The sequence below is a fragment of the Bacillus sp. sid0103 genome (assembly GCF_019219025.1).
This window is the reverse complement of sequence record NZ_JAHUWN010000002.1, coordinates 288357-403699: the sequence shown is the minus strand read 5'-3', so window position 1 is coordinate 403699 and position 115343 is coordinate 288357. Positions and strand designations below refer to the sequence as shown.

General features: G+C 40.7%; 88 protein-coding genes, 4 pseudogenes and 2 riboswitches (1 of these 94 only partly in view). Of the genes and pseudogenes, 58 read left to right on the top strand and 34 right to left on the bottom strand.

Going from position 1 to position 115343, the window contains the following annotated elements; translation table 11 throughout:
- The 3 genes from mngB to KW850_RS03910 all read right to left on the bottom strand — a co-directional run.
- Window positions 1-683 carry the beginning of a mannosylglycerate hydrolase gene (gene mngB / locus KW850_RS03920; protein ID WP_218346257.1) on the bottom strand. Its footprint begins 1927 nt before the window's first position, so the window shows 683 of its 2610 coding nt (coding positions 1-683); it begins with the start codon at window positions 681-683; the stop codon falls past the left edge of the window.
- Between the two features lie 221 nt (window positions 684-904).
- Complete coding sequence (gene mngA, locus KW850_RS03915) at window positions 905-2851, bottom strand: PTS 2-O-a-mannosyl-D-glycerate transporter subunit IIABC (protein ID WP_218346256.1); 1947 nt, start codon at window positions 2849-2851, stop codon at window positions 905-907.
- A 141-nt stretch (window positions 2852-2992) separates the two neighbouring features.
- Complete coding sequence (locus KW850_RS03910) at window positions 2993-3721, bottom strand: MurR/RpiR family transcriptional regulator (protein ID WP_026564301.1); 729 nt, start codon at window positions 3719-3721, stop codon at window positions 2993-2995.
- A 231-nt stretch (window positions 3722-3952) separates the two neighbouring features.
- Here KW850_RS03910 and KW850_RS03905 point away from each other — a divergent pair, with 231 nt between their 5' ends.
- The gene (locus tag KW850_RS03905; RefSeq protein WP_218346255.1) at window positions 3953-5092 is read left to right on the top strand and encodes a glycerate kinase family protein; all 1140 of its coding nucleotides are present in this window, start codon (window positions 3953-3955) and stop codon (window positions 5090-5092) included.
- Window positions 5093-5241: 149 nt separating this feature from the next.
- On the opposite strand, the gene KW850_RS03900 is transcribed toward KW850_RS03905, so the two are convergent.
- Window positions 5242-6615 carry a sigma-54 interaction domain-containing protein gene (locus KW850_RS03900; protein WP_218346254.1) on the bottom strand — a complete coding sequence of 458 codons (1374 nt, stop codon included), beginning with the start codon at window positions 6613-6615 and terminating at the stop codon, window positions 5242-5244.
- A 285-nt stretch (window positions 6616-6900) separates the two neighbouring features.
- Between KW850_RS03900 and KW850_RS03895 the strand changes: the two genes are divergently transcribed.
- From KW850_RS03895 to KW850_RS03875, 5 genes are all read left to right on the top strand, one after another.
- On the top strand, window positions 6901-7983 hold the full coding sequence (locus KW850_RS03895) for an aromatic ring-hydroxylating oxygenase subunit alpha (RefSeq protein WP_218346253.1): 1083 nt from the start codon (window positions 6901-6903) through the stop codon (window positions 7981-7983).
- A complete protein-coding gene (locus KW850_RS03890; RefSeq protein WP_218346252.1) occupies window positions 7976-9427 on the top strand; it encodes an aldehyde dehydrogenase family protein in 1452 nt (483 codons plus the stop codon). The genes KW850_RS03895 and KW850_RS03890 overlap by 8 nt, the downstream gene beginning before the upstream one ends.
- Before the next feature lie 18 nt (window positions 9428-9445).
- On the top strand, window positions 9446-10537 hold the full coding sequence (locus tag KW850_RS03885) for a tartrate dehydrogenase (protein WP_308128745.1): 1092 nt from the start codon (window positions 9446-9448) through the stop codon (window positions 10535-10537).
- Between the two features lie 239 nt (window positions 10538-10776).
- The gene (locus KW850_RS03880; protein ID WP_218346251.1) at window positions 10777-10965 is read left to right on the top strand and encodes a DUF3311 domain-containing protein; all 189 of its coding nucleotides are present in this window, start codon (window positions 10777-10779) and stop codon (window positions 10963-10965) included.
- A complete protein-coding gene (locus tag KW850_RS03875; RefSeq protein ID WP_218346250.1) occupies window positions 10962-12425 on the top strand; it encodes a sodium:solute symporter family protein in 1464 nt (487 codons plus the stop codon). Before KW850_RS03880 ends, KW850_RS03875 begins: the two co-directional genes overlap by 4 nt.
- A 260-nt stretch (window positions 12426-12685) precedes the next feature.
- Here the strand turns inward: KW850_RS03875 and KW850_RS03870 are convergent, their stop codons facing one another.
- The gene (locus tag KW850_RS03870; protein ID WP_218346249.1) at window positions 12686-13060 is read right to left on the bottom strand and encodes a DUF4430 domain-containing protein; all 375 of its coding nucleotides are present in this window, start codon (window positions 13058-13060) and stop codon (window positions 12686-12688) included.
- A gap of 528 nt (window positions 13061-13588) precedes the next feature.
- Between KW850_RS03870 and KW850_RS03865 the strand changes: the two genes are divergently transcribed.
- Window positions 13589-14776: an amidohydrolase gene (locus KW850_RS03865; RefSeq protein WP_218346248.1), complete on the top strand. Its 1188-nt coding sequence runs from the start codon at window positions 13589-13591 to the stop codon at window positions 14774-14776.
- Window positions 14777-15039: 263 nt separating this feature from the next.
- Here KW850_RS03865 and KW850_RS03860 read toward each other — a convergent pair whose 3' ends face one another.
- The gene (locus KW850_RS03860) at window positions 15040-15822 is read right to left on the bottom strand and encodes a 3D domain-containing protein (protein WP_218346247.1); all 783 of its coding nucleotides are present in this window, start codon (window positions 15820-15822) and stop codon (window positions 15040-15042) included.
- Window positions 15823-16229: 407 nt separating this feature from the next.
- Here KW850_RS03860 and nagZ point away from each other — a divergent pair, with 407 nt between their 5' ends.
- On the top strand, window positions 16230-17984 hold the full coding sequence (gene nagZ / locus KW850_RS03855) for a beta-N-acetylhexosaminidase (protein WP_218346246.1): 1755 nt from the start codon (window positions 16230-16232) through the stop codon (window positions 17982-17984).
- Window positions 17985-18134: 150 nt separating this feature from the next.
- Here the strand turns inward: nagZ and KW850_RS03850 are convergent, their stop codons facing one another.
- The 3 genes from KW850_RS03850 to KW850_RS03840 form a co-directional block, all read right to left on the bottom strand.
- Window positions 18135-19634: a sodium:solute symporter family protein gene (locus KW850_RS03850; protein WP_218346245.1), complete on the bottom strand. Its 1500-nt coding sequence runs from the start codon at window positions 19632-19634 to the stop codon at window positions 18135-18137.
- Window positions 19631-19837 carry a DUF3311 domain-containing protein gene (locus KW850_RS03845; protein ID WP_218346244.1) on the bottom strand — a complete coding sequence of 69 codons (207 nt, stop codon included), beginning with the start codon at window positions 19835-19837 and terminating at the stop codon, window positions 19631-19633. The genes KW850_RS03850 and KW850_RS03845 overlap by 4 nt, the downstream gene beginning before the upstream one ends.
- A gap of 402 nt (window positions 19838-20239) precedes the next feature.
- Entirely contained in the window at window positions 20240-22456 is a 2217-nt protein-coding gene (locus KW850_RS03840) for a glycerophosphodiester phosphodiesterase family protein (protein WP_218346243.1), read from the bottom strand.
- Window positions 22457-22927: 471 nt separating this feature from the next.
- Here KW850_RS03840 and KW850_RS03835 point away from each other — a divergent pair, with 471 nt between their 5' ends.
- On the top strand, window positions 22928-25216 hold the full coding sequence (locus KW850_RS03835; RefSeq protein WP_218346242.1) for an outer membrane protein assembly factor BamB family protein: 2289 nt from the start codon (window positions 22928-22930) through the stop codon (window positions 25214-25216).
- 73 nt (window positions 25217-25289) lie between these two features.
- Here the strand turns inward: KW850_RS03835 and KW850_RS03830 are convergent, their stop codons facing one another.
- Window positions 25290-26876 carry a CehA/McbA family metallohydrolase domain-containing protein gene (locus tag KW850_RS03830; protein WP_218346241.1) on the bottom strand — a complete coding sequence of 529 codons (1587 nt, stop codon included), beginning with the start codon at window positions 26874-26876 and terminating at the stop codon, window positions 25290-25292.
- 359 nt (window positions 26877-27235) lie between these two features.
- On the opposite strand from KW850_RS03830, the gene KW850_RS03825 reads away from it, so the two are divergent.
- A complete protein-coding gene (locus KW850_RS03825) occupies window positions 27236-28165 on the top strand; it encodes a phosphate ABC transporter substrate-binding protein (protein WP_218346240.1) in 930 nt (309 codons plus the stop codon).
- Between the two features lie 135 nt (window positions 28166-28300).
- Here KW850_RS03825 and KW850_RS03820 read toward each other — a convergent pair whose 3' ends face one another.
- Window positions 28301-29497, bottom strand: a complete 1197-nt coding sequence (locus KW850_RS03820; RefSeq protein WP_256358058.1) for an MFS transporter — start codon at window positions 29495-29497, stop codon at window positions 28301-28303.
- A 211-nt stretch (window positions 29498-29708) separates the two neighbouring features.
- Here KW850_RS03820 and KW850_RS03815 point away from each other — a divergent pair, with 211 nt between their 5' ends.
- From KW850_RS03815 to KW850_RS03795, 4 genes and pseudogenes are all read left to right on the top strand, one after another.
- Window positions 29709-29993: a hypothetical protein gene (locus KW850_RS03815; protein WP_218346239.1), complete on the top strand. Its 285-nt coding sequence runs from the start codon at window positions 29709-29711 to the stop codon at window positions 29991-29993.
- Window positions 29994-30042: 49 nt separating this feature from the next.
- A complete protein-coding gene (locus tag KW850_RS03810; RefSeq protein ID WP_218346238.1) occupies window positions 30043-31590 on the top strand; it encodes a histidine kinase N-terminal 7TM domain-containing diguanylate cyclase in 1548 nt (515 codons plus the stop codon).
- 489 nt (window positions 31591-32079) lie between these two features.
- Window positions 32080-35107: pseudogene (locus tag KW850_RS34205) on the top strand (efflux RND transporter permease subunit).
- A gap of 172 nt (window positions 35108-35279) precedes the next feature.
- Complete coding sequence (locus KW850_RS03795) at window positions 35280-35993, top strand: hypothetical protein (RefSeq protein WP_218346235.1); 714 nt, start codon at window positions 35280-35282, stop codon at window positions 35991-35993.
- 972 nt (window positions 35994-36965) lie between these two features.
- On the opposite strand, the gene KW850_RS03790 is transcribed toward KW850_RS03795, so the two are convergent.
- A complete protein-coding gene (locus KW850_RS03790; RefSeq protein ID WP_308128744.1) occupies window positions 36966-40658 on the bottom strand; it encodes a trifunctional glycoside hydrolase family 18/polysaccharide deacetylase/glycosyltransferase family 2 protein in 3693 nt (1230 codons plus the stop codon).
- 320 nt (window positions 40659-40978) lie between these two features.
- On the opposite strand from KW850_RS03790, the gene KW850_RS03785 reads away from it, so the two are divergent.
- The 7 genes from KW850_RS03785 (at window position 40979) to KW850_RS03755 (ending at window position 49859) form a co-directional block, all read left to right on the top strand.
- On the top strand, window positions 40979-42307 hold the full coding sequence (locus KW850_RS03785; RefSeq protein WP_218346234.1) for an Ig-like domain-containing protein: 1329 nt from the start codon (window positions 40979-40981) through the stop codon (window positions 42305-42307).
- A 63-nt stretch (window positions 42308-42370) separates the two neighbouring features.
- Complete coding sequence (locus KW850_RS03780; protein WP_218346233.1) at window positions 42371-44716, top strand: Ig-like domain-containing protein; 2346 nt, start codon at window positions 42371-42373, stop codon at window positions 44714-44716.
- A gap of 772 nt (window positions 44717-45488) precedes the next feature.
- Window positions 45489-45965 (top strand): hypothetical protein, encoded by a 477-nt coding sequence (locus KW850_RS03775; RefSeq protein WP_218346232.1) that lies wholly within the window; start codon window positions 45489-45491, stop codon window positions 45963-45965.
- Between the two features lie 124 nt (window positions 45966-46089).
- Window positions 46090-46192: riboswitch (TPP riboswitch) on the top strand.
- 110 nt (window positions 46193-46302) lie between these two features.
- Entirely contained in the window at window positions 46303-46986 is a 684-nt protein-coding gene (gene tenA / locus KW850_RS03770) for a thiaminase II (RefSeq protein ID WP_218346231.1), read from the top strand.
- Complete coding sequence (locus KW850_RS03765) at window positions 46986-47576, top strand: ECF transporter S component (RefSeq protein ID WP_218346288.1); 591 nt, start codon at window positions 46986-46988, stop codon at window positions 47574-47576. The genes tenA and KW850_RS03765 overlap by 1 nt, the downstream gene beginning before the upstream one ends.
- A complete protein-coding gene (locus tag KW850_RS03760; RefSeq protein ID WP_218346230.1) occupies window positions 47560-49125 on the top strand; it encodes an ABC transporter ATP-binding protein in 1566 nt (521 codons plus the stop codon). The genes KW850_RS03765 and KW850_RS03760 overlap by 17 nt, the downstream gene beginning before the upstream one ends.
- On the top strand, window positions 49122-49859 hold the full coding sequence (locus KW850_RS03755; RefSeq protein ID WP_218346229.1) for an energy-coupling factor transporter transmembrane component T family protein: 738 nt from the start codon (window positions 49122-49124) through the stop codon (window positions 49857-49859). The genes KW850_RS03760 and KW850_RS03755 overlap by 4 nt, the downstream gene beginning before the upstream one ends.
- 129 nt (window positions 49860-49988) lie before the next feature.
- Here KW850_RS03755 and KW850_RS03750 read toward each other — a convergent pair whose 3' ends face one another.
- Window positions 49989-50378, bottom strand: coding sequence for a VOC family protein (locus KW850_RS03750; RefSeq protein ID WP_218346228.1), 390 nt, complete (start codon window positions 50376-50378; stop codon window positions 49989-49991).
- Window positions 50379-50442: 64 nt separating this feature from the next.
- Between KW850_RS03750 and KW850_RS03745 the strand changes: the two genes are divergently transcribed.
- The 13 genes from KW850_RS03745 to KW850_RS03685 all read left to right on the top strand — a co-directional run bounded on the left by KW850_RS03745 (window position 50443) and on the right by KW850_RS03685 (window position 66911).
- Window positions 50443-50655 (top strand): hypothetical protein, encoded by a 213-nt coding sequence (locus tag KW850_RS03745; RefSeq protein WP_218346227.1) that lies wholly within the window; start codon window positions 50443-50445, stop codon window positions 50653-50655.
- Between the two features lie 612 nt (window positions 50656-51267).
- Complete coding sequence (locus tag KW850_RS03740) at window positions 51268-52548, top strand: ABC transporter substrate-binding protein (RefSeq protein ID WP_218346226.1); 1281 nt, start codon at window positions 51268-51270, stop codon at window positions 52546-52548.
- 62 nt (window positions 52549-52610) lie between these two features.
- Window positions 52611-53555, top strand: coding sequence for a carbohydrate ABC transporter permease (locus tag KW850_RS03735; protein ID WP_218346225.1), 945 nt, complete (start codon window positions 52611-52613; stop codon window positions 53553-53555).
- 4 nt (window positions 53556-53559) lie between these two features.
- Complete coding sequence (locus KW850_RS03730) at window positions 53560-54384, top strand: carbohydrate ABC transporter permease (protein ID WP_218346224.1); 825 nt, start codon at window positions 53560-53562, stop codon at window positions 54382-54384.
- Between the two features lie 24 nt (window positions 54385-54408).
- A complete protein-coding gene (locus tag KW850_RS03725) occupies window positions 54409-57378 on the top strand; it encodes a glycoside hydrolase family 38 N-terminal domain-containing protein (protein WP_218346223.1) in 2970 nt (989 codons plus the stop codon).
- 99 nt (window positions 57379-57477) lie between these two features.
- The gene (locus KW850_RS03720) at window positions 57478-58143 is read left to right on the top strand and encodes a GntR family transcriptional regulator (protein WP_218346222.1); all 666 of its coding nucleotides are present in this window, start codon (window positions 57478-57480) and stop codon (window positions 58141-58143) included.
- Window positions 58144-58196: 53 nt separating this feature from the next.
- Window positions 58197-60824 (top strand): glycoside hydrolase family 38 N-terminal domain-containing protein, encoded by a 2628-nt coding sequence (locus tag KW850_RS03715; protein ID WP_218346221.1) that lies wholly within the window; start codon window positions 58197-58199, stop codon window positions 60822-60824.
- 241 nt (window positions 60825-61065) lie between these two features.
- On the top strand, window positions 61066-61857 hold the full coding sequence (locus tag KW850_RS03710; RefSeq protein ID WP_218346220.1) for an SDR family NAD(P)-dependent oxidoreductase: 792 nt from the start codon (window positions 61066-61068) through the stop codon (window positions 61855-61857).
- A gap of 13 nt (window positions 61858-61870) precedes the next feature.
- Complete coding sequence (locus KW850_RS03705; RefSeq protein ID WP_218346219.1) at window positions 61871-63100, top strand: enolase C-terminal domain-like protein; 1230 nt, start codon at window positions 61871-61873, stop codon at window positions 63098-63100.
- A gap of 24 nt (window positions 63101-63124) precedes the next feature.
- Entirely contained in the window at window positions 63125-63976 is an 852-nt protein-coding gene (locus tag KW850_RS03700; RefSeq protein WP_218346218.1) for an SMP-30/gluconolactonase/LRE family protein, read from the top strand.
- 20 nt (window positions 63977-63996) lie between these two features.
- Window positions 63997-65046 carry a DUF4432 family protein gene (locus KW850_RS03695; protein WP_218346217.1) on the top strand — a complete coding sequence of 350 codons (1050 nt, stop codon included), beginning with the start codon at window positions 63997-63999 and terminating at the stop codon, window positions 65044-65046.
- 63 nt (window positions 65047-65109) lie between these two features.
- Window positions 65110-65883, top strand: coding sequence for an SDR family NAD(P)-dependent oxidoreductase (locus KW850_RS03690; protein ID WP_218346216.1), 774 nt, complete (start codon window positions 65110-65112; stop codon window positions 65881-65883).
- Window positions 65884-66050: 167 nt separating this feature from the next.
- Window positions 66051-66911 carry a fumarylacetoacetate hydrolase family protein gene (locus KW850_RS03685; protein ID WP_218346215.1) on the top strand — a complete coding sequence of 287 codons (861 nt, stop codon included), beginning with the start codon at window positions 66051-66053 and terminating at the stop codon, window positions 66909-66911.
- A gap of 309 nt (window positions 66912-67220) precedes the next feature.
- On the opposite strand, the gene KW850_RS03680 is transcribed toward KW850_RS03685, so the two are convergent.
- The 3 genes from KW850_RS03680 to KW850_RS33990 all read right to left on the bottom strand — a co-directional run bounded on the left by KW850_RS03680 (window position 67221) and on the right by KW850_RS33990 (window position 70971).
- Window positions 67221-68150: an ROK family protein gene (locus KW850_RS03680; protein ID WP_218346214.1), complete on the bottom strand. Its 930-nt coding sequence runs from the start codon at window positions 68148-68150 to the stop codon at window positions 67221-67223.
- Window positions 68140-69927 carry a class I mannose-6-phosphate isomerase gene (locus KW850_RS03675; protein WP_218346213.1) on the bottom strand — a complete coding sequence of 596 codons (1788 nt, stop codon included), beginning with the start codon at window positions 69925-69927 and terminating at the stop codon, window positions 68140-68142. Before KW850_RS03675 ends, KW850_RS03680 begins: the two co-directional genes overlap by 11 nt.
- Before the next feature lie 153 nt (window positions 69928-70080).
- A complete protein-coding gene (locus KW850_RS33990) occupies window positions 70081-70971 on the bottom strand; it encodes an AraC family transcriptional regulator (protein ID WP_218346212.1) in 891 nt (296 codons plus the stop codon).
- A 204-nt stretch (window positions 70972-71175) separates the two neighbouring features.
- Here KW850_RS33990 and KW850_RS03665 point away from each other — a divergent pair, with 204 nt between their 5' ends.
- The 6 genes from KW850_RS03665 to KW850_RS03640 all read left to right on the top strand — a co-directional run bounded on the left by KW850_RS03665 (window position 71176) and on the right by KW850_RS03640 (window position 79169).
- A complete protein-coding gene (locus tag KW850_RS03665) occupies window positions 71176-72129 on the top strand; it encodes an ROK family protein (protein WP_218346211.1) in 954 nt (317 codons plus the stop codon).
- A gap of 126 nt (window positions 72130-72255) precedes the next feature.
- Window positions 72256-73518 carry an ABC transporter substrate-binding protein gene (locus KW850_RS03660; protein ID WP_218346210.1) on the top strand — a complete coding sequence of 421 codons (1263 nt, stop codon included), beginning with the start codon at window positions 72256-72258 and terminating at the stop codon, window positions 73516-73518.
- Window positions 73519-73606: 88 nt separating this feature from the next.
- Complete coding sequence (locus KW850_RS03655) at window positions 73607-74530, top strand: carbohydrate ABC transporter permease (protein WP_218346209.1); 924 nt, start codon at window positions 73607-73609, stop codon at window positions 74528-74530.
- Window positions 74531-75361, top strand: coding sequence for a carbohydrate ABC transporter permease (locus KW850_RS03650; RefSeq protein WP_218346208.1), 831 nt, complete (start codon window positions 74531-74533; stop codon window positions 75359-75361).
- 27 nt (window positions 75362-75388) lie between these two features.
- Entirely contained in the window at window positions 75389-78001 is a 2613-nt protein-coding gene (locus KW850_RS03645) for a glycoside hydrolase family 38 N-terminal domain-containing protein (RefSeq protein ID WP_218346207.1), read from the top strand.
- Window positions 78002-78215: 214 nt separating this feature from the next.
- Window positions 78216-79169 (top strand): alpha/beta hydrolase, encoded by a 954-nt coding sequence (locus KW850_RS03640; protein ID WP_218346206.1) that lies wholly within the window; start codon window positions 78216-78218, stop codon window positions 79167-79169.
- 311 nt (window positions 79170-79480) lie between these two features.
- Here the strand turns inward: KW850_RS03640 and KW850_RS03635 are convergent, their stop codons facing one another.
- From KW850_RS03635 to KW850_RS03615, 5 genes are all read right to left on the bottom strand, one after another.
- The gene (locus KW850_RS03635; RefSeq protein WP_218346205.1) at window positions 79481-81325 is read right to left on the bottom strand and encodes a bifunctional diguanylate cyclase/phosphohydrolase; all 1845 of its coding nucleotides are present in this window, start codon (window positions 81323-81325) and stop codon (window positions 79481-79483) included.
- Window positions 81326-81468: 143 nt separating this feature from the next.
- Window positions 81469-82089, bottom strand: coding sequence for a DUF5317 domain-containing protein (locus KW850_RS03630; RefSeq protein WP_218346204.1), 621 nt, complete (start codon window positions 82087-82089; stop codon window positions 81469-81471).
- A gap of 557 nt (window positions 82090-82646) precedes the next feature.
- Entirely contained in the window at window positions 82647-83072 is a 426-nt protein-coding gene (locus KW850_RS03625) for a hypothetical protein (RefSeq protein WP_218346203.1), read from the bottom strand.
- A 1335-nt stretch (window positions 83073-84407) separates the two neighbouring features.
- Window positions 84408-88145: a S8 family serine peptidase gene (locus tag KW850_RS03620; protein WP_218346202.1), complete on the bottom strand. Its 3738-nt coding sequence runs from the start codon at window positions 88143-88145 to the stop codon at window positions 84408-84410.
- Between the two features lie 317 nt (window positions 88146-88462).
- Entirely contained in the window at window positions 88463-89749 is a 1287-nt protein-coding gene (locus tag KW850_RS03615; protein ID WP_218346201.1) for a helix-turn-helix domain-containing protein, read from the bottom strand.
- A gap of 538 nt (window positions 89750-90287) precedes the next feature.
- On the opposite strand from KW850_RS03615, the gene KW850_RS03610 reads away from it, so the two are divergent.
- On the top strand, window positions 90288-90695 hold the full coding sequence (locus KW850_RS03610) for an NUDIX hydrolase (protein WP_218346200.1): 408 nt from the start codon (window positions 90288-90290) through the stop codon (window positions 90693-90695).
- A 115-nt stretch (window positions 90696-90810) separates the two neighbouring features.
- Here the strand turns inward: KW850_RS03610 and KW850_RS03605 are convergent.
- A pseudogene (locus KW850_RS03605) lies at window positions 90811-91020 on the bottom strand (VOC family protein); the annotation flags it as partial.
- Between the two features lie 118 nt (window positions 91021-91138).
- On the opposite strand from KW850_RS03605, the gene KW850_RS03600 reads away from it, so the two are divergent.
- A complete protein-coding gene (locus KW850_RS03600) occupies window positions 91139-91465 on the top strand; it encodes a hypothetical protein (protein WP_218346198.1) in 327 nt (108 codons plus the stop codon).
- Between the two features lie 603 nt (window positions 91466-92068).
- Here the strand turns inward: KW850_RS03600 and KW850_RS03595 are convergent.
- Window positions 92069-92743 carry a DUF2642 domain-containing protein gene (locus tag KW850_RS03595; protein WP_218346197.1) on the bottom strand — a complete coding sequence of 225 codons (675 nt, stop codon included), beginning with the start codon at window positions 92741-92743 and terminating at the stop codon, window positions 92069-92071.
- 23 nt (window positions 92744-92766) lie between these two features.
- On the bottom strand, window positions 92767-94134 hold the full coding sequence (locus KW850_RS03590) for an arsenic transporter (RefSeq protein ID WP_218346196.1): 1368 nt from the start codon (window positions 94132-94134) through the stop codon (window positions 92767-92769).
- 564 nt (window positions 94135-94698) lie between these two features.
- Between KW850_RS03590 and KW850_RS03585 the strand changes: the two genes are divergently transcribed.
- A complete protein-coding gene (locus tag KW850_RS03585) occupies window positions 94699-95178 on the top strand; it encodes a GNAT family N-acetyltransferase (protein WP_218346195.1) in 480 nt (159 codons plus the stop codon).
- 124 nt (window positions 95179-95302) lie between these two features.
- On the opposite strand, the gene KW850_RS03580 is transcribed toward KW850_RS03585, so the two are convergent.
- The 5 genes from KW850_RS03580 to KW850_RS03560 form a co-directional block, all read right to left on the bottom strand.
- Complete coding sequence (locus KW850_RS03580; RefSeq protein ID WP_218346194.1) at window positions 95303-95584, bottom strand: hypothetical protein; 282 nt, start codon at window positions 95582-95584, stop codon at window positions 95303-95305.
- Window positions 95585-95594: 10 nt separating this feature from the next.
- Window positions 95595-95984 carry an SHOCT-like domain-containing protein gene (locus tag KW850_RS03575; protein WP_218346193.1) on the bottom strand — a complete coding sequence of 130 codons (390 nt, stop codon included), beginning with the start codon at window positions 95982-95984 and terminating at the stop codon, window positions 95595-95597.
- A 13-nt stretch (window positions 95985-95997) separates the two neighbouring features.
- Window positions 95998-96363 (bottom strand): DUF2089 domain-containing protein, encoded by a 366-nt coding sequence (locus tag KW850_RS03570; protein WP_218346192.1) that lies wholly within the window; start codon window positions 96361-96363, stop codon window positions 95998-96000.
- 299 nt (window positions 96364-96662) lie between these two features.
- Window positions 96663-97325, bottom strand: a complete 663-nt coding sequence (locus KW850_RS03565; RefSeq protein ID WP_218346191.1) for a FusB/FusC family EF-G-binding protein — start codon at window positions 97323-97325, stop codon at window positions 96663-96665.
- Between the two features lie 100 nt (window positions 97326-97425).
- Window positions 97426-97695 (bottom strand): CD3324 family protein, encoded by a 270-nt coding sequence (locus KW850_RS03560; protein ID WP_218346190.1) that lies wholly within the window; start codon window positions 97693-97695, stop codon window positions 97426-97428.
- 843 nt (window positions 97696-98538) lie between these two features.
- On the opposite strand from KW850_RS03560, the pseudogene KW850_RS33870 reads away from it, so the two are divergent.
- Together KW850_RS33870 and KW850_RS03550 are read left to right on the top strand one after the other, a co-directional pair.
- Window positions 98539-98610 (top strand): annotated as a pseudogene (locus KW850_RS33870) (YjcZ family sporulation protein); the annotation flags it as partial.
- A gap of 72 nt (window positions 98611-98682) precedes the next feature.
- Complete coding sequence (locus KW850_RS03550; RefSeq protein WP_218346189.1) at window positions 98683-99909, top strand: glycosyltransferase family 2 protein; 1227 nt, start codon at window positions 98683-98685, stop codon at window positions 99907-99909.
- Window positions 99910-100276: 367 nt separating this feature from the next.
- Here KW850_RS03550 and KW850_RS03545 read toward each other — a convergent pair whose 3' ends face one another.
- Window positions 100277-101284, bottom strand: a complete 1008-nt coding sequence (locus tag KW850_RS03545; RefSeq protein ID WP_218346188.1) for a DUF3231 family protein — start codon at window positions 101282-101284, stop codon at window positions 100277-100279.
- A 266-nt stretch (window positions 101285-101550) separates the two neighbouring features.
- Here KW850_RS03545 and KW850_RS03540 point away from each other — a divergent pair, with 266 nt between their 5' ends.
- The 7 genes from KW850_RS03540 (at window position 101551) to KW850_RS03515 (ending at window position 105103) form a co-directional block, all read left to right on the top strand.
- Complete coding sequence (locus KW850_RS03540; protein WP_218346187.1) at window positions 101551-101706, top strand: hypothetical protein; 156 nt, start codon at window positions 101551-101553, stop codon at window positions 101704-101706.
- A gap of 117 nt (window positions 101707-101823) precedes the next feature.
- On the top strand, window positions 101824-102417 hold the full coding sequence (locus KW850_RS03535; RefSeq protein ID WP_218346186.1) for a YdeI/OmpD-associated family protein: 594 nt from the start codon (window positions 101824-101826) through the stop codon (window positions 102415-102417).
- A gap of 132 nt (window positions 102418-102549) precedes the next feature.
- Window positions 102550-102873, top strand: coding sequence for an ArsR/SmtB family transcription factor (locus tag KW850_RS33100; RefSeq protein ID WP_256358057.1), 324 nt, complete (start codon window positions 102550-102552; stop codon window positions 102871-102873).
- A 45-nt stretch (window positions 102874-102918) separates the two neighbouring features.
- Entirely contained in the window at window positions 102919-103269 is a 351-nt protein-coding gene (locus KW850_RS33095) for an SRPBCC family protein (RefSeq protein ID WP_308128748.1), read from the top strand.
- A 477-nt stretch (window positions 103270-103746) separates the two neighbouring features.
- Entirely contained in the window at window positions 103747-103881 is a 135-nt protein-coding gene (locus KW850_RS03525; RefSeq protein ID WP_144555969.1) for a BA3454 family stress response protein, read from the top strand.
- A gap of 405 nt (window positions 103882-104286) precedes the next feature.
- On the top strand, window positions 104287-104445 hold the full coding sequence (locus tag KW850_RS03520; RefSeq protein WP_218346185.1) for a hypothetical protein: 159 nt from the start codon (window positions 104287-104289) through the stop codon (window positions 104443-104445).
- 163 nt (window positions 104446-104608) lie between these two features.
- Complete coding sequence (locus KW850_RS03515) at window positions 104609-105103, top strand: hypothetical protein (RefSeq protein ID WP_218346184.1); 495 nt, start codon at window positions 104609-104611, stop codon at window positions 105101-105103.
- A 196-nt stretch (window positions 105104-105299) separates the two neighbouring features.
- Here the strand turns inward: KW850_RS03515 and KW850_RS03510 are convergent, their stop codons facing one another.
- Together KW850_RS03510 and KW850_RS03505 are read right to left on the bottom strand one after the other, a co-directional pair.
- Window positions 105300-105869 (bottom strand): hypothetical protein, encoded by a 570-nt coding sequence (locus KW850_RS03510; RefSeq protein WP_218346183.1) that lies wholly within the window; start codon window positions 105867-105869, stop codon window positions 105300-105302.
- Window positions 105870-106022: 153 nt separating this feature from the next.
- The gene (locus KW850_RS03505) at window positions 106023-106169 is read right to left on the bottom strand and encodes a hypothetical protein (protein WP_218346182.1); all 147 of its coding nucleotides are present in this window, start codon (window positions 106167-106169) and stop codon (window positions 106023-106025) included.
- Window positions 106170-106620: 451 nt separating this feature from the next.
- Here KW850_RS03505 and KW850_RS03500 point away from each other — a divergent pair, with 451 nt between their 5' ends.
- Window positions 106621-107073, top strand: a complete 453-nt coding sequence (locus KW850_RS03500; RefSeq protein WP_218346181.1) for a MarR family winged helix-turn-helix transcriptional regulator — start codon at window positions 106621-106623, stop codon at window positions 107071-107073.
- A gap of 84 nt (window positions 107074-107157) precedes the next feature.
- Here KW850_RS03500 and KW850_RS03495 read toward each other — a convergent pair whose 3' ends face one another.
- Window positions 107158-107388 carry a CarD family transcriptional regulator gene (locus KW850_RS03495; protein WP_256358056.1) on the bottom strand — a complete coding sequence of 77 codons (231 nt, stop codon included), beginning with the start codon at window positions 107386-107388 and terminating at the stop codon, window positions 107158-107160.
- Between the two features lie 266 nt (window positions 107389-107654).
- On the opposite strand from KW850_RS03495, the gene KW850_RS03490 reads away from it, so the two are divergent.
- Together KW850_RS03490 and KW850_RS03485 are read left to right on the top strand one after the other, a co-directional pair.
- A complete protein-coding gene (locus KW850_RS03490) occupies window positions 107655-109061 on the top strand; it encodes a DHA2 family efflux MFS transporter permease subunit (protein WP_218346287.1) in 1407 nt (468 codons plus the stop codon).
- 17 nt (window positions 109062-109078) lie between these two features.
- A pseudogene (locus KW850_RS03485) lies at window positions 109079-109514 on the top strand (universal stress protein).
- A 308-nt stretch (window positions 109515-109822) separates the two neighbouring features.
- Here the strand turns inward: KW850_RS03485 and KW850_RS03480 are convergent.
- Complete coding sequence (locus KW850_RS03480; protein ID WP_218346180.1) at window positions 109823-111445, bottom strand: ABC1 kinase family protein; 1623 nt, start codon at window positions 111443-111445, stop codon at window positions 109823-109825.
- A gap of 984 nt (window positions 111446-112429) precedes the next feature.
- A riboswitch (Lysine riboswitch) is annotated at window positions 112430-112611 on the top strand.
- Window positions 112612-112719: 108 nt separating this feature from the next.
- Here KW850_RS03480 and KW850_RS03475 point away from each other — a divergent pair.
- From KW850_RS03475 to KW850_RS03465, 3 genes are all read left to right on the top strand, one after another.
- Window positions 112720-113553 (top strand): transporter substrate-binding domain-containing protein, encoded by an 834-nt coding sequence (locus tag KW850_RS03475; RefSeq protein ID WP_218346179.1) that lies wholly within the window; start codon window positions 112720-112722, stop codon window positions 113551-113553.
- A gap of 68 nt (window positions 113554-113621) precedes the next feature.
- Window positions 113622-114356, top strand: coding sequence for an amino acid ABC transporter permease (locus KW850_RS03470; RefSeq protein WP_218346178.1), 735 nt, complete (start codon window positions 113622-113624; stop codon window positions 114354-114356).
- Window positions 114357-114380: 24 nt separating this feature from the next.
- A complete protein-coding gene (locus KW850_RS03465) occupies window positions 114381-115118 on the top strand; it encodes an amino acid ABC transporter ATP-binding protein (RefSeq protein ID WP_218346177.1) in 738 nt (245 codons plus the stop codon).
- Window positions 115119-115343: the final 225 nt, after the last annotated feature.

Sequence of the window (115343 nt, the reverse complement as noted above, 5' to 3'; positions counted from 1 at the left end):
AAGATATTTTTTTGGATTGGCATTTGATCGTGACCGTTCGGGAGAATAATGTTTTCCGTTGTGGCGCCGCGGTCAAGAATCGTAAAATATTTATCGATCCGTTCTTTTAGTTTTTCCTCATCCTCAGGGAGATATTTTCCGATGGCATAACCAAGCGGGAATAGCTGTACTAATACTTTGCTGCCATCATCACTTTCCCAGTAGAATTCGGTTTTATCCGTACCATGGCGCTCAGAAGTACCGCGCCAGAAAATGGAGTACTTAATGTCAAATCCATTTAAGATTTGCGGCATTTGCGACGTTTGACCGAAGGAGTCGGGCAGATAGCCAATCATCATCGGCTGTCCAAATTCTGCTGTATCCTTTAATCCATACAGTAGGTTGCGGACGATGGATTCCCCGCCGACTACCATTTCATCCGTTTGGGTGTACCATGGTCCGATAATGAGCTTTCCTTCTTGAGCAAGCTTTTTCACGCGCTCTCTATTCTCAGGTTTTACCGCAAAATAGTCTTCTAGGATTGAGGTTTGACCATCTAATACATAGTAAGGATAATCTGAGTTGTTCTCGAGCATTTCCATTATTTCTTCCATATTATTAACAAGTAAAATTCGAGATTCTTCTGTTGAAAAGTACCACTCTCTGTCCCAATGCATATGGGGTACGATATGAACCTTTTTCATGATGTCCTCCAAATGTCAATGGTACCTAGGGAGTTTGTCTCTAGGTACCATATGTTTTTTTATTTAACTAATCTGTTTATAAATCAATTCCACGGGTTTTAGCGATTATTCCGCGAGTTTTTGAATTAATTCCGCGGATATTAACGTTTATTCCGATTGGTTTTAAAATAATCCCGAGGAGGTCACATTTAATTCCGCGAAGTTCACAATTGATAACCCTATTAAGCTGCTTTTTTTGTTGCAGCTACTTCTTTATTTTCTTTTTTTAATTTCATTTTTCTTGTAGCGATTAATAGAACCATTGAAATTGCCGCTCCGATTAGGGCTGCTCCCAGCCAAACGCTTGCTGCTAGTAACATTGGTTGTCCTTGTAATAACGCTAACGAGAAAATGCCGGCGCCAGGAACATTTAAGCCGATATTAAAGTAGGCAACAATTGCACCTGTAACGGCTGAACCGGCGATTAGTGATGGAATCACGCGTAATGGGTCGTTAATCATGAACGGGATGGCCCCTTCGGTGATACCCGCTAAGCCAAGCAGCCAAGTTTGCTTTCCAACCTCTTGTTCTTGTTTAGTAAAATACTGTTTTCCAATAATTGTTGCACCTGTAACTGAGAATGCAGAAACCATTTTTACAGAAGCAAAAGTCGCGTAAGGGATAAAGTTTCCGCTCGCCATGGCACCGATACAGAAGGTGTAGGCCGCTTTGTTGACTGGTCCCCCTAAGTCGAATGAAACCATCGCACCAAGAATCGCACCTAAAATAATGGCATTCGTACCAGACAGACTGCCAAGCCATGTGATTAAGCCTTGGTTGATCATGGCAAGTGGTTTACCGATGACGAATAGCATGATCGAACCGACGACAAGTGTTCCGACAACTGGATATACCCAGAAGCTGATAAATCCGGCGAATGTACCTTTTGGCTGGATTTTTTTCTTTAAGAATTTCAAGAAGAAACCAGCTAAGAAACCACCAAGCATACCGCCAAGGAATCCAGAGCCAATCAAGTTAGCCGCAACACCGGCCGCGAAACCAGGTCCAAGCGCTGGTTTATCCGCGATTGAGTAGGCCATATAGGCCGCTAAAATTGGAACCATCAACTGGCCAAGAAGTCCCCCGCCAAGCTGTCTTAATAACCAAAGCCAGGAACCTTCTTTCGCATACACATCCTGAAGGTCAAACGCTTGCGAGATTAAAACTGCCGCCGCTAATGTCATACCGCCAGCTACAATGACCGGGATAATATAAGAAATACCTGTTAAGATCGAGTCTTTGATTTCGGTTTTAAATGATTTTTCGCCGCCCTCTTCATTGGAAGAATCAGCGGTTTGTGACGGATTGTACTGTTTTTTCGGAGTCGTTTCCGCCTTGTCTAGTGCTTGCTGAATTAAGTTTGTCGCATTTCTTAAAGGAGTCGCGACAGATGTTTTTATCTTTGGTAGGTGGGCAAAACGTTCTTCGTTTTTAACGGCCACGTCATTGGCAAAAATAATCGCATCTGCTTTTTTCAAAAGGGCTGTTGTGTGGCGGTCCTCAATGCCGTTTGCCCCTTGCTTTTCAACAAAAACGTCAACACCTAGTTCTTTTCCGGCTTTCATGAGTGCTTCTGCCGCCATATAGGTGTGGGCAATTCCTGCCGGACAAGCGGTAATCGCTAGGATTGTTTTGTTCAATTTTTTTGCTGCTGCTTTTTCTTCTGCGGCTTCTGTTTTATCTAATTGGTTGAATAATTCTGTATTAGTACTTGCTTGTAAAAGTCTGTTTTTGTAGTCTTCGTTAGATAATCTTTTTACAAATTCCGAAAGCAATGCTAGATGAGTTGAACCCGCTTCATTCTCTGGAATCGCAAGCAGGATTACCAGCTGGACTTGATTGTTTGGGTCGATGCTTTCCCAGTCAGTTACCGGATTTTTAAGGGTGGCGATTGCAAATGCCGCTTCCTTGACGGCAGTTGACTTTCCGTGTGGAATTGCAAGTCCGCCTTCAAAGCCTGTTGGAGAAAGCTTTTCTCTATCTAAAACTGATTGAAGAAATTCTTGTTGTGAATGTAATTTACCAGCTTCACCTAGCTGCTTAACTAAGTACTGAATGACTTCTTGCTTAGAGCCAAAGGTCTTTCCAGTACTGATTAGGCTTGGTGAGGTAAGTGCTTGGAGTTGCATAACGTTTACCTCCTTATTTTCGTGAAAGTGTTTTCATTTCATGGGTCTATCGTAGCAAAAAAAAAATAAGAAGATCGATTCTTCTTATTTTTACACAATGGATTCTAATTTAAGCGGTTTCACGTGTATATGTACACATTTTTAAAAATGGTCCCAATAAAATTGAGATAATGTCTGCAATACAACCATAACTGGGGTTCGGTCGGTTACGTTATAGCCGTTCTTTTCTTTTTTAGGTGCATAGCAGTATAAATTAACATTGGCTGCTTCTTGAAGTGAATTCCGAGTAAAGTGGGTTAATGAAATAATCGGTATTTCTCTTTGTTGTGCTTTTTCAGCCATTTCAAGGATTTGAGGGGTTTCACCCGATAGGCTGATTAAAAAGAGAACGTCCTGTTTATTCATTTGTTCAAGCATGTGAATCATTTCATGGCGATGAATATAGTGCTCGGACGATTTTCCAACCACACGTAAATTCCGGACCATGATTTCACAGTAATCAGCTGTGTCACCAACCCCAAACCATAAGACATGCTTAGCATCATAAATCATTTTCGCTGCCGCTTCGATTCGTTCCATATCAATGAGCTCGAAGGTCTTTTGGATATAATAATAGGAACTATCCTGGGCGGGGGCTTTGGCAGATTCGAGTTCTTCCTTAATACTATTTTTCAGGTGCGAGAACCCATCATAGTCCAGCTTTTTAGAGAGTCTTGTAATCGTGTTTGGAACAGTAAATAGGCTTGCGGCTAAGCTTTGGATCGATTGGCTTACGAAGTCCTCTTTGTTTAATAAGATATATTCAATAATTTGGTCGTCCGTATCATTTAACTTATATTCAAACTTATGTATACGCTCTTCAAATTGCATATTTATTCACCTCAGTTGGTTTATTATAGCAAAAAGGAAGGGGTTTCACTACTGGGTGGCGTTCAAAGAGGGGGATTGAAAGTTGGGTTGGGAAGTCCGCAAATTCGGTGCTTTTCGCAAGGTGGAGGCGACTATCCGTAAATAGATGGACTCTATCTGCAAGTTGGAGGCGACTATCCGCAAATAAGGCGGGTATCCAAGAGTAAATGAATAAACTGGGAGGAGTCAAACATGAATATTTTAATAGCGATGGATTCCTTAAAGGGAAGTCTTTCATCGAGAGAAGCCAATATGGCTATTAAAGAAGGTTTTTTACAGGCAAATTCGGATTTCAACATTCAGACCGTGCCGGTTGCTGATGGCGGGGAAGGTACAGTTGAAGCGCTCGTTCATGCGACAAATGGACGCTTCGTGGACACCACGGTGACCGGACCACTGGGCAAACCAGTTAAGGCGAGATACGGTATTTTAGGAAATCAGGTGACAGCTGTCATTGAGATTGCGGAAGCCTGTGGGCTGCCTTTATTGAAGAAGGAAGAGCGCAATCCTCTTTTCACCACAACCTTTGGTGTCGGAGAGATGATTTTAGAAGCACTTAATATTGGCTGCCGTGATTTTATAATTGGTCTTGGCGGAAGTGCTACCAATGATGCAGGAGTTGGAATGCTTCAAGCACTAGGATACCAATTTTTCAATCAGGAAGGTTTAGAAGTTGGCCATGGCGGGTCTGAGCTGAAGAATATTACCAAAATTGTTGCGAGTTCTGTACCTGAAAAGGTGAGGATGGCGAAGTTTCGGGTTGCTTGTGATGTCAATAATCCTCTCTATGGAGAAAATGGTGCTGCCTACATTTACGGACCTCAAAAAGGGGCGACTCCTGAAAGGGTAAGGGAATTGGATGCTGGCCTTCAACATTTTGCTGACGTGGTCTATAAGCAGTTAGGCCATGAGCTCCAGCATATTTCTGGTGCAGGTGCAGCTGGTGGTTTAGGTGCAGCTTTTGCAGGATTTTTGGAGGCAGAGTTAGAATCAGGTGTTCAGCTAATTCTTGAACAGGCTCAATTGGAGAGCAAGCTACAGGAAGTAAGCCTCGTCATCACAGGTGAGGGCAAGCTTGATGGACAAACCTCCATGGGAAAAGCGCCTGCGGGTGTGGCTCTAATGGCGAGAAAGCATGCAGTTCCAGTTATTGCACTTGCTGGTGATATATCAGAAGGCAATTCCTCCTTATATGAGTCAGGGATTACCGCTTATTTTACCATCGTGTCCGGACCGGTTGATTTAGAAGTGGCGATGGACCCAGATGTAACACGGGAAAATCTAAAGACCACCGCGGAGCAGATAGGAAGGGTCTTAAGTCTGCTTCCATAGCATATCTAACTTTATCTCAAAAATTATTTATCTAGGTAAATGCCCTGGTGAGAATAACCTCTCCCAGGGCATTTTTATTGGATTTCTCCTGTCATAAAATGTTTACTTCTGGCTCCCAAAATACGCCAATCTAACAAAGTCCAAGACGATTAGTTATTCATTAAATCCTCGCAATACTCCCGGATTAGTTTCGAGGCTTTCGTCTGGCTGATATCGAGGTCCTTTGCGACTTTTCTGGACGATTTGTGAGTTTGGTAAGCTCTTCTGATTAAGTACCGCTTCGTTTCGTCAATCGCTTTATCGAGTGAAGTGGGGAGGGCGAGCTGGGTGACTTGTTCAACGTTGTCGGTGATCATATCCGGCAAGTCGGCTACCTGGATGATTGAGTCGCTAATGACGACTAACCGTTCAATCAAGTTTTCGAGCTGGCGTACATTTCCCGGCCACGAATAATGGATTAATAGATTCAGGCATTCTTCCGAGATGACTTTGTTGTCCTGGTATTTTTTATTGAATTGGTGTAAAAAGTTGTACGTGAGCGGAATGATATCTTCTTTGCGCTCACGCAGCGGCGGCAGGTGGATGTCGATCACATTCAGCCGGTAAAATAAATCTTCCCGGAATCTTTTGTCATTGACCATTTCAATTAAGTCCCGGTTTGTTGCGGCGATGATACGGATATCGACTTTTTTCATTTCGCTGCTGCCGATGGGAATGAACTGTTTATCCTGGATGACTTGTAAAAGCTTTGCCTGCAGGGCGAGTGGCATTTCCCCAATTTCATCAAGAAAAACTGTACCGCCGTTTGCTGCCTCGATCAATCCCTGTTTTCCGGTTTTGTTTGCGCCAGTAAATGCCCCTTTTGAATAGCCGAATAGTTCCGATTCGAGCAGTTCTTCCGGAATGGCCGCACAGTTAATCGTCAGGAATGCGCCGCTTTTCCGCTTGCTGATCCGGTGGATGTACTGGGCGAGTACGCCTTTTCCTGTTCCTGATTCTCCCTGGATTAAAATCGTGGAATCTGTTGGCGCCACCTTTTCGCAAAAAGCTAGAATTCGGTTGATTTTGCTGCTATTCGTAATGAACTGGCCCGCTTTATCTTCCGTATGAGTTGTTGTTGACTCATCACTCATTCCACTTGCTTTTCCCATTTTATATGTCTGCAATTCGGTCGATGTGATGACGACTAGTTCGATTTCTCCCTCGTCATTTAAGATTGGAATCGCCGACGTCATCAGTTCAGCCCCGATATACGTCTGCTGCCTCATGTAGCAAGGCTTTTTCCTTTTATACACTTCCGGCACAATGGATGGTTTCCAGTAGCCTTTTTCAAATAATTCGACATTGTATTTGCCGATGACATCACTCGGCTTCAGGCCATAATGGCGCTCACAGACCTGGTTCACATAAAGAATCCGCTTTTCGCCGTCAAGGACGAAAATTTCATCTTTGGAATGATCGAGAATTTTTAAAAGAGTTTGCAGCGTCATCTCAATATTGCCTGTTGCATCAGGACTTTTCATAGAATGATCCTCTCTTTTCTAAAGGTGATGAGTTAATTTTGACAAAAATGTGACCATATTGAGTTAATTATAACTCAATATGAAAGCGTTTTTTATAAAAATCAAAATTTTTTGTGTGTTTGCACTGTTTTGAAAAGTTGGCACAATAATTGCATATATAAAATTGTCAGGAAGCAAGGTATGTATGTTGTTAATGTTGTTAATTGCTGTACTATTTTAAATATTTAATAAGAGTCTTTGCCAGCAAGTACTTAAAAATCATTTATTTATGAGGGAGAATGAATTATGGCTTATAACAAAGTAGAAAATGCATCAAATCGGACATTTGAAAGAACATTGACTTATGACAAATACACAGATCCGAAAGTACTTGAAAAAGAAATGGATCTTGTTTTCTCTAAATCATGGCAGCTTGTGGGGCATGTCAGTCAGTTAGAAAAAGTAGGTGCCTTCTTTACTACCGAAGTAGCTAACGAACCGATTATTGTGACTCGTGGCCAGGATGAAGTCATCCGCGCTTTTTATAACGTCTGTCCGCACCGTGCGACAAAGCTTGAAAAAAATGAGTCAGGTAAGAAGAAAATTTTACAATGCGCCTACCATGGCTGGACATTTAAATTAGATGGGCAATTAAACAAGGCACCTAACTTTAAAGGGGAAGATGCCGCTTGTGTACAGGACGCTTGTTTGCGCTCAGTCCGGATGGAAATCTTGGAATCTTTAATCTTTGTCAACTTGGACGATAACGCGAAGCCGCTTAGCGAATCTTACGGCGATTTCTTCGACCGCTTGAGCAAATATCCGTTTTTAAGTGAGTTAAAACGAACAAACCAAACATCAAGGGTGATTAAAGCGAACTGGAAAGCGTTTATTGACAATTATTTAGAGTGTGACCACTGTCATGTCGCCCATCCAAGCTTCGTTGCAGCCCTTGACATGGATGATTATCAAATCATTACATGTGAAAATTATTCACTACAAGGCTCCATTGTTAAACCGGATAAAAATTATGGAACTGTCGATTTAAATCAGGCGGAAATGCAAGGCGGATCTTTCTTCTGGTTGTGGCCTAACCTAATGTTGACCATTTATCCGGGTCCTGGCAATATGGCGACGATTCAATTGGTGCCGATTGATCATGAAACAACTTTGATTCTTTATACTTATTATTTCCGTGATGAGAATTTGACTCAAGAAGAAAAAGACTTAGTTGCTTTTGCTGAACAAGTTCGCCTGGAAGATGTGGAACTTGTCGAGTTAGAACAAATCGGTTTCCGCTCTCGTGCATTTAACAAAGGAAGATATTCGTCTTCAGAAAAAGCAATTGTACAATTTCATGAAATGGTATTGGAGGCCCTCAATGAGTAATTTAGCGAATAAAGTAAAAGCGACAAAGCAGTTTCTGATGATCAATGGAGAAAAAGTGGAAGCAGCGAAATATGCTCCTTTATACTCCCCGTATTCCGGGGAAGAAATCGCTCAAATTGCGATGGCAGATAAACACCTGACGGTACAGGCGATTGCGGCGGCCTACGAAGCACGCGAAAGTATGGCGAAAATGCCGGCGTATCAGCGGGCGGAGATTTTGGAAAAGGTTGTGGCGCTTTTAAAAGAGAAAGCGGACGAAGCGGCTGAAGTGATTTCTCGTGAATCATCTAAACCAATTATGTTCGCGAAAGCGGAAGTGGCTAGAACGATTGAAACGTATAAGTTTGCGGCTGAAGAAGCAAAAAGAATTCACGGAGAAACGATTCCTTTTGACGCAGCCGTTGGCGGCGTCGGAAGAATTGGTTACACGGTTCGAGAGCCGATTGGGGTAATTGGAGCGATCACACCGTTTAACTTCCCGATGAACCTTGTTGCTCATAAAGTCGGGCCGGCGATTGCGGCTGGCAATACGATTGTCTTGAAGCCAGCATCGCAAACACCGCTGTCTGCCCTCTTTATCGCGGAAATATTTGAAGAAGCGGGTCTCCCAGCGGGCGTATTAAATGTAGTAACAGGTCCCGGCGGCACGGTCGGGGACGCGATTGTCGAAGACGACCGTGTAAGCATGGTTACATTCACAGGAAGTCCTGGCGTCGGTATCGGCATCCGGAACAAGGCCGGTTTGAAAAAGACAACACTTGAACTCGGTTCAAACGCCGCCTTAATTATTGATAAGGATATTGACATCGATTCCATTATAGACCGCTGCATCATGGGCGCTTTCTCTAACCAAGGGCAAGTATGTATTTCCCTGCAGCGTGTGTATGCACATGAAGATGTGTATGAAGAATTTGTTGCGAAGTTCACGGAAGCGGCGAAGAAGCTGAAAATCGGCGACCCGCTTGATCCGGACACGTATATTTCCGCTTTAATCTCTAAAGGGGAAGCTGAACGTGTCCTGGGCTGGATCGAGGAAACGAAAGGCAGCGATGCAACAATCGTAGCGGGCGGCAAACTGCAAGATGGCGTGCTTGAGCCAACCATTATTACCGATGCGGACCATGCGTTAAAAATTTCATGTCAGGAAGCGTTTGCTCCGGTTGTCGTTGTCAACAAGGTGAGTTCGATTAAAGAAGCGATTGAGCAGGTGAATGATTCACGTTTCGGATTACAGGCCGGAATTTACACAAACAATGTGAAAACTGCTTTGAAGGCTTCACAGGAATTGCATGTGGGCGGGGTCATGATTAATGACGTACCGAACTATCGTGTCGACCAAATGCCATACGGCGGTGTGAAGGAAAGTGGGACAGGCCGTGAAGGAATCAAATACGCTGTGGAAGAAATGACTGAAATGAAATTGGTCGTTTGGAACCAAGGCTAAAAAACGAGGGAGATCATTGTGAAGCAATTTAAAATAGCAGTTATCGCCGGAGACGGCATTGGCCCTGAAGTCATTAATGAAGGGGTCAAAGTATTAAAAAAAGTGGCTGAACTTGATTCGGGTTTTCAATTTGATTTTACTTACTTTCCATGGGGCTGCGAATTTTACGCGAAAAATGGAAAAATGATGGATGATGATGGAATCGAGCAGCTCAAAGAGTTTGATGCGATTTATTTGGGTGCAGTCGGGTTTCCGGGCGTCCCGGACCATATTTCCCTGTGGGACTTATTGTTAAAAATACGAAAAAGCTTCGATCAGTATGTGAATATTCGGCCTGTAACGCTGTTAAAAGGAGCGCACTTACCGCTTGTCGACGTGAAACGCGAAGACATCGATATGCTGTTCATTCGCGAAAACAGTGAAGGCGAATATTCAGGCGCAGGTGACTGGCTGTTTAAAGGGCAGGATCACGAAGTCGTTTTGCAAAACGGTGTCTTTTCCCGTAAAGGCACGGAGCGAATCATTCGTTACGCGTTTGAAACGGCGAAAAAAGAAGGCAGATCACTGACGAGCATTTCTAAAGCAAACGCCCTTAATTACTCGATGGTTTTCTGGGACCAGGTATTTGAAGAAGTGAGCGCAGACTATCCTGAAGTCGAAACGGCTTCTTATCTCGTCGACGCCGCTGCGATGCTGATGATTAAAGATCCAAAACGCTTTGAAGTCGTTGTGACCTCGAACTTGTTCGGCGATATTTTAACGGATTTGGGCGCGGCCATCGCTGGCGGGATCGGCCTCGCTGCTGGTGCGAATATCAATCCGGAAAGAGACTTTCCGTCTATGTTTGAGCCGATTCACGGATCCGCTCCTGATATTGCCGGACAGCAGATTGCTAATCCGCTTGCCGCTATTTGGTCCGCAAGCCAAATGCTCGACTTTTTCGGCTATGAAGCATACGGAAAAGTAGTGTTGGATGCGATCGAACAACTTTTGGTGGAAAATGAGGTTTTGACACCGGATATGAAAGGAACTTCTTCTACGTCAGAGGTTGGAAACCGTGTCGTAGACCTGATGAAATCAATCGTTTATTCTCAAAAGGTGAAAAGCTGATAGACAGATAGATTATCTGCTTTATTAGGTATTACATAGAAGGTTGCGTATTGGCCTTTTATGTAATACCCCTTTCATATTTGTTTTCAAAAATTTAAAGCGTTTTCAAACATGATGCTAAACTCACTTGTTTTTTGATTATTAATACTCTACTCTAGTAGAATTCGGAGAATTCGAAACAACTAGAGAATATAAAGTCTGAAAATTCATACTAATTTTTCGTGAGGGGGAATTTTTGAGTGAAAGTTTTAATTTGGATCCTTGCAATAATTCCTATCATTGGTGCGTTCACGGTCGTAAACCGGATCGAGCCTTATATATTTGGGTTACCCTTCATTGTTTTTTGGGCGACTGCCTGGCTCGTTTTAACTTCAGTATTTTTATTCATTACTAATATTTTGTTAGATAGACAGGAGGGGACTAAATGATTAGCTCTATCATCATTCTCATCGGTACTTTTCTTCTTGCCTTCTATTTGGGGATCCGTGCTCGTAAAGGACAACAACTCGAAGAATGGGCTGTAGGCGGCCGTAATTTTGGTCCTATCATCATGTTTGTGTTAATGGCCGGTGAAATTTTTACAACGTATGTATTTCTCGGCGGAACCGGCGGAACCTACCGCATGGGAGGTCCGATCATTTATATTTTCAACGCTTTCTGTTATATTGTGCCGTTCTGGATTTTGCCTCCGATTTGGCGTTATGCCAAAAAGCATCGTGTGATTACTCAATCTGACTTTTTTGCAAAGAAGTATGACAGTAAATCACTCGGGTTATTAGTAGCCATCGTCGGTGTTGTTTCGATGATTCCTTATATCGTTTTACAGTTAAAAGGACTTAAAATCATTGTTTCAGAGGCTTCCTATGGCGCGATTTCACCGAACTTAGCGGTGTGCATTGGGGTGGTTGCGGTCACAATATTTGTGACATTGTCCGGTATTCACGGTTCAGCCTCAACAGCCATTTTAAAAGACATTCTCCTTCTCGTTGTCATTCTATTTTTAGGAATTTATCTGCCGTATCACTATCATGGCGGAATCAAGCCGATGTTTGAAACATTGGATAAGGCAAAGCCGGAGTTTTTATTAATTCCGAAAGAAGGATACAGTATATCCTGGTATATTTCGACCTGTTTAACGATCGGATTAGGGCAATATATGTGGCCACAATGCTTCGGGGCAAGCCTATCATCTAAAAATGAAAGGACGTTGCGACAGAATGCTGCTATTTTGCCGCTTTACCAAATCATTTTAGTATTCATTTTATTCATTGGCTTCACAGCCCTTTTACAAATTCCAAATTTACAAGGAGCAGATACAGATTTAGCTCTCTTTAAAATCGCAAAAGCAACTTTTGATCCGTGGGTGGTCGGAGTCATAGGAGCCGCCGGTATATTAACTGCACTCGTTCCGTGTTCGATGTTATTACTAACAGCCTCGACGATTTTATCGAAAAATATATATAAGGCGATCAAACCGAATACCACCGATGAGCAGATTGGGCGATACACGCGTAGGTTTGTCCCTATCGTGGCGCTAATCGCATTATTTTTTACTTTTTTCGGCGGAAACAGTATTATTGCCTTGCTGATTATGGCTTACAGCTTTGTGCTGCAATTATTCCCTCCACTGCTTTGCAGCCTATGGAAGAAAAACCCTGTAAACAAAACAGGCGCATCTGCAGGAATAATATCCGGTGTCATCATGGTTGCTTATGTAACCATAACTAGTTCAACTATGGGGACGTTCTTTCCGAAAGCCCCACAGTTTATAAAGGATCTTGATGTCGGAATAGCAGCCCTTGTCGTTAACATTGTTTTTATGTTCGCGGTCAGTGCATTTACTAAGACAGTAAAAATGGAGACAGAGATGGAGACAAAAGCGGTATAACCATTATCGAATAGCCAGCCTTTATCCTACGGGTTCACTTTTTAGGTGCAAACAAGATACTAAAGGTTGAACAAGAAGCGTTAAAAGTTTAGTTTAAAAAACCTAATCACTTATCTCCAACTAACCTACAAAGGATGTTTCTTTGTAGGTTTTTTCAATACCAAAGCAAAATTTATATTGATTATTATCGCTGAGAGGTCACGCAATTTTACGTGTCTTTTTTGTTAATAAATCTGTTGCTTGAGTTCGCCGGTGCGTATTTATTTTAAAATTTCTTCATTATCATAGTTTTTTAAAGCCCATACTACATTATCGTTTGCATAGAGAGTGACTTCATCGATACCTACTTCGACAAAATCCCCGTTCACAAAAGCTGCCCAATGTATATTTTTCTTCGGAATGGAGTTAATACCGTTGATGGATATAATATTACCCTTGGATTCTTCTACGTCAAATGCCCTTTTCGTCACTTCGTATAATGTTTCTCCTTCTTGAAATGAAACTTCTTTTGAAATAATAGTCTCTTTATTGTCATTCATAATTCTGAAAGTGCCCGTCGTTTCTATTGCAAGTGTTGGGAAATAGACAAAAAAGAGAAATAGTGGTAAAAATATCGCTATCCTTTTAATAAGCATTTTTTAATCTCCTTTTAGCGTATATTATTCATATTGTAAGCAATTTGGCGGAAATTATTGATTTAATTGTTAAATTAAAGGGGGCATTTATAGAGATGCTTTATTAATCCATTATCTACAATAGAAAAACTCGCGAACTGTTGAAAATTACTACATATTTATTGGCACTTACTACATATTTATAGGTATTTACCACATAATTAGGGAAACTTATTACATATTTTACGAAACTTAGAAGTGCGTTCGGTGTTGCCATTTCCGCAACGGTTTATAGTTCAGTTGCAGCAGCTGGAAGTGTTGCGACAGCCGAATCAGTGGGGATTATCGTAAACATTATATTTGGGGTACTTTCTATTCTTTCTATAATAATAATGGTTCCAAAAAATGCTGGCAAAACATCAGGTGCTTCAATATTAAACGCACCTCAATACCAACAGAAAGCCGCTAATTAAGAGAAATAAGTATCAAAAGAAGTTGGATTCGGCCTATTTTCTTCATTCTATACCATCAAAAAGGGAGACGATAATGATGAAAAGTGAATTAATGAGCATGTTAGAATCACGTAAAGAAGAAATTATAGCAATCCGCCGTCATTTACATGAAAATCCTGAGATTTCATTTGAAGAAGAGAAAACGGCTCAGTACATTGCGGATTTTTATAAAGGAAAAGATGTTGACCTTCAAACGAATGTTGGAAATGGTTATGGCATTATCGTAACGATTAAAGGTGGAAAACCTGGAAAAACCATTGGTCTTCGAGCTGATTTTGATGCACTTCCTATTTTAGAAGAAGCGGATGTGCCTTTTAAGTCAAAGAATGAAGGTGTCATGCATGCGTGCGGACATGACGGACATACTGCTTACTTGTTAGTTTTGGCTGATTGCTTAATTCAATTAAAAGACTCCATCCCGGGTACCATCAAAATCATTCACCAACATGCAGAAGAAGTTCCCCCAGGTGGAGCAAAAAGTATTGTCGAGTCTGGCTTGATTGACGATTTAGATTCGATTTATGGCATTCATTTGTTACCAATGGGACCTGTGGGAACAGTAGGATATCATGCAGGGTATTCCTTCAATGGACGAGCATACATGAAATTGAAGGTGCAAGGAAGAGGTGGCCACGGTTCCTCTCCTCATCTGGCGAATGATGCCATTGTTGCTGCTGCCCATTTTGTAACAGCGGCGCAAACCATAGTCAGCCGCAGATTAAGTCCTTTCGATGTGGGTGTTATCACCATTGGATCTTTTGATGGAAAAGGGACATTCAACGTGATCAAGGACAGCGTAGAACTTGAAGGCGATATTCGCTATATGACTGTAGAAACAAAAGAAACGATTGAGAAAGAAGTTAAACGGATTGTAAGAGGAATTGAAGAAGAATTTGGCGTAACCTGTGAGCTTACGTATACTCCAGATTATCCACCTTTATACAACGACCCTGAGCTTACGGCATTTGTTGCAGAAAGTTTGCAAGGCATGAATGACCAGGATATTAAAGAAGTGAAAGAATTTCCGGCGATGTCTCCATCCGAAGACTTTGCTTATTATGCTGAAAAATTCCCTGCCTGCTTCTTTTACATCGCATGTACACCAAAAGGAGTAGAAAATCCTTACTTTAATCATCATCCAAAATTTGATATCGATGAAGATGCACTCCTAGTAGCTGCGAAAACTGTTGGTCAAGTTGTTTGCAGTTATTATGAATTAGACTAAATGAAATTTAAAAAAATCATAACACATACTTCCTTTGATTTAGTATGTGTTATGGTTTTTTGTATGGAATCATTTTGAATGAATCAAAAGTGATATAAAACATTTATTAACCTCATTTTGATTCATTACGGTGAACCGTATCATAAATAGGTGGGCAATCGAATAATTTAATAAAGTTAATGTACAAAAAACTGCAACCCTTAAAGGGATTGCAGTTTTTTGTACATATATTGAGACCTCAGGATAGCCTGGTTTTGACTATGTTAGTTTAGTATTTTTACTTTTAATTGTTTTACCCCAAAATTAATTGCATCTTGTTGAGAAGGAATAAAGACATCAATTCGATTTCCTTTAATGGCTCCACCAGTATCTCCGGCGGTTGCTTCACCATAGCCTTCTACATAAACTTTACTGCCAAGCGGTATAACATTTGGGTCAACTGCGATGACTTTTGCATTTGGATTTGCTTTAAGGTCTATTCCGGTAGCCGTAGTACCTGAACATCCCTCACATGAAGCCGTATAGGCTGTAGCTTTCACAGTAATTTCCTTTGAACTCGTATTACTAGTTGATGCAGCTTCAACCTCAGGTTCACTTGCCTTTGGTGCCTGCGCTGCAGGCTTTGCAGATGCTGCTTGTGCCGCCTGCTTGATTGGTTCTTCTGTTACAACCTTAGTAGTAGTAGTATTTAAACCTTCATAGATTAATAGATTTAATCCAGGATGGATGAGATCGGTAGTTAATTGGTTCCATTCTTTAAGTTGCAATACAGTTACATGATGATCCATAGATATATTCCATAATGTATCACCTTGTTTAACTATATAATGTTTTTCCGGTGCAATGGTTAATACATCCCCGGGGTGAATAAGGTCCGTAGTAAGATGATTCAACTTTTGAATATTTTCTAAAGAAGTATTATTTGCGCGTGATAGATCCCAAAGGGTATCCCCTTTTTGTACAGTAATAGTTGCAGCTTGTACATTAGCACTTACAGTTACTGAGAGTACAGCAACTGCTATAATTGATATAATTCTTTTAAGCATTCTTTTACCCTCCATGTTCTTTGGTTGCTAAGTTTTCTAAATAGTAACATAGAATTTTCTGAAACAAAGAACAGGGAGATGTTAATTCGTTTACGTCCGTGGCATTTATATTGCAATAATATTTCTAAACTAAACGAAAAATCAGAAAATAATATATTTCTAAAAGCCCCATTCAAAGCAGAAAGCCAGGTAAATACACGATTCAATCTCCTTCATTAACTGGCATTCTGTTCCATAAAAGAATTGTTTCTAGATTCATTAAAAAGCCGTAATATACAAAGGTATGAATCATATTTGTATGTTACAGCAAGTTATTAACGTTCTATTTAGGTATAATGGATAAACAAGCCATGGTGTAAGACTAGCAATAAATAAATGGCAAGTTCGCCAAAGAAAGGTATCCTTTTATGTCAAAACGTAAAAAATCCATCTTGAAACCACTTATTTTGTCAATCCTATCTTTCCTTATTATTCTCGTTGTTGTTATTTATGCTATTGATAAGGACTGGGGCGTGAAACAGTCAACAAAGGTAAACTCTAAACCCCCCCAAACCTCAACAAATGTACCAACAGAATCAGTTGAAGACAAAAATCAGGATCTGCATGCCTATAGTAGTGAAATATTTTCCCTGGCAAAGGAAGGAAAAGTGGTTAACATCCCCTTTATTTCCGGTAAGACTAAGGCTAAGGAAGTACATAATAAATGGGGAGAACCGAACCAAACAACGGAAACAGCAAGTGTTAGATACGAGGAATATGAGAATCGTAATGTCGTCATAGGGTATCTGGGTGAAGTTGTCTCGGATATCAGATCATTTGATCCTGAATTACAAAAAATCCGCCAAAATGAAATCAAGATGACAGGTGGAGAACCTGATGAGATTCGGTATTTCAAAGACGATACTCATGACCAAATCATTCTGGTCTATCAGGTTACCCCTTTAACAGAGTTAAAGTGGATCTTACCAAAACCAACCGATCAGGAGCCGAATCCAAAAGTGGACCATATTTCAGTCTATACACAAATAAAAAATCAAGCGGATCATTCCAATCAACCTGACGAACAACAGAGCATATCAGATATGATAGCAGGTATGAGTTTAGATGAGAAAATTGGGCAAATGATCATCGCAGGTATAACTGGCACCAGCATGGATACCAATACAAAAAATTTACTAACGAAAGATAAGGTTGGCGGGATTATTTTTTACAAGTACAATTTAGTCAACCCAACGCAAGCAGTTCAGCTTGTGAATCAACTGAAGTCCGAAAGTGATCCGAATTTGCCGATTCTATTAGGAGTGGATCAAGAAGGCGGGCGTGTTACCAGGCTCCCTGGCGGATTAATTAATTTTCCACCCAATAAAGAAATTGGTGCCATTAATAATTCTCAGTTTTCCTATCATGTGGGGACGATGTTAGGGAAGGAGTTAAAAGGATTTGGTTTCAATCTTGATTTTGCTCCTGTGCTGGATATCAACAGCAATCCAAACAACCCGGTTATAGGGGATCGATCATTTGGGAATACTTCTGAAATTGTTAGTAAGCTTGGGATTCAAACTTTTAAAGGTATACAGTCGCAAAAAATTATCCCAACCATTAAGCATTTTCCGGGTCATGGAGATACGTCTGTTGACTCCCATCTAGAGCTGCCAATTGTGAATAAAGGCCTTAAGCAACTAAACGAACTCGAATTAATCCCGTTTGAGCAGGCAATTAATAGCGGGGCTGATGTTGTTATGGTTGCCCATATCTTACTGCCCAAACTGGATGCTGATTTTCCTTCATCCATGTCCAGAAATATCATAACAGGGGTCTTGAGAAAACAACTAGACTTTAGCGGTGTTGTCATAACGGATGACATGACCATGGGGGCGATTATTGACCATTATTCGATTGGCAAGGCTTCTGTTGAATCAGTCAAGGCCGGCAGCGATATTATTTTAGTTGGACATGGTTATAACCATATCGTGGAAACCATTTCTTCTTTAAAAACCGCTGTCCAAAAAGGGGAAATTACTGAACAAAGAATAAATGAAAGTGTAAGTAGAATTTTGAAGTTAAAAAAGAAATATGAAATAAATAATGCGAAAGTGAAAAATGTGAATATAGAGGAAATAAACCAATCAATAAAAAAACTCCTGGATGATTATTCAAACTAATTGTTATAACTAATTTTAATGTAACTAAAGGATTGATCTTTTTATTGTTTATAAATCAACAATAAATCTATTCTTCTTTTAACATGCAAAAAAACACCGTTTGGAATCCTTCATAGGTCCAAACGGTGTAACTCTATTAAACATATTTAGTTATGCACCTTTTCTAAGCTTAGCTGTGTCTTGTTTTGATGAATGAAACAAATACTCTTTTACAGAATTTGTTCGATTTATCGCTTTTGCTGCGAAAAAAGGATTCAGAATAATCATCGATAATAAGTTTGCTGATAATCCCCAAAACCCTTCATAAATTCCATGTGAGCTGTTTGTTCCGTATACTGTAAATGTTGTTGCCAACCCGACAAGCAATCCAATAATTGTTGCCTCTTTCGTTTGATTTTTCCAGAATAAGCTAATCACAATCGCTGGGAAAATCTGAACCATTCCTGATACACCTAAAAGCTGTAAAGATACTAACGCTGTAGGGAATAACAGTCCAAATAATAAAGCAAGACCAATGACAACGAATACCATCGAACGTGTGACGAGTGTTAATTTGGCACCTTTTACGTTCGGATTGATCAAATCACGATAGATGTTGTTGGCAAATAAGTTGGAAGCACCGATGGCCATAATCGAACATGGAATTAACGATGCTAAGGCGATCGTTGAATACGCTAACCCTTGTCCGATACCGCCGTATGAAACTTGAATCAGATTTAAAAAGGCAAACCGCGGGTTGCTTCCTTCCGGCAACACATGGAATGCGACAAAGCCAAGGAAAATAACCAGGATTAAGACGATATTATATAATGGCAGGAACATGGCATTTTTTCGAACGGCATCCGCACTTTTCGCTGTGAATACACCTGTTGCTCCATGAGCCCACATAAATAACGCCAAGGCAGAAACAAGTGATGCTGTCATGAACCATGGAATGCCTTTCGGGCCTGATGTAGGAATCGTCAGTAATTGTGGTGATTCCTTCACAAGGGTATCAATCATCGGGCTCCAGTCGCCAAAATGGATAATCGGCAGAGAAACCACCAGGAATAACATAATCGCCCATACGAGCACATCTTTAATGATGGCTGTATAGGTAGGGCCTTTGATTCCGCTAAAGAATGTAAAAAGGGCAACAAGTAAGAATGACGTAATAACGACAACCTTCACATTAATGTAACCTGTTCCAGCGACTTGAAGGGTATCTTGAATCCCGGCTAACTGCAAATCAATATATGGGATAAGCATCAATACGCCGACAATTGCAATCATAGAGGAAAGAAGTTTACTGTCAAAACGGTCTCTCGCATAATCCGCTAGTGTGGTTAGTTTAAATTTATTCGCTACTTTCCAGAGTTTTGGAAGGTAAAAGTAAGAAACAAAATAGGCGATAATACAATAAGGAATCGCAAAGAAGGCAAGACTTCCCGCTGCATAGGATGTACTTGTTAGTCCTAAAAATGTATAAGCTGTATATAAGTCAGCTCCTACTAAAAACCAAACTAGCAATCCGCCAAAGCGTCTGCCCCCAACAGACCATTCTTCTACTGAGCTCCGCGAAGATTTATTTCGCCCTGCTATAAATCCAATCAAAACTACGGTCAAGATAATGAATACTGTGATTAACAAAGCTGTCAAATTACCCTTCATTCGTCAAGACTCCCTTCTGATTTCTGAAGTTGATAAATTCCAAATGTGCATAAAGGTGTTAAAATGATCCATAAAAATAGCCAAAATTGAAGGAAGGGTAATCCTAAAACAATTGGGTCAATTCGATTGACAAAAGGTAGGACTGCTAATTGAGAAATAAGAGGGAGTACAATCAATAATAATTTGATGAATTTTCTGCCCATAGTAAGAACCTCCTGCTTGCTCATAGTTGAGTTAATCAATACTAAAATAGTAATATTGTCAGACTAATAGTATTGTCATGTAATTTTTATGTAGGTAATAGTAACAATTTTAATGAGAGATTACAAGGAAATTTTTTAACAATTTATAAAATTCGAATTAACAAACTATTATTCTTTACTGAATTTATATTGAATTTATTATTATTTAATATAAATCATTATTAAAATATGTGATGCATTTTATAAGTGCAAGCAATGCCCAAACCCTTGAATATATGGCCTCCCGCTGAACGGTGGGGAAGGATTTGATATTTGCTGAAAAAAGCACCAGGCGGCGGCCCGGTGCTTCTTAGTGGTTGATAAAACCGAGAGACCAGTCTCCTGGTTTTCGGTTACTATATTTTAATCTTCCAGCTGGAAAGAATGGCTAAAATGAGTCTTTCCGTTCTCATCCTGGATTTCCACTGTAGCTTGCTTACTTGCAGGATCTACCTTGAACACACCGTAGTTAAAGAAATTCCCTTCGGCATATAATCTCTCCGGACCAAAGGTCGGATCCAATGTACCAGGGTTAATTTTTACAGCTCCGATTGGACCGCTGATCAGCTCGTTATAATCGGTTTTGCCGTCCTTATTGGCATCATATTTGATGATCTCGGCAAAATGGACATCCGTCGTAACGAAAAACACGTTTTTGATTCCTTTTTCAATGATAAAATCAGAGATTTTTTTGAACTCGTTCTCATATCCGGTCTGATCATTTGGGTTTATTTGATTTGCATTCGCCCAGCCATCCCTGGAATTTGCTTTTCCGGTCGGCACGGAGATAGGCACGGAAGTCGCTACAAGTTTTACTTTTGCATCCGACTCAAGAAGCTGCTGTTCCAGCCATTTTAACTGTTCATCACCAAGCATGGTTTTATCCGGTCCATCTGCCTGAGTGTTAGGTGAGCGGTATCCGCGGTTGTTAAGGATGATCATATCCATTGTGTTACCCCATGAATACTTGTGATAAAGCTTGTCCGCTTGACTGCGTTCCTCTGAAATTGGCCAATAGTCCTTGAATGCACGCAAGCCTGTCGGAGTCAACTCCTGAGACGGACCTGAAAAGTCATTGGTTACTTCATGGTCATCCCAAATAGAAAATGTTGCTGTTTTTTGCAGGAGACTGCGCAAGCCTGCATCCGTACGGTTTTCTTTATATTTTGCCCAAAAATCCTGCACAGTTTTAGAAGGCGGGTTAGGCACAGCCGGTGTTTTATTATCGGCATAAATGGTGTCCCCGCTGAACAGGAAGAAGTCTGGATTTAATGCTGACATTGCTTTGAACGATTTAAATGGCGGAATCTCTCCCTGGCCGCCAGTATCTCCGCCCCAAACCATTGTCATTGGCTTTAAGCTGTTTTCCTGCGGTGCGGTTTTAAATGAACCGTTCACAGAATACTTGCTGGAAACCGCATGTGCCCGGTAAAAATACTTGGTATCAGCCTTTAATCCGGTGACCTCTACATTTACTGTATAATCATCCTCTACATTGGCACGGCCTGTCTTGACGATCGTATTGTCTTTAAAACTGCTGTCAGTAGATAATTCAAATTTAACATTAGCTTTTCCGTTTGTACGTGCCCATAACATTGCTGAAGAATCGGTTACATCTCCGCTGGCCACTCCATGTGAAATAAACGGCTTGTCCAGTAAATCATCCAACAGGTCAGGATTGTTTGTGAACTCTCCGTCTACACCAAGTGAGAGCAAGGATACCATATCATCCTGAGAATTTACGGTCCAAGGATGGACGAGAAACTGGTTTTGATGAGCGGCTTCCATAAGCTTCGGAACAACAAGCTCCTTACTAGGACCTACACCAGAAGCATAGTCAGAGATTCGCTTGAATTCTTGATATACATCCTTACCTGCAAGCATACCTCCTGAATAAAGCTGAATCAGCTTTACATTAGGTGCAAGAGTCTTCAACTTACGAAGGCTTTCCTCGCTAAATGATTCAAGAAACAGCTTTTCGTCATCCAGGACATTGGTTTTTTTCAAGATTTCAATTACTTTCTCTTCCATTCCTGGATATACGCTTGGTGCTTTTGTTTCCATGTAAAGGCCTACTTTGCCATTCCCATGTTTTTTAACAAATTCGATGGCTTCCTCGAGCGTCGGTACATGCTGTCCAATGTATTCTGTTTTTGCCTTATCCGGATAAGCTTTGTTAAACCATGAACCTGCATCGAGACGGCTGATTTCTTCGAGAGTAAAATCCTTTACCCGCCAAGGTGCACGGTCCGGATAAAGTTCCTTGGCATTCGTTGTTCGTGCGAGCGTTTCATCATGCAAAGCGATCAATTGGCCATCCTTGGTCATTTGTAAATCGAATTCCACATAATCAGCCTTCATCGTCATAGCCTGCTTATAGGCTGTCAGTGTATGTTCCGGGCCGTAGGCAGAGGCACCGCGATGCGCGATTACGGCTACATCAGAGGTAAGAGGACGTAAGGTTGTTTGTCCATTGTCAGTAGCTGATGTTTCAATAGGGTGGGCTAAAACGGCATAAGGTGCTCCTGAAGTTACCGCAAGGGACAGACAAGCTAATCCAGCAATCAAACTCTTTTTCATTCTCAATTCATCTCCTATAAGATTATGTATTTCAATTTAAAAGTATAGGAGAATTGTAAAGTCGTAATTGATAGAATGTTAATATTTAGTAAATTGCACAAAAACAGTACCTTTTTCTTATAGGGTTATATGGGAAATAGAACTATTTTTGTGTGATAAGTGACCTTTGATAACTTAAGTTGCTAGCAAACGGCTATTGTTGTTTATATTACTCTATTATCTTTTCGGAAATTACAAAAACTGATGATTACTAATAAGACGGTTGGAACTCGGTAATTAGTTTCCGGTGCAACAACATAGTATGCAAATAGAGCAGGCGCAAGATGATTCATGCGCCTGCTCTATTTCTTTTGTTTTTGTCCATTTATATAGTTAACAAAAATATTACATTATTTCAAAGGTCCGTTAACACTAGTTTAATACTGCTTTTTTATAATGATGGTAATATTGCAATAATCTGGAGGGAATTCGATGAAACAGGAACCTAAGAAATGGAAAAGTGACCCAATTGATCGCAGAGCTTTCTTGAAAAAGACAGGAGGAATTTTTGGAGTTGCATTGTTGAGCCAGCTTCCATTGGGCTCTTTGGCATTTGCGGAGGATCAGGATTTTTCATTTGCCATTATAGCTGATACCCATATCGACCCTTACATACCGGTGCGCAGTGAGCGACTTCGTACCATTTTTAATGAGATTTCTATTTCTAGCAGTCCAAAAGCAGAATTTATCCTTCATGTAGGTGATGTGGTCGAAGCAGGATTGGCGGAAGAGTACCAGGAATACAATAAAATTGTTCCTGCTGCGCTGAATAATCGTATCTTTGCCGTACCTGGAAACCATGAAGTACGCTGGGATGAATGGGCAGGAGAATTGTATAATGACCTGTTTGGAGAATCACAATATTCCTTTGATCATGGAGGGATTCATTTTATTGCTTTGGATCCAACTCAGCTTCTTCAGGAACCTGGATTCTTTACGCCATCCCAGTTGAAATGGCTGGAAAAGGATCTGCAAAAGGCTGGGTTGCATATGCCAGTTGTCGTTTATTTGCATTATCCAATCGGCAACGATAATTATTATATTTCAAATGAAAATAAATTTTTTGAAGTGATAGAGCGCTATAATGTTAGAGCAGTTTTTACCGGTCATATTCATCGCGAAGAAGTTTGGAAACAGAATGGGATGACTTTGATTGCCCTTCCTGCAGCAAAGGATCGCGCTGTGTACCATTGGGTCGAAAAAAAGACAGCATCAAACGGTTCTCCATTATTAGCTGTTTACCATGCTGAGTTTACCAACTCTGCCAATTCCGAAAAAACGCTTCTTGTTGAAATTCCTCTTGAAGGAGTAAAGACGGCACAATACGAAAAACCGAAATTAGTTCATTTTTCAGAACCTAAAGATGGGTCTGGAACTGGTTTTTTACATGTTGAGCTTAGTCCAAAAACGAGTATCCTATCGGTCCAATATCAATTTTGGCCGGAATATCCATATGCGGGTAAGAATGCAGGTGAATGGAAGGATCTTTTCCCGGCAGCAAGTTCTAGCCTTAACTGGAAGGCCAATGTAGATACAAGCAAAATGGCTTCAGGTATTTACTTGCTCCAGGTTAGGGTGACCAACACAAAGGGGGAGTTCTGGGACGAGTTCCGTGAAGTTTCAAACACCAAATCAGAAGGGGTTCTTTCAAAATCACGAGTTAACTGGGAACAGGAACTAAGCAGCCCTATTCAGGCCGACCTCATTACAGTCAAGAGAAAAAATAGATCCTCTTCACTGGTCGTGGCATCCACAATGGACGGACAAATTGTGGCTTTAGATCCGGAACACGCCGGAAAAATAAAGTGGAACTATAAAACCGGTGGCGCAGTTATTGGTACACCTGCCGTTAATGAAAAACAGAATCTTGTTCTCGCGGGTTCTGCTGACCACACTTTGTATGCTCTCGATACAGAATCAGGCAGTAAAATATGGACATGTAAATTACCTAAACCGATTTTGGGCACTCCTCTCTACATTGAATCTGCTAATGGTGGTTCAGGTACAGTCCTGGTTCCAGCAGGCAGGATGATGGCAGGAGTTAATGCTGAAACCGGTACACTTCTTTGGAGTACCTCAATAGGAGGATTTTCTGCCGCGAAGCCAGCCTCTGATGGGCGTTTGGCCATTATTGGCTCTGGAGATGGCAAAGTCCAGGCGATGGATGTTGCAACTGGAAATGTAATCTGGAGTAAAACAATTGCCAGTAAAGAAGCTCCATACCGTACACTTCTTTACAGTCCATGGGCTTCCAAGGCTGAACTTTTGCTGGTGGGCGCAGATGGCCGCAAGTTAGTACTCATTGGTGATGTAACAAATGCCTATGCTTTGGATTGTACGACAGGTGCGGAGGTTTGGCGCCTGAAGGGCGGCTTCCTTTATTCGAGTCCGCTTATCCTGTCAGGGCCTAATCCAATCCTTATACTGACCGATGAGTGGGGGAAGGTGTTTGCTGTTGATCCTGCAACCGGTGTGGTGCATTGGAAGACGACAATTGAGCAACGTATTTTTAACGCATCACCAGTTTTGGCTGAAAATACAGTATATGTAACTGGTGTAAACGGTCTGGTGACAGGCCTCAATCCAAAGGATGGTTCTATCGTTGACAGATACCGCTTCTCAACAGCCTATACTTACTCAACACCAGTTGAATCAGGGAACTTCCTCGTCGCGGGTGGACAGGACGGAAAGGTTCGCTCCATCAAATTACAAGATTACTAGAATGAAAAATTTAAAAAATTAGTAAAAGGGTGTCAGGCACCACTTAGTGATGCCTGACACCCTTTTGATTTTACTATTTACTTTCTTCCTTCTCTTTTTGTATGCTCATGAAAATAGGGTTGGAGTAAAACCATAGGTCTTGATAGTTTCGCTTGTTGATTTCGGCAAAGCGCGTTTCATTGTCCTCAATATTAGTCATTGGATCGATCAACGGCTCACCATTACTTGTTTCTCCTGAGACATTCACCCCTAAATTCGTGCCTCTTAGACGGAAGTATTGGTCCTTGCTCGCTTTCACTTTATAAGTGATGACATGGTAGCCGTGATCATCCGTTTTCCAGTCTTTGCTTGTGAAACGTTTCATGACTTTAGTCGTATCGTTGGTGTTTTTACTGTAAGCAGGTGTGCCCGGTACGGCTTTCCCTGTTACTTCACCGGAAATGAGATCGACATGATTCACTTGAACCGCGTCGCCATTGTTGTTCTTTTTCGGGCTTTTGAATCGGATTGTAAGTTTAACCATTTGTCCCTCTTTTACTTTTAGATCTCCGCCCATTTCTGCTTTGCTGCCGCCGCCCGCAGCATGGAAATCAAGTTCGTTAATTAAGTCCCCAAATACAGAGAAAGATTTCCCTGACTTCATGCCATCCAGGACATCTTGCATCGTAGAACCGTTCACCCATGTATAATTTTTGGAATACTCGCCAGGCCAGTACCCACTAGAGTAGAGGCGGTTATTGCTGATTTCGAAGTGGGAGTCCGAGTTGGAAAAGTTCCAGAACCGCCGTCCTTCCCCGAGAAGCGCATCCCAAATGCCGCCGACCTTAGCAAGCATGTAATCGGAACCGCCGTATGTCCGATTTTCTGGCGTTGTCAGATTTAAGCCGCCTCTGTCGGGCTCCATCTGGTTACCTGGCATGCCTTCAAAGCCAAACACGACATCCGGAGCGATATTGTTAAAGTCACGGAAATCCGAAATAGTGTACACCCTTTTTCTCGAAGGATGGTTCAAGATAGCATAACTAGTATTCTTATACTTTTTTTCAAGCCATGCTAAGGCTGTCCGCGCATCTTGAGCCGTTGTGTAGGCTCTTTGTTCCTGTGCTTTCCAGACCACTGTATCTGCCGGATCAAACATCTTTTCATCCCGGTTTGTAAACAGATACTCAAACTGATTTCCAGCTTTTAAACTTTTCGCTGCTCCTGGCTGGTCTCCCAGAATGCCGATGCCGACATGCTCATAAGTAGGCATGTCCCATTCGAATCCCGAAAAGATAATTTTATTTTTATATTTCCCTGCTTCCTGCAGTTGTTTCATTTTCGGAGCTTGATATTGAATAATTCCCTGAGACAGCGGAATGGGCCCTCCAGGAATCGGGTTTCCTTCATCATCCCGTGACGACATTCTCAAGTGATCAGAAATGGCCATCCAATCCATCCCATACTTATCAAAGGCGTTGTCTAGTACCCTTTCAAGCGTCTGAGATCCTTCCGCATCGTCGGATTGAGCGGTATGGGCGTGATATTCTCCGCTCAACCATCGGCCGCCAGAATTCGTCTGGTTGTTGTATTCTGTATCTTTTGCAGCCACCGGCAAACCTTGAGACAAAATGGTAAGGCTGAGAGCCAAGGCCGTTATTGGTTTTAACTTATTTAACATTTTCCGATCCCCCAAAAATATTGATAGTCTTTCAAACTAATATTATGAAATTAGTATTAAGATTTTGTTTGAAGAGTGTATTATTTTTGTAAAAAGTTTCTTTATAAAATCTAACATAATATTTTTTAGCACCAAGTAGAACTGAAAGGATCTAATCTAACCTTTGATGGATGAAATTGAAAGTGACCCCTTATCTATTAGCCTCCAATTCCATTTAATCTATCGATTTACAAAACGAGAAAAATACTAATTTACAAAACCTTTACATTTCCTTTAAACCAAATTAATACTTTTGTCCTATATTTATATCTGTTAGGCAAAATAAAAAACATACAATCTTCTTAGGGGGAATTAAGCGAATGAAAAGCTTAAAAAAATTAAGCCTACTTACACTATTTGCAGCATTAATGGTATTCATGGCTGCTTGTGGAGGCGCTACATCTACAGATAAGACAGAAGGAACTACGAAGAAAGCAACGGCAAATACTGAAGAAAAGAAAGAACTTTCAGGTTCATTAACAATTTCAGGATCATCAGCAATGCAGCCATTAGTGGCAGCCGCTGCTGAAGAGTTTATGGCTAAGAATCCAAATGTTGATGTTCAAGTAAATGCTGGGGGATCTGGTACAGGCTTATCACAAGTTGCTGAAGGATCTGTACAGATTGGTAACTCAGACGTATTCGCTGAAGAAAAAGAAGGAATTCCTGCTGATCAACTTGTTGACCATAAAGTAGCTGTTGTAGGTATGACTGCTGCTGTTAACCCTAAAGTGGGCATTAAAGATATTAAAAAAGAAGATTTAATCAAAGTATTCACTGGAAAAATCACTAACTGGAAAGAACTTGGCGGAAAAGACCAAAAGATCGTTCTTGTAAACCGTCCTGATTCTTCTGGTACACGTGCAGTATTCAATAAATTCGCGCTTGATGGTGCTACACCAGCTGAGGGAATCACAGAAGATTCTTCAAACACTGTTAAAAAGATTATTAACGAAACTGATGGTGCGATCGGTTACCTTGCATTCTCATATTTCACTGATGACTCTGTATCACCTCTTGCAATTGACGGTGTTGAACCAACTGCCGAAAATGTACAATCAGGTAAATTCCCAGTTTGGGCTTACCAACACTCATATACTAAGGGTGAGGCTTCAGATCTTGCTAAGGCATTCCTTGATTATATGATGTCAGATGATATCCAAAATACTTTATTACAAGAGCAAGGATACCTTCCTGTAACAAAAATGCAAGTTGAGCGTGATGCTAAAGGAAATCAAACTAATAAATAACTTTTAGAGTTCAAAAAGGTAAGTGCAAAGTAAAAAGTACCCGATAGTGTAGATACCTAAAAAAGGTCTACCTATTGGGTACTTTTTTGTTTATTGTGGAAAAAATCGAGACTTGGGTGCGTTCTACCTTTCTTTTTATTTTTTTGTACGATGCGTGGCCCAGGCAATCAGTGCAATGAGAATCATCAAGCCTCCTGTCAAACAAACGCCTTGCCATTTCCACAAACTCCATGCATAGCCGCTAAGGGTAGAACCGAGTGAACCGCCCAGAAAATAACTGACCATGTAAACGGTATTTAATCTGTTTCTTGCCTCAGGGATTAAGCTGTAAATTCGGGTTTGATTTGAAACTTGGGCACCCTGGACACCTAAATCTAAGAGAACCACACCCAGGGACAATCCCCATAAGAATGTTCCATATAAACCGAAGAATAGATAGGATAGCAGGCTGATCCCAATCAATAGGCCCACCATTGTCTTTGTGTTGAATCGGTCTGCCAAACGGCCGACCACAGGTGCACATGCAACGCCTACGATGCCCACTAAGCCAAATAATCCTGCTACTTCACTACCATAATGATAGGGTTCTCCTTCGAGAAAAAACGAGAGGGACGTCCAAAATACGCTAAAACTGCCAAACAGCATCGCACCGATTAAGGAGGCTTCTCTTAAAATCGGTTGCGTAACAATTAATTGCCAGATGGACTTATAGAGCCCGGGATAGGATAAACCTGATTCAGGATAGCTTTTTGGAAGAAATGTCCGCAAAATGATCGCTAACGCTAACATCATCGCTGCTGCGAGCCAGTACATGGTACGCCAGCCAAGACTTCCACCAATTAGGCCGGAGACGGTTCTTGCTAATAGAATCCCAATGAACAACCCACTCATGACACTACCTATTACTTTGCCGCGTTCGATAGGAGATGCCATTTGTGCTGCGAGAGGAATGATGATTTGTGGTGCTACCGTTGTCACGCCCACAGCCAAACTTGCGATGTTCATCCAGAGGAGATTTTGTGCCGTGGCGACGCCAATGAGGGAAATCGTGACGGCAAATAACAAAATGGCAATCAGCTGCCTGCGTTCCTTCATGTCTCCCAATGGTACAAATAAAAACATCCCCACAGCATAGCCGATTTGTGTATACATGGCAATGTTGCCGACTTGGTGAGCAGTCGCATGAAAGGTTCGCCCCATCTCGGCAAGGAGCGGTTGATTATAGTAAAGATTCGCTACCGCCATCCCACATGCGAGTGACATTAATAAGATAAATTTTTTAGACAGGGTGACCTGCCCTGTTCTTCCTATGCCATCCATATTTGTAGACATTCAAATTTCTCCTTTCAATATCACACCCCGAGTTTTAATAGATTCTATGAAAAAGATAGAAAATCCTTCCAATAAGGAATGCTGAGTTCATTCCCAAAGTCTCTTTTAAAAAAGGGGCACAGTTAAGGATACCTCGCTCCAAGGCCTACTATTTACTTTCACCCACACCAGTACTATCATTAAATGGAAAAATCCATAAGGAGTATTGATAATGTTTGATTTTATAATTGATTTAATTTGTTTTATTATAGAGGCAATAATCCCTACTCCGAAGTCAAAACTAGAAAAGAACATAGAGGAATTAAAGGAAGAAGAATGGTTTTCCGAATTGCATAAAGATGTTCGATATCATTACATCATTTGGAATAACAGCAAGGTAAAACGCTACTTAAAGAAGCCTGAAAATATTAAAATCCTTAAAAGTAGTGAAGAGGGGCGCGATAAATTTATTGAGCTTGTCATTAAGGAACATAAAAAATTCGTGGGGATCCGCTAAGATTATTCGAAAATCGTAACCTATAAAAAGTATTAAGAGGTATCAAATCGTGAATTCGCAATTGACAGCTTATATTACGCTTGTATGTACATCCGGCGTACTTAATTTGTATTTATGCTTAAACGTATTTGTAAAGCGCCATCATTATACGAATATCGCTCGTTTTTTTATTGTTTATACTGCGTCCATTACCATTTATTGTTTTGCTTCTGCTTTCGGGTTAATGGCTACGACACTTGAGCAAATCAAGTTATGGACCATCTTTCAATATGTTGGCATGCCATTTTCTCCGCCTTTAGGGCTATTGTTTATCATGCAATATTTAGGGATTAACATAACGAAAAAAAGGTGTATGGCTCTTCTTTTTATCCCCTTTGTTAGTTTAATAATGGTGGCGACGAATGATTTTCATCATTTCCATTATCGAGTGTTTGAAGTTGACCCAGTCTTGGGCTTTCCTTTTATACATCAAGAAATCGGCATCTGGTATATGATTCATGGTGTTTTCATCTTTTCCTGTATGTTTGTCGCTTTTTTACTCGTCCTTTCTCGTTGGAGAGAAACGGCTAAGGTTTATCGTCCGCAGATCATTTCTTTATTGTTCGGTCAACTAGTTCCGATGCTAACAGCTTTTCTTTATTTAATCGGAGTTACACCTCCAGGGATTGATCCAGTCCCTATGGTCTTATGGCTTTCTTCTCTGTTATATTTATGGTCGATTAATACATCGCGAATGTTTACAATTATGCCCATTGCTAAAGATGCGATTTTTAATAGTATAAATGATGGGGTTATTGTGTTGGATGAATCCTATCGATTAATAGAGTTTAACCAAGCGTGTGAGAGTATGTTTCCGGAATTAACGAAATCAATGTTCGGGATGGACTTTCATAAGGTTTGGTTTGCACTATCAGGAGAGACATTTCCTTCTAACTTAGAGACAGCTCCGTTCACTCTGGAAATACAATTAGCTGCCGATCATTCGAAGCAGATCTATCAGGTTCGAACTTCATCCTTGCACCATGCTAAAGGTCTACTCATAATTTTTACTGATATCACGGAGCTAAAAAGGTTGCAGCTGGAATTAGAGCATCAAGCTTATTATGATGAGCTTACACAAATTTTTAATCGCCGAGCATTTTTTCAAAAATGTGAGCAAGAGTTTGCTGGGGCAATAAAGGATTCAACGCCATTTACCATCATTTTGATCGATATTGATTATTTTAAAAAAGTGAATGATACCTATGGTCATGATGTGGGGGATCAATTGCTTAAGCATGTGGTAAAGGTTTGCCAATCTCAATTGAAGGAAGGCATGCTATTTGCTCGCTATGGCGGGGAAGAATTTGTTCTGGCACTGAAGGGATGTACAGGATTAGAGGGGGAAGCATTGGCAAATCAGCTGCGTAGGGAAGTAGAGACACAGCCGCTACTTTCTAGTGAAGGAGTTATTTCTGTTACATTAAGCAGTGGAGTGGCTGAAGCAACGAAAGAACCAGAGGAAACACTTTATCAGCTTCTGAATAAAGCGGATAAAGGATTATATTCAGCAAAGCGAGAGGGACGGAATCAAGTGCAGGTTTATACAGGTGTGTAAACCTTGCTTAGACACATCGGGGAAAAAAGAGGGAGTTACAATGAATTTTGTAACTCCCTCTTTTTTTATTAGGCATTGTGACGCATATGTGGTTGGCAGCTTTTAATGCAGGTTCTATTCGGACAGGTTGGGGAGATAAAAGCGAGAACCTGTCCGAATGTGTGTCCTATTCGGACAGGATTAGGCGAAAAACACGAGAACCTGTCCGAATGTAGGTCCTGTTCGGACAGGGTTAGGGGAAAACAACCTGATCCTGTCTGAATACAGGTCTTATTCGGACAGGATCAGAAGAAAAACACGAGTTCTTGTCTGAATCCAGGCTTTATTCACATAGGACCTTGTTCACGGGTACAAGTTAGTGTTCCAAGATGAAGGAAAGATTACAATATTGTAATTTTTATATAAATTTCCAAAATTTATGATGTAAAACATTGTGGTGAGAGGTATAATTTTCCTAGTTTGACAAATTTATATATTTGGAGGTTATTTATGACTTGGTTCACTAAATGGGCATTGCGGAATAGAGCGGCTCTCGTTTTTTCTGTGATTGCCTCCTTAATTTTTGGGATTTTCAGTTACACGAATATCCCGATGGAACTCATGCCGTCAGCAGACCAGCCGTATGTGACGATTTCGGTGGTAGGTAACGGCATGGACGCAGTTAGTATGGATGAACAGGTCACACAGCCCATTGAGAAGGTATTAACCGGTATCAAAGGGAAACGAAATGTCGTGGCGGAAACGGGCAACAACTTTTCTCAGATGACGGTGACATTTGAATCCGGCACAAATCTGAAAGAAGCCAAGCAGCAGATTCAAGAAAACATCTCGACGGTTAATCTGCCACCTGGAGTTATGAAACCGTATGTTGTGCTACTCAATACATCCCAGATTCCAGTCGTGTACATAGGACTTTCCTTTGATCAGGAAATCGGGAACAAGGAATTGAATCTCGTCGAAAACGAAATCCTTCCGGTGCTAAAAGGCATCAAGGGCGTTGGTAATGTCATGACCTACGGAGGCAAAGACCAACAGGTCATGATTAAGGTAGACCCGGCCAAACTTGCCGCTGCCAAAATCTCTCTCGAAAAACTGTATACCATCCTCCAAGGAAGAAATGCATCGGTCGCTGTTGGAGAACAAACCTTGGAAAACGAGGCGACGAGCATTATCGTGACAGGAAAAATGGAGAGCCTTGAGGATGTGCAAAACCTTCAGTTGAACGCAGCCACTAAGCTGAAAGATGTAGCTGACGTGACAATGGAAAAGGATACGACCAGCATTACGCATATGAATGGGAAGAATTTCATCGAAGTCATTGCACAGAAGGATTCAACCAGTAATGCGGTAACGGTGGGCAAGGGAGTAGCTGATGCTGCCAAGAAGATTAACGAGGATTATAAAGGAACGCTGACCGCCACAGTGTTTATTAATTTAGCGGATACGGTCCTTGATTCGATTAATTCGATGACACGAGAAGTACTGACAGGGGCTTTATTTGCCACATTGATTATCTGGCTGTTCCTGAAAAGCTTCCGCATGACACTCATCACGATTGTCAGCATCCCGCTTTCTCTCTGCATCACGATGATTTTACTGTCTTTCTTTGGTGTAACTCTGAACATCCTGACCCTAGGCGGAATCGCGGTATCGGTCGGGCGGCTCGTGGATGACAGTATTGTGGTAGTCGAGAACATTTACAGAAGAAAACGGGGCAATGAGCTGACACCAGCCTTTATTGTGGAAGCTGTAAAAGAAGTGGCGGCTGCCATTACGTCATCTACTCTTACCACGGTAGCAGTGTTTCTTCCGATGATGCTTGCTTCTGGTAGTTTAAGAGATTTAATTGCGCCATTTGCGATTACGATTACTTGTTCACTGCTTTCTTCCTTGCTGGTTTCTCTGACCGTTGTTCCAGCGCTCAGCGGACGAATGATGAAAAAAGTGAAGGTCAAAGAACACAAAAACGGTTCGTTCTATCCGTCTGTTCTGCGCTGGTCACTCAACCATAAATGGCTGCCGATCCTCATCTCGGTTGTCGTGGTCATTAGCTCGATTGGACTTTTTGCCACCATGCCAAAAGGCTCGGTCGACCAAAAAGACAGCGCCTATATCGTTGCTGCTACGCTATCAAAATGGAACCCAATTTAAGGATATCGAAGACGGATTAACAAGAATGGAAACGATCCTTTCAAAAGCAGACGGGGTCAAAAATCACATCGTCCAAGTCGGAAATAATGCCGATGCGGCACAGTTCGGCGAACTTCAGGATGCGAACCAAGTCCAGTTTATGGTCTTTTTGAAAGAAGGAGCGGATTCTGCTAAAATCGTTCAGGATCTGCGCAAGGAAAAAGATCAATTCCCAGGAGCAGAGTTAACGGCCAGCACCGCTGGACTCATGGGAGAGAAAACAACCAAGGTATCCGTGGATGTCATCGGAAAAAATGAGGATGACATAAAATCAGCAGCGGATAAAATCAAGAAAAAATTCACGAGCATTGATGGCGTTCAAAAGGTGGAAACCAATGATGAAGATAAAAAGCCAACCGTGACCATTACAGTGAACCCAACCCTTTCAAACGCACAAGAAATTGCCCAGTCGCTTCATAGTATGATCGACCCGGCCGTGATTGGAAGCGTGAAAATTGATGGTCGGACCACGATGGTAAAACTCGGGGCGCTTAAAGAAATTAAAACGGCAGATGATTTGAAACAGCTGCAATTGATGACGACGGATGGACCGGTTCAGTTGTCAGAGATTGCTAAAATTGAAGAATCCAATCAGCCGGGCACCCTTTATTCCAAAGACGGGCATCATTATCTTCAGGTAAGCGCTGCTGTCGATCCGAAGAAAATGGTGGATGTGACAGGCGAAATTAAAAAACAATTAGTAGTTTGGGAAAAAGACAACACATTCGGCGATGAAACCAGCGCGGAAATCACCGGTTCTGCCATGCAGTCCTCTGATGATTTACAGGAACTTGCGAAGCTCGCCTTGTTCTCAATCGGTATTGTGTTTATGATTCTGCTAGTAACCTTAAAATCTTTCCGGGCAAGTATTGCTATATTATTAACCCTGCCACTTGCCGCAATTGGATCTCTTTTAGGATTAGTAGTATCAAAATCCAGCATCGACATTTCGTCCGGAATCGGCATGCTGATGCTCGTGGGAATCGTCGTGACCAATGCCATTGTTCTGGTGGACCGAATCCGCCATAACGAAACTAGCATGACCATCAGGGAAGCCATTATGGAAGCAGGAAGCGTTCGCCTCCGTCCAATCTTGATGACAGCGCTCGCCACCGTTTTTGCGATGGTTCCGTTACTATTCACGCACGAATCTGGCATGAGCATGAATCTTGTTTCTAAAGGCCTTGCCGTCGTAGTTATTTTTGGACTGATTGTGTCTACATTACTGACACTGATTGTCATTCCGACGTTCTACGAACTGTTCCATTTCAGGAAAGTAAAAAAGCAGAAACTCAGTAGCAGTGCAGTTTCATCTGATTTGATGTGAGGCACATTTAAAAAAATCCCCAACATAATCGCTGTTGGGGATTTTTTTGAGAGCTATCAGGAGTTCGATAAAAAACAAGATAAGGTTACTACCCCCATAAGACATTCTGGTTCGTTCGTATTCTATTAAGTATTCTATTAATATAATCACACACAAATACGAGGGGAATAACATGAACAAACTAACCAAGGGAGCCCTTTCCATGGTATTAGCGGGATCTGTTACGTTTTCTATCGCCAACGCTTTGTTAGCTGAACAACCTCTTAAAAGATTAGCAAAAGAGATTGCTTTACCGATATCCGCAGACCGGAAAAAAGCGGATGTAGTTAACCAAGTAGAAAAAAAGGTGAAAGATCAAACGCCAACAACGAATGTGAAAAACCATGATATTGCAGCTATCGAAGTATCTTTAAAAAATAACAATATGGCTCAAGCAGCCATTCAAACCGATACGGAAAAATCCAGCAATATAACGACAACAACTCCTGCTAATACGAATGAGACAACAACTCCAACGCATGCGATATCTGTGACAAGCGCAAAAGCACCAACAACAACGAGTAAACCCACGTCGACGAGACCGAATACAACAAGTCCAACCACAAAGCCTGTTGCAATCACAAAGCCTGCAGCTACCACAAAGCCTGCTGCAAGCACAAAGCCTGTTGCAACTACAAAGCCTGTTGCAACCACGAAACCCGTGACAAGCGCAAAAGCACCAAGTACAACGAAGAAAACTAAAACAACAAGTACAGCAACAACAAAAACTAATTCAAAAAGTGCCGCTACAACTAAAACTAACAGTGGACAACAAGTTTCTCAAGCAGCAAAAGAAAGAGCTGCGAACCGTAAGGCTACAAATGAAAACAATGGAAAGAAAATGTAATGATTTCAAAAGGATTACTGAAAGAGTAACAGGTTTCATTTTGAGGTGCAGACGGACTAATACTCATACAAAAACACCTATGAATTCACTCGTTAATTCACACATAAAAAAATCTATCCAATCAGGTGCAATGTAGTTTTTGTCCCTCATTAATTTTATGAAGGACAATTCATCAGGAATATAATTGAGTTTTGTCCTTCATCAGTGGTATGAAGGACAGTTTTTTATATATCTTAATAGGTTTTGTCCTTCATCAGTGGTATGAAGGACAGTTTTTTATATATCTTAATAGTTTTTGTCCTTCATCGGTGGTATGAAGGACAGTTTTTTATATATCTTAATAGTTTTTGTCCTTCATCGGTGGTATGAAGGACAGTTTTTTATATATCTTAATAGTTTTTGTCCTTCATCAGTGGTATGAAGGACAGTTTCTTAAATATCTTAATAGGTTTTGTCCTTCATCGGTGGTATGAAGGACAGTTTCTTAAATATCTTAATAGTTATTGTCCTTCATCAGTGGAATGAAGGACAGTTTTTTATATATCTTATTAGGTGTTGTCCTTCGTCGGTGGTATGAAGGACAGTTTCTTAAATATTTTAATAGGTTTTGTCCTTCATCGGCGGTATGAAGGACAGTTTTATATATATCTTAATAGTTTTTGTCCTTCATCGGTGGTATGAAGGACAGTTTTTTATATCTCTTAATAGTTTTTGTCCTTCATCGGTGGTATGAAGGACAGTTTTTTAAATATTTTAATAGTTAATGTCCTTCATCGGCGAAATGAAGGACAGTTCTTTAAATATCTTAATAGTTTTTGTCCTTCATCAGTGTTATGAAGGACAGTTCAACAGACATCTTAATAGATTTTGTCCTTCATCGAAAGTGCGTCTCTAAATATACGTACTAGTTACCCATTTCACCCCTTTTTTTCTGTATAAAAAAGGGTCTTTCCCAAATGGGAAAGACCGACATTACATATTTTCGTTCACCTTCACAATAGAGGTTTCCTGTGTTACATTCCCTTTGCGTTTTAGTTTACCCCAACCAACGGTTACTCCCTTAATTGCCGAGAAGATGGATTTTACCACCACATAAGTCATCAGTTGTTTATACAAGATTCGTTGTAAAAACAATGAACCAAGTGGTTTTGGACTTTCTTTCTCCAATCGAAACGCATATAGAGAAGTACAGAAATCCAGCAAGTAAAAAAGAATAAATCCAATCGCTGCTTTTTCAGGGTGCGGGTTAAAAAGGGCGATAATGAACAATAGATCTGCAATAGGCGAAATGGTTTGGTAAATATATTGGAAAAGCCACATATTAGGAAGGGCGATATATCCTAATGAGTTATGTTTTTTATTGAATAAAGCATCCCGATGTTTCCATAAGCATTGTAAAGTACCATAAACCCACCGGTAACGCTGTTTTGCCAGACTTTTAATATCTTCTGGCACTTCTGTATAGGCATAAGCCTTTTCTTCAAATTCAATCGTTTTTCCCTGGCGTAAAAGAGTAAGAGTGATATCGGTATCCTCTGCCAGTGTATCTTCTTGAAAATATCCTGCTTCCTCTACCGCTGTCTTTCTCCAGGCTCCGATTGCACCTGGTACAACTGTAATGCAATTGAGTGCTGCAAATGCCCTTCTTTCTAGGTTAAAGCCTGTCACATATTCGATATGCTGCCAGTTTGTCAGGAGGTTCCCCTTATTGCCGACCTTCACATTACCTGAAACCGCAGCAACATTTTCATTTTTAAAATGGTTAACAAGCAATGAAATCGCATTTTCAGCGATGAGGGTATCAGCATCAAGTGCCACGACGATTTCCCCGTTTGCTTCTTTAAAACCAAGATTCACCGCGGAAGACTTTCCTCCATTGGGTTTTTTGATTAATCTGACGAGTGGATGGTTTGCATAAGTTTCTTGAACGACTACAGCCGTATCATCCTTTGAACCGTCGTCAATAATCAGTATTTCAAAAGCTGGGTAATCGCTCGATAAAATAGAATCGACTGTTTTGCAAATGACTTTTTCCTCATTATAGGCAGCAATCACGACACTGACAAAAGGTGTAAAGGAAGGATCAATCTCGGTTTCTTTATACCTTTTTACCTGCTTTCTCGATAGGAAAACGAAGACAGCCAGGCGCAAAATTCCGATCACGATCGCTGAGTAGAACAGAAAGCTTAATCCTAAGTGCCAGCCTTGGATGACCTTGAATACCGCTTTGTCATAGACCAAATAAGGGTTGTCCTGACTAGCAGAAGGCATAATTTGGCTTTCACTTTTTCCAATCAGATTACCAATGGTGGTAAATGTGTAACCGCGCTGTTTGAGTTCTTTAATGATAATGGGTAGGGCTTTAACCGTGTTAGAGCGGTCACCGCCAGCATCGTGCATCAAAATTACATTTCCTTCTTGCACCTGATTCAATACCCGCTTCACAATTTCATTACTAGAAAGTCCTTGCCAATCATCCGTGTCAATTAATTCACCGACCGTCGTATAGCCCATATCTTGTGCTCTCACTATAGGCTCCAGTTCGCTCCTTGTGCTTGGTTCCGCATCAGCTACATATGGCGGGCGGAACAGGGTCATCGAATGTCCCGTAATCTCTTGGTATAAACGCTGATTCGCATTTAGCTCCATTCTTGTTTGCAAAGGTGTGATGGTTGCTATATTAGGATGGGTAAAGGTATGGTTGCCAATTTCATGGCCTTGTTTATACATCTTTTTAACCAGTCCTGGATGCTGCATCGCGTTCTCTCCAAGGATAAAAAAGGTCCCTTTTACATGATTCTTGTCCAAAATGTCCAATATTTGTGGTGTATAGGTTGGATCCGGACCGTCATCAAAGGAAAGGACGATTTCCTTCGCTTTAGGTTTGCCATACCGTACGATCTCAAAAGGCTTTGGTAATTTCAGATAGGTTTCGGTTTGGATCATACCGAGTGAATCCAATTGAATCGTTCTCTTGCCTTCTTCTAATTGAGAGGCAACTCTTAAAATCTCCCCTGCACCTGTATAGTGAACAGGCTTCGGGCTGACCAAGGTTTTAAGGGCATTGGAAGGATCCAGCATTTCCTTTGATTTATTCAAGTAATTCCAGATAGAAGGATCTTCAGAACCAAGCCGCCAAACCGCTATACCTTTTGATCCGTGATCCATCGCTATCTTCATTTGATTATAAAATGTAGCCGCATCTAAAAACCAAACCGTATGGTTTTTTCCGTTTCTTTTGTACCGTAAATAAGGATTGCCTATTTGCTTACTCCAATGAATTTGGAGGTTGGTTCCCATCCCCATATCCATGATATCCCCAAATGTCATCGCATCTGCGGGCTGATTGGAGTTTTCTTCCCAGTCGTAACCAAAGCTTCCTAAACTCACAATCAATTTTTCAGAAGGAATATTGAGTTGGTTTAGGCTATCCCTTACCCAAGCAGATGGAGCGATTGGTCCAGGTTTACCCATGGAGTGGTGCTGGTCATATAGCATGACAAACATCCGATCAACGTTAGTTGCTAAAGCAGGATAGTTAAAACTATTATTCTTCGGCGGAACATCCAGTGTAACCATGAGACCATGTGGATGAAATGCTTCATAAACTTTATCCATAAAATCAGTGAAATGGTCTTTGTCATTTTGATGGATTTCTTCAAAGTCTATATTGATTCCGTCAAAGTCATTTGTTCTCACGTATTCCAGCATATTTTTAATAAAAAGATCTTCAGCGCCCGGAGTAGTAAATAACCGGTGAAGAGCTTCGCCATCCCATTTATTATTCATAAAATTATTCACTAATGGAAGAATCTTTATATTATGTGCTTTGGCCTTTGCCCTAATAGAGCCGTCCGTGCTGGTTTTAAGGGTAAGGCTAGGAGTAAGCTGCAGCCACTCCGGTACTAATGTTGTAATAGAATCGATATTCTTTTTAAAAGAAGTATGGCTGTTTTTGTCCCAATTGACGTAAAAACCATAAACTTCTTGTTTTTTGTTCAATTGCCCGATATTTTTTTGAATAAGAGGGGAAGGATTCGTTTTTTGCACCTGTGTGGCGAGTTGTTCTTCGCTGAAGGTTTTATTAATCGGCTCGATTCCGCTCTTTGCTTCGCTATTTTTCAATTGTAGCTCAGGAAATTCTGGGTTCGTATTAAGGCTTTCAATAAAAATAGTTGATACTAAAATAATGAATACAGTAAAGCCTACACTCATTCGTTTTATAATGGACCAGCGTCTTTTGGCGGGATCAAGAAAAACATGTTCTTGATTTCCTTCCCTCTTTTTCAGCCCTAAATTGTAAAACCAGTGGAAGAAAAAATAGCAGACAAGACCAATTAATCCTCCTAGGGCCGCTGATGCCGTGGTTTGTGAAAAGTGTATTTTAGATTTTAGGGTCGAAATGAACCAGAAATCTTCGAAACGACTTAAATCTAGGACGGGTAAATGATTCATCTTTGGAATAAAAATCGGAATCAAGGTTCCAAGGAATAAGGCGATGATATTTAGCCGCAACAAAAGTGAAAGAACAAGTAACAATGGAATTCTTACACTATCTAACGGTAAAAATCCCAGGAAAAACCCAAGTGTACTTGCCACTGCGCCTGAACTTCCAGTGACTGGGGAAAACAATGATCTAACAATCCATCTAAAAACTCGATTCACTCAGACTCCTCCTATAGGGTAGTGTCGTTCTATTTTAATAGATTCATATTATCTTTAAAAAATGGACTGAAACGTTGAACGGAAGCGATGCTAAATGTTACTCATATGGCGAATAGATTATTCGACAAAAATTGACTACCACCTAAAAACTTAGATAATCAATTAAAGATTTTGGGGGTAGGGGGGAAAACTCCTTTAAATATTAAATGGAAATGGAGGATATTTTTTGTACTAATGCGAATGAATTGATGGCTATTTTTTCCAAAATAACTAGAATCAGGCCAATGAATCTAGTATTATAGTAACGAGGGGATGATAAAATGAAGAGTGTAAAGATGTCGTTTTTTTTATTAGTACTATTAATCTTGGCAATACCTTTAAATGCACATGGACAGGAAATGAAACAAGTTGAAAAAAGTCTGAGCAGTAAATTAAGTACTAATATTCTTCCAGAGAACTTACCTAAAAAATCGCTATCTATTAAACAAACAAACAGCCCGGCGGATTATCCTTTAAAAACAAACGGTTCTTATGTAGATACTTTGTGGGATAGTTATGATACATCCCATGATATTTACTTTGCATCCGTGTCAAATTATTCGTCCACAGATATGAATGTTCAGATCTTGGATTATACAGATTATGCCTATTTAAAGGACTCTATTTATACGGTTGAGTTTCTAAAAGATAATACAGGCACATTAGAATTTATCGATTACACAGAATTTGATACGATCGGTTCTACTTCATCTAGCTTAAGCTCTTATGTCCCGAAATCAATTTATCAAAACGAGCCCTATATCTATTTAAGATTTGGAATCTCGGAATATAGTGACGATGAATATTACTCGGATGTTACCCAGTTTAAAGTGAAAAATCCTTTCTACATTGCTCCTGATAAAACTCCTCCATCAAAGCCAACAGTCAATACTGTTAGCGATATGAACACTACTGTAAAAGGGAAAGCAGAAGCCTATTCAACTGTAAGTGTGAACAGAGGCAGCACGACCATTGGAAGAAGAACCGCATTGTCAAATGGAACTTACAGTGTAACGATTCCCAAACAAAAAGCAGGGACAAAATTAACTGTTTACGCCAGAGATAAAGCTGGAAATCTGAGCAGTGGCGCAACCGTCACGGTGATTGATAAAACCGCTCCTGGCAAACCCACCGTATATTCTATTGGTAACAATCAGAATATTATCAGAGGAAAAGCAGAGGTTGGATCTAAAGTAGTCATGAAACAAGGGAAAACCGTCTTAGGCCAAACCACTGCATCTAGTACAGGATACTTCACGATTAAATTTACATCCATCAAGAAAGCTGGAACGATCTTAACTACATATGCAACTGATCGTGCTGGTAACCGGAGCCAAAGTACCATTGTCACAGTTGTCGATAAAATACCTCCATCTGCAGCAATCGTTAATAAGATAACAAATACCTCTACTACGGTGACCGGAAAAGCAGAAAAAGGGACTACCGTTTATATATTTAACGGTTCCACTTTGGTGGGCATGGCTGCCACCAATAGTAGCGGCGTGTATAAAGCAACCATTAAACCGCAAAAAAAGGGTTCGACATTAGAAGTTATTCTAATGGATAAGGCTCGTAATCAAAGTAAGTCCACTTTTTCAAAAGTACAGTAATATGATAAAAATAGAGATTACTAAAATTCCCCAATGAGCTGACTAATGATTGGAGACTATGATATGAACCATTTTAAAAGGACAATTTGTTCGCTTGTATCTATTATGCTACTTGGCTTACCTGTGATCGCCTATGGTCAAGAACCAGGTGCCGCACGAAATTCGACTCTTCAAGGGAATTACGTCATCATTGATAACGAATCAACGAGTGGCGAAGGATCTGCGTATACAGGAACATTTAATGTGAAAAATCAAAACTATACAATTAATAATGAATTAAAGCAAGATGCTTACCAAATCGATGTTAACAAACCATTTAATCCTTCAAAAAACAGCAGCAAACTTGTGAAGAAATACTTTTCTGCTCAGTCTGTTCCAGTAGTTGGTGATAGTAAACCGTTCTGGGTGACAGACTTTACCACAAATCTTGATACGCAAATCACGGCAAAATTATTGTACAGCGGGGCAAAGGCCAATGTCTGGGTCTATAATAATCAAATAACGAGCCTTGATGCACAAAAGTTAGGAAAAGAGTTTGATAGTAAAATTCATCCGCTTGTAACGAATAACTTTGGTGAAGCATCTGATGTAGATGTAAATGGGAAGGTTAATATCCTCTGCTATGATATCCAAGATGATTTTGATGTAAGTGGTGTATATGTTGGCGGCTATTTTTGGGCTGGTGATCTGTACTCTGTAAATCACTCTAATCAATCCGAAATTTTCTATATGGATACCTATCCATCAATGGGAACAGAAGCCACAAAGGATGTTACTGAAGTATATAGTACGTTAGCGCATGAATTTCAACACATGGTGAACTTTAACCGAAATGTCTTAATTGAAGGTAATACGGATTCTATGGATACATGGTTGGATGAAGCGATGGCAATGGCAGCTGAGCAAATTTATACAGGGCAGGCATTAACGGATCGAATCGATTATTATAATTATTCGAACTCAATCACCAATGGCCATTCTTTATTATATTGGGATGAAAACGGCGATACCTTATCCAATTATGCCCTTTCCTATTTATTCGCTCAATATTTGAAAATCCAAGCGAACCAAGGGGATAGCATTTTTAAAGAGCTCTTAAATAATACACACAATGATTATCGTGCTGTCGAAGAGGTGGTACATAAATATATAAATCCGTCTCTTTCGTTTGGGAACTTTATGACTTCTTTCCGAACAGCTCTTTTATTAAAACAGGCAACGGGATTGTATGGTTTTAATGGGGAACCAGCTTTTGAAGCTATTAAGCCAAAACTATACAACGGTTTAGGAAGGCAGCTGCGTGGCGGTGGGGCGATAGTGAAGCAATTGGATTCGCCAACAGGCTATACAGTACCAACTGATAAAGGCGCCAATATTACTTATACTTTTTTACCGGAAGATCTAGATGGTGACTATACGCCGCCAGTCATTCAGTCTATTAACCCTGTTAGTGATAATGATACAACCGTAACGGGGATGACAGAGGCTGATGCGACGGTTTATGTCATGAAAGGAACTACGCTGCTAGGCAGTGCCGTTGCAGATAGTACAGGAAATTTTACTGTCAATATTGCTAAACAAAAGGGCGGAAGCATTCTTCAATTATATGCTGAGGATTTAGCTGGAAATAGGAGTAAAACCCTTTCGGTAGCAGTAAAGGATACGATCGCTCCTACAAACCCGATTGTTAACCTGGTGGGAGACAATCAATCAGTCGTTACAGGGAAAGCAGAGGCTGGAACGAAAGCGGTGGTGAAACTTGGTTCAACCATCATTGGTCAAGCAACGGTAAGTACTACTGGTTCTTTTTCTGTAAAAATTGCACCGAAAAAAGCTGGAACCCGCTTAACCGTTTTTGTACAGGATGGCGGCGGGAATAAAAGTGGGGAAGTTTCGGTCATCGTATCTGATAAAACCGCGCCGGTTAAGCCATCTGTTTATTCTGTAGGTGATAATCAAACGATTATTCTTGGGAAGACGGAAGCGGGTGCAAAAGTAATTATTAAGGCAGGGAGTTCGGTTCTAGGTCAGGGTTATGCGAATAGCATGGGCTCCTTCCTAATAAAGATCCGAGCAGCCCAAAAGGCAGGTACACGATTAACATTTTATGCCAGTGACAAAGTTGGCAACCAAATTCAAACCACTGTTACGGTTGTTGATAAAACCGCTCCTGCTGTCCCAGTTGTTAACAAAGTAACACATTCTTCAAAATCAGTGACAGGAAGAGCTGAGGCAGGGTCCACTGTCTATATTTATAATGGTGTTACATTGATTGGTAAAACTGTTACAAACAAGTATGGAAAATTCAAGGCAAAGATTAAGACACAGAAAAAGGGGAAATCCTTAGAGGTTTCTGTAATGGATAAGGCAGGGAATCAGAGTAAGGTAAAAGTGGTGAAGGTGTACTAATAACGGTACAATTTTTAAAGAGAGTTAATGGGAACAGATCGATATGGCAGGGGGAGAAGTGTTCGCGCACTTCTCCTTTTTTTATGACTAGAGGCCTGTCTGAAGAGGGGTCGCGTTCGGACAGGATGATGTGGAAAAAGCGAGAAGCTGTCTGAAGTGGGGTCGCGTTCGGACAGGATGATGTGGAAAAGGGGAGAAGCTGTCTGAAGAGGGGGCGCATTCGGACAGGATGATGTGGAAAAGGGGAGAAGCTGTCTGAAGAGGGGGCGCGTTCGGACAGGATGATGTGGAAAAAGCGAGAAGCTGTCTGAAGAGGGGTCACGTTCGGACAGGATGATGTGGAGAAAGCGAGAAGCTGTCTGAAGTGGGGTCACATTCGGACAGGATGATGTGGAAAAAGCGAGAAGCTGTCTGAAGTGGGGTCGCATTCGGACAGGATGATGTGGAGAAAGCGAGAAGCTGTCTGAAGGGGGCGCATTCGGACAGGATGATGTGGAGAAAGCGAGAAGCTGTCTGAAGTGGGGTCTCATTCGGACAGGATGATGTGGAAAAAGCGAGAAGCTGTCTGAAGAGGGGGCGCTTCGGACAGGATGATGTGGAAAAGGGGAGAAGCTGTCTGAAGAGGGGGCACATTCGTACACATATTTTCCGAAACTTACGACACATGCTGGGTTTTATTTGGAAATTCATTTCCATATTTCAAGTTGTGCAGGTATACTTTTTACAATAAATGTAAAATTTATATTTATTCATACCTGAGGGAGACTACTACATGGTTGGGATTATTGTATCTGTCATCATTATTAACGTTATTTTATTAAAGGTAAGAAAACGACTGTCGAAGAGTGAAATGCTGCAGGTTTGGTTGTTTTCGAGTATGTTTCAATTGTTATTTGATGTGTTTGTCAGTTTGAAATATCAGGGGTACTGGTACTTTAACAAGGGTGTTGATTGGGAGTCGCTGCCGGTGTATTTATGTTTAGTCCCGCCTGTTAATATCATTTTTTTAAATGTGTACCCTTTAAAAAGTTCATTTACGAAACAATTTTTATTTTTTTTAGCTTGGAACGTTATAATCGTGATTTATGAGGTTTTGACGTTGTTACCAGAGCCTTGGGGATATTTCCATTACGGTTGGTGGAGGCTGTATCATTCGGTCATGATTAATCCTTTTCTCCTCTTAATCTTATTGGGATACTACAAGTTGATTTGTAGATTAGAACAGGAGGCGCTTTCGAAGCAAGTATAGCTGCACGAGCCCAATGAGTCTTTATTCCTGTACCCTATAGTTCGTTCGGTTTATTTTTACAGTCGAGGTGTAAATTGATTGACATCATTATCCAGCGAGTGTAGAGTGAAAATTAAATTTATAGGAAGACCACTAGGGGAGCCATTTGAGGCTGAGACAAGATGTATCTTGGACCCTTTGAACCTGATCTAGTTCATACTAGCGTAGGAAAGTGGAGTCTGTGTATGGATAGATACTATTATTCTGCCGCTCCATTTTTGGGGCGGTTTTTTCGTGTTTGAAAATTCAGTCTCTCCTTTTAGTGTCTTCCCATAAAACCAATAAGGGGGAGAAAGATATGAGTTTTTCAGCAGAACTAAGAAAAGAAGCAGATCCGATTTTTGAGGCAATTTTTGAGCATCCGTTTGTTCGAGGTATCGCGAATGGGGAGCTAAAAAAGGAACAATTGATTCATTATGTTAAACAGGACTTTGAATATTTGAATTCCTTTACTCGTATCTATGGCATCGCAGTTTCTAAGTGTGAGAATCGCGAAGAAATGGCGATGTTTAATAAGCAGATTTCTTTTATTTTAAACAGTGAAACCCATCCTCATCATAATTTTTGTGAAGTAGCTGGTGTTCCCTTTGAGGAATTACAGGGATATCCGTTATCACCCTCTGCCCTTCATTACACGCGTCATATGCTTACCGTTGCGCATGAAGGAACATTGGGAGAAATTATCGCGGTGTTATTACCGTGTCCGTGGACGTATTGGGAAATTGGGAAAAGGTTATTAACGGAAGTGAATCCCGATCCGTCTCATCCCTTTTATGAGTGGATTCATTTTTATGGAAATCGGGCCGATTCGATTACCCCGAAATTTTGCGCCTGGATTGATGAATGGGCCAAGACCGCACCAGAGCGGGAAAAGGAAAAGATGAAGGAGCATTTCATCATCAGTTGTCAGCTTGAATATATGTTTTGGGATATGGCTTATAAACTCGAAGAATGGCCTGTGAAAATGGAGGCAGTGCGATGATGACATGGAAGATGAAAGAAGTCGTCCTTGCTGTGATTTTATCGGTGGCATGCGGGGTAATCTATTTAGGCTGGTCAACGCTGTGGATTCCGATTTCGGCTCTAGTCGGGCCAGTAGGTGCAGGTTTTATGTTTGGCATTTGGGTGATTGCTAGTCCGATTGTCGCGTATATTATTCGAAAACCGGGAGCGGCGTTTATTGCAGAGGTTGCCGCGGCCGCAGTGGAGTTATTAACCGGAAGTCATTTTGGTCTGTCGGCTCTTTTAATAGGTGTTTTTCAAGGGATTGGTGCAGAAATCGCCTTCGCCCTATTCGGATATAAACGCTACAACCTATTTACCTTAATGCTATCAGGGGCTTTTGCAGCGATTGGAAGCATGCTGTATAACTTAATCGCCAACGGATTCGGTTATTACACGTTGAAAGTATTTTTTGTAACATTGGGAATTCATGTCATCAGCGGAATAATTCTTGGCGGTTGGTTAGCGAAAGTGGTTGTGGATTCATTGGCGAAAACGGGAGTGTTGGAACAATATGAACTGATGAAAGAAAAAAGGAAAAGGGACAACATCAATGTTTCTGGGATGTAAGGATCTGTCGGTTCGTTTTTATAATCGTTCTCAAAAAAGCCTCGATCATATTACTCTGTCCATCCATAAAGGGGAGAAAGTAATGATACTTGGGCCAAGTGGCAGTGGGAAATCTACGTTGATTTCCGCGCTTGCCGGGATTATCCCTGAGCATGTGGAGGCAGAGGTAAGTGGTGAAGTATACCGGAGGAAGGATGCCGGGGTTGTGTTTCAAGATCCTGATTCTCAATTTTGCATGCTTCATGTCGATGAGGAAATTGCATTTAGTCTTGAAAATCGCTCGATTCCGCGACATGAGATGGACCCTATGATTGCGGACCTGATGGATAAAGTTGGGCTAAATGTTGATAAAAAAACCCCGATTGAAACGCTGTCAGGTGGAATGAAACAACGATTGGCGTTAGCGTGTTTACTGGCATTAGAAACAGAAGTGCTATTCTTTGATGAACCAACAGCCCAACTCGACCCTGCTGGCAGGGAGGAGATCTTTGGTTTATTGAATCATTTAGCCAAAACGACGAATCAGACGATGGTAGTGGTCGAACATGTACTAGACGGCTGCATCGAATGGATGGATCGAGTCATTCTCCTTAATAAGCATGGATGTATTATTGGGGATGGGGGACCGAAAGAGATCCTTCAGAAATTTACGAATGAAATGAAAGCAGCGGGGATTTGGCGTCCTAAGATATTTCCGGAAACGTGGACGGAGGTGGTGCGCAATCCTTCGCACCCGCTTGCTAATAAACTATCTAATAGGATTAAAACAAAACCGCTCAATGAAGGGGAAATAATACTCCGCACTGAACAGGTTGACATTGGCTATGGGAAAAAAACGGTCGCTCGCGAGATTTCTATAAACATCCATCAGGGTCAATGGATTTCCATCGTCGGGGAAAATGGAAGCGGAAAAAGTACCTTTTTAAAAAGTCTAATCCGATTGGTGCCGTATAAAAAAGGGGAAATTTACTTTCATGATGAGGAATTAAAGAAATGGCCAGACCGGAAATTATATGAAAAAGCAGGCTTTGTTTTTCAAAATCCAGAGCATCAATTCATTACCGATACGGTATTTGAGGAAGTTGCCTTTGGCGGCCGGCAGCGTAATTGGCCTGAAGAGCTGATTCATACCAAAACCATGCAATTTTTAGAGGAGTTTGGATTGGAATCGTATCAAGATGCGCACCCGTATACACTAAGTTTAGGACAAAAACGAAGGTTAAGTGTTGCGACGATGTTGTTGTTTGATCAAGCATTACTATTGCTGGATGAACCCACATTTGGTCAAGATGAAAAAACAGCAAATGAACTGATTCAGCGCTTAAAGGAGAGGCAGGCACAGGGAACCACGATTGTCATGGTAACCCACGATATGGATTTAGTCGATCGTTTCTCGGATCACGTCCTTCTCTTCAACAAGGGAAGAGTGACCTATCAGGGGAGCCCGTACGGATTATTTTCTGATCCCAATCTGTGCCGTGAAAGTGCGTTAATTCCGCCGCTCCATTTTCAGTTGCTGCATGAACGTATGGAGGGGGTTTTGGTATGAAGGCTAACGATTCCTTCCTGGCTACCCTCAATCCTGCGTGTAAGCTGCTGTCTCACTTGATCGTGATGATTCTTTTAATGACGATTTCCAATCCAAAGGGGACTTTTTGGATCTGGTTCCTGGCTGTTTTAATTGGAACTTTTATAGGAGGATGGAGGATTTCCTACCTTTTAAAAAGGCTTCTGCCGTATGTAGGTTTTTTTATTCTGATATTTTGGATGATGGCCGCTTTTGGAGAGGGAGAAGAGACGGTTTGGAAATGGGCCTGGTTCCATATTACGGTGGAGAGCATGAATCATGGCTTAACGATCGCATTACGAATGTTGGCGTTTGTCACGTATGGATTGTTATTCACATCCACCACCGACATCACTTTGTTTATCATGAGTTTAATTCATCAATGTAAACTTTCACCAAAATGGGCGTACGGGCTATTAGCGGGGTTCCGCTTTATCCCACTCTTCCAATCGGAACTCACTCAAATGAAGATAGCTCATAAAGTCAGAGGTTACAAGCAAAAAAATGGGTGGAAAGCGTTTATGAGGTACTCTTTACCCCTGTTTACGCAAGGAATCAGAAAATCAGAACGAATTGCGATCGCCATGGAAGCGCGTGGATTTACGGGTACAAGGGAGAGAACTTATTATCAAACACCTCAAATAGCAGCGAGAGACTGGGGCTATTTCTTTTCTTTGTTGATGGTGGTAGTGGGGATTATTATTTTTGTTGAATAAATATGGGGAGAAGTGTTTTAGGCACTTCTCCTCTATCTATTTCAGCTGTTCACAAAAAGGGCAGGGGGACAAGGCCTAGTTCAGCGGCTAACTAGGGTTCCTTTTTAAAAAAGGAGGTTTTTCGCTTTGTTACAGGTTTTTTTGGTCGACGTTTAGTTCGATTAGGTTCCCATCGGGGTCGGCACAGAAGATTTGGGCAAAGCCGCTTGCGCCCTTGGGTTTTTCTAATAGCTCGACATCCTTACTTTTCAACCATTTCAGAGTAGCGTGGTAATCTTTCACGCGGAGGGCAAAATGACCTTCACGGCTGCTCAGTCGTTTGTCTTGGCGGATGGTTTGGGATGTAGGGAGGACAATGAGATGCAGCTGTTGTCCTTCGATTTCATACCAGGCACCAGGAAAATCAAAATTCGGGCGTTCGATTTCTTTTAGACCTAGGATGTTGCTGTAAAAGTGTTTGGCTTGTTCTAAATCAGTAACCGTAAGGCTAACGTGGTGGAGGCATTCATACTGAATCACGGTGTCCACTCCTTTATTTATTTTTTTACATCATAACATAGATTTATGGGGGATCGGTGGATCGTTGCCCGCTGCTCTGCATGCCGGATATTGGACGGCTGGTAAAGATTTTTCTGCAGGAAGATATTCGATTACGACGACAAGCGGCTCTGGGAATTTAATTATCCATAGAGGAAATAGTTTGCGTGTAAATGAAATTCTATCAAGTCTTTCTGATGGTTTTGGGTTCACAAGTGTGACGGCCAGCCTTAAGTCCGTATCTAGATTAGTGGGTTAAATAAAGTGATTTTTACTAAAAAATAATTCGTCTTAAGCCAAGTTTTCTTCGGAGAGTTTGGCTTTTTTGATGTGATTTGATTTCGGAATTTTTCAGGTTTTGGGAGGCAGCCTGTGGTATGTGGATTCCGCCGAAGTAGACGGGAATTCCGCGGATATGAGGAGGAATTCCGCCGCTTTTTCGATTTATTCCGCCAAACTGAAGAAGGATTCCGCCAACATCAACTGTTATTCCGCCAATCCCCTCTTATTTTAGAGTTAATCAAACTTGGAGTTCGGTATTTTCATAAAATAAAAAATATTCAGTTGACAAACATCCATGGGCTAATTTACCATTAAACAAGAATCATAAACCATAAATTTATCAGAAAATTAAGTTTACGAATCAAAACCACTACTCTTCTGATAAAAAACCAAACTGGTGAGTATTCTGTAAGCGTTTACGATTATGAAAACACAATGATCGAAAGGAGGAGTCCCAGCGTTTTTTTTCAGAAATGGCTTGTTCCTTCACCACGAGAATCCCACACCACATGTCCATATTCCTCACTATGTTTTACCCGATTGTTAACAACTAAAATTTATCGTTCTAGCAGAAAAAGGGGTGCTTGTATTGAAAAAGTTCAATAGAAAAGTTTCTGTCCTTTTAACAACGGTTTTACTAGGGGCAACGGTTTTGAGTGCTTGTAGTAGTAAAGAGACCTCGAAGTCGAATAGTAAAGAGTCCAATCTGGTTGAGTATTACATGGATAAATCAAACTGGGCTACAAATTTTGATAAGGTTGGAAAATTAACTGCTGAGAAGTATGGAACTGGCATTAAGGCGGTACCTTTTTCGGATACAACTTCCTTCCAGACGACCATTAAGCAGTCGTTACAAGGCAATGAACCTCCGACTTTGTTCAGTTGGTGGTCAGGTTTCCGGATGAAGGAAATCGTAGAAGCTGGAGCGGCGGCTGATCTTACAGCTGAGTGGAAGGACTATTATGAAAAAGAAGGGTTAAATCCCGAATTAGCCAAAGCGTACACGATTGACGGAAAAGTATACGGGGCACCGTTGCATGTTTCCTATTGGAATGTGTTTTATAACAAAAAGGTATTCGATAAATATGGGTTGAAAGAGCCTAAAACGTGGGATGAATTTATGAATGTCCTTGATACCCTAAAGAAGAATGGTGTGACGCCATTTGCCCAGCCATTTAAATCACGCTGGCAGACGTTTATCTGGTTTGAAGAATTGCTCGCTCACTCCGATCCAGCGCTTTACGATAAGTTGATGGTGGGTGAAGCTTCCTACACCGATCCAGGTGTGGTGAAGGTAATGGAATTATGGAAATCCTTGATTGATAAGGGATATTTCTCAAAACCTGGTGATATCGATGGGAATCTCCTCTCTGATATTGCAAAAGGTGATGTCGGAATGGTTCTTATGGGTCAGTGGTGGCAGTCTTCGTTATTAAAGACAGGACTACAGCCAGGCAGTGATTTTGGCGCATTTATTGTACCTGCCATTAATGATGGTGTAGGGAATGTAGCCATTTACGAAACATCCCCAATCGTTGTAGCTGAAAAGAGTAAAAATAAAGAAAAAGCCAAGGAAGCTGTCCGTAATTTTTTCAAAAAGGAACCGCAACAGCTTTGGACAGAGTCACAAGGTTTTGCTCCGCTTCTGCCTGAGGTTAAATCCAATAATGTGATAACCGATAAAATTTCTGAGGATATTGGCGCGAATCACTATCAATTACTGCAAAGATATTGGGAAGCGACTCCTCCTGAGATTTCGGAATTTGCCGTTGATCAGTTTGCGAAATTCATTTTAGACACAAGCACCTATAAGGAAGTCCTTGAAACAATTGAAGGGCAAGCGCAAAAGGTTTGGGTGGAAAATAAGTAATGTAAAAGTTTTTGAGATTAGTAGGGAGCGCGTTTTGCTCCCTGCCTTTGAGGGGAGATAAAATGAGTAGTTTGGAGCAGACAGAAACGGTTCAGCTGGACAACGGGGTGAAGTTACATAACATCACGACTAATAAAACGAAGGTCCCAATCAAAAAGAAAATCGTCCCGTACTTATATCTTTTACCCGCAGTCCTGTTGGTAGGTGTATTTTTCATTTATTCAGCTGTTTACACATTGGTGATTAGTTTCACCAAGTGGGATGGAATCAATCTCCCGGATTTTGTTGGATTTTCAAACTATATTAGTATTTTCACAGATAAGATCTTTACTACGTCTATTATAAACACCATCATTTGGGTGCTCGCTTCGCTACTCCTGCCGGTTGGAGTAGGTTTGGCGATTGCCGTTGGGATTCAACATTTAAGATGGAGTATTGTTTATAAAAACATCTTTTATTTACCACATGCAATCTCATTAACAACTACCGGTGTTGTGTGGGCGTTCTTATTATCACCGGGTGGATTGTCCTCCTTATTCGACTTGTTTGGGTGGAAAGATCTTGCAGCGATTGATTGGTTGCTGACACCCACGGTTAATACCTTATCGATGATATGGACGTATACGTGGCAGAGTATGGGGACGAATATGGTGTTATTTTTAATCGGATTAAATGCCATTCCGAAAGAGCCATTGGAAGCAGCGATGATTGACGGGGCATCAGGCTGGCGCTTGTTTAAGAACATCACGTTTCCTTTGCTTAGACCAATCACAAGTGTAGTTGTGTTAATGTCGCTGGTTAATAGTTTTAAAGTGTTTGATACGATTTGGGTGATGACGCAGGGCGGGCCGTTCCGATCCTCTGAGACACTTGCGGTTACGATGTACCGTGAAACGTTTGTTTTATCTCATTATGGCTATGGGTCAGCCATTGCCGTCATTTTATCTATATTCGTATTAATACTTTCTTGGGGTTACTTGAAGACAACCTTGAAACAGGAGGGGTGAGAAGATGACTCACGTATCACGCAGGGTAACCAATATGGTGGTGCTCCTTCTTGCCCTCATTTGGGTGCTGCCATTTTGGTTTGTTGTAGTAAATGCTATCAAATCTACGAAAGATTTTTTCACGGGTGAATTTTGGAAGCTGCCAACGGAGATCGGGTTTATCGAGAACTTTGCCTATGTTTGGGAAGAGGCAGGGATTGGTTCGGGTTTTATCAATAGTTTAATATACGGTTCTGTCGGATCGTTTTTCGCTATTTTTATTGCTGCCTTAGCGGCGTTCTCTTTAACCACATTAGAAGTGCGGGGCCGCTTATTTTGGTTTTTAATCATCTATAGTGGCACTGTTTTTCCTTTCCAGATGTATCTCATCCCTCTTTTTAAAATGTACAGTGGTTTTCAAATGTATGATACGAACTGGGGATTAACTATTTTTTATACCGCAGTATCGATTCCATTTTGCTTGTTTGTGCTCAGGAACTTTTTTACGACGATACCGAAAGAAATCGTCGAAGCGGCACGATTGGATGGAAGTACTGATTTTAGAATTTTCCTGCAAATCTTCTTGCCGATGTCGAGGGCTCCAATCGCTGTGTTATTTTTGTTCCAGTTTACGTGGATTTGGAATGATCTCTTATTTGGGTTAACGCTCAGTAAATCCGAGTCTGTTCGACCAATCATGTCGGGGGTTGCGAGTTTACAAGGGATGTATGCAGGTTCTAATATCCCTGCTATTTTAGTAGCTGTGTTAATTGCGTCTGTTCCTACATTATTATTATTCTCTTTTTTACAGAAGAACTTTATGCAAGGTATGTCTCTGGTCGGAAAATAATCACCAAAATAGGAGGAGTTCATTTTGACCACCCAATTAAAAAATTCTAAAATTCAGGAAACCAATCAATCGGCGCGAGTGATCGGATTCTCCGCGGAGAACTCGGTATTCTTTGTCAGACAGGGCAATGAACTAAAACAAGTGATTTTTGTCCATATCGAATTAGGTGAACGAATTTCAACGGCAGAATTAATCCTTACGAGTAAGAATGGGAAAATTGTTAAAAATGTAGGTCGAATTGGCGCGGGAAAGACCACCTTGGAAGTGTACGTCCCGGAAGTAACGGAACCAACTCCATACCGAGTGGTGTTAAGGTGGAGCTCCAATGAAATTGGGGACACCGTGACGGTCATGCCAGAAAAACATTGGACCTTCCATGTGATCCAACATTCCCATTTAGATATTGGATACACGGACCCACAGCATGAAGTATTAGATCATCATCTCGTTTATTTAGATCAAGTGCTGGAGTTATGTGATTTGAACGGGACGAATCCAGAAACAGATTTTAAATGGGTGATTGAAGTTACTTGGCCATTGAAGTTTTGGTTAAAAAGTCGTCCGAAAGCCCAAGTGGAAAAAATGTTACGGAGAATTAAAGAAGGACGAATCGAAGTGGCAGGTGCCTATATGAGTATGCACACGGAAGCTTATCATATAGATGAACTGGCCCGAACGTTTGAAACCGCCCAACAACTTCGTGATGAATATGGAATTGAAATTGATACGGTTTTACAGACGGATGTGCCTGGCCATACGAAAGGATTTTTAAAGTGTTTGACGGATATGGGCATTAAATATTTTTCAGTTGCCCACAATTATGCGGGGCGCTCCATCCCTCACTTACTTCCAGGTGAAAAACTGCAACGTCCATTTTATTGGCAGCATGAAAATGGTCAAAAAGTGCTAGTCTGGTATACAGATACACCACATGGCGTGTATATGGAGGGAAATCGAATTGGGATTGCGGATGGCTATGATGAAACATTTGAAAAGCTGCCGGAGTTAGTACAACAATTAACAAACGAAAAATATCCATTAGACACGGTACATCTGCGCGTTCAAGGCTGTTACTGGGATAATGCCGGGCCTAGTCTCATCCCGTCAGAAGTGGCCAAGAAATGGAATGAAAAATGGGCTTATCCTAAATTGATTACATCGACAAATAAACAGTTCTTTGAAGCGATTGAATCACAACAAGATCTTGATATCCCTGTTTTTAAAGGGGATTGGACGGATTGGTGGGCGGATGGGATCGCATCGGGCGCTTATCCGAACGGTCTAAACCGGAAATCGCACCATTTATTGCGCTCAGCGGAAACCTTCCATTCGATTGCGTCGATGCAAGGCGATTCACATGAATATCCAAAACAAGTGCTGCAAAATGCTTATGAAAACATGGTGTTATTTGATGAACATACGTGGGGGGCTTGGAACCCTTGGGATAAATCAATAACCCATAATACCTCCGGTCAAATTCAATGGAATATCAAACAAGGGTTTGCGCAAACGGCTTACATCCAAAGCCTAACTGAATATAAACGAGCTCAAAACCTGTTAGTCGATCTTTTGGATTGTGATTATGATCAAAAGACCAGTACCATCGTTGTCTATAATCCAGAGTCATTTGAACGAACGGATACCGTGACTGTTTTTATTCCAGATGGACAGTGTGATGTGAAAAAGCAATTCAAGCTGCTTAACGAAGATGGAGAAGCCGTTATTTATTCGTCTAAATTAAGGTTGGAAAGTACACCAAAACCACTTGGGGCATTTGTGACCTTCCTCGCAGAAAACGTGCCGCCAATTGGCCATCGTTCCTACCGAATCGTAGAAACAGACCTAGAAGTGAGCCCATCAGCAGTAGAGTTTAAAAATGAGACCCGACTGTTGGAAAATCAATTTTATAAAATAAGCATTGATCCAGAAACGGGCGGAATTAATAGCATCATCGACAAAGAAATTGGCGAGGAACTTGTCAATGGAAAATCGCCTTTTCAATTTAACCAGTATGTCTATGACCAATTTACAACAGCACCGCGTTTCAACCATTTATCTTCACGGGTAACCGGGAATACGGATACGCTTGGAAAGAGAAGCACTGCCAGTCTTGCAAAAGTGAAACTCGTGGAATCGAACGCGGTCTATCAAAAGATTAGGATTTCCCTGCAGGCACCTGGATGCGAATGGGTGGAACAAGAAATTATTCTGTACCAAAACTTAAAGAGAATTGATCTTGTTAACCGCTTGATGAAGACAGAAACAGAAGTGAAGGAAGCCGTTTATTTACCTTTTCCATTCCATGTCGAAGGCGGTAAACTGAGGTATGAAATTACCGGAGATTATGTCTCTCCGGACGACCAGCATGTGCCTGGCTCTTGTCATTATATGAAGGCAATTCAGCACTGGCTGTCAGTTAGTAATGCTGATTATACCGTTTTGTGGGGGACGTTGGAGGCACCTTTAATTCAATTGGAGAATATCTATATTCCTTATGCACCATTTGAAACGACACTCCCGGAAAATGAACCACAAACGATTTACTCCTACGCCTTACACAATATTTGGGATACCAATTTTCCAAATAAGCAAGGCGGCGAAATTGAATTACGATACAGCATCACAAGCCATGTGGGAGATTTCGATCCGGTAAAAGCGTACCAATTTGGTGCACAGGTGCAAAATCCATTAGCGGGACTATCCGTTCCATATCAAGTCACTAAAAATAGTCAGTCATTTGTCTCTGTTAATTGTGATCATGTTCAAATTTTAGCAATAAGAAAACTTGGGGAAGGCCGTTATCAAGTTCGCCTTCATGAAGTCGGTGGCAAGGATACAGATGTGACATTGCATTTTCCAAATGTAAAAATTAGAAAGGCCTATACAGCCAATATCGCGAACGGCCAATTACGAGGGATTGAAAGTAACGACAGCGAGGTCACCTTGAAGGTCAATAAAAATGATATTCAGACGATTATCGTTGATATACAATGATAATGGATTCAAGTAAATAACCGAGCAGGCCCTTCCTTTACTTAAAGGAAGGCCTCTCTAACACATAAAATTCATTTACAAAGGAGTGAGGAGGGGTTGATGAACTCAGATATTTTTTTAAAGATTCGTTCCGAAGACTTAGCTAATAAAGTATACAATCGCTTAAAAATAGCGATCACCACTCAAATCATCAAACCTGGTGAACGTATTGATATAAACGGGTTGGCGCAGCAGTGGGAAGTCAGTCGTACCCCTATCAAGGATGCGATTGCAAGGTTAAGTAATGAAGGACTAATCATTGTTAAACCCAAAATTGGCACGTATGTGACCCAATTTTCTAATATAGATATGTTGGAATTAATCCAAATTAGACTTCTAATTGAAGGCGGAGTTGCTCGGGATATTATTGAACATGTTACCGACGAAAAATTAGCTGAGCTTGAAATGAACTTGTCCTTGATGGAAGAAGAACTGGCTAAAGACGAACGAGACCATGATTTCTTTACGTTTAACGATTTGGATGCGAATTTCCATGAACTGTTAGTGGAGATCTCAGGTAACAGTCAGTTGCTAAAAATTTATCGTTCCTTAAACTTCCATACGCAAGTGGCGAGGTTTTATTTTAACCGGTATTCTGAACGTTTTGAGATGAATAGAGAAGACCATAAGAACATCGTGGACTCGATTAAAAATAAAGATGTTGAAAGATTGGAAATGGTCATGAAGAAACATATTCTTTCTGGTAAAGACAAACTATTGGAATAAACCTATTGTTTCAATGGAGAGCCGAAAAAACAATTTGCTTGGGGGATGTACGATTGGGGAAAATTAAAACTTTCTATTTTATTAATCATACTCATACAGATATTGGTTTTACGGATTATCAAGATGTAGCCTATCGTCAGCATATGGAATTTATCGATCAAGTTATTGATGTCTGTGAAAGTACATTGTCTTATCCAAAAGAAGCACAAGCGAAATGGGTTTGTGAAGTAACGGGGATTACCGAACGCTATCTAAAATCACGACCTCCATCACAAGTTGAACGTTTTCTCAAACTACATAAAGCGGGTCTGATTGATGTGGCCGGGATGCAATATAATCTGACGCCATTGCTGAATGTAGAGCAGATGCACCGTAGTTTGTATCCGATTAAACGGATGAAAGAGGAATTTGATCTCGATATTCGCGTCGCCATGAACTGTGATGTCAATGGAGCCAGTTGGCTGTTTGCCGACTTACTGCCTGAGGTGGGAATTGAAATGTTTACGATGGCAGTCAACCCTGTCCGCGGCAGCGTACCTAAACCGCGTCCCAACGCTTTTTGGTGGGAAGGCCCTGCAGGAGGGAAATTGCTTGCATGGAACGGATATCACTATTTATTTGGCGGACTCGCCGGGCTCGGACATATGGAGCTGGCAGAAGAACTTGTCCCTGGCATTGTTGAAAAGCTAGAAAAGGACGACAGTTACCCGTTTGACTTCGTCTATGGTCAAACGACCAATCCTATTCGCGTCGATAATGGGCCGCCTGATACACGATTATATGATTTCATTCGCGAGTGGAATGCCGCTGGAAAAACACCACGCATGGAAATGATCACGATTTCTGAGTTGAACCGAATCATTAGAGAAAGATATGTGGATTCACTGCCGACAATCCGCGGCGATTGGCTTGATTGGTGGAGTGACGGTGTGGCGTCCAGTGCGTATGAAACGGGGTTAAACCGATCGACGCATGAAATCCTATATAGTGCCGAAATGATTGGGGCTTGGCTGACTGCGTTTGGTAAAAAGGGCTGGGATGTTCAGAGACTGATTGATACCTATGAATCGGTTACCCTTTATGATGAGCATACATGGGGGGCCTTCTCAAGTATTGAATCGCCTGATGGACTGTTCTCCCGTTCACAATGGAACCGTAAATCAAGCTATGCCTATCATGGCTCTGCTGAAGCGCATGATATATTAGCGCGTGCGGCCCGGAGCCTTGCCACTGAGCATGGAAGTCATCAGGACGAGGTTCGTTTCGATCTTGGCCATCTTCCTCCGGAAATAGCCAAGCCAGAACCACAGTATAAAGAACTAATGGTGATTAATACCCTTCCGTTCGAGCGAAAGGTGATTGTTGAAGAACCTGTCCGCCGCGGAGGACAGGCCCCGAATGGCATGCTTGAAATGTTTATGCCACGCGGGTTAACGTGGGGAATCAAGCCGGATGAAGAAGGAAGAAGAGTTGAAGGAACTGTGCCTGCCTTTGGATATAAGTTTCTGCCATTAACCGATGGACCAAATGGGGAAGATTTGCAAGGCAGTGGACTCTCGATTGAAAACGCTTACTACCGAATCTCTGTTAATCCTAAAACCGGAGGGCTGAGTGAATGGTACGATAAAACCTTGAAATATGACTTTGCGGGAACGTACCGCAATTGGGAGCCTGGACAATTTGTCTATGAATGGGTGGATGATCCCAAAGGACGGGATGCGATTTATGCCTCGGACTGGTCAAATGAATACTTTGGCCAAGGCTTAACCGATACCGCTTTCGTGCAGGAGACAGCTCATGAAATTGAAGTAGGTGAGGTGAAAGTGACCCCTTATGAAGCGCGTATCTCAGTGAAAATTAAAGCAAGGGGTATTCATTCGGCAACATGTACGTTTATTTTACCAAGCAAGCAACGCACCCTTGATGTTCAGTGGATGCTTGATAAAAAAGAGGTGACGGATCCGGAAGCTGTCTTTATTGCTTTTCCGTTTCGTTTGGAAAAACCAGTTTTTAGAGCGGATATTAACGGGATTCCGCTTACGCCTGAAAAGGAGCAAATCAACGAAACGGTTAAAGACTGGTATCCGATTCAACGCTGGGTGGATGTAAGCGATGAGAAGCGCGGGGTAACGATTGTTCCACTCGATGCACCGCTTGTTCATTTGGGCGGCATTACAACAGGAAACTGGGCAGAAAAGCTCGAGCCTGAATCGCCGACCATCATGTCATGGGCGTTGAATAATCATTGGATGGTGAATTTCAAGGCTAGTCAAGGTGGAAAAATCCCTCTCCGTTATCGGCTTTCCACGCATGAAGGACCAGCAAATGATGCCGACTGCGCACGCTTTGGTGTCGAGGCGAGTACACCGCCGATTGTGTTAAGAGATTTTGTCCGTTCCGAGACCGCGGCGATGGAAGGAACATTCATGGAAGTAGACGAAGACGGACAAACGTTAGTAACGTTTAAACCTGCAGATGACAAGGAGGGGATCATTGTTCGTTTACAGAATGTAACGGAGCAATCGTATCCGTGTTCGATCGGGTTCCCACAATTCACGCCAACGTCTGCGCATATCGTCACCCCGTTGGAGGAAAATCGGGAAACACTGCTGCTTCATCAAGGGAAAATAAGCTGTGATTTGCCAGCGAGAAGCATCGTTTCGCTAAGGGTGACCTTCTAAATAACGAGTGTGATGGCTTACTATAATTGAAGTTTATTAGATTCCAAATCAGGAGGCTAGATGAAATAGGTGCTGCCTATCTAAACTAGCCTCTCATTTTTTTATTCAACATCGTAAGAACTCCAAGTGGCAGGATGAACCTTGTCCTCAAATTATAAAAAGTTGACGCTTCCCTTTAAAGACTTATTAGGGAAATAATTTTTATAATATTCTTAATAATTGTAATGCTAGGAGTGAGAGGATGGATTTTCAGGGGAAAGTAGCGGTCATAACGGGCGGATCACTGGGAATTGGCTATGCTGCGGCTAAAAGGCTCGCTCAAGGTGGAGCAAGTGTTGTCATCTGTGGATCCCGCGATACGGTCGTGAAAGAAAGTGGACAACGATTACAGGAGGCGGGACTAAAGGTAAAAGGCTTTAAGGCAGACGTTCGTTCCGCAGAGGAAGTGGAAATGCTCATGCAGTATGCGACTCGGGAATATGGTGGAATCGATATTCTTGTCAATAGTGCCGGGGTACAACGATACGGTGATGTTTTGGAGACAAGTGAAGAAGTATGGGATGAAGTGATCAACATTAATTTAAAGGGAATGTTTCTTTCGTCTAAATATGCGGTCAAAGAAATGAGAAATCGGGGCGGTGGAGCGATTGTCAACGTTTCTTCCGTTCAAGCATTTGCCTCGCAAAAGGGCGTCGTTGCCTATACTGCTAGTAAGGGCGGGATTAATGCGATGACACGGGCGATGGCTCTTGATCATGCCGACGAGAATATTCGAGTCAATGTGGTCTGTCCAGCTTCGGTTGATACGCCAATGCTACGAGGGGCAGCGGACTTATTTAAGGCGAATAAAAGCCAAGAAAAAATCGTGGACGATTGGGGAAAAATGCATCCAGTCGGCCGGGTAGGTACCCCTGATGAGGTAGCAGAAATGATTGCTTTTTTAGCCAGCGATAAGGCTAAATTTGTGACGGGGGCAGAAATAAAAATTGATGGCGGGATGCTCGCCGCCCTTGGCGTTCGGTTACCAGAATAGAGGAGGAGTCTAGATGAAAATAACGAATTTGAAAGCGACTACGGTCACCATGCCGATCGACAGTCCGCTGCGCCACAGCAACGGTGCTCACTGGGGGCGATTCGTCCGAACCATTCTCGAAGTGGAAACAGATGAAGGTATTACGGGATTTGGAGAGATGGGCGGCGGCGGAGAAAGTGCGGAGATCGCTTTTGCGGGTTTAAAATCCTATCTGGTCGGGCACGATCCATTCCAATTAGAAGAATTGCGGTTTAAAATTTGTAATCCAACCGCAAGCCTCTATAATAATCGCACCCAATTGCTTGCAGCTGTTGAATTTGCCTGTTTAGATATTATCGGAAAAAAATTAGGCGTACCCGTTTCTCAACTTCTTGGTGGAAAGGTTCGCGAGGAAGTTCCTTTTGCCAGTTATCTGTTTTTTCGCTTACCTCATGAACAAACAGGTGCCGGGGAGGTCCGGACGATCGATCAACTTATCGCGCATGCCAGGGATTTAAAACAAAGGTATGGTTTTACCTCGCACAAATTAAAAGGCGGTGTGTTCCACCCTGACTACGAACTCGAATGTTACCAGGCCCTTGCCGCTGAATTTCCAGAGGACCGGCTCCGCTATGATCCGAATGCGGCCTTAAGTGTGGAGGATGCGATACGTTTCGGGCAAGCGATTGAAGGGTTAAATAATGATTATTTTGAGGACCCGACATGGGGGTTAAATGGGATGCGCCGTGTTCGTTCCATGGTTCGCATTCCCACTGCAACGAATACGGTTGTGGTTAATTTTGAGCAATTGGCAGCTAATGTCCTTAACCCGGCGATCGATGTCATTTTACTCGATACGACCTTTTGGGGTGGAATCCGCCAATGCATAAAAGCAGCGGGCGTTTGTGAAACCTTCCAGCTAGGTGTGGCTGTCCATTCCTCGGGTGAACTAGGAATTCAATTAGCGACAATGCTTCACCTCGGTGCGGTTATTCCGAATCTGACATTTGCGGGTGATGCGCATTATCACCATTTAGAAGATGATATTTTAGTAGGCGGCAAGCTCCGCTATGAAAATGGGGCGATCAAAGTCCCAGATGGACCTGGCTTAGGGGTTACCGTTGATCGCGATAAACTCCAGGAATATGCCGAATTATACCAACAACTAGGCGGTTATCCTTATGACCGTGACCCGATTCGGCCAGAGTGGTTTTCGCTTGTTCCGAATCAGCGCTGGGGAAACCATTTGGAGGTTGGACGGTAAAAAATGTGATGGAGGTGTCAAATTATGACTAAACCGGAATGGTCCGGATTGAAAGCTAGATATGGGATTGAACAAATGGACGTTTTTTTTGATGGAACCTTTACTTCCCCGCAATTGAATCATCCTGAAGGAATTGCCATCGACCAGAACGGCGATATTTGGACGGGGGGAGAGCAAGGAGAGATTTTTCGAATCAGTGGAAACGGGATTGAAAAAGTGGCCGATACCGGTGGTTTTGTGTTAGGTGTCACCTTTGATCGCGAAGGTTTTTTATATGCATGTGATCTTAAACAGTCGTCTGTCTTTAAAATCGACCCTGCGAGTGGAGAGGTTCGCTTGTTTTCAAATGGTGAGGGGCAAATGAAAATTCCGAATGTACCCGTCGTCGATGACGACAGAAACTATCTTTACGTCACGGATAGTCATGATTCAGGTAAGCCGGGGCCGGGGATTTGGAGGTTTGATTTGCAGAGCGGTGAGGGGAGGATGTGGTACGAGAAGGACCTTGTTTTTGCAAACGGGCTTGTCCTGGATTCGCAAAATTCTTGTCTCTATGTCGCTGAAACCTTTGCCAAACGGATAAGCCGGATTCCAATTGACGCGGATGGGGAGCCTGGGCCAAAGGAAACCGTGGTCGAGGTGGATGCGCTGCCCGATGGCTTGGCGTTGGATGATCGGGGCAGACTTTATATTCCTTGCTATGAACCTTCGCTCATTTATCGCTGGTCAGAAGAGGCAGGGTTGGAGCTTCTTTGTTATGATCCTACAGCCCATACATTGTGCCATCCGACTAATTGCGTGATTCATGGAAAGGACTTGTACACGTCTAATCTAGGAAGATGGCATATTACGCGCATCCCTGGTGTAATGGACTAGCGTGTTAGGGGGGCATTTCCATGCAAAAATATCGTAAACAACGGAACTACGGCTGCCGAATTCATGATCAATATACGTATTATGGGATGAAAGTGCTCGTCCTCGAAAATGATAAACTTCGCTGTTCGATCTTATTAGATAAAGGGGCAGAAGTGTTCGAATTCGTTTATAAACCGTTAGGAATCGATGTCATCTGGTTATCGGAAAATGGCGTGCAAAATCCGACTGACTACCTGTCAACATCGGTTGATCCATCCGCAACGTTTTTGGACTATTACCCTGGCGGCTGGCAGGAGATTCTGCCCAATGGCGGGCCTGCCACCTCCTATTTAGGTGCACAATATGGCCAGCACGGTGAGGTTGCCCATATGCCCTGGGACTATGAAATTATCAAGGACACGGCAGAGGAAATTGCAGTTACCCTTTCGGTGAGGACGAAGAAGATTCCGTTTCTATTAAAAAGAACTTATACCTTGAAGGACGGTTCGGCTGAACTCAAGATTGCTGAGGAGTTGGAAAACCTAAGTGCCACTAATTTGCAATACATGTGGGGGCATCATCTGGTTTTTGGTAAACCTTTTATGATTCCAGGCAGCAGGATTGGACTTCCGGATGGAGTTCAAATCGTCACAGAAGCCTCCGATTCCGATGTCGCTGCACCCGGTCGAATTACTCGGGGAAAAAGGTATCCGTGGCCAGTGGCCGATTCGGAACATGGCTCACTCGATCTGTCGGTTCTCCCCGAAAAGGGAGCTTTATCAGATATTGTGTATTTAACGGAGTTCGGTTCTAATGGGTGGTATTCTCTCGAAAACGCTCAAATCAATCTCGGCTTAAAAGTGGAATGGGATGCCGCGCAGTTCCCTTATTTATGGTATTGGCAGGAATTTGGAGCAACGAAATCCTATCCTTGGTACGGAAGACATTACAATATTGGCTTGGAACCTTTTAGCAGCTACCCGACACATGGTTTAGAAGAAGCGATTCGTAACGGCACCGCAGCTGAGATTGCCCAAAATGAAACGAAGAGCTTTTGGATGAATCTACAAGCCTATCATGTGGAGGGGTGAAGTTTTAAAGGGCGAGTTTCAAACTGTTTTTCCGGTTAAAACGTTGATAGAGGAGGCGATAGCATGAGACTAAGAGATAAGGTGACGCTCATTACAGGGGCGGGTTCGGGGATTGGGCAGAGTACAGCCCTGCTGTTTGCAAGCGAAGGGGCCAAGGTTATTGTGAATGATCTTTCAGGAGAACAGGGGAAAAGGACGGTTGATGAGATTCATGCTGAAGGAGGGGAAGCTGTTTTTTTACAAGCAGATGTAACCAATGCAGCAGAGGTCGAAGCGATGATCATTCAAGCATTAGCATTGTACGGAAGGATCGATGTATTATTCAATAATGCCGGTATTTCGGGGGTAGGCGCTCTCCATGAAGTATCAGAGGAGTTATGGGACCGAGTGGTCGATGTGAATGTGAAAGGCGTGTTTCTACCGAGCAAATATGTGCTTCCACACATGATCGACCGAAAAGAAGGCTGTATTATCAATATGTCGTCATGCGTGGCAGAATTGGGTCTGCTCAAGCGAGCGGTCTATGCGGCTACAAAGGGAGCCGTTCTATCGTTAACGAAAGCGATGCAGGTCGATTATGCTCCGTATAATATTCGCGTCAATGCCTTATTGCCAGGTACGATTCTAACGCCATTTGTTGATGAATATTTGCGTAAATTCTACGAAAATTATGATGAAGCGCTGGAAACGATTAAAAAGCGTCAACTTAGTGGTGAGTTAGGAAAACCAACAGATGTCGCTCAAGCGGCCTTGTTTCTAGCTTCTGATGAGTCCAAGTTTATGATGGGATCCCCATTATATATTGATGGCGGGGCCACGTTTGGGAAGATGGCGTAGTTAATTCAATAAATGGATAGTGGAGCGACGTTTGGAAAAATGGCGTAGTTAACTCTATAAATGGATAGAGGAGAAATGTTCGGAAAAATGGCGTAGTTAACTCTATAAAATGAGGGTGGAACTATGTTTGGAAAATGGCCTAGTAAATACAATGAAAGAGGGATTTTATGAAACTCTTAACCTTTTATCGAGAAAATCGTTTAAACGTTGGCATTAAACTGGATGCAGGTATCTTAGAGATACCTCAAAGCTTTGAAGAAATAGTATCAGGTGGTCAACAAGTATTAGAGGAGCTTTCAAGTGTAGTAAATCAGGTCGAAAATGGAGAAATTAAGCGGCAGCTATTAAATGAGGAAGAATTACAACTCGGTCCGTGTGTACCGAATCCTGGGAAAATCATTTGTATCGGATTGAATTATCGGAAACATGCCGAAGAAACCAACGCTCCAATTCCAGAATATCCAATTATTTTTAATAAATTTAATAATACCTTAACCGCTCATCAAGCGGAGATTGCCATCCCGAATGAAACGAATCAATTAGATTATGAAGCTGAATTGGTGATTGTAGTTGGAAAGAAAATGAAACACGTTGCTCGGGAAGATGCACATAAATGCGTGTTGGGATATTGTGCTACGAATGATTTATCCGCACGTGACCTACAATTTCGAACTAATCAATGGCTGCTTGGGAAAACCTGTGATGGATTTAGTCCGCTAGGTCCTTATCTGGTCACGTCGGAAGAAATCGAAAATCCAAATCAGCTAGCAATTAAATCCTATGTTAATGGGGAACTACGGCAAAGGTCGAATACATCAGACATGATTTTCGATTGCGAGTATCTCTTGAGTTACCTCTCGCAATATATGACGTTATCACCTGGTGATATTGTCCTGACGGGTACTCCTGAAGGCGTGGTGCTAGGGTATCCGCCAGAAAAACAAGCGTATTTAAAAGAGGGGGACCGCGTTGATATTGAGATTGAGGGATTAGGTGTGCTTACGAATACATTTGTTAAACGTTCTTAAACGATGGTTTCGCAAATAAAAGTTGAATTTCCGATAGCTGGATGGTAATTTCAGCGGAAATTCAACTTTTTTCAGTGAATCTAGTAATCTATCAGTTGCGTTTGGAATTATTCCGCCATATGATGATTGAATTCCGCCAATAAGTGGAGGAATTCCGTCGATTTTTAGATTTATTCCGCCAAACTGCAGAGGGATTCCGCCAACATCATCAGTTATTCCGCCAAGCCAGTTTATTAGTTACCTTTTTATAGTTACCCATCTAAGAAAAGTTAAAAAAGCCAGGCGTTTCGCCTGGCTCAGGTCATTGTCTTAGGCAAATAACCTAGAAATACCAATAAATGTATGCTTTAGTGCATGTTCAAGTGAAGTAGTCTTTGTAGATGTTTTGTGCAACTTTTCGTTCAAACTGCTTTGAAATAGGTCAAAACTTTTGGCGATTTGTCCTCCGATGATGATTCGGTCCGGATGAAATTGTTCAATAAATGGGAGGAGCATTTCCCCGAGGTCGCTGCCAAATTGAAGGAAAATGGAACTTGCCTGTTTATTTCCACTCTTCGCTAACTCGGCGATGTCTTTTACATCTATGCCTTCATGCAGCAGTCCTTCTTCCGCCGCCACTTTCAAAATACCTCTGCGCGAGAAATGGTCATCAACCATTTGGTCTTGGAACCATTGATTATATAAATAGCCCCCAGCAGGAACATGTTCCCCACCATAGATAATGTTCCCCTCGTCAATAAATACCGAGCCAAGTCCCGTTCCGATCGTTAGGCAAATTAATCGCTCACCTGGATAGTTCGTGCTCGCCCCAAGTCCGAACAGGCGGCCATCATTCTCAAAGGACAGCTGAATCTCCTTCGTGCCTTCAAACAGGTGCGTTGAGCTTAATTTCATAAGTAGTTGTTCCCGAAGCGAAACCCCGTACAAGGATTCGAACTTATTTAAGCCCTTAATAAAACTAATTCCATTTTCATAATCGAAGGGACCAGGGAAGGCAAAACCGATTCCGATTGATTTTCCATGGAATGAGGGTCCGCCGTCCAGTTCTTTAACCTGTGTGTATTTTCTGGCAAGGGTCTCGAGTATGTTGGCAAAATGATCGATGAGGATGTCCTTGCTTTCTTGAGAGTGTGCCTCAAACTCGCAAACGGTCTCATCCATCAGCACCGTTTGCTCTATGACGCATGCCTTAATAAATGTACCGCCTACATCTAAAGCAAAAACAAGATCAGCTTTCAATGAAACTCACATCCCAGTCAGGAGAGACCCCTGCTTTAATGAGTTTACATGGAGTGGATCCGAGATTGACAATCTTATAGGAACCGAACACTGATGGGAGAATATACGATTCAGCATAAGCCAGTTCAACAAATACGGTCGTATCATCACAGGAGACGATGCGCACTTTTTCTCCTTCGACAAGGTTATACATCACGAATTCATCGTTTGTGTGATCCTGCCAGTCGGTGTGCAGGTGAATCCGTTTGACGTAGAAAAGGAGATCATCGCGTTGACCGAGCAAGTATTCTTCGTTCTCGCCTTGTTGTTGAATCAGCTGTGGTTCAGGGATCAAGTTTCCTTTAACCCAGTCGGTTTTTTTATGAAAATCAATATTCTCAAAGCCATGGTCAATGTTGACAGGGCGCGGTTTTCCATCTAAGTCCTTCCGTAAGTAATCATAGATTTTAAAGGTAAACCACCAAGTGGTCGAGGAAATTTCTAGGACCAGATTATCTTTGCCTGAACAGTGTACCGTTCCAGTTGGAATCAGGAACAAGTCGCCTTTTTCCGAATCGAACTCATTGACATAGTCTGTGAATGGCATCGGTTCCGCTGTTTCTTGTGAATGGACTACCGCATTTAGGAATCCTTCTTTGGTGCTGTTTTCTGTTAATCCGAGGTAGACTTTCGAGTCACCTTTCTTTTCCATAATGTAATAGGATTCTTGTTGCGTCATTAGTTCATTGAACTGTTTGCGAACATAATCTTGTTTCGGATGAACCTGGCAGGACAGGTTATCTCCATCAATGGTATCTAGATAATCGAAGCGGACAGGAAAATAATCGCCGAATAATCCAACCGAACGGTTCCCCATAATCGCTGTGTGCTCGAGTGCCATGATGATGAGAAATGGTACCTCAATGACGGTATCTTCATACCCGATAAGAATCGAATTTTCAGGAGCAATCGGCTCAAATCCCCAAGCGCAGTTGATCCAATCTTCGGGAAGGTCGGCCATGTCTTTGAGGTATTGACCGCCCCAAACTCCTGGTGCAAAGAACGGTTTTACTCGCATCGGGGCTTTTGTTATTTGCGCTATGATGGCTTTTAGTCCGGCACCAGTGGTGGTGACTGGTTTATTTGGGTTGTTCATATCCACGTAAACATCGATCCTGCTTAGGAGTTTCTTACGATAGGTTTCGAGGATCGGCCATTCGACGAAATAAGCAATCTTATACTTTTCGACAAAGTCACGGTTCCACGTCATTCCGAAATTTAAGAGATTCTTTTTATATTCAGTTTGTTGGGCTTCCCTGGAAAGATCGAGAAAATAGACTACATCACAAGTACCTTCTGTAAGCCAATAGGCACCTGGACCAAAAACGATCGCTACTTTTTTTCCGGTGCTGTCTTCTTTTTGGAGGGACGCTGCTAGGCTAGACTGGGCATGGTCCACAAAATATGCAGAAATATCAGCTTCGACCACATAGCCAAAGGCACGATTGTCGGTAATGTTCACAGCGAATTGTTCCCGGAGCGCTTCACCAGATTTTATGTAACCAGCTGTACTGTGGACAATCGGAGTGTATCCTTGTTTTTCTATCGTCGCAATTAAGGGTTGAAGGAACTTTTGGTAATCGACCCCATGAGTCCCGTCAATCACTACCAAAGGAAATCGGTTCGGATCTGTTTCCAAGTTTGCTAGGATGTTTTCAATAATGGATTCATACCCAACCCTGAGTGGGTTGGATTCAAGAAGTTGACGCACAGGGTTAATTGGATATTTATTGAACATGAACGTAATTCCTCCCATTTCAATCTTATTCTACGTTCAGTATATCTGTGGAAGATGCTTATGTATTTACATAAGCGAGTCATGTTTTTTCAAAAAGAGGACATCTGAGGGAAAATCGTAAAGGACCTTCCAAAAATGGAAGGCCCTTGGTTTCTAATTATGAGTCGTAAGCTGCTTGTTAAATTCCCCTGGGGTCACGCCAATGACTTCTTTGAAAACAGTCGTGAAATAATGGACGGTTTCAAATCCGGTTTCGACGGAAATAGATTTGATCGATAAGTCTGTAGTCGATAACAGGATGGTTGCTAGATTAATTCGTTCGTTCCGAACATATTGGGTAAAGGTTACCCCTAATTCCTCCGTAAACAAGCGGGACAGATGCCGGCTAGATATATGGAGATTGTCCGCCACATCTTTTAAGCGAAGTGGCTGGGACAGGTTGTCCCTGATATATAATTTGGCTCGGTGAACAAGTGTGGTTGAGACGGGTTGGTTCTTCAGGTCCTTTGCGGGATCGTTATCTTTCAAAAATTGCTCGGCTAACGATACGATTAAGGAACAGCTCGGCGAAATCAGGGTATCATGGATGTAATTTGTAGAATGCTGGGCCTGCATAAGCAGCACTTTCCACATCAGGGCAATCAATGCTTCGTCTTCGAAGGTAATCAGGAAGGGTTCAACAGTAGACAAACGTTGAAACAATTCCTTTCCTGCCTGGGACGATTCTTCATAAATCGGTTCGAAGGCGACAAATAATATGTACAAATCCTCTTGGCTGATAATTTTGTGTTTTATTTGCGGACGTGATACGAAAAGTGTCCCAGCTGACAAGGGAAATTCTTGTCCGTTTTCTATATAAATTCCTTTGCCGCTAACGATATAGCAGATTTCGAAAAAAGAGTGCTTATGTAGCATATTTGTTTTTAGGGCGGTTTCTCCACCCCAGTAGTGGACATATAAAGATACGTCTGTCCCCTTAATATAAGCGGCTTGCTGGTTTAATAAGGTATTCCCTTTAAGTAATTGACTTTGTGTAAATTCCACGGGCTGTCCCTCATTTCCTCATAGTTTAAGCTGGCTGCCTGAACGTTTTCTCTATATTAATAGTAAAGCGTCGCGGATGTTTGTCAAGGAATGGGTAGAACTTTTGAACAATCTGTGTCTTCATTTTATAAAAATATGACGCATATTCGTAAAGACGATATCTCTAGGTCTGTCTATACTTAGACACAGGAGGATGTGAAATAATTGTACAATCATTATTATCTTGCATTTGATGTAGGCGGATTATTTATTAAAGGAGTGGTCTTAAATGACCGCGGGGAAATATTCCCGAATACCGAGTCTTATTTTCCATCCAAAAGTGGTGCGAATCGGGAGGAAATCCTGACTCATTTTGTTGAGATCATTTGTCGCCAAATTGGAAAAATTATGGACAAGAATGCGGTAATTGAAGGGATTGGTTTTGCTTTCCCTGGTCCATTCGATTATGTAAACGGCGTTTGTTTGATCAGTGGTGTCAATAAATTTGAATCTCTTTACGGAGTGGATTTACGGACAGAGCTGACAGCACGTTTACACCAGCAAAAGGTGTTTGCGGTTCGGGTGTCTCCACAGTTTCGAATTGTCTTTGAAAACAATGTGAATATGTTTGCATTGGGTGAGTGGTTCATTGGTGAAGCGAAGGAATATCAAAGGGTGTTGTACCTCACACTTGGAAATGGCACGGGTTCTGCTTTTATGGAAAATGGAGAGATTATAAAAGACCGTGACGACATTCCTCCGAATGGTTGGGTGTATTGCCTTCCATTCCACGAGTCGATTGTCGATGACTATATGTCAACAAGGGGAATCCTCCGAATTGCCCAGCAATTACATGTTAATCCAAATCTAGGCTTAATAGAAATGGCCAACGCTGCACGAACGGGCAAAGCTGATGAAAAAGAGGTGTTTCGTCGCTTCGGAAGGTTATTAGGAGAAATGCTAGTAATGGTCATGAAACCTTTCCAACCTAATGCATTGGTTATCGGGGGACAAATTGCCAAAAGCCATGAGCTGTTTAAGGATGAACTAGAAAGCGTATTAAAAAATGAAAACGTCATCATTGAATTATCGAACCAAACATCCTACAGCACATTTATTGGGCTTTCAAAGGCAATCCTATTAAAACAAATGGGACAAGATACCATGATCAATATTTAGTTGATTCTTTTAAAAAAAAATAAAATATCACAAGTGACAAGCAGCATTCATCTAGAGTATTTCATAAGTAATCTAGTTATTTACCAATCTAAATACACAGAAATACAAAATGAGAGGATGAAATGAATGAAAAACGCAAAGGTATTTGGAATCTTAGCTTTATTCATGATTTTATCGAGTATGTTATTCGGCTGTTCAAAAGAGAGTGCGTCGAATAATGGGAAAGATCAAGTAGTATTGAAGGTCTGGGGAGATACCGATAATCAGGCTGTACTGGAAGGACCGTTTAAAAAAATTAATGAAGATTTCATGAAGAAACACCCAAACATCAAGCTTGACTACCAATATGCGGGGAACTTTGATTCAATCAACGTTGCGATTCAGTCTGATTCCCTACCTGATTTATTCTGGGTGCAAGGAAACAAGTCAACGAAAATGGCTGAGATGGCGAAAAATGGCTTCTTGCTTCCGTTAGATAAGTTCAAGATGGATATAAGCCGCTTCCCTGAAGAGTCGATCAATTACGCGACAGTGGACGGCAAACTATACAGCTCAATGCCTTCATTCTTGGATTATGCTGTTATTTACTATAATAAAGAGATTTTTGCAAAGTATAAGTTAGATAAACCAAAGAATTGGTCTGATTTCGAAAATATCGTCAAGACATTAGCAGACAATGGTGAAACACCACTTGCTCTTGGAGGTAAAGGTGACTTTGACCGCTACTGGTTCATTCAAGTATTAGGTTCTACCTTATTTGATAATGTGTTAACGCAAATTAAAGAAGGAAAACAAGATATCGATACAAAGGAAATGGTTGATGCGTTCAACGCATACCAAGACTTCGCCAAAAAGGGATACTATGGCAAAAACTTTGAAGCCGTCGATGGTGCAGGTGCCCAGCTTGCATTTACAAATGGTAAAGCTGCGATGACGATTGATGGAACTTGGAACAACAATGTGTATAAGGATATGTCTATGGAAGTTGGCCGCTTTGCGCTTCCGAATAAAGAAGGCATCCGCTACGCTCAAAGTGGACCAAGTAACTTCAATACGTATGCCGTTTCAGCAAAAACGAAACATCCAAAAGAAGCAGCGGAGTATGTTAAATACTTAAATAGTTTAGAATCCCAGCAAGTATTTGAAGACATGAACGGAAATATCCCTGTTTTAGATGATATTAAACCAAAAGATGAAACGGTTGGCGAATTAGCTGCCTTTGATAAGGTTGGGAATAATATTTATCATGTACTATCTAGTGTGGCGAATGAAAAGTCTAAGCCACAGGACTTACTATTATCAGATGTGCTTCCGAAGTTAATGACGTCTAAAATTACGGGCGAAGAAGCTGCACAAATGATAATGGATGAAATCAAAAAAAGTAAATAGTTTAAAGATCGTAAAGGGTCGACTAAGGGGGAACTTCTTAGTCGACAATTTATTTCATCACTATGAATAAAAGAGAGGGGTGGGACAAATGCTTGCCTTTTTTAAGAAAAGACCGTTTATCTTGTTTATAGCACCCGGGTTCCTTTTGTATACAGTATTTGTGATTTATCCGATTTTTGCAGCGGCTAATATCAGTCTGTATCATTGGAACGGAATCGGTCCCAAAACTTTTGTTGGGTTCCAAAACTATGTGGAACTGTTTAGTAATAAAGAATTGTTAGCGCAGTTAATGAATGCGTTAAAGCACAGTCTGATGCTATTCGTCTTAACGGTTATTGTGATTATACCAATTCAAATCTTGATGGCGTATATGATTTATTCAAAAACAAAAGGGTACCAGATTTTCCAAGCGGCCATTTTTTCTCCGCAATTTATATCAACACCTGTCATCATCTTTATCTTTACACTTTTACTAGATTCAAATATTGGGTTGGTGAACAAAGTCCTCGAGGCTGTCGGACTAGGGGAATACGCCAAACCATGGCTGGGGTTACCTAATCTAGGAATCTATATTGTGTGGCTGATGATTTCTTGGGCAGGAATCGGTGTAGGAATGATGTTCTTCGTGGGTGCAATGAAAATGATTGCAACGGACAGTTTAGAAGCGGCATACATTGATGGCGCAGGATTTTGGCGCCGCTTGTTTTACATCATTATTCCGCAAATCAAAGTAACGATTTTGAACCTTGTGCTTATTTCTTATATTTTCGGGATGACAATTTTCGATTTCAGTTATATTCTCGGCGGCATTTCGGGCGGCATAGACGGAAGTGTCGATGTGATGTCACTCTTCTTCTATCGTATGGCGTTTGGAGATTCCAATCCACTTGGCGGCTCGATTAGCGAAAACTCGATGGGAATGGGGACAACCATTGCTTGTGTCTTGTTCTTTATGATTTTCATCTTAGCACTCATTCAAATTCTACTTATGTATCGAAAGGAGGAATCGTAAGTGATAGATCAAAATAAAGGTGCTTCTGTTTCCATTGCCCGCATTATGTTATGGATTTACTCACTGGGTACTGTGTTTATCTTTATCTATATGATCTACAATTCATTACGGTCTCGCTCTGACATCCTTTCCAACACATTAGGTGCTCCCGAATCGTTGTCGCTCGATAATTATGTCCGTTTATTTGTGAATGACGGCTTCCAAAAGTATTTCTTTAACAGTGTGATTGTGTTGGTGTTAACCCTTATTGTGATTACCTTATTATCCTCGATGGTCGCGTATGGGCTCGGACGATACATGTTCAAAGGCAGAAACTTTGTACGAATTTATTTTTTAGTAGGGCTGATGTTTCCTGTCCAACTGGGAATTGTTCCGATTTTCTTGTTAATGAGAGATTTCCATTTGATTGACTCGTTTGCATCCGTTATTCTCATCTTGGGAACAGGCATCTCGATGCCGGTCTTCATGCTGACCGATTTTTTTGCCAAACTGCCAAAGGATATCTATGAGGCAGCTGTGATTGACGGGGCAGGGGAATGGACGATTTTTTATAAGATTATGTTTCCAATGGCCAAGCCTGTTGTCTTTTCGATCTGTATCATCATGTCAGTGCAAATTTGGAACCAGTTCTTCGTACCGCTTATCTTCTTACAAAGCGAAGAAAATAAAACTTTGCCATTAATTGTTGTTAAATATACGAAAAACTTAATCAGTACCATGGATTTGGCACTAGCTGCTTCTGTCATGTCAACGGTACCGATTCTTGTCATCTTCATTCTTTTCTCGAAAAGAATTCTCGATGGCGTAGCCAGCGGCGGCGTGAAAGGCTAATTTTATAAATTGAGAGGAGTCGGCAATATGGCTAAAATAAAAGAAATATTATGTTTGCACCATAGTCATCTGGATATCGGATATACCCATCCACAACCATTACTACTGGAGTTACAAAAGGATTATATCGATCAAGCAATCGAACTCTGTCTCCAAACGGCTGATTATCCTGAAGAGTCCCGCTTTCGCTGGACGTGTGAGGCCACCTATCCTGTGTTGAAGTGGCTGGAAACCGCTTCGGAAGAAAGGGTTGAAACGTTCAAACGGTTGCTTGGGAATGGGCAAATGAGCATCGCAGCGATGATGGTCCATTCCACGCCACTATGCAGTTCTGAACAAATGGCTAGAATGCTCTATCCAATCAAGGAATTACGTGAAAAATTTGGCATTCCTATCAATGTGGCAATTAATCACGACATCAATGGTCAGCCATGGCCAATGAGTCAAATTTTATTGGATGCGGGTGTTGATTTCTATATCACAGGAATCAATGTTCATTTTGGCGGGATTCCGTTTAAACGTCCAGCCGTGTTCCGGTGGGAAACTCCCGATCAACGGGAATTATTAACCTTCCAAGGTGAGCACTATTCGCTGTTCAGTCAATTCTTTCACACCTCGATGTCCAGTACGGATTTAATGGCAGAGGGAATTCAAGCATATGTGAACCGCTTAGAGGAAAATGGCTATGATCAGGACTTTATTTTTCTAACGGCGACGAACCCGCCTTTGTACGATAATAATTGCCCTGACCCAGGTCTGGCCGCGCTTGTTCGGAAGTTTAACGAAGAGGGTCATGAGCAAACGATCCGATTTGTCACTCCTGAAATGCTGCTGGAGCGCGTAAAGGGACTTCGTCTGGAAGATGTACCAGTGTATTCGGGCGATTGGACGGATTATTGGAATTTTGGCTCGGGCAGTTCAGCGCGAGAAACCCGGATCAACCGGAGAACAAAGCAAGGGTTGAAAAAAGCAGAATTACTTGAAACGCTGCAAGGTGATTTTGAAGCACAGTACGAGCAGGTCAAACGTGAGGCGAAACTTCAGGCCGACCTTTATGATGAGCATACCTGGGGTGCCGCAGCTTCAATTACAGACCCAGATCATCCTGAGGTGTATTCTCAGCGAACCCATAAATCCCATATGGCGTACAAAGCGGGGGATTTATCGGCGTATGTGTTAGGAAAGCAGATGGAAGCGGCCGCGGGTAATCCGCTCCAATCCGAAAAGCCGGAAGGTGTTCTGCTCGTGAACACATCAAGTGTGCCGCAGCAGGTGGAAGTAGCGATTCCAGAGGACTATCTGACAGAGGGCCGCCATTTGTCGGCTGCACGAATCAAACAATATCTCCCGTACGGAAAAGATGAAATCAAGGTTCAAACTTTCGGAACGGTGGAACTTGCTCCCTTTTCTTGGAGAAAAATCCCGTTTGAAAAACTGTGGTTGGAAGCATCAGGATTTTCTCAGGAGGCAATGGGCTATTCGGTGACGGAAGAGACAATCGACACGCCATTTTATACGTTAACCTTTAACCCCGTTTCAGGACGGATAAAACAGGTTTTCGATAAAACCCGCAACTGGCCTATGCTGGATGAAACAAGCGAATGGACATTCTTTGAATTTGTGCGAGAAAGCATCGATCCTTTACATCATCCTGAACATCGTTCAACCTTCTTCCCGCGCGACCTTGATAAAGGCAATCAAAGCATCAGTGTCTGGAATCATGACTGGATAAACAAACGTGAAGGTGCAAAGCGGGTGGTTTCATGGAAGATAGAGGAACAACAGGATACCGTTTCGTTTGTGATGCAATTGGAGGCAGCGGGGCTTAGTCGTTTAGAACAAAGAATCACCTTGTCGACGAAACACCCTCGTATTGAGTTGCATGCTTCCCTTGACAAGGAAGACGTGCGCACACCTGAATCGATTTATTTCGCTTTTCCTTTATCAATAAATGCAGGGTGGCGAAGCCATTTTGATTCAGCTGGGATGTTTATTGAGCTGGACCAGGAGCAAATGGGGACGGTTAGCCGCGACTGGGTAACGGTGGATCAAACGGTATCTGTTTATGATGGGGCGAAGGGAGTAACCCTGGCCTGTCCAGATGCACCATTGGTACAAATCGGTGATTTCAACTTCGGAAAAGAAAGCAAGCGTATTGAACGGAAAGAAAATCCGTTATTACTTGCGTGGCCGATGAACAATTATTGGGATACAAACTTCTGGATTAGTCAGCCAGGGCGAGTTCAATTTACATATGAATTGACTCCTTTCAGTGAGTTTAACCCTGTTGACGCCTATGAAGCCGGTGTGACAGCAGCGGGTGCGGTCGAGATGAACGTTGCCGTTGATTGTCCAGCGGAAGAAAGCGGCGAACTCTTTAGTGCTAGTGGTGAAGGCGTTGTCCCACTGTCCATTAAACCGGCAGAAGACGGAAATGGACTTATATTGATGCTGCGAAATCTAAACGAGCATGCGGGCGAATTCCATTTCTCCGTACCTGGAAGATTAGTCGTAGATGCAAAGATTGTTAACATATTAGAAGAAGAAATTGAAGGAATGGCAGTGAGTGTAGCCGACAATCAGATCAACATCCAGCTCCAAAAAGGCGAACTCAAACTCGTGCGGGTCTTATTGGGGTGACATCGTGGTGACATTGTGGTGACATTGTGGTGTCAGGCACCGCTCGTGGACATTTTAGGTGATTTGTCCGTGTAGAAAAGACAGAGGGTGTGCTCTCTGTCTTTTCTTGTAGTTTGATGGGAAATTAGTTGATGTTACCAGGTATCTTAAAACTGATAGATAGCTAGTAAATGGATGGAGATTTATAATTTATGGGTTTAAGGAGGAAAGAGGAATGGAAATGGAAGGAAAAGTGAATCCTGAATTACGGCCAGCTTTTTCAGCTTTGCCAGATTTGAATTTAGATGATCTAGCGGAAATTAGGAGAGTTATGGCGAGAATCGTGGAACAACTACAAACAGCGCCCCATCCTGATGTTGTCGTTTCTGAGCGATATATTTCAGGCCCAGAGGGTGACCCCGACATCAAAGTCCGCATTTACGAACCGAAAGAGAGAGCGGAGCAGAAGTTGCTTCCAGGTTTACTGTTTATTCATGGTGGGGGCTATATTATCGGTGCAGCTGAGAATGAAGATCCTATCTGTTACCGCTTCGTTACGGAAGCAAATTGTGTAATTGTTTCTGTAAATTATCGGCTGGCACCTGAGCACCCGTTTCCTGCAGGACCAGAAGATTGCTATGCAGCGTTAAAGTGGTTTGCCCAAAATGCTGGCAAGTTAGGAGTAGATCCATCTCGTCTTGCTGTTGCTGGCGCTAGTGCTGGAGGAGGACTCACCGCAGCGGTTTCCTTACTGGCTAGAGATCGTCAAGGTCCGCCGATCATCTTTCAAATGCCGCTTTACCCAATGATTGATGATCGTAATGTTACGATGTCCAGCTATCAAATTACGGATAAAAGAGTATGGTGCCGGGATGCAAATATAAAGGCTTGGAAAATGTATTTAGGTGATCAGCAAAAGGAGGATATATCGTCCTACGCAGCACCAACTCGTGCTGTGGACATGTCAGGATTACCGCCTACTTATACTTGCGTTGGCGAACTAGATCCTTTCCGGGATGAAACACTAGACTATGTGACAAGGTTAAGTCAGGCAGGGGTTCCAACTGAGTTTCATTTATACCCTGGCTGTTTCCACGGCTTTGAAAATTTAGTACCGGAGGCAGAAATTAGCCAAAGAGCTACGGACGGATATATCCAAGCCTTAAGACATGCACTTCATAGTACTTGAACGGTAGAAAGGTGTTAGTAAGATCCTAGGAGTACATCTGAGGCGAGCCGAAAGACATTTTTAGTGGGGGTTTGTCTATCGGAAGTGAGCCGAAGGACATTATGCAAGTTTTTCGTTGAGTTTTGTCTATTGGAAGGGTGCCGGTCCATTGGAGATAGCCGAAGGGCCCTCTATTTACGGTTTCCCCCGATGCAGACGCCAAACTATAATACGTTCAACCGTCCTATGATAATTTTGGCCGCTTTTTCCATCATTCCTCTACCTACAAATAGCTAAAAAGCCAGGCGTTTAGCCTGGCTCAGGTCATTTTCTTAAAATACGGTAGTTGCGGCGACCTCATTCTTCCATTCTTCCCCGGTGTTATCATACTCCTTGATCATGGCGATAAACGGTTCGATGAATTGAGGGTCGAATTGTTTTCCAGAGCAGTGGCGTAATTCAGCTATGCCTTCTTGGAAGGTTTTTGTTTTTTGATAAGGCCGCTCTGTTGTCATTGCGTCAAAGGAATCGATCACACAGAGAATTCGAGCCAGTTTTGGGATCGATTTTCCGGCTAACCCATATGGATAGCCGTTTCCATCAAACCGTTCGTGGTGGAGTTCCACGAGAGGAATCAGATCTTCTAATTTTTTATTCGTGGAAATGATGTCCTTACCAAAGGTTACGTGTTTTTTCATCAATTCCCATTCATGAGGTTCGAGCTTGTCTTTTTTATTTAAAATCTCACGCGGAATTTCAATTTTTCCAATGTCATGGACAAGTGCTCCGAGAATCAGCGTTTTTCGTTCATGGACACTTAAGTTCAGCACCCGTGAGAAATCCATCGCATATTGGTAGACACGTTTGCTATGGCGATAGGTATAAACATCCTTAGAGAGGAAGATTTTTAACTGAAACTCTGCTTCCTCCAACTCTTTTTCAAGGGAAAGGGATTGTTGTACGGAGTATTCTGAAAGCCCATTATAAATTTGAACAAGATTTTTCCCTTGGTTTTTGGCAGCATACATGGCTTGGTCTGCTTTGTTGAGAAGTTCAGAAATATTGTAGGTCTCTTTTTCACATTCGGCAATCCCAGATGAAAAGGACAAGCAGCCATAAGGGAGACCTTCGACCCCTTTATAGTAGGTGTCATTTACCTTCTTCCGCAATTCATTCATGAACGAATAAGCGGTCTTGCGGTTAGTATTGGGCATGATGATCGAAAACTCTTCGCCGCCATAGCGGGCAACGATATAGTTTGCCGCATCAGAACTGGTTTTCAACAGGGCACCAAATTCTTGAAGGAGATGGTCCCCTTGAATATGACCGTAGAGATCGTTGTATTTTTTAAAATCATCGATGTCGAGGATGACCACACATAATGACTGATCATTTTCTTTTGCGGCCGTTACTTCTTTTTCCAAGATTTCTTTGAAGTACCCGTGGTTGTTAAGGCCAGTCAGGAAATCTTTGTTAGCCTTTTCAGAAATCTCTTTATACAAGTTAAAATGCTGTTTAAATGCTAAAGACAATAAAAAGGCAATAATGGTGAAAAGAGAAAGACCCAATGTTTCTTCCTTCTTCATTAAAATGACAAGTACTAATGAAAGCATAAGTGTACTAAAATAAGTGGCAATGGTCTCTTTTATAATATCCTTAAAGACATTGACTAAGCTTTCTGCCTCAGCAAGAATAAAATAGATTCCAATAAGAAGTACATTTATTGCAAAATAGATGCTTAACGATAATAAATAGGGTATCAAGTTATTTATGTGGATGCTTCCAATTCCACCACCTGTAAGGGTGAAAACATAATAGGCACCAATATTCATTAAAGAATAGATAGAGAAATTAAAAACATGTTTCCACCAAACAGTTTTCCGTTGAGTAAAGGCAAATAGAATGGAATTTAGTAGTAACACATCTAAAGTTAAGTTTAGTCCAAATAAAAAAAGACTTGCCAGGAATATTGAAGAATCCATAGAAAGCGAATTACCCTTTGGAGGAAGTAATATAGGATAATGGTTCAATAGTAAAATTGATCCGGCTAAAGCAAAAATGATTAACCATTTATACATAGAATGATGAGGGAAGTCATTAAAAGCAAAAAAGGTTAACAAACCTAATGTGGACACTAGAAAAAAGTACTTATTTGTTGTTGTCTCTAATAAACTCATTTAAATCACTCTCATATATAAGATATAGGAGAAGTAACGGATTACTTCCCCCATTATTATACTCTTAAACTAGTCTAAAACCAGAAGTTAAAGCAATAATGATAGAACCAATAATAATTGCATTGTAAAGAATTCCAGTTAATTTAATACCCTGTTTTTGTTCCTTTTTCATCTTTTTCACCTCCTTTAAGTAGTGGAGGTGCCGTAACTACATTTTTGGTGAGTGGATGATGAACCATTAAATATTGAATGAAAAAGAAGATTCCGATATTCATAATGATATCGCCGATACTAATAATTTGTGTTCGTGGATAAGGGTCTGAGATGGGAATAACATCTCCCAAAAATCCTAGATGCGTTGAAGAATTAAGCATGGTGTGTTTAGCGTACAAGCTATCTTTGAGGGCTTCGATGTAACCTGGATCCAAAACGGCAGCAGCCTCTACTGATACCGGCATTCGTCCACCGTTAATGACCATCACTAAAAAATTCAGAAATACTCCAATTAAAATCAGCATAAATCCTTGGTTTTTGCTGTTCATAAATAAAAATAGCAGTCCGAGTACATAAACCACGATGTAGATAGACCCGCTGATTTGTCCAAGAATCTTGCTATCGTTTTGGAGCATAAAAACGGCTAATTCAACAATTAATAGAAGAGGAAAGATCCATCCCCATTTAAGCTTTAGCTGTGCTAGTGCTCGTAAGTTTCCTTTTCGAAGAAACCCTACTATAAACGAAATGATAATGCCGTCAAATACCATAGTTGCTACCCACCTATGCTAGAATATATGAAATTTTCAAAAATTCTACGAAGGAAAAATATTCCCACAATAATATAATCAAAGAATTTCGTCGAATGCAAGGGAATATTCTTTTGATTTTTGTATAATTTGTGTATTTTGGAGTAGTGCTCTTTTCCTACAACAAAAAAGCATTTCTCCTTTTTGAAGAAATGCCTGGTTTTTTTAAACAACTCGAGGATGATTTGTCTATTGAAATTTCTCATATAACTTGATTGTACCATCTTAGTTGTGCATTATTTTGCGAAAAAAATTAATTTGATGAATTAGCCCAATATATGTTCTAGTGAAAGCCTCTGATTTTGTAGAAATATAGGATATTTCCTGCGGAATATTTTCGCGTATATCGACTATTTCCTACTCCGCTTAGGAAGAGAAATCATTTTAAATCATTACTTTCAGGTGTTTTAATCGGGAATCGTGTGGGAAATAGGCGATGTTTGTCAGTTTAGCGAATATTGAAATGCAACTATCCCTAAACAAAATAAAAACCAATTCGTTATTCGAACTGGTCTAAGTTATAAAAATTCCCTTTTCATAATGTCATCGAACTTTTTTTGGATCTGGTTGACTTTGTTAATGTCGAGATGGTTTTCATCCATTTCTTCCATGTTCCATAAATTTATATCATGCTTTAATTCTGTTAGGCGGTGAAGAGTAATCGTCTGCTGCTTTATCAGTTTCGAATCAGCAATAATTCCCTCATAGGCAATCAAGGCCGGAATAATCGCACTGCATAATGCTATTAAAATATTGGACATTGGTTCAGTCAAGCCGATGTAAGTGAGATTGGTACTAGATAAGAATGTGATAAAAAATGAAAAGATAACCGTAAGAATTTTTAGCTTCTTAGCCTTCACTTTAATTTTTCTTATGTTATTAGTGTAACAAATTATTTTTTCCTCTATATCACTTCTAACATCATCAAGGTGTTCAGTTTTCACATAATCCCTCCATACCTTGTCTTAATATAATAAGATATGTCGGTTGATTAAAATGAGTGAAGAGCAGGCAGTAGACTTTTCTATATTTGAATTCAGCTAACTCTCAGCGAACCAGATATTCCTCCGACTCAATCCTTTTCCGAGAGTAATCTTTCATATATTGAAATCCAAGCAGAAGTAATGATCGAATGAAATTGATTCCTAAGTATTGAAATTTTGTTAATTTTTTTAAGGCAAGGATTCTGAAAAAATTTTTGAGTTTTTCATTAAAACACCTCTTATAGTGACATAGTGTGCATTTTTATACACAATTGCCGCCATCGCTGGAGGATTGAAAGGAATACAAGTAGGCTTTAGTAACCTGCTTAACGAGTATAAAAGATTGTGATCAGTTGGAAGGGTAGCTGAAGTTCTTCATGAAAGAATAGAGGTAAGGGCTTCTAAATTACCGTAAAGAGTGAAAATCAGAGGGTCCGGTCATTAAGAAAGGTTTTAAGTGACCGTGAAGGAGAAAAAAGGAAGAGAACGGTAACATAAAGAGGTTTTAAGTGACAGTAAAGAAGAAAAAAGATAGAGTACGGTAACATGGAGAGGTTCTAAGTGACCGTGAAGGAGAAAAAAGGAAGAGAACGGTAACATAAAGAGGTTTTAAGTGACCGTAAAGAAGAAAAAAGATAGAGTACGGTAACATGGAGAGGTTCTAAGTGATCGTGAAGGCGAAAAAAGATAGAGTACGGTAACATAGAGAGGTTCTAAGTGACCGTGAAGGAGAAAAAAGGAAGAGTACGGTAACATAGAGAGGTTCTAAGTGACCGTGAAGGCGAAAAAAGATAGAGCACGGTAACAAAGAGAGGTTCTAAGTGACCGTGAAGGCGAAAAAAGATAGAGCACGGTAACATAAAGAGGTTCTAAGCGACCGTGAAGGCGAAAAAAGATAGAGTACGGTAACAAAGAGAGGTTCTAAATGACCATGAAGGCGAAAAAAGATAGAGCACGGTAACAAAGAGAGGTTCTAAGTGACCGTGAAGGCGAAAAAAGATAGAGCACGGTAACAAAGAGAGGTTCTAAGTGACCGTGAAGGCGAAAAAAGATAGAGTACGGTAACAAAGAGAGGTTCTAAATGACCGTGAAGGAGAAAAAAGATAGAGCACGGTAACATAGAGAGTTTCTAAGTGACCGTGAAGGCGAAAAAAGATAGAGTACGGTAACATAAAGAAGTTCAAAACCCCCGTAGAGGGTGACAACCAGAAAGTCCGGTCGTTTATAGACACCAACCCTCATAATAATAATAAAAGGCATCCTCCCCAAAAGGTAGGATGCCTTCTCTTCTCTATATTACCTTAACCCATAAGCCTTAATAACTTCCTGACTAATGCTGTTGCCTGCATCATCCCAAGCGTTGGCGCGGAGGGAGACGTAGCTTCCAGGGGTCTTTGGATGGGTAATGTCAGCTGTCCAGCCATTGCCATCACGAACCAACTCTACCTTTTTCCAAGACTTGCCTTCGTCAAATGAAACTTCTAACGAAGCACCGTCCACTTTGCCATTATCTGGTGAGCTAGCAATCTGAGCAACACTCAAGCCGAGTTTAATGGTGCGGCCGGCACTGGCATTACCGTTCATGTCCGTACCCACTTTATAATCGAGCGAGAGCAGCGGTAATTCTGTCTTCCATTCTTCGTGCTGTTTAGACCAGAAAGTCCACTCGGTATGGGTTCTGACTGAGGTATACCAGCGTTCCGGATCGCGAGTAACATCACTGACTAATCGGTACTGAGTTTTTTCAGTTGGGTGCTGAATAAAAGAGTAAAGCGCCTGTCCTTTTGCTTCCTTTACAAGAGTATTGCCTTGATAAAATTTAAGAGTTTGCGGCCCTGGGTAATTCGTGTCTGCACCCGTGTGCCCAATTCCTGAATCAGCAAAGGCAGGAATATTGAAAGTAAAGTTGTTGCCTGAACGATATGGTCCCCAGAAACCGGCACCTAAGCGAGGGCGAACGACTGGTGCAAACCATTCTTCATCTAATTGCTGCCCAGGCTTGTATTTAGCTAAAGGCTGACGTACTTCCCATTCAGCGTCAAGCACGCTTGCCTGATGGTACCAGGATGTGCCCTCCTGAGCAGATACCCATTCGGTTCGAACCGATGGTAGTGATAGAGTCATCGGGTAGCCTACTCCATTTGGGCGGTATGCCGGGATATCCCAGCGGAACTCCCCACCTGGTGCCTCGCGGTCTGATTTATACTGCGTATTGATTTTTACAAGATCCTTTGGTTTAGGTGCATAGGTTACGTCTTCTGGAATTGCATTATGATGGTTATCGACCAGATCATAGACGAATTCACTGTCAGGATTCCCCTTGACGTTCAGTTTTACTTTTCCAGAACGAGCAGCTTTAATCAGCTCTGCGCCATCTGTTCCGCTAATCGCCGCAACCGCGATTGGAACATTTTCATACTCTTCCGTTCCAGACCATTCACTCAATTCTTGTGGTCCATCATTTACGGTGATCAACATTTTCGCGCCGGCTGCTGTCGCGGCTGTAGCACGTTGCGGGCCTGAAACTTCATCACTGCGTTCCACAATCACTGCTTTATCCTTTACATCCAGACCCGTGTAATCTTCTGGTGCACCTTTGCCAGCATAAACAGCATCTAACGTATAATGCCCTTTAAGGAGCGTACTTCCCGCCTGAGGGATATCATCCAAAACTTGGCCTCGGAAGTTAACCGTCAATACTGGTTCGGTTAAGCGCCAGCGTGTATTCATCGTGAATTCTCCATCTTTTACTGCTTTTGTTGGAGCAGCGTACATTTTATCGATCCACACCGGCATGAGGTAGATGTCATTGACCGGGTTTCCGTCAATCGTGCGGTAATATTCCATTTTTCTAAAATTAGCTTCATTCTCGTTTGGCACTTTCGCTGTGATTTCATTCGCCTTCCGGGCATCAAGCTCCACGGTTTGATCGCCATTAAGGTTCACTTCAGGATCACCGACCAGTGCAACTCCGGCGTGGTCAGTATCCGCGTCAACATCCATCAATGACATAACGGAATAGGTGCCTGGTTTTAGGCGTAATTCCTTTGTACCGTCGACCGCGATAAATTGCGGATCGCCATCTTTACCAAGGACGTTAATGTAAGCTAGGGCAGGGGACCCGTCACGGTCAATTGCATTGATGGTAAGTGAATACTTTTCATCTTCTTTAATCATCCCTAACGCTGTATGGGCAACCGTTTTGCCATCTACATTTGCAGAAACCTGCCCTTGATAACGGGCACCAAGAGCGCCATGCTGCGGGTCAAGTGTAACGGTTACATTGGTACTTCCATTTGCTGGAACGGTCACTTTGTCTGATGAAAGCTTCAGTAATCCAGCAGGGGCATCTGAACCACTGCCATCTGTAAAGGCTGTTGACAGATCCAATGTCACTTCCTTGTCGCTGTCGTTCGTGTAGGTGATTGTCTTCGTAACTGGAACATCGCCCTCATGAGGCCAGTCATAGAAGCCAAAATCCAATGAACCTGTTGCTCGCACCGTACCCAATGTGGCAGCTGCGACGTCAAGGCGTCCAGTTCCACCCTCAAATGGCTTAATATCGTCCAATTTCTTGGTCGTACTCATCAGGGCATCTTTCAACTGAGCCCCGGTCCAATCCGGATGGCGCTGAGAGAGAATCGCTGCTGCTCCAGCAACATGCGGTGTAGCCATAGAGGTACCATCAAGACTGATGTAAGAACCGCTTCCTTTATTAGCTAGATGGGAGCGTGCCGCCATAATTCCCACTCCAGGAGCGGTCAGGTCTGGTTTTAAACCTGAACTTCCATAACGAGGTCCCCTGGAGGAGAACCAAGCAAGATTGTCTGACTTGTCAACGGCTCCGACGGTAAGGGCAGAATCGGCAGAACCCGGTGAACCAATCCCTTCTGCACCAGTGTTGCCCGCTGCGATTACAAACAAAGAACCCGTCTCTTCACTAAGGTTGTTCACTGCTTGAGCCATCGGGTCTGTTCCGTCACTTGACTCTGAACTGCCAAGGCTCATACTGACAATTTTGGCCTTGTGAGCGGCCCACTCCATTCCTTCAATAATCCAAGATTCTAGACCGGAACCGGCATCACTCAACACTTTTCCTACTAAAAGGTCTGCACCTGGTGCGACCCCTTTGTACTTTCCTCCGGATGCTGCTCCTGTTCCAAGGACTGTAGATGCAACATGTGTACCATGGACATTGCGGTCGAGCGCATCTTCACCAGGAACAAAACTCACAGCTTCTTCCAACTGACCCGCAACATCCGGATGCTCAGTATCGATACCAGTATCAAGTACAGCTACCTTGACGCCTTTTCCATCATAACCCGCATTCCAAGCGGTAGGTGCTCCAATCTGTGGAACACTTTGTTCAAGAGTCCCTTCGACACGGCCGTCAAGCCAAATTTTCTCCATTCCTGGGGTCAACATAGTCCTTGTGGTCTTGGACTGCTGACCTTGCGTAATGTCCTTCCAGAACTTTTTCGCTTCTTTCTTATCAGTTGAAAGAGCAACCCCATTAATACTCTCAAGCTCTTGCGTTTTCTTGGCCCCTTTTGGAACAGGCTTGGCTGCAGATGAGCGACCTTTTGCCTCTGCATATTGAACGATAACAGGCAAGGTTGTCTGGTTGGCATCATCATATCCGTCTGAAATGAGGGACGTGACATTAAACAAGTCCTTATCTAAAAAGCCGGAAGCTAAATAGGGCATCGCTTGATCGGGGATTACATAGGTACCCTTTGCTAGCGTTAGGATCCGTGCTCCGCTATGTGCTGGATCAGCTGGTTCAACACTGATAACGCTTTGTCCATCAGCTAGCTCTGTTACAGTGACAACATCGCCGGTGATTAGCGTGATCACATGCTTGTCCTTACTTGCTTTCACATTCATGGCCTGTACATCTGCAGTTGCTTGACCGTTTGGCGTATGTAAAAGACTCTTGGTCGAGTCATCGGCAAACGCTTGTAGCGTTGGAACGGCGATAAGTGCCGTGGTCAACATGGCCGCAAAATATTTCTTATACGTTGGCTTCCCCATTTTTCACATTCTCCTCTTCTAAAAATTGTAAGTGTTGTTTTTGTGTGTTGAGTTAACTAGAATTGGTTTCCCTCCTTAAAATTGGTGTTGGTTATACAAAGTTCTTCCTAGTTAAAAAGTATAGAGTGGATTTGCGAGACTGTTTATCGGGAAAATTCCTAGTTTAAAAGAGGGAAGGAAACGGGACTATCGATGCTTTTTTGAAGAAAAAAGGGGAACTTTCTGCAACAAATATTACCAATCAACTTGGGACAATTTGATAGAATCGACAAATAAGGACAACTGCCGCGGGCAATTGTCCTCTCAATCTATTACTATTATCGTACTTTAGCCTTACTTAAATCAACGGGCGAACCAATATTGAAAAGATGATTCTTCAGGTGTTGGTTGGCGATCTGAAGATAGTGGTTGGCCGAAGCGAGATCCTGTTTTTCTTCATAATAATCAGCAATGAGCTGTAGATATTTATTTCCTCGTTCAGTGGACAGATGATTTTCAATAATCGACAGGCCCTGGTTGATTAAATAGGTAATCAGCGCTTTCTGCGAACCAGCTGCCTCTAGGTAAAGGATTTTCAACTCGATATAGCGTGGAGATTTATGATCTTGAATTGAATCTAATCCCTCTTTTAACATTTTCATGGCTTTTTCATTCTGGCCATCAGCAATCAGCGCCTCTGCCATAGAGGAAATCGTAATATAGTAAGAGGGCGAATCTTTTTCTTTGATTTGAAGAGCCTGAGAATAATAGTCTATCGATTCTTCCATCTTTCCTTGTCTGTAGTACAAAAAACCGAGATTATGTAAGGATAATTCCTTGGTCTCTGAATCCTGCAGGATGTCCGCATCATTTAAAATTTGGTCGAGGATTTCTTTCCCTTTTTCAAATTCTCCGATATAGATGAAATTAACGGCTAGAATCAATTTGACATAGACAATCCTTAAAAAGTTGTTGGTATTCTGAAAAACTCGTAATGCTTTATAGGCATAATGGATCGATAACGAATAGTGGCACAAATGTCCGTGCAAGGCCGACCGAAAATAATAGTACTCCGTAATCTTGGTTTCATATTGCTCCGCCTGTTCTTCGACACGAGACAGATAGAGGAGGGCTTGAGGGAATTGTTCCACTTTCCCATAATAGATGCCCTGAAGAAGATTCCACACATACTCCTCAAAGGGAGAAAATTTCGAGACATACCGATGAATACCTGTGGAGGACTTTTCATAGGCTGAAAAATCATGCAACAGCAGGTAGTAGCGCAGCATATATAATTCATACAAATAAAGCATGTCCGTACAATGAATATATTCTTTTTCTTGCTGTAATTCTTTAAATAAAATAGTGGCTTTCTCTTGGTGCATCCTTTCCATCGTCTCGTAAAACAAATCCAGCTTCTGCCGTAATAGTTGGCTCTTCTTGCTTTCCTCTTCAAGTGAAATCTGCAATCGATCACATAACATCTGCAGTGTTTTCGGATTGGCTTCTTTTACATTGTTTTCAATTTTACTTAAGTGTGTCACCGAGCAAATGCCATGGCAAAGCTGCTCCTGCGTCTTGTTCTGCTTCCGCCGATGATAATAAATCACTTTCCCAATGGACATAAAACCAACCTACCCTCCTATAATTGAAATCTCGCTTACTGAAAATTACTTCTCATTTTATTATATATGTCATTGTGCTTATTGAAATAGGATAAGAGATGCGAAATGACCGAGAAGTAGGAGGGATGGTGGCCTATGTGACCTTAAAGGTGGAAAAAAGGGGTTAACGGTCACATAGAGGGGTTTTATGTGACCATGATGGTGGAAGAAGAGGAAGTACGGTAACATAGAGGGGTTTTATGTGACCGTGATGGTGGAAAAAGAAGAAGTAGGGTAACATAGAGGGGTTTTATGTGACCATGATGGTGGAAAAAGAGGAAGTACGGTAACAAAGAGGAGCTTTAAGTTACCTTGGAGGAGGAAAAAGAGAGAGTAGGGTAACAAAGAAGGGGTTTATGTTACCGTGCAGGCAGAAAAATAGAGAGTCGGTAACATAGAAGTGACCATAAGAGGGTGGATTTTATCTAATCCGTGAAAAAAGGAGAAGCCTAAAAACGCAGCGAATTAATTAGGTATTCTATATTAGTGAGGTCAGGATATGCCAACACCAAAACATATTGTTTCAGCTGCAACAATCGTACTTAATGAGCAAGGGGAAATATTATTAATTAAGGGTCCACGAAGAGGATGGGAAATGCCTGGCGGGCAAGTGGAAGAAGGAGAATCGTTGAAGGAGGCAGCCATCAGGGAAACAAAAGAAGAAAGCGGAATAGATATTGAAGTGATAAAGTTTTGTGGGGTGTATCAAAATGTAAGCGAATCAATCTGTAACACCTTATTTTTGGGAAGCCCGATCGGAGGAGAGTTAACAACCTCCTCAGAAAGTTTGGAAGTTGGTTTCTTTCCTATTGAAGAGGCGTTGGAAATGGTCACTTGGAATAATTTCAGGCAAAGAATCGAGTATTGTTTAAATGAAAAAATTCATCCTTTTTATGTTGAATTTTGAAAGTTAAGATTTGAAAGATATTATAACTAAATTTTAGAGAATGACATTTTCTAAAAACACCGCCCATCGTGCAAATGGGGCGGTGTTTTGGTGTAGGGTGGATTTTTTCTCAGGTTTACTTTTTTTCTACAATAGCAAAATAATTTCCTTCATCGTCGGCGAAGTTAAATACTCTGCCTTCAGGTACATTGACCATTTCTCCGACGGTTATATTTTTGTCCGAAAAGTCCTTGTACATTTGATCGAGGTCTTTTGTGAAAAATAATAAGGAAGGGGTGCCTAGATTGACTTCAGGCGAGAACTGCTCCACTAATTCCTTGTTGTATGTAAATCTACGAAGAACTAATGAAAAATACCAACTTGAGTAAAGTTCATCGATCCACTTTTAATGGGAATACTAAAATAAGCATTAGTAAAAGTAAAAATAGTAAGGAAGGATAAAGATGCCAAGAAAAGCTCCACTTATTACGGCAGTGCCAGATCAGGAAGAAGCGGATGTTCTTTTGCAAAATGACCAGAAACAAGCAGATGAAATCGATAACCTTACTCGCATGTTAGGAGCTGTATTGAATTACATATCAGATGATGAATTAGAAGAGTTAGATATCGAATCCCTCTTAGATGATACGGAAGGTCTTCGAGAATGGTGGGATCGATATCGAGAAAGCAACAGAAAACAAATTGAGGAAGAAATTAAAAAATCTCTAGGTGAACTCTCTTTGAAAGAACTTGAAAAAATCCGTGAAAAGATCAAAGACAAGCAGAATTAACAGTAATCTTATTACTGTGGTCGCAACTCATCTTTTGCATTCCTTTTACACGTTTAAAAAGACGTACGTTACACCGAGAAACAAAATAGTCGCTCAAGAACCATCAGATTTCATTCTGAGGAGTTATTTCGACTGCGAAAAAGTGAACACAATCATCTTTCTCTGGTTATGGATTGACTGGATTAAGAACCAGTGAGGACAGTTCAGCAACTAATGGAGTGCTTGAACTGAATTAGTCTACCGATAAAAATAAAGCCTTCTCATTTTAAAAATAAGAAGGGCCTGTAATGTTACAGCCTGATCCTCCGCTTTCAAGAAATAGATGTTGTTCAACTACTGGGTAGTTATGATTGTAAAATTTCTTCTACCTAAAACAAAATTAAACCAAACAACATATACTAACAATATGTGGTACACCATAAAGAAGACCGTGACTCGAAAGACACGGTCTAACAAACAACTTTAGTAGTGATTGAGTAATCCATCCTCGTCGGCAAACACAGATGGATTATTCTTTTTGTTTATTTTGTTTGCTCAAGTGACCTCACCTACATATTTATTTTAGTTAAATTAAGTTTATTAAGTTTCTAGTACATAAGGTATTTACGGTAATTGTATTGTTTTTATATGCTCTAAATTCCGACAAACCGTTTCCCCTTCAGCTGTTATAAGAATCAATTTGTTATTACGAGCCTTTTGGAGTAAGCCTATTTTTTCAGTATCTTCTCCACCATCTATAATAACTAGTTGATTTTCTAATCTTTTCAACTGTTCATCAAAAGATCTAGCTAAAGGAGCCGATATAGGCACCAGAGGTAGATTTTCCTTGTTTAAGGAATACGGTATCGTATTAGGGGGATACGGAATTAGCCATTTCACATGATTCATCGAAATAAACATTGTTTTGTACACAGGGGAGTGAAAAACAAAGTAGTCGTTCATAATGCTGGTTATATAACCATGAATGGATTTATTCCCTGTGACATAAATCTTGACAAACAAACCTTTAGCAATAGTTAATGCTTTACGAAACGATATGATATCCGATTCAATTGGTTTTTCTGAAGGAGGGTTATAAGAGGTATATTCTTCTTCTAAACTGGTTTCTTTCAATCTTTGAACATGAACAAATGGAATGTAGAGGTATGAATCGGCCCTGCCATCGTATAAAACAATGATGTCCAACCCAGCATCTACTAGGATTCCTGTGTGAATAACACCTCCTGAAATTTCAACCTCAATTAATATTCCTATTGAATCTACAAAATCTATAAGCATCTTAATTCTCCTTTTTGCTCAAATTATCGTTGAAGTGCTCCACTAAAGAGCCAAGAGACCCAATAATACAAGACAACTAAGGTAAACAATGTCGCAGGGGGAATAACGACAACTGTGATTTTTATATATTGCCACCAACTGATCATTACTTTCCCTTTCCTTACGATATGCATCCACATCAGCGTAGCAAGCGTTCCCATTGGAAGTAGTAACGATCCCATGTCGCTGCCAATTACGTTTGCTAAATACGCAATTTTCAATTCAAGTAAACTTAGATTCATATGCGTTAACGTGAGTGTTCCAACCATGAGTGCTGGGTGATTATTAAAAAGATTGGAGAGAACAGATAGAAGTACACCCATCATGACACTCGCATGCAGCAGGCTTCCAGAAACGATTGGTTTCATGAATCCAATCAACCAGTCCGTTAAACCAATGTTATTGAGACCGTAAATGATGGTATACATACAAAAGGCGAAAACGATAATATACCACGGCGTTTTTTTGACCATATCGGCAGGGGATATTTTTAAATAAGCCCATCTCCACCCTAAAAGGACAAGCGAGCCGATAACAGCCATAAGAGAGACTGGAATATTCACAAACGAAGCGACAAAGAGGCTAACACGGACAGCGAATACGAACAACAGAACATTTCGCATAAATCTTGAACGAGCTTTTTCCGAAGCATGCTGAATTCCTATATTTGATTTAAGTGGGTGGTAAGAAGGACTTGTCAGACCCGAAACATTAGTAGGAACGGTTTTCGGCAAGATTCTTCTAAATCGTAGGAACAGGAGAACAACTAGCAAAAGTAAACCAAGAGTTGCTGGAACAAACATCATCGCCGTATGCAAATACAAACTCATATGCACAATTTTTAGAGCAATCAAATTTACAATGTTACTTACACCAATTGGAGCACTCGAAGCAGTCGCAATTAAGGCTCCAGACAGCAAATACGGAATTTTTTGATGGTTTTTTAAGCCCATGTTGTTTAATAACATGACTAGAATTGGGGTTGTGATCAAGATACTTCCATCGTTATTGAAAAAGAGTGTCATGAGAAAACATAAAAGATTGACGTACCAGAATAAACGAATTCCTGACCCCTTTGACATGGCAGCCAGTTTTTCTGCCATCCAGTTAAAGAACCCAAAACTCTCTAAGACAATCGCCATGACAATCGTTGCCATAATAGTAATGGCTGCACCACTTATAGTGTTTGAAATTATACCCAGGTCTGTTAATGAAACACTTCCACTGAGTACGACAATGACCGCACCTATTGTTGCAGGTATGGCTTCATTAATGTTTCTAGGTCTCCAAAGAATAAATCCGAGGGTAACCAAAAAAGTGGTGATGGTTATCCAAACGGTTAAATGACTCATATTTTTTCTCCTTTCATCTAGCTAGTTTTTCATGATGTTTCCATGAGACGACCTAACCACCTCACTAACTTAGTCCACTCTTGTCCCCCCCCGCCATCTATCCCTCTTGTGATTTTGTACTGTATGTATATGTATCAAGAATAAGACAGGCTTTGGGTTTGTACCCTTTTTTCAAAGAAATCAACTAGAGTCTAAATAAATATTTTTAGACATTACACCTGCCAAGACAGAAAACAAGCGACAAAAATAAAAAGCGAAGCTTAGTCAGCCACGCTCAATACGGTTTAATCTTATTTTTAACCTACTGCTTTTGTCTTTAAGTAGGCATGGGATTTTTCTAGTTTGATTATCTAAGAAATTGTGAAGAATTTTACTTATAATAAACGGGGGCAAGCGTTAAAGAAGGGGCTGCTGTGGCAGGCTCTTTTACTTATGGAGTTAAAGGTTCAAAATAGGTAGAAAAGAAATTCCTTGTAAGATTTTCTTACAAATTAAGTGAAAAAGGTGAGATGAAAGTATTTAATTTAATTGAAGTTTTACATAAATTTATTGGAGGAAAAAAGAATGAATATTGAAGTAAGAATAGCTAATTTGGCTGAGATTCAGATAGTTCATAAAATTATGTTAGATGCTTTTGAAGAATATCGATTCCTTGATGTTCCTTCAAGTGCTTTAAATGAATCAGAGGAAGAATTGCAAAATGCTATCAACAGTGGTTCAGAGAAGGCGTTAATATGTATGGTTGACGAAATACCCGTCGGTTCATCAAGATTTAAACTAATGGATGATTCCATATATTTTTCAAGATTATCAGTGTCACCTCATGCAAGAGGAAAAGGAATAGCAAAGGCGATGTTATTGTGGCTTGAAAAATATGCTCATGAAAATAGTCATATTAAAAGAATGGAATGCAGAGTTCGAACCTCTTTACCTAAAAATATTAGTTTATATAAAGCGATGGGTTATATTGTTTATAAAGAAGAAGTGGTAACCAATCCTAATGGTTTTTTAGTTAAAACAGTGGTAATGGAAAAAATACTGTAAAAATTTCATTGTGATGTTGGTAGTCAGGGTGTATTTATACGGCCTTTTAGCGATTAAGTGGAGAAATTTAATGACATGAGTTAAATGAAAAAGCCGGTCAGTGACCGGAGTATTCTTAAAATAATTATAGTCTAACCGTAACCTCAGTACCTTCCTTAGCTTTGACATCTACCAGCACGATACCTTTATGTTTTTTCAGTTCCTTGACGATTGGTATTAGTGTTTCTTTGTCTATCTGTGGAATGGTAAAGTCCAGTTTTTTTCTTTCGAAGTGCTCTTTTGTCCATTTGTTTGCATGTCGATGAAGAAATTTTGAAGACAGAATGGAAATACCAATGTTTAAAATGGCATATGGAATAGGGAGGGTGAACCGGACGTCTTTTGCTTTCACTTTTAAATGCAGCATAAGCAAATCTCTATTCTATGAAGACAGAAACGGTATCTCCGTTTGCTGACTTTACATCAACAATTTGGCCATCCAATTCGTTTTCGATTGCTTCAATAATAAGGTTTATGTCTATATCTTTTACATATTTTTCGGATTGAGGAATACTCGCAGCGATGCTATGTCCAGCCATTAATACTACCTTGACAAGTTTTATGGGCAAATTGACCGTGACGTTATCATTTTCAGCTGATACAACACGAATTTTTAATGTTTTATCTAAATATTTAGTTGGTTTTTCTAACAGCTTACTTCCTGCTTCTTCTTTCTCTTTTAATACTTGGATAAGCTCTGATCCCTTATCTGCATCAATTTTCCCTTCTTGCACCATCGTTAATACTTTTGCAATTTCCTCTTTCATGGTACATTCCTCCCTATTCATCTTTTAACAACTTAATGGCTTCTTCTGGAGTGATTTCTCCATTTTCCAACATGGCGACAACCTTTTTCTCGTCTACTTCATTTTTCTTCTTCTGCACATACCCAAGGGACGATATTATGTCTGTTAGCTTGCCTCGAACCGTTGGATACGAAATCCCCATTTCCTTTTCAACTTCTTTGATATTTCCTCTGCATGTTAAAAATACTTCCACAAAATGAAGCTGATCCTTTGATAATGACGCCAGCTTGGATAATTCAAACTCATTTTCAATCGTTGTGTGACAATGAGAGCACTGCAACTTCGTAATCTTCAGTGTTTTGCTGCAGACAGGACAATTTGTGATCACTTTATAGGCCATAATGAATTCCTTTCTTTTATTTGATTTGATTATATATCAAGAAATTCAAATAGTAAATAAGAAATATTAATATTTTTAAACCAAACATTAAAATAATTAATTCAAAAATAAATATTATTAATTTGATGTTTATGTTTATCTTCATTTTGTGATTTTCTAATTAATGTCACATTTATTTCTGCTTGTATGAAGAAAAAAGGAAGGATTAAGTTGAAAAAAGGAAACAGAGGGTGCTTCAGTTTGCCTTGAAGGCTCGATTGAGTTGTGTTAGAGGAAAACAAAAAACTGTCCAATATATCTTATAGGACAGTTTTTTCTCCCAACGATTCTTTAAGAAAAGTTGTTAAGTAATCGACATTGGAAATTTTCTTGTTACATTCTGTGCTATCGAAGCAAATATAGTTTCCTATCGCTTTATAGTAATCAGGATTTTTAGCCTTTTTTGCTTTTGTAACGGTGGAGATATAGGCAACCTGACCAAATCGATTACAGAAGGAACAGATATTATCCTTATTAAGGATTGTATATTTGCATTCAATTCCAACCATTTTCTCATCTAGTTCATACACAATAAACTTCTTATTTGTGCTGATATCCACCCAGCTTAAATACGTAAGCTGATTTAGATTCATTTTGTCTAAGTCAGGGAGCTTTAATTTTTTATTTTTGGGAAACATCTTTTTCAATTGCGCTTCAGCGATCTTTGGAAATGGTAACAGATAGTCATGAAGCTGCTGAATGTATCTGTCATATTCATGGTCGGTTTTAAGTGGAGAAAGATCTAACATTTCCTTTTGTGCATTAGTTGCATTTGGAAAAAGCCCTATTATTTTATTGTTCGCTAGGTCCTTTACGGCCTGAATCACATTTGGGGCCGCATTCTTTTTGTAGCCATCTTTAATCAGGGCTACCTGTTTATGAATAAAATTAAAGTCAGCATTCTTGATAAACTTTTCGGTCATACTTTCAACCTCCTTTCATTTATTTTAATTAATCACTCTGGATGGGGAAATGTAAAATTCAACTTAGAAATGTTCTTTACATAAAAAAGCACGGACGAAATCATCCATGCTTTGAATACACTATTTTTTTGATTGTTTCTATTGAAAGGAAATATTCATCAGCTAAATCCTGAATTGTAGTGCCGCTAATAAAGGCGCTTTTTATATTGGCATTGCGCTTATCCAGGAGCTTTCTTCCACCACTAAGGGTGCCCCATTTTCGATAAGTCGATTCCGATTTAGGAATATAAATAGTTTCCCCCTGTACATATTTCTGAATCTCGATGATTAGATTCTTAGGTAAAATGTTGCTTGCATTTACATATTTCATGACTGCCAGCTCCTTATTTAGGAATTGATTAAATAAGGTGCAAAGCCAAGAGATGAAATAGGCGATAAGAATGTAATTTAGTTTTGCCCCATGCAAAGTATCGCCTTTTCCATATTAGGCTTTGCATGAGTAGCAGAAGTACCAGACAATCTCGAAGGATTCTCCAATTTTAAGCACCCCCTTCTTGACACTATTATAACAAAGGATATGCATTTCTTATTAAATTTTACATATTCATTCTGGGTTTAATTTAAATCTCATGTCCTTTTAGGGGTGCCCATTTCGGAATCCTTACTTTCTTAAGAATTTTGTAAGATTTGATTATGTTTCCCGATGAATATCCAAGATTTATTCAAAAGACTTCGAAGTTAATTCCGTTTGTTTGGTAAAATGTCATCTTACAAAAACCATTCATTTATAGCAGATATACAAAGCAAAGAGTTGAAGAACCAGCTGCCATTCTTGGCAGTTTTTTTGTGGAGCTAACGGGGAGGTTACTTGAGTAAGCAAAATATCTTCGAAATGTGCAGCAAGCAATAGCTTTTTAAATGTTAGGCTATGTTAAAGCATATTCCTGATTTTGGCACCCTGTTGATCTACGTTCCAGGCCGCGAAGACTCCTGCGGGAGGACGGGGCAGGGGAGACCCCGCAGAAGCGCAGCGACGAGGAGGCTCCCCGGACCGCCCGCGAACCGCACGCGCCTGGAGCGGAAATCAACAGGCAAGTTTAATAGAGCCAAATGTTAAGAGAATGTAAAGATATGTAAAGATTTATTCTTGTCCAATTCGATATTTATCGTTCTGACATACGATGTTATATCTATTAATTAAGGGAGTGATGATGGTTATGGTGTTAATTTTCCTTTAATCGTGTTGCTTTTCATCCTATTAATTATTGTCAGTATCTTACGTTAAATACTAGTTATAAACTAGCGGAACAATTAAATTGTTCGAAGCTATTAGCTCTCAAGGAGGAATGAGAAAAACATGGAAATTGAAGTCACGATCATCATGCCTTCATATAACCGCTATCCCCTTAATCTGCTTAGCCTTTATGCATTGGAGAAACAGAACTTTGATTTATCTAAAATGGAAGTAATATTGATTGATGACGCCTCTACCGACCAGACCCCAAAAATTAAGGAGTATCGTCCTTCCTACCATTTTCAATATATTCGTAATAGAACCAATGTTGGGGTTGCTGCTTCAAGAAATATCGGAATTAGACATGCGAGGGGAGAGATTATTATCATTTTGGATGCAGAAACCATCGTTTCCCCTAGCTATGTTGCCCTTAACTACCAGCACCATCTGAATCACGACAAATCTGTGGTTATTGCAGGAAGCAAGCGCGGCCGTATTTATACCTTTTTATCCCCGGATTTTACTAATAATCAAATCAACGCGATTTATAAGTGGAGTGAAAAAAATTCCCTCTTCAACCAACGCCTTAAAGAGGTGGTACCGCAAGAACTGACACTTAGTAATTTAACGACTCATATCAGGCTTTTAGAAGAACCCCAACAAGTGGTTAAGAGAGCGGATATTGAAGATATTAAAAATTTATGCTCGATCGTAAAATACAGAAGTTATGCTCATCAATTATTAAACTATCTTACGAATGATTTTGATAGCAGCCCATTGCGTTGGATGGCTTGCTTAGGTTTCCTTTCTATTAAAAGAAGTTTTATAGAGGAAGTCGGCGGCTATGAGGAGGATTTCAAAGGGTGGGGACCCGAGGATGCTGAATTTGCTTATCGATTATATAAAGCCAATGCTAATTTTATTATCGAAGAAGACTTAGAATCGTTTCATCAGGAACATCCGCCGTCGACAACCAAGGAAGAGGCTATGAACAGAAATCGCCTGTTTTTTCAACAAAAGCATCCGGTTCTTGATGTATCGATTAGAGCTCTGCACTCTATTCATCCGACGGATTACGGACTCATGGAAAAGATTATATTAGAACATCAATCCCTTAAAGCAAGCTTTCCCAATGAGTTTCATGAATTTAACCGCGCAATTATAACCTTACTTCATCAAATTCGTATAAATATTGCAGAAAACCGTCCCCCTGTTAACCTAGTTCGAAATACCGAATTTAGCGATGACTTGATTGCAATGGAACGTATCCAGATTGAGAGAAATCAAATACAATCCTATGGTAAATACAATCATCTTGTATGGTTGTTCGATAAACTTAGGACGATCTAAAAGTATAGGATTGTAGAGAGCTAGCCTTTTTTATTGAACTAACGAGTGCAAGAGTTTAAAGATCCGGCTGTCATTCTTGGCAGCTTTTCTTATTCTAACTGGTGCGTGTGCGGCCGAGCCTAGATCGTATCATATAGCGGGTGGGATTCCCGTCGAGTAAGAACTGGCCATTTTTATGGCAGCTTTTTTGAGTGCGATCAGGACAGTTTAGTGAAAATATTCCATTCATTGGTTTCGTATTGACAAAAAAAGCTTAATATTTTCGCCAATACGTGAAAATAAGATGGTCCCTAGACGAAGGGGCCATACCAATTTGGGAAACCTAAACTACTTTCTAATGTATACTTTGTACCATAAAGATCATAATTTACATGTTGTTTATGAGTTTATGTCGATCATCCGTTTGAGGAGGTTCCTCAAACCATCCATGTTTAATCATAATTTCAATTCCCTCTTGACCGTAGAAATAGACATCTTTCGTTAATAAGGCTGTTTTTAATGCTATATCGTTTCTTAAGGAGAAAAATGTCCCAAAGCTGCTTCCGACAATGCAAAAACCATTTAAAAAGGTGATGCAATGCATCATGAGCTTGTCTGAAAACGGGGCAACGGTTGAAGATGTTACTGTGCTTCCAGCAGTGGCGGAAAACTGAATATCATTTTCTAAAAGTATTCCTTGGTATGTTTTAATTTGTTTTTTTGCAAGTTCTTTCCCTTTTTCAAAATATTGTCTAACCTCTTTGTTCTTTGCACATTGGGCAAATCCTGTAATCAGCTGCATTCCAATATTATTTGTTTCGATTCCATGATGAAGAAAACCTACCTCAATGTCATTTAATGCTCTTTTTTCACTGAATGGTTTAAATCCTCTCATGTAGCTTTTGCTTTCGATAATCTCTGTTGTTTTGGGCATTGAAACCTTTGGCGGAAGAGTAAGTATTCCTTTTTCAAGCAAATAACGGGTACTTAGCTTATAAATTTTTTGTGTAACACTTGTAAGTCCCTCATATATCGATATAACCTCGCTAGTATATGCCATATTCAAATTAATGGTGTACATGCCCATACTAACTTCTTTTAAAATACGAAGAAGCATTATGTCAAATCCATTGTCGTATAACTTAGGTGCTTCTAAATTTACATCTTCTTTATTAAATCCAATAGGAGTTACCATTCCTTGTTTATGAAATATTTTTTCCATTTCTATAACATAATAATTTAGGTCTTGCCACAACCCTCCCAAAAGATTCCTGGCTTCTTCGTCATCTGTATTTTTCATAAAATATTCTAATATTCTCATAATAAGAGTTTTTTCTTGATATGTAAGCCAAAGTGTTCCAACCTCTGATGCACTTATGGGATTTGTTAGAATCAAAAGAATTCCACCTTCTCTTCTTTTGATTAAATTATTCCCTAATTTATCGATAAAAATTCGACTAATTCTCAAATATGAAATAGTTATTTAGTCGGTCTTTGGCCAAATGTTTATGATAAATAAATTTATAAGAAAAACCACTTACAAAGACTCTCCCTGTAACTTTCCAAGCCAGATCTGCTTGACACGACACCAATTAAAGTCCTATTATAAATCGGACACCAATCGGAGTCTTTTCATAATCCGAAAGTAGGAGGAGGGTGATTTTGACCGATACTAACAAAATGAGGGATGTGTATGTTACGGTTGCCGACCCGACTCGACGTGAACTGATTCGTCTATTGGCAGACGTAGAAGAATTACCTCTTCACGTCCGCCTTAACCGATTCAAGCAAGCTTGCCAAGTGAGTCATGGAGAATGATTCAAGGGTGATGAATATTCAAATAAAGCCATTAAAGTGACAGAAAGAATTGGAGAAATTGAGAATGTTCATTCTTGACTGTCAGCTGATCGAAAAATTGAAGAGGGGTGTTCCTTGATGACAAATAGTAGTATGAATCCTAAGGTTGATGAATTTTTAAGTAAAGCTAAAAAGTGGAAGGAAGAATATGAGAGGTTGAGAAATATCGTTCTTGACTGTGAGCTGACTGAAGAATTTAAGTGGATGCATCCTTGTTACACGTTTGAAAAAAAAAACATAGTTTTAATACATGGATTTAAAGAATATTGTGCGCTTCTGTTTCACAAAGGTGCCTTGTTACAGGATGCCCATGGGATTCTAATCCAACAAACGGAGAATGTACAGGCGGCGCGCCAGATTCGGTTCACCAATGTTCAAGAAATAGTTGAAATGGAATCCATCTTGAAAGCCTATATTTATGAAGCCATTGAAGTTGAAAAAGCCGGTTTGGAAGTAAATTTTAAAAAGAATACAGAATACATAATTCCGGAAGAATTTCAAAATAAATTAAATGAAATCCCTGCCTTGAAAACTGCTTTTGAAGCATTGACGCCGGGACGGCAAAGAGCATACATTCTTTATTTTTCGCAACCCAAACAATCCAAAACTCGAGAGTCAAGGGTTGAAAAATATATGCAGCAAATTCTCAATGGAAAGGGATTAAATGATTAGAGGGCACTTATATACTTGATGATAGGAGAATAAAACTAATGCAATTATGGAAAATAAAGAAATTGACAGGACACCAATTAGTGTCATGTGATAAAGACACCAATTGGTGTCTGATTTAAAGGGGGGGTGATTTTGAACGATAAAAATCAAGAGCGTGATGTTTATGTAGCCATCGCTGACCCAACAAGACGTAAATTGCTACGTTTGTTGGCAGATGCCGAAGAGTTACCTCTTCACGAATTAACCGCTCAATTTCAAATGGGTCGTACTGCTGTTTCTAAACATTTGGCTATCCTTAAAGAAGCTGGTCTAGTTGCCGACCGTAAAGTTGGTAGAGAAACAAGGTATCGGCTGAATGCTGCCCCGTTAAGAGAAGTTGAGGATTGGGTATCGTCTTACAGGAAATTCTGGAGTGAAAGAATATTACTTGTAAACCAAATATTAGATGAGGAATAAAAAATGGATTTAACAGTATGACAAGATTTTAATTTTAAGAGCCCGATCAATAAGGTGTGGAACGCATTAACAGACTCGGATACTCTTGCAAAATGGATAATGGAAAATAACTTTAAACCAATCGTGGGTCATAAATGTCAATTCCGAAATGAGCAGTGGAATTTAATTGTAGATTGTGAAGTATTAGTAGTTGACGAGCCTTATAAGTTATCTTACACATGGGTAGGTGGTCCAATAAACACTATAGTCACATGGACATTGAAGCAAGAGGATGGAACAACCTTCTTACATCTTGAACAAACAGGATTCGAAAAAGAAGATCAAGCGTTCAATGGTGCGAAATATGGTTGGGCGAAAATGGGCGAAGAACTTAAAAAAGTGTTAGAGGAAATGTAAGACCAAACCTCTGAAGTGAGTTTTTTTAGTATTAAGCTAACTTATAGGAAAAAGCAAACGGCTCAGTATAGGACTGATCCGTTTGCTTTTTTAGTTTGTGGATATTTAATTTGAAGGATTAAAACAAAAAGGTAATTTAAGATCGGTATAAGGAGCCAGCCTTTTTTAGTTTTTATATTTCGACATTTTTCTGCATTTTAAGAAGTGTAACAAAATACATAAGAGATTAGAATCATAAAAAGTTTGTTGATTTTATTGACTTTGCCAGTCATTACCGTTGCTAGTGAGTATATTAATTTTTGTTTAGTTGAGAATTTGTCAAATCTTGACCTTTTTTTTAGCTTTCATCACTTTCATATTATTTGTAAAATATAAAAAAGTTAAAAAACATTTATAGGAATAACTAAATGAAATTGGATTTATTAGTGGAGTGGAATGAACAAAAAATTTAGAATTATATAAAGGAGATAGAACAAAATGTACAAGTATACAATCTATGTAACACATAAAGGTAAAGTTTATCAAACCAACGTAATAGCTACCAAAAACCAAACAGAAGAAGAAGTTTATCGTATCGCAAAAGAACAAGTTCTTAAACAATGGGAAAATTAAATACGGGATCCTTCACTCTATCATGTAAGAACGTAATTATCTTACATTTTCTGCGGTGAAATTCTGTTTTATGGATGGATAAAAGAGGAGGGTGTGACTGGATTAACGGACTGTATCAGTTTAAACATGTCTAACCATTTTCGTTAAGTAAATAATTAAAAACAATATTTTTATACTTTAACGCTTTAAACTATTGAGATAATATTCAAAAAATGATACTATTTCAATAGTTTAAATTCTTCTGAGTTTAGACCTCCTATAAGGCTTAGACTAGACCACTAAGCTTTCTTTGAACCTTTGATTTTATTGATCAAAGGTTATTTTTTTCGCTTTCCTATAAATTAACTAAAAAGAATTTTCTTCTTTAAAGGAATCTATAAAGAAGATAAATCAAAATAAAAGGCTATGTTGAAGTTTATTGTTGATTTTGGCACCCTGTTGATCTACGTTCCAGGCGCGAAGACTCCTGCGGGAGGACGGTGCAGGGGAGACCCCGCAGAAGCGCAGCGACGAGGAGGCTCCCCGGACCGCCCGCGAACCGCACGCGCCTGGAGCGGAAATTAACAGGCAAGTTTAACAGAGCCAAATAAAAAAACATTGATTAAGTCATCCCAATGTATTAAAACCATTTTTTCCATCCTCATTTTATAGGAAAAGTGAAAAATATATGTTGCTAATATTTTTTATTATTGTTGCACATCCTAGAGAAATAGGAGGTGCGTTAATTTTGAAGAATGCAAGATTTTTATTAATACTTATGATGATTCTTCCCTGGTTTTCGCTTCCACTATTGGGACGGGGTACAATAAAACGGTTTCTTCCAGCAACTATAGTTATCGCCTTTGTCATAAAAATAAATAACATTACTGCAAAGAAAAAAAATTGGTGGCGGTTTTATAATAGTATTCATCCTAAAATGGATGGAGATATTCCTTTTATTTTGGGTCCTTACTTTCTTTCTGCTCTATGGAGTCTAAAACTCACTTATGGCAAGCTACCATTATTTATGATTACCAATGCAATTGCTCATTTCTTGTTTGCTTTTCCAGGATTGAAATTATTAAAACGGTTAGGAATAGTGTCTTTAGTCCGATTAAAACCAATCCAATTGACCGTATTACTTCTTTTTAGAGCGGTTCTCCTATACGGTTTTCAATTTGCTATAGAAAATATTAAGCAAAATAATATGTTTAGAAGCTTCAAACTCAACAAAAAGTTTTAATAGTACAACCCTATACAGCACTTTTTTCAACTAACACGTGTGTTAGTTGAAGATAAATGCCGCCGGTCAGGTGGTCTTTTTTTATGTACGAAAAAACCATTTTCATACATTTATAAAAATACTATGAGAAGCAGTTGTCCAGACTGCTTCTACGAGTGTATGTGCTGAAATAAAATGAACCAATTTATTCAGCTTATTATTCCTTTTCATTTCCTCCAAAAATAATTTGACCATTTGCATCATAAACTGTTACCTTAACTGGTAATTTAACTTTATCTTTCTGAAAAGTAGCATACCAAACCCATAAGTTATTCCGAACGAAAAACCTGTTTGGCTGTATATTGCCTTCACTATTTATAACGATGGTCTTAGCATCATCTCCGGCAAATCCGTATATAACGGAAAAATCCTTTTGGACATTATTTTTAGCTCGCCAGTCTATTGGTCCTCTCTCCTCTTTCTCCTCGTTGAACTCCTGGAAATCCAACTCTGGATAAATAAACTTTTTAAATTCAGTAAACCCTTTATTGGTAAGCACAGGAATAATTCCAGTACTACTCTCGGCAAAAACTAAATTTGAATTAGTATCAAACAAAAGAATTTTTTTGCAATCGCCAAATTGTGATGATACTTTTTCACAGATTCTTTCTTCCAAGGATGTAGTAGGAATAGTAGGACTAGCAGGTTTAGTAGGACGTGATGCCAAAAAATAAATTCCCACAATTAACCCTAAACAGAGTATTGTCATTAATATTTTTTTACTCATCTCAATCGCCCCCCATTGCAACTAACTATATATTATTCAGATAATTAAATTATAAACCACACGCTGTCTTTAATAAGTATTTATATAGTTTAAATATTAAATAGTTTAAAAACATGATCATAAAAAAAAGACTGTTAGGTGCAGCCTTTATCATTAAGAACATTCATCGCAGCAATAAACTGTATGACCATTTAAATCCTTTTCTACATAAATGAAATAAGGTTCATCTTGGTCAATTGGAAGTCCGCAGTGTACGCAATAAATGTATTCTTCACAAGGTTGATTGCATTGTTGGTCCAACCTATCACCTCCTAAAATTTAATTAAAAAAATTGAAGAGCAGCAGTTCAAAATGAGAGTTGTCCTAATTTTCCACATGTTAAAAAATTTAGATTTTCATTCTAGTAATAATTTATGCAAAAAAAAGAGAAAGGAAATTACGAAGTTACTAGTTTTTTTATTTTTTTATTATTGGTGTAAAGATTGTGCTTAAAGTAACGGGAGCGGTGCTTCAACAAAATAGGTGGGAGATACAATAGTTACCAATATCGGAATTAAACTGAAACGGATGAATGGTTAGAATTAAATATTCCTGATTGATTTCCTGCTGATGCAGTCCGAATAGGCCTCGCATTCGGACAACCCAAGGTCATTCTATTAAAGAATGGCTTTTTTGTGGCTTTTATCAGGCCATTCATAGTAAACCAAATTGACATCCCATACCTGTTTTTGTATAGTAAGTGGCGAAGATGATGATTGGAGTGACTCGTTTGATTTCGAACTCTGAATTACAAAATTTAGATCTTATCGACTTAATAAGTGAGCGGCATAGTTTGGTTCGGAAAATTTCTGAGAATGCCTGGAATGATCAAAGTGAGATTTATATTTCCAATTCCGAATGGTATATTATGGCGAGGATTTATAAAAAAAATCCTAGCATTTCATATGTTACAAAAAATGTAGAAATTTCGCGTCAGGCGATCCATAAGTTTATTCAAAAGCTTTCTGAAAAAGGTTTAGTTGAAATCAAAAATGTTGAAAACAACAAAAAAGAGAAGTGTATCCGGTTAACCGCTTTAGGCGAAGAATGCTACGAAAAAAACGCGGCTCTTAAAGCCCAACTTGAGAATAAAATCGCAGAAAAAATAGGTAGTGAGCAAGTTACTATGCTTAAAGAACTATTAAAGTTAGATTGGGAAATATAAATTTAACAGCTGCTAAATAATCAAAAACCCCTGCGTCGTTCATTTAGTTGAACGACGCGGGGGTTTTTTCTTTTCATTCTTTTATCAATATGTGAAGGATTCAAGTATTTCTTGGGCTTCCGCTTTCTGGAGTGGTTCAAGCATGACTACTTTATCCGTATTAACAGGAATACTGATCGTCAATTGCCGATCATTATCCATAGGATGTAATTCATAATAGGTTCTTGTCGTTCCTGAAACGGTTTTCTCGCATATATCATCAATTTTGCAAATGCCATGTGCGGAATAGATGACCAAATCTCCAATATTAAACATTTGTTCACTCCCAATCAATAACGTCAACTAAGTTGATAATAACTCATCTCTTTAATTTTGTCAACTTGGTTGACAACAAGAAAAATTCTTTGATATAGTTAACGAATTGTTAGTATCAGGGGGTGTACTACGGCAGTTACTTTTGCTAATTATCTTAATCGGTTTTCAGCAAAAGGGAAAAAAGGGGTAAGAGAAAATTTTTATAGAAGGGGTTTTAATAAGTGAATGTACAAACTGCTCAGAATCAACGAATCAAAACAGATTCCATGGTGAATAATCAAATCAAAACAGGCCTGATCATGGCAGCGCTTTTTGTGGCAGGCTTTGTCGGACTTTTTAGTGAAACAGCCTTAAATATTGCCTTAGGGGACTTAAGTCAAATATTTAGTGTGAATGCAACGACGATCGGCTGGTTAGCGACAGGCTATTTCTTAACATTAGGTATTTTAGTGCCGATAACCGGTATTTTGATGCAAAAATTTACCACTCGTCAAATGTTTATGACGTCTATCTCACTATCACTTATCGGGACCATTTTAGCAGCAGTTGCACCTGTATTTAGTCTGTTATTGGCTGCACGTGTAATTCAAGCAGCTGGGTTAGCGATTGCTCTACCGTTAACGCAAAATGTTATTTTCACAATCTTCCCTCCCAATAAACGAGGCGGCGCGATGGGAGTTATGGGCTTAGTTATGTTAGCTGGTCCAGCCTTAGGTCCAACCATTGCCGGGCTTATTTTAGATACATTATCCTGGCATTGGATTTTCTGGGTTACCTTACCGTTTTTATTGTTCTCTCTTATGTTCGGGATCCTCTATTTACCAAATGTTAATGAGGTTCGTAAGGTTTCAATTGATGCCGTATCGGTTGTTCTTTCGACGATTGGATTCGGTGGGGTCGTCTATGGATTCAGTGTTTCTGGTGATGCCGGATGGACGAGTACATCTGTCCTTGGATCGATCATCGTTGGATTTGCAGCACTGATTATTTTTGCCATTCGTCAGACGAAAATGGAGACGCCGATGCTGAATCTAATAGCGTTCAAGTACCCTCTATTCGTTCTAGGTGTCTTTATGACGTTCATTACGTTCTTTAATATGTTATCCATGCTTGTTATCTTACCGATGTATATGCAAATGGCGCTGCTTATTGCTGCTTTTACAACGGGCCTTATCTTGCTGCCAGGAAGCTTGCTTAATTGTATATTAGCTCCAACGATTGGTCGTTTATTTGATAAATATGGTCCGAAAGCGGTCATTACTCCTGGGACCATTTTAGTCGCGATTGGATATGTATTCTATTCACAATTTGGGTCAGACACGGCGTTATGGATGATTGTGGTTACTCATATCGTCATGATGTTAGGGATCGGTGCGGTGCTTGCTTCTGTACAAACGAACACGCTCAATTCGCTTCCGAAACAGTACTATCCAGATGGAATTGCACTTACTCAAACACTTCAACAAGTTGCTGGCGCTATTGGTATTGCGGTGTTGGTATCGATTTTTTCAGCTAGAGAGAGTAGTTATGCGGCAAGCAATGCTCATGAATTACCACAGGCAGCAGCTGCGGGATCCTCAGTCGTGTTTACCATTAGTTTAGTATTAGCAGTGATTAATGTTGTATTGTCTTTCTTTATCAAAAGCCCCATTCATAAAAAGACGAAAGCATAGAAGGGAGATTCGAACAGATGGCAAATCATTATAAAAGTATTGTCGTCGCTATCGACGGTTCAAAAGAGGCTGAATACGCATTTCGCAAGTCGCTCGATGTGGCAAAACGGAACAAAGGTTCACTGGTTACGATCGTCAATGTTATTAATACTCGTTCAATCGAAGCCTATGAGCGTTCAAGTGTTGAACGCGCAGAGCAGGTCAGAGGAGCTTTTGAATGGGTACAAGGCACAAGCTGAGGCTGAAGGAATTGAAAACGTAAAGGTAGTCATCGAATATGGATCACCAAAAACGATCATCACGAAAGAGGTTGCAAGTTTAGTAGAAGCCGATTTAATTATCTGTGGTGCGACGGGGTTAAGTGCTGTTGAACTTTTCTTACTCGGTTCCGTATCGGAAGCCATCGTCCGCACTGCTAATTGTGATGTGTTAGTAATACGGACACCAGAGTGATGATTCTTACCTTAGTTGAGAGTATAGTTAACGAAAAAGCTTAGAATAGTAGAAAAAAAGAACCTTAGGCTTCCATCACAGAGATGGAGTCTTTTTTAGTTACCATTTGGGGGTGTAAGCCGTTCTGATTCACTGGCTAGGGGATTTTATCTGCCGATTTTTGGGTTTTATCTGCCACTTATTCATTTTATCTGCCACTTTTCGAATATATCTGCCGCTTTTAAAATATATCGGCCACTTTTAGCCATTTATCGGCCACTTCCCAAAAACAAAGGGGACCGTTCTCCTCAGAACAGTCCCCTTGGCGCCTATCCTCTCCGTTTTTCATGCATATATTTCATCCATTTCTTCAGTTTATAACTACAAATAATATACCCGGAAAGAGAGACCGCGGCCACTCCGGCGGAGAACTGCCAGATAAGGTCGTGTGAGGTATAGAATCCGGCGGCTATTCCCGTCAATCCGAAGAGGGTTAACTGGAATAATTGCTTTTTAGTATTTTCATAGATGGTAAATTGGAATTGTCTTCGTTGCTCGACTTCCTTTAACTGCTCCAGTTTTTGTGGTGCATTTAGGAATTCTGTTACAGAATGGAAGATTTTAAAGATGGGCTGAGATTGAAGCCATTGCCAGACAAACAGCCATTTATTATTTCCTTGTTGACTTAACCATTCCATAAACACAGGTTTTCCTAACTCTAAGAGTTCCTCCTCTGGCGCTAAGTTGCGGATGATTCCTTCAATCGTTACAACCGATCGGCCTAAAAAGACAAATCGGGTCGGAATCTGGATGGGAAGGGCTTGAATCATATTGTTGATTTCCAATTTTAAAGCGAGAAGGTCCATTTCTTTTAATTGGGCAGGCTGGAAGGTGATGAATTCCGCTAATATCCGTTCAATTGTTCTTGATTCAGCCTCAGGGAGCAAGACGCCTAAATGGAATAAGCAATCCACGGCCTTCGGGTAATTTTTTGCGAGAAAGCTTTCGATTAATCCTTGAAAATAACCTGCATCCTTTTTGGAAAGTTCCCCGACCATTCCGAAATCTAGTAAAATGATCTTTCCTTCCTTTGAGACCAGAACGTTGCCGGGATGGGGATCGGCATGGAAGGGACCGGGTTCCATCCATTGAGGGAGGAAGACCTTCATCAGCCGTTGAGCCAGTTCCTGGCGGCTCACGGGTAATTGGTCAATGGCCTCGTTATTGGTCAGGCGTAACCCTTCGACCCACTCCATGACCAGTACATTTGGCGTACTCAACTCAGCATAAACAGACGGAATTTGGACGATATCGATATCCTTAAAGCGCTCTTTAAACGTCACGATGGTGTTCAGTTCCTGGGAATAGTCCAGTTCACGCTCAATCACTTGTTTTACTTCTTTAAAAAGAACTTTGAAATTCATAAATCCTTTTGGAAGGGGAACTAGATGATCCACAAACCACATCACAATACTTAGAATCCGAAAATCCGTGTCGACAATGGAATCAATATGCGGGCGCTTTACTTTAATCGCCACTTCGGTTCCATCCTGGAGTACACCTTTATAGACTTCTCCAATGGATGCGGAAGCAATCGCTGTCTTTTCAATCGATTGGAAGTGCTGCTGATACAAGCTTCCCCATTCTTTTTCTAAAATTTCCTCAATCTCGTGCCAGATCGATGGTGGGACTTTATCGGTCATATCTTCGATTTGGCGGATAAAAGCAGGAGGCAGCAAATCGGCACGCGTGCTGAGGATTTGTCCTAGTTTAATGAGCAAGCCTTCTAAATCAAATAGAGTCTGGCGGAACCGTTCTCCGATGTTCCCCCAAAGCTTTTCCCACTCCGCTTTAGGTTTTCTATGAATCTTATACCAATAAATTTGCAGAAAGATGACAAAGGCCAACGAAAGGACCTTCGACATCCGCACCAGCTTATTTCTCGTCTTCATACGAATCCCTACATTCTATTCCAGATTTTACTATTTACTACGATTTTGATAGATAGAAAGTTTCAACCAGGTGCTGCCACTCATTATATTTTATAAGTAAATGTACTCTATTATATTTAACATTTTGTATGGAATAAGATTTTAGGGTTACTAGGGAGAGAAGTGTTGACCCACTTCTCTCTTTTTAGGATGATACACAAACATTAAGACAACCAATCACTAGAAGAATTATAGCCGATATATTTACTAGGTTAATAACGAATAGAAGCTAATCGTGCCCGTCATGGATGAAAAAGTTCGCAAACGGTAACGAATAGAAGCTAATCGTGCCCGTCATGGATGAAAAAGTTCGCAAACGGTAACGAATAGAAGCTAATCGTGCCCGTCATGGATGAAAAAGTTCGCATACGGTAACGAATGGAGGCTAATCATGCCCGTCATGGGTGAATAAACTCGTATATGGTAACGAATAGGGGGCGACGGAATAAAAAACTAATAAGTATTTTTAAAGTAAGAAAAGGGCTTGTTTCAGAAATGATTACCGAAAAAAATGTAAACCAAGTTATCGTTGCACCCAAGTAAGAACTTAGCATTTTCACCTAATAAATCATTTAAAACAAATGGAATCTACCGATAATGATCGTCCAAACAATCAAAGTTAGTAAGGGCAATGAGATTAGCGTGATTAACCACGATCTCTCAAAGAGGTTATAGCCCTTTTTCTCTGCAAACCATTCACAGAATAGGATTAGGAGATAAAGCGCGATGAATTGTATGGATAAGGATAGTAATTTATAGATTATAAAATTTAAGAATCCCTGATTGTCCATGGGTTATCCCCTTTCGCTTGTACATGTTTATTCATTTACAGGCGAAAGTATTAATAATAAAGGGACCCATTGCCACAATATGCTATATTGACATAATTAACTGAATATAGTAGTCTATTAATAATAATAATAATTTAATATCACCTCACTTTTTTAGTGAGGTAGAGGCGCGATATTTAACAGTCTTTAGTGGAGTTTGAGAAGCAGTGATGCTAAGGAGAAGGAAATGTCGCCGAAGTTAGTAATAGTCTCACTATTACTTGCTGGGTCTGCAGTGAATAATTGCAGGACTGTCTCAATAGACCCCCTAGTTTATTGAGTTGTGCTATCTCACCTGGGAAAAGAGAGGACTTAAGGGCAACTATACATATTGCGACCTGAGTTTATCTCAGGTCGTTTTTTGTTGTGTTAAAATGCCTGAAATAATAGGAGGAGAAAACTAATATGAAAAAAGCATCATTATTTTTAGTATTACTGCTTTCAGCGATGATCGTATTAGCTGGATGTGGTTCAAGTAATAAGTCGGAGTCTGGATCATCGGATGATAATACATTTAAGGTAGGCCTTGAAGCAGGTTATGCACCATTTAACTGGACGCAAAATGATGATTCAAATGGCGGTGTGAAAATACAAGGCACTCAACAATATGCTGGTGGTTATGATGTTGAAATCGCCCAAAAAATTGCCGATGGCTTAGGGAAAAAATTAGTGATTGTGAAAACAGAATGGGACGGCCTTGTTCCTGCGCTAACTTCTGGTAAAATCGATGCGATTATCGCAGGTATGTCACCAACAGCGGAACGCAAAAAGACCATCGACTTTTCCGATAACTACTACAAATCCAATCTAGTTATGGTTGTTAAAAAAGGCGGAAAATATGAAGGTGCAACTTCCATCCAGGATTTCAAAGGGGCTAAAATAACAGCTCAATTAAATACTTTCCACTATTCCGTAATTGACCAAATTAAAGGCGTAAAAAAAGCGACGGCGATGGATAACTTCCCGGCCATGAGGGTAGCTCTTGAATCAGGAATTATCGATGGCTACGTTTCAGAACGTCCGGAAGCGGTTAGTGCGTCAAGTGCAAACGATAAATTTGCGATGGTTGAATTTAAAGATGGATTTAAAACATCAGAAGATGATACAGCGATTGCGGTAGGTCTTGAAAAAGGCGATAAAAATATCGATAAGATCAATGAAATTTTAAAAGGTATTTCAGAGGAATCACGTACACAAATCATGGATGAGGCTATTAAGAATCAACCTGCAGCAAAATAATGAAATCATAAAACCGGCTGTGTCTCTATGCAGTCGGTTTTATGATGATGAGACAAAGGGGGAGAAAGATGAGTATCGATTGGATCATAAAAATCGTTTCAGAAAATTGGCCAATGTTTCTTCGTGGGGCGGGCACCACGCTCTTTATTTCACTGATTGGGACGGTATTGGGTGCAATCATTGGCTTAATAGCGGGGGTAATCCGGACAATTCCTGTCCCATCAGGTGGACCAAGAAAAGTTCTTCTAAAAGTGGTTAATGTTATCCTTTCTATTTATATCGAGTTCTTCCGCGGAACACCGATGATCGTTCAGGCGATGGTCATTTATTATGGTTCTGCTCTAGCGTTTAATATCGATATGAATGTTATGGTGGCGGCGCTCATTATCGTTTCGATTAATACAGGGGCGTATATGGCAGAGATTGTCCGGGGTGGAATTGTTTCGATTGATAAGGGACAATTTGAGGCAGCACAGGCGATTGGAATGAATCATTTGCAAACGATGATGAATATCGTCTTACCACAAGTGATTCGAAACATTTTACCAGCAACGGGTAATCAATTCGTTATCAATATTAAAGATACATCGGTTCTGAATGTTATTTCAGTATCAGAACTTTATTTTTTAACAAAATCAGTAGCAGGGAACAACTTTAGATACTTTGAATCATTCTTCGTAGCTTGCGTAATGTATTTTGTGATGACCTTTATTGTCACGAGAATTCTCCTTTATGTTGAAAGAAAATTAGAAGGATCAGACAATTACACGGTGCTGAGTGAGGAAATACAGCTAACGAAGTAATTTTTAGAAAAAGGAGGAGAGAGCATGGAAAACGTCATTGAAGTGAAAAATTTAAATAAATCGTTTGGAAATCATGAAGTATTAAAAAACATTGAGTTTTCGGTGAAAAAAGGAGAAGTCGTCAGTATCATCGGTTCTTCCGGATCTGGTAAGTCAACGCTTCTTCGCTGTATCAATCTATTAGAAAGACCAAGCGGCGGTGAAATTATTTTTCATGGCGAAAATATCTTAGATGACAAGCATGATATTTTCTCCTACCGCCAAAATTTAGGGATGGTTTTCCAACATTTTAATTTGTTCAATAATCATAATGTCCTCAAAAACTGTGTGGTTGGACAAGTTAAAGTCTTGAAGCGATCTAAAGAGGAAGCGGAAAAGGTAGCGATGAAATACTTGAAAATTGTCGGAATGGATCGATACATTAACGCCAAACCGAAACAATTATCAGGTGGACAAAAACAGCGGGTCGCTATTGCACGAGCTCTTTCGATGGAACCGGACGTGATGTTATTTGATGAACCAACATCGGCTCTTGACCCTGAAATGGTAGGCGAAGTTTTAAAAGTTATGAAGGAACTAGCCGGAACGGGCCTGACGATGTTAATCGTTACCCATGAAATGGATTTCGCACGGGAAGTTTCGGATCGCATTGTCTTCATGGATAAGGGAGTCATTGCGGAGGAAGGAAGCCCAGAACAAATCTTCAGTAATCCTAAACAAGAACGGACTAGGGAATTTTTAAAACGGACGTTAAAAGAGTAATCGATCCGTGCCTGGCATCTTTCACTACCATGTTAATCCAACCGAGGGAAATTCCCTTGGTTTTTCTTTTACAGGCAGAGCTGTCATAATGGGCCTTTTTTATTTTCCCTCTGAATCCGTACAGTTGTTGTTAAGGATAGTAGTATAAGGGTGGACCACTTTTAACGGATTTGAGAGCAATATCTATGAAAAAGCTGAATGGAGATAATCTCCATTCAGCTTTCG

Coding starts and splice junctions, on each gene's coding strand:
- KW850_RS03860 (WP_218346247.1), bottom strand. CDS start 15,822: ATGCTTAAAAGAATTATATCAATTATAGCAGTTGCTGTACTCTCAGTA.
- KW850_RS03825 (WP_218346240.1), top strand. CDS start 27,236: ATGAAAAGCTTAAAAAAATTAAGCCTACTTACACTATTTGCAGCATTA.
- KW850_RS03735 (WP_218346225.1), top strand. CDS start 52,611: ATGAGTAGTTTGGAGCAGACAGAAACGGTTCAGCTGGACAACGGGGTG.
- KW850_RS03550 (WP_218346189.1), top strand. CDS start 98,683: ATGGAAATTGAAGTCACGATCATCATGCCTTCATATAACCGCTATCCC.
- KW850_RS03510 (WP_218346183.1), bottom strand. CDS start 105,869: ATGAGTAAAAAAATATTAATGACAATACTCTGTTTAGGGTTAATTGTG.
- KW850_RS03730 (WP_218346224.1), top strand. CDS start 53,560: ATGACTCACGTATCACGCAGGGTAACCAATATGGTGGTGCTCCTTCTT.
- KW850_RS03475 (WP_218346179.1), top strand. CDS start 112,720: ATGAAAAAAGCATCATTATTTTTAGTATTACTGCTTTCAGCGATGATC.
- KW850_RS03875 (WP_218346250.1), top strand. CDS start 10,962: ATGATTAGCTCTATCATCATTCTCATCGGTACTTTTCTTCTTGCCTTC.
- KW850_RS03785 (WP_218346234.1), top strand. CDS start 40,979: ATGAAGAGTGTAAAGATGTCGTTTTTTTTATTAGTACTATTAATCTTG.
- KW850_RS03910 (WP_026564301.1), bottom strand. CDS start 3,721: ATGCAATTTGAAGAGCGTATACATAAGTTTGAATATAAGTTAAATGAT.
- KW850_RS03845 (WP_218346244.1), bottom strand. CDS start 19,837: ATGGGCAGAAAATTCATCAAATTATTATTGATTGTACTCCCTCTTATT.
- mngA (WP_218346256.1), bottom strand. CDS start 2,851: ATGCAACTCCAAGCACTTACCTCACCAAGCCTAATCAGTACTGGAAAG.
- KW850_RS03765 (WP_218346288.1), top strand. CDS start 46,986: ATGACATGGAAGATGAAAGAAGTCGTCCTTGCTGTGATTTTATCGGTG.
- KW850_RS03835 (WP_218346242.1), top strand. CDS start 22,928: ATGAAACAGGAACCTAAGAAATGGAAAAGTGACCCAATTGATCGCAGA.
- KW850_RS03700 (WP_218346218.1), top strand. CDS start 63,125: ATGACTAAACCGGAATGGTCCGGATTGAAAGCTAGATATGGGATTGAA.
- KW850_RS03590 (WP_218346196.1), bottom strand. CDS start 94,134: ATGAGTCATTTAACCGTTTGGATAACCATCACCACTTTTTTGGTTACC.
- nagZ (WP_218346246.1), top strand. CDS start 16,230: ATGTCAAAACGTAAAAAATCCATCTTGAAACCACTTATTTTGTCAATC.
- KW850_RS03820 (WP_256358058.1), bottom strand. CDS start 29,497: ATGTCTACAAATATGGATGGCATAGGAAGAACAGGGCAGGTCACCCTG.
- KW850_RS03685 (WP_218346215.1), top strand. CDS start 66,051: ATGAAACTCTTAACCTTTTATCGAGAAAATCGTTTAAACGTTGGCATT.
- KW850_RS03635 (WP_218346205.1), bottom strand. CDS start 81,325: ATGAGTTTATTAGAGACAACAACAAATAAGTACTTTTTTCTAGTGTCC.
- KW850_RS03830 (WP_218346241.1), bottom strand. CDS start 26,876: ATGTTAAATAAGTTAAAACCAATAACGGCCTTGGCTCTCAGCCTTACC.
- KW850_RS03495 (WP_256358056.1), bottom strand. CDS start 107,388: ATGTTTAATATTGGAGATTTGGTCATCTATTCCGCACATGGCATTTGC.
- KW850_RS03570 (WP_218346192.1), bottom strand. CDS start 96,363: ATGGCCTATAAAGTGATCACAAATTGTCCTGTCTGCAGCAAAACACTG.
- KW850_RS03640 (WP_218346206.1), top strand. CDS start 78,216: ATGGAAATGGAAGGAAAAGTGAATCCTGAATTACGGCCAGCTTTTTCA.
- KW850_RS03575 (WP_218346193.1), bottom strand. CDS start 95,984: ATGAAAGAGGAAATTGCAAAAGTATTAACGATGGTGCAAGAAGGGAAA.
- KW850_RS03560 (WP_218346190.1), bottom strand. CDS start 97,695: ATGAAATATGTAAATGCAAGCAACATTTTACCTAAGAATCTAATCATC.
- KW850_RS03675 (WP_218346213.1), bottom strand. CDS start 69,927: ATGTTCAATAAATATCCAATTAACCCTGTGCGTCAACTTCTTGAATCC.
- KW850_RS03470 (WP_218346178.1), top strand. CDS start 113,622: ATGAGTATCGATTGGATCATAAAAATCGTTTCAGAAAATTGGCCAATG.
- KW850_RS03850 (WP_218346245.1), bottom strand. CDS start 19,634: ATGAAGGGTAATTTGACAGCTTTGTTAATCACAGTATTCATTATCTTG.
- KW850_RS03655 (WP_218346209.1), top strand. CDS start 73,607: ATGCTTGCCTTTTTTAAGAAAAGACCGTTTATCTTGTTTATAGCACCC.
- KW850_RS03695 (WP_218346217.1), top strand. CDS start 63,997: ATGCAAAAATATCGTAAACAACGGAACTACGGCTGCCGAATTCATGAT.
- KW850_RS03490 (WP_218346287.1), top strand. CDS start 107,655: ATGGTGAATAATCAAATCAAAACAGGCCTGATCATGGCAGCGCTTTTT.
- KW850_RS03535 (WP_218346186.1), top strand. CDS start 101,824: ATGACAAATAGTAGTATGAATCCTAAGGTTGATGAATTTTTAAGTAAA.
- KW850_RS03690 (WP_218346216.1), top strand. CDS start 65,110: ATGAGACTAAGAGATAAGGTGACGCTCATTACAGGGGCGGGTTCGGGG.
- KW850_RS03905 (WP_218346255.1), top strand. CDS start 3,953: ATGAATATTTTAATAGCGATGGATTCCTTAAAGGGAAGTCTTTCATCG.
- KW850_RS03775 (WP_218346232.1), top strand. CDS start 45,489: ATGGTTGGGATTATTGTATCTGTCATCATTATTAACGTTATTTTATTA.
- KW850_RS03520 (WP_218346185.1), top strand. CDS start 104,287: ATGTTGAAGTTTATTGTTGATTTTGGCACCCTGTTGATCTACGTTCCA.
- KW850_RS03760 (WP_218346230.1), top strand. CDS start 47,560: ATGTTTCTGGGATGTAAGGATCTGTCGGTTCGTTTTTATAATCGTTCT.
- KW850_RS03525 (WP_144555969.1), top strand. CDS start 103,747: ATGTACAAGTATACAATCTATGTAACACATAAAGGTAAAGTTTATCAA.
- KW850_RS03705 (WP_218346219.1), top strand. CDS start 61,871: ATGAAAATAACGAATTTGAAAGCGACTACGGTCACCATGCCGATCGAC.
- KW850_RS03720 (WP_218346222.1), top strand. CDS start 57,478: ATGAACTCAGATATTTTTTTAAAGATTCGTTCCGAAGACTTAGCTAAT.
- KW850_RS03585 (WP_218346195.1), top strand. CDS start 94,699: ATGAATATTGAAGTAAGAATAGCTAATTTGGCTGAGATTCAGATAGTT.
- KW850_RS03615 (WP_218346201.1), bottom strand. CDS start 89,749: ATGTCCATTGGGAAAGTGATTTATTATCATCGGCGGAAGCAGAACAAG.
- KW850_RS03840 (WP_218346243.1), bottom strand. CDS start 22,456: ATGAAAAAGAGTTTGATTGCTGGATTAGCTTGTCTGTCCCTTGCGGTA.
- KW850_RS03565 (WP_218346191.1), bottom strand. CDS start 97,325: ATGACCGAAAAGTTTATCAAGAATGCTGACTTTAATTTTATTCATAAA.
- KW850_RS03595 (WP_218346197.1), bottom strand. CDS start 92,743: ATGCTTATAGATTTTGTAGATTCAATAGGAATATTAATTGAGGTTGAA.
- KW850_RS03865 (WP_218346248.1), top strand. CDS start 13,589: ATGAAAAGTGAATTAATGAGCATGTTAGAATCACGTAAAGAAGAAATT.
- KW850_RS03465 (WP_218346177.1), top strand. CDS start 114,381: ATGGAAAACGTCATTGAAGTGAAAAATTTAAATAAATCGTTTGGAAAT.
- KW850_RS03780 (WP_218346233.1), top strand. CDS start 42,371: ATGAACCATTTTAAAAGGACAATTTGTTCGCTTGTATCTATTATGCTA.
- KW850_RS03870 (WP_218346249.1), bottom strand. CDS start 13,060: ATGCTTATTAAAAGGATAGCGATATTTTTACCACTATTTCTCTTTTTT.
- KW850_RS03890 (WP_218346252.1), top strand. CDS start 7,976: ATGAGTAATTTAGCGAATAAAGTAAAAGCGACAAAGCAGTTTCTGATG.
- KW850_RS03660 (WP_218346210.1), top strand. CDS start 72,256: ATGAAAAACGCAAAGGTATTTGGAATCTTAGCTTTATTCATGATTTTA.
- KW850_RS03630 (WP_218346204.1), bottom strand. CDS start 82,089: ATGGTATTTGACGGCATTATCATTTCGTTTATAGTAGGGTTTCTTCGA.
- KW850_RS03610 (WP_218346200.1), top strand. CDS start 90,288: ATGCCAACACCAAAACATATTGTTTCAGCTGCAACAATCGTACTTAAT.
- KW850_RS03900 (WP_218346254.1), bottom strand. CDS start 6,615: ATGAAAAGTCCTGATGCAACAGGCAATATTGAGATGACGCTGCAAACT.
- KW850_RS03795 (WP_218346235.1), top strand. CDS start 35,280: ATGAACAAACTAACCAAGGGAGCCCTTTCCATGGTATTAGCGGGATCT.
- KW850_RS03480 (WP_218346180.1), bottom strand. CDS start 111,445: ATGAAGACGAGAAATAAGCTGGTGCGGATGTCGAAGGTCCTTTCGTTG.
- KW850_RS03895 (WP_218346253.1), top strand. CDS start 6,901: ATGGCTTATAACAAAGTAGAAAATGCATCAAATCGGACATTTGAAAGA.
- KW850_RS03815 (WP_218346239.1), top strand. CDS start 29,709: ATGTTTGATTTTATAATTGATTTAATTTGTTTTATTATAGAGGCAATA.
- KW850_RS03620 (WP_218346202.1), bottom strand. CDS start 88,145: ATGGGGAAGCCAACGTATAAGAAATATTTTGCGGCCATGTTGACCACG.
- KW850_RS03710 (WP_218346220.1), top strand. CDS start 61,066: ATGGATTTTCAGGGGAAAGTAGCGGTCATAACGGGCGGATCACTGGGA.
- KW850_RS03645 (WP_218346207.1), top strand. CDS start 75,389: ATGGCTAAAATAAAAGAAATATTATGTTTGCACCATAGTCATCTGGAT.
- KW850_RS03600 (WP_218346198.1), top strand. CDS start 91,139: ATGCCAAGAAAAGCTCCACTTATTACGGCAGTGCCAGATCAGGAAGAA.
- KW850_RS03755 (WP_218346229.1), top strand. CDS start 49,122: ATGAAGGCTAACGATTCCTTCCTGGCTACCCTCAATCCTGCGTGTAAG.
- KW850_RS03500 (WP_218346181.1), top strand. CDS start 106,621: ATGATTGGAGTGACTCGTTTGATTTCGAACTCTGAATTACAAAATTTA.
- KW850_RS03580 (WP_218346194.1), bottom strand. CDS start 95,584: ATGCTGCATTTAAAAGTGAAAGCAAAAGACGTCCGGTTCACCCTCCCT.
- tenA (WP_218346231.1), top strand. CDS start 46,303: ATGAGTTTTTCAGCAGAACTAAGAAAAGAAGCAGATCCGATTTTTGAG.